General features: G+C 46.0%; 87 protein-coding genes and 2 pseudogenes (1 of these 89 only partly in view). 49 read left to right on the top strand and 40 right to left on the bottom strand.

Annotated features, from left to right (window positions below; translation table 11 throughout):
• The 21 genes from DWZ03_RS08135 to DWZ03_RS08035 form a co-directional block, all read right to left on the bottom strand.
• A protein-coding gene (locus DWZ03_RS08135; protein ID WP_057097374.1) for a glycoside hydrolase family 76 protein crosses the window boundary here: on the bottom strand, positions 1-726 show its 5' portion. The gene continues 447 nt to the left of window position 1, outside the view; the window shows 726 of its 1,173 coding nt (coding positions 1-726); it begins with the start codon at positions 724-726; its stop codon lies beyond the left edge, outside the window.
• A gap of 23 nt (positions 727-749) precedes the next feature.
• A complete protein-coding gene (locus DWZ03_RS08130; RefSeq protein WP_005833955.1) occupies positions 750-1,895 on the bottom strand; it encodes a DUF4185 domain-containing protein in 1,146 nt (381 codons plus the stop codon).
• A 22-nt stretch (positions 1,896-1,917) separates the two neighbouring features.
• A complete protein-coding gene (locus tag DWZ03_RS08125) occupies positions 1,918-3,861 on the bottom strand; it encodes a glycoside hydrolase family 172 protein (protein WP_005833956.1) in 1,944 nt (647 codons plus the stop codon).
• Between the two features lie 116 nt (positions 3,862-3,977).
• Positions 3,978-4,862 (bottom strand): Ig-like domain-containing protein, encoded by an 885-nt coding sequence (locus tag DWZ03_RS08120; protein WP_044467321.1) that lies wholly within the window; start codon positions 4,860-4,862, stop codon positions 3,978-3,980.
• 20 nt (positions 4,863-4,882) lie between these two features.
• Positions 4,883-6,805, bottom strand: coding sequence for a RagB/SusD family nutrient uptake outer membrane protein (locus DWZ03_RS08115; RefSeq protein WP_044467322.1), 1,923 nt, complete (start codon positions 6,803-6,805; stop codon positions 4,883-4,885).
• A 16-nt stretch (positions 6,806-6,821) separates the two neighbouring features.
• Entirely contained in the window at positions 6,822-9,908 is a 3,087-nt protein-coding gene (locus DWZ03_RS08110) for a SusC/RagA family TonB-linked outer membrane protein (protein WP_117749407.1), read from the bottom strand.
• 178 nt (positions 9,909-10,086) lie between these two features.
• Positions 10,087-11,280, bottom strand: coding sequence for a glycoside hydrolase family 172 protein (locus tag DWZ03_RS08105; protein ID WP_044468754.1), 1,194 nt, complete (start codon positions 11,278-11,280; stop codon positions 10,087-10,089).
• A 31-nt stretch (positions 11,281-11,311) separates the two neighbouring features.
• The gene (locus tag DWZ03_RS08100) at positions 11,312-12,760 is read right to left on the bottom strand and encodes a glycoside hydrolase family 125 protein (RefSeq protein ID WP_087332903.1); all 1,449 of its coding nucleotides are present in this window, start codon (positions 12,758-12,760) and stop codon (positions 11,312-11,314) included.
• A gap of 101 nt (positions 12,761-12,861) precedes the next feature.
• The gene (locus DWZ03_RS08095) at positions 12,862-14,844 is read right to left on the bottom strand and encodes a glycoside hydrolase family 97 protein (RefSeq protein WP_120129542.1); all 1,983 of its coding nucleotides are present in this window, start codon (positions 14,842-14,844) and stop codon (positions 12,862-12,864) included.
• Between the two features lie 41 nt (positions 14,845-14,885).
• On the bottom strand, positions 14,886-17,864 hold the full coding sequence (locus DWZ03_RS08090) for a GH116 family glycosyl hydrolase (RefSeq protein WP_243634952.1): 2,979 nt from the start codon (positions 17,862-17,864) through the stop codon (positions 14,886-14,888).
• A gap of 27 nt (positions 17,865-17,891) precedes the next feature.
• Complete coding sequence (locus tag DWZ03_RS19985) at positions 17,892-19,988, bottom strand: hypothetical protein (RefSeq protein WP_165853099.1); 2,097 nt, start codon at positions 19,986-19,988, stop codon at positions 17,892-17,894.
• Positions 19,989-20,010: 22 nt separating this feature from the next.
• Positions 20,011-21,417: a DUF4185 domain-containing protein gene (locus DWZ03_RS08080; protein ID WP_120129539.1), complete on the bottom strand. Its 1,407-nt coding sequence runs from the start codon at positions 21,415-21,417 to the stop codon at positions 20,011-20,013.
• 143 nt (positions 21,418-21,560) lie between these two features.
• Entirely contained in the window at positions 21,561-21,974 is a 414-nt protein-coding gene (locus DWZ03_RS08075; protein ID WP_009037502.1) for a DUF4945 domain-containing protein, read from the bottom strand.
• Positions 21,975-21,998: 24 nt separating this feature from the next.
• Positions 21,999-23,834 (bottom strand): RagB/SusD family nutrient uptake outer membrane protein, encoded by a 1,836-nt coding sequence (locus DWZ03_RS08070; protein ID WP_034529209.1) that lies wholly within the window; start codon positions 23,832-23,834, stop codon positions 21,999-22,001.
• A 19-nt stretch (positions 23,835-23,853) separates the two neighbouring features.
• Complete coding sequence (locus DWZ03_RS08065) at positions 23,854-27,063, bottom strand: SusC/RagA family TonB-linked outer membrane protein (protein ID WP_009037504.1); 3,210 nt, start codon at positions 27,061-27,063, stop codon at positions 23,854-23,856.
• 63 nt (positions 27,064-27,126) lie between these two features.
• Positions 27,127-28,308 carry a glycoside hydrolase family 172 protein gene (locus DWZ03_RS08060; protein WP_057259240.1) on the bottom strand — a complete coding sequence of 394 codons (1,182 nt, stop codon included), beginning with the start codon at positions 28,306-28,308 and terminating at the stop codon, positions 27,127-27,129.
• A gap of 28 nt (positions 28,309-28,336) precedes the next feature.
• The gene (locus DWZ03_RS08055; RefSeq protein ID WP_120028860.1) at positions 28,337-29,977 is read right to left on the bottom strand and encodes a ribulokinase; all 1,641 of its coding nucleotides are present in this window, start codon (positions 29,975-29,977) and stop codon (positions 28,337-28,339) included.
• Positions 29,978-29,988: 11 nt separating this feature from the next.
• Complete coding sequence (gene fucP, locus DWZ03_RS08050) at positions 29,989-31,419, bottom strand: L-fucose:H+ symporter permease (protein WP_005824680.1); 1,431 nt, start codon at positions 31,417-31,419, stop codon at positions 29,989-29,991.
• A 25-nt stretch (positions 31,420-31,444) separates the two neighbouring features.
• Complete coding sequence (locus DWZ03_RS08045; RefSeq protein WP_008662244.1) at positions 31,445-32,668, bottom strand: DUF6786 family protein; 1,224 nt, start codon at positions 32,666-32,668, stop codon at positions 31,445-31,447.
• 14 nt (positions 32,669-32,682) lie between these two features.
• Positions 32,683-34,470 carry an L-fucose isomerase gene (locus DWZ03_RS08040; RefSeq protein WP_005824683.1) on the bottom strand — a complete coding sequence of 596 codons (1,788 nt, stop codon included), beginning with the start codon at positions 34,468-34,470 and terminating at the stop codon, positions 32,683-32,685.
• A gap of 78 nt (positions 34,471-34,548) precedes the next feature.
• On the bottom strand, positions 34,549-35,553 hold the full coding sequence (locus tag DWZ03_RS08035) for a LacI family DNA-binding transcriptional regulator (protein WP_005824684.1): 1,005 nt from the start codon (positions 35,551-35,553) through the stop codon (positions 34,549-34,551).
• Positions 35,554-35,783: 230 nt separating this feature from the next.
• Here DWZ03_RS08035 and DWZ03_RS08030 point away from each other — a divergent pair, with 230 nt between their 5' ends.
• Both DWZ03_RS08030 and DWZ03_RS08025 read left to right on the top strand, forming a co-directional pair.
• Positions 35,784-36,848, top strand: a complete 1,065-nt coding sequence (locus tag DWZ03_RS08030; RefSeq protein ID WP_005824685.1) for a hypothetical protein — start codon at positions 35,784-35,786, stop codon at positions 36,846-36,848.
• Between the two features lie 261 nt (positions 36,849-37,109).
• Positions 37,110-38,216, top strand: a pseudogene (locus tag DWZ03_RS08025) (IS4 family transposase); the annotation flags it as partial.
• A 91-nt stretch (positions 38,217-38,307) separates the two neighbouring features.
• Here the strand turns inward: DWZ03_RS08025 and DWZ03_RS08020 are convergent.
• Positions 38,308-39,186 (bottom strand): DMT family transporter, encoded by an 879-nt coding sequence (locus DWZ03_RS08020; RefSeq protein ID WP_009037511.1) that lies wholly within the window; start codon positions 39,184-39,186, stop codon positions 38,308-38,310.
• Positions 39,187-39,734: 548 nt separating this feature from the next.
• Between DWZ03_RS08020 and leuS the strand changes: the two genes are divergently transcribed.
• From leuS to DWZ03_RS08005, 3 genes are read left to right on the top strand one after another with little or no spacing between them, the layout of a single operon-like run.
• On the top strand, positions 39,735-42,572 hold the full coding sequence (gene leuS / locus DWZ03_RS08015) for a leucine--tRNA ligase (protein WP_009037512.1): 2,838 nt from the start codon (positions 39,735-39,737) through the stop codon (positions 42,570-42,572).
• 5 nt (positions 42,573-42,577) lie between these two features.
• Positions 42,578-43,480: a YitT family protein gene (locus DWZ03_RS08010; RefSeq protein ID WP_005825197.1), complete on the top strand. Its 903-nt coding sequence runs from the start codon at positions 42,578-42,580 to the stop codon at positions 43,478-43,480.
• Positions 43,481-43,517: 37 nt separating this feature from the next.
• A complete protein-coding gene (locus DWZ03_RS08005; RefSeq protein ID WP_120129536.1) occupies positions 43,518-44,096 on the top strand; it encodes a non-canonical purine NTP diphosphatase in 579 nt (192 codons plus the stop codon).
• Positions 44,097-44,189: 93 nt separating this feature from the next.
• Here the strand turns inward: DWZ03_RS08005 and nadA are convergent, their stop codons facing one another.
• Positions 44,190-45,128, bottom strand: a complete 939-nt coding sequence (gene nadA, locus DWZ03_RS08000) for a quinolinate synthase NadA (protein WP_005825202.1) — start codon at positions 45,126-45,128, stop codon at positions 44,190-44,192.
• A 464-nt stretch (positions 45,129-45,592) separates the two neighbouring features.
• Between nadA and DWZ03_RS07995 the strand changes: the two genes are divergently transcribed.
• From DWZ03_RS07995 to DWZ03_RS07985, 3 genes are all read left to right on the top strand, one after another.
• Entirely contained in the window at positions 45,593-46,120 is a 528-nt protein-coding gene (locus DWZ03_RS07995; RefSeq protein ID WP_117688942.1) for an RNA methyltransferase, read from the top strand.
• A 323-nt stretch (positions 46,121-46,443) separates the two neighbouring features.
• Positions 46,444-47,406 (top strand): YitT family protein, encoded by a 963-nt coding sequence (locus DWZ03_RS07990; RefSeq protein ID WP_005825206.1) that lies wholly within the window; start codon positions 46,444-46,446, stop codon positions 47,404-47,406.
• Positions 47,407-47,535: 129 nt separating this feature from the next.
• Positions 47,536-48,276, top strand: a complete 741-nt coding sequence (locus DWZ03_RS07985) for a DUF5131 family protein (protein ID WP_044468589.1) — start codon at positions 47,536-47,538, stop codon at positions 48,274-48,276.
• Here the strand turns inward: DWZ03_RS07985 and DWZ03_RS07980 are convergent.
• On the bottom strand, positions 48,271-48,903 hold the full coding sequence (locus tag DWZ03_RS07980; RefSeq protein WP_005833968.1) for a DUF4294 domain-containing protein: 633 nt from the start codon (positions 48,901-48,903) through the stop codon (positions 48,271-48,273). The two genes, DWZ03_RS07985 and DWZ03_RS07980, sit on opposite strands and share 6 nt — an antisense overlap.
• A 97-nt stretch (positions 48,904-49,000) precedes the next feature.
• Between DWZ03_RS07980 and DWZ03_RS07975 the strand changes: the two genes are divergently transcribed.
• The 3 genes from DWZ03_RS07975 to DWZ03_RS07965 all read left to right on the top strand — a co-directional run bounded on the left by DWZ03_RS07975 (position 49,001) and on the right by DWZ03_RS07965 (position 52,478).
• A complete protein-coding gene (locus DWZ03_RS07975; protein WP_120129533.1) occupies positions 49,001-51,046 on the top strand; it encodes a helix-hairpin-helix domain-containing protein in 2,046 nt (681 codons plus the stop codon).
• Positions 51,047-51,184: 138 nt separating this feature from the next.
• Entirely contained in the window at positions 51,185-51,958 is a 774-nt protein-coding gene (locus tag DWZ03_RS07970; RefSeq protein ID WP_009037516.1) for a radical SAM protein, read from the top strand.
• A 10-nt stretch (positions 51,959-51,968) separates the two neighbouring features.
• A complete protein-coding gene (locus tag DWZ03_RS07965) occupies positions 51,969-52,478 on the top strand; it encodes a flavin reductase family protein (RefSeq protein WP_009037517.1) in 510 nt (169 codons plus the stop codon).
• Between the two features lie 5 nt (positions 52,479-52,483).
• On the opposite strand, the gene DWZ03_RS07960 is transcribed toward DWZ03_RS07965, so the two are convergent.
• A complete protein-coding gene (locus DWZ03_RS07960; RefSeq protein ID WP_035447454.1) occupies positions 52,484-53,323 on the bottom strand; it encodes a DNA/RNA non-specific endonuclease in 840 nt (279 codons plus the stop codon).
• Between the two features lie 7 nt (positions 53,324-53,330).
• Positions 53,331-55,013, bottom strand: a complete 1,683-nt coding sequence (locus tag DWZ03_RS07955; RefSeq protein ID WP_120129530.1) for a SulP family inorganic anion transporter — start codon at positions 55,011-55,013, stop codon at positions 53,331-53,333.
• Positions 55,014-55,334: 321 nt separating this feature from the next.
• On the opposite strand from DWZ03_RS07955, the gene rbr reads away from it, so the two are divergent.
• On the top strand, positions 55,335-55,913 hold the full coding sequence (gene rbr, locus DWZ03_RS07950) for a rubrerythrin (protein WP_005825226.1): 579 nt from the start codon (positions 55,335-55,337) through the stop codon (positions 55,911-55,913).
• A 131-nt stretch (positions 55,914-56,044) separates the two neighbouring features.
• Here rbr and nadB read toward each other — a convergent pair whose 3' ends face one another.
• Positions 56,045-57,616, bottom strand: coding sequence for an L-aspartate oxidase (gene nadB / locus DWZ03_RS07945; protein ID WP_016272212.1), 1,572 nt, complete (start codon positions 57,614-57,616; stop codon positions 56,045-56,047).
• 76 nt (positions 57,617-57,692) lie between these two features.
• Positions 57,693-59,612 carry a tetratricopeptide repeat protein gene (locus DWZ03_RS07940; RefSeq protein WP_005825236.1) on the bottom strand — a complete coding sequence of 640 codons (1,920 nt, stop codon included), beginning with the start codon at positions 59,610-59,612 and terminating at the stop codon, positions 57,693-57,695.
• A 220-nt stretch (positions 59,613-59,832) separates the two neighbouring features.
• Here DWZ03_RS07940 and DWZ03_RS07935 point away from each other — a divergent pair, with 220 nt between their 5' ends.
• Positions 59,833-60,207, top strand: coding sequence for a helix-turn-helix transcriptional regulator (locus tag DWZ03_RS07935; RefSeq protein ID WP_005833976.1), 375 nt, complete (start codon positions 59,833-59,835; stop codon positions 60,205-60,207).
• A gap of 33 nt (positions 60,208-60,240) precedes the next feature.
• A complete protein-coding gene (locus DWZ03_RS07930) occupies positions 60,241-60,633 on the top strand; it encodes a PH domain-containing protein (protein ID WP_057089630.1) in 393 nt (130 codons plus the stop codon).
• A 33-nt stretch (positions 60,634-60,666) separates the two neighbouring features.
• Here the strand turns inward: DWZ03_RS07930 and DWZ03_RS07925 are convergent, their stop codons facing one another.
• Positions 60,667-61,272 carry a hypothetical protein gene (locus DWZ03_RS07925; RefSeq protein ID WP_005833978.1) on the bottom strand — a complete coding sequence of 202 codons (606 nt, stop codon included), beginning with the start codon at positions 61,270-61,272 and terminating at the stop codon, positions 60,667-60,669.
• 202 nt (positions 61,273-61,474) lie between these two features.
• Between DWZ03_RS07925 and DWZ03_RS07920 the strand changes: the two genes are divergently transcribed.
• Positions 61,475-62,221, top strand: coding sequence for a LytR/AlgR family response regulator transcription factor (locus tag DWZ03_RS07920; protein ID WP_044468289.1), 747 nt, complete (start codon positions 61,475-61,477; stop codon positions 62,219-62,221).
• Positions 62,222-62,374: 153 nt separating this feature from the next.
• Here DWZ03_RS07920 and DWZ03_RS07915 read toward each other — a convergent pair whose 3' ends face one another.
• Positions 62,375-63,586 carry a hypothetical protein gene (locus DWZ03_RS07915; RefSeq protein ID WP_117887849.1) on the bottom strand — a complete coding sequence of 404 codons (1,212 nt, stop codon included), beginning with the start codon at positions 63,584-63,586 and terminating at the stop codon, positions 62,375-62,377.
• On the bottom strand, positions 63,583-64,899 hold the full coding sequence (locus tag DWZ03_RS07910) for a DUF4270 family protein (protein WP_120129527.1): 1,317 nt from the start codon (positions 64,897-64,899) through the stop codon (positions 63,583-63,585). The genes DWZ03_RS07915 and DWZ03_RS07910 overlap by 4 nt, the downstream gene beginning before the upstream one ends.
• Before the next feature lie 242 nt (positions 64,900-65,141).
• On the opposite strand from DWZ03_RS07910, the gene DWZ03_RS07905 reads away from it, so the two are divergent.
• Together DWZ03_RS07905 and DWZ03_RS07900 are read left to right on the top strand one after the other, a co-directional pair.
• Positions 65,142-66,221 (top strand): Kelch repeat-containing protein, encoded by a 1,080-nt coding sequence (locus tag DWZ03_RS07905; protein ID WP_005825248.1) that lies wholly within the window; start codon positions 65,142-65,144, stop codon positions 66,219-66,221.
• A 25-nt stretch (positions 66,222-66,246) separates the two neighbouring features.
• A complete protein-coding gene (locus tag DWZ03_RS07900) occupies positions 66,247-66,579 on the top strand; it encodes a DUF4907 domain-containing protein (RefSeq protein WP_120129525.1) in 333 nt (110 codons plus the stop codon).
• Here the strand turns inward: DWZ03_RS07900 and DWZ03_RS07895 are convergent.
• Positions 66,576-67,523, bottom strand: a complete 948-nt coding sequence (locus DWZ03_RS07895) for a hypothetical protein (protein WP_120129729.1) — start codon at positions 67,521-67,523, stop codon at positions 66,576-66,578. The genes DWZ03_RS07900 and DWZ03_RS07895 overlap by 4 nt on opposite strands.
• Positions 67,524-67,712: 189 nt before the next feature.
• On the opposite strand from DWZ03_RS07895, the gene lpdA reads away from it, so the two are divergent.
• Positions 67,713-69,071: a dihydrolipoyl dehydrogenase gene (gene lpdA / locus DWZ03_RS07890; RefSeq protein WP_120129523.1), complete on the top strand. Its 1,359-nt coding sequence runs from the start codon at positions 67,713-67,715 to the stop codon at positions 69,069-69,071.
• A 34-nt stretch (positions 69,072-69,105) separates the two neighbouring features.
• Positions 69,106-69,528: a DUF2007 domain-containing protein gene (locus DWZ03_RS07885; RefSeq protein WP_057097314.1), complete on the top strand. Its 423-nt coding sequence runs from the start codon at positions 69,106-69,108 to the stop codon at positions 69,526-69,528.
• A gap of 8 nt (positions 69,529-69,536) precedes the next feature.
• Here the strand turns inward: DWZ03_RS07885 and DWZ03_RS07880 are convergent, their stop codons facing one another.
• Entirely contained in the window at positions 69,537-70,808 is a 1,272-nt protein-coding gene (locus DWZ03_RS07880) for a M1 family aminopeptidase (RefSeq protein ID WP_120129520.1), read from the bottom strand.
• Positions 70,809-70,976: 168 nt separating this feature from the next.
• Between DWZ03_RS07880 and dacB the strand changes: the two genes are divergently transcribed.
• Positions 70,977-72,416 carry a D-alanyl-D-alanine carboxypeptidase/D-alanyl-D-alanine-endopeptidase gene (gene dacB, locus DWZ03_RS07875; protein ID WP_120129726.1) on the top strand — a complete coding sequence of 480 codons (1,440 nt, stop codon included), beginning with the start codon at positions 70,977-70,979 and terminating at the stop codon, positions 72,414-72,416.
• 97 nt (positions 72,417-72,513) lie between these two features.
• On the opposite strand, the gene DWZ03_RS07870 is transcribed toward dacB, so the two are convergent.
• Positions 72,514-73,425, bottom strand: a complete 912-nt coding sequence (locus DWZ03_RS07870; RefSeq protein ID WP_117588942.1) for a helix-turn-helix domain-containing protein — start codon at positions 73,423-73,425, stop codon at positions 72,514-72,516.
• Between the two features lie 222 nt (positions 73,426-73,647).
• Here DWZ03_RS07870 and DWZ03_RS07860 point away from each other — a divergent pair, with 222 nt between their 5' ends.
• Genes DWZ03_RS07860 through DWZ03_RS07850 form a run of 3 tightly spaced genes read left to right on the top strand, consistent with a single transcriptional unit; the run spans position 73,648 to position 79,419 of the window.
• A complete protein-coding gene (locus DWZ03_RS07860; protein WP_009037532.1) occupies positions 73,648-74,754 on the top strand; it encodes an efflux RND transporter periplasmic adaptor subunit in 1,107 nt (368 codons plus the stop codon).
• Between the two features lie 37 nt (positions 74,755-74,791).
• On the top strand, positions 74,792-77,971 hold the full coding sequence (locus tag DWZ03_RS07855; protein ID WP_120129517.1) for an efflux RND transporter permease subunit: 3,180 nt from the start codon (positions 74,792-74,794) through the stop codon (positions 77,969-77,971).
• 41 nt (positions 77,972-78,012) lie between these two features.
• Complete coding sequence (locus tag DWZ03_RS07850) at positions 78,013-79,419, top strand: efflux transporter outer membrane subunit (RefSeq protein ID WP_120129514.1); 1,407 nt, start codon at positions 78,013-78,015, stop codon at positions 79,417-79,419.
• A gap of 431 nt (positions 79,420-79,850) precedes the next feature.
• Here the strand turns inward: DWZ03_RS07850 and DWZ03_RS07845 are convergent, their stop codons facing one another.
• Positions 79,851-81,347, bottom strand: a complete 1,497-nt coding sequence (locus DWZ03_RS07845; protein WP_117749278.1) for an acetyl-CoA hydrolase/transferase family protein — start codon at positions 81,345-81,347, stop codon at positions 79,851-79,853.
• Positions 81,348-81,420: 73 nt separating this feature from the next.
• Positions 81,421-81,801: a hypothetical protein gene (locus DWZ03_RS07840; RefSeq protein WP_117749277.1), complete on the bottom strand. Its 381-nt coding sequence runs from the start codon at positions 81,799-81,801 to the stop codon at positions 81,421-81,423.
• 394 nt (positions 81,802-82,195) lie between these two features.
• Here DWZ03_RS07840 and miaB point away from each other — a divergent pair, with 394 nt between their 5' ends.
• Positions 82,196-83,569: a tRNA (N6-isopentenyl adenosine(37)-C2)-methylthiotransferase MiaB gene (miaB, locus tag DWZ03_RS07835; protein WP_005825279.1), complete on the top strand. Its 1,374-nt coding sequence runs from the start codon at positions 82,196-82,198 to the stop codon at positions 83,567-83,569.
• Between the two features lie 102 nt (positions 83,570-83,671).
• Here the strand turns inward: miaB and DWZ03_RS07830 are convergent, their stop codons facing one another.
• Positions 83,672-84,175, bottom strand: a complete 504-nt coding sequence (locus DWZ03_RS07830) for a DUF3836 domain-containing protein (protein WP_008662312.1) — start codon at positions 84,173-84,175, stop codon at positions 83,672-83,674.
• Between the two features lie 372 nt (positions 84,176-84,547).
• Between DWZ03_RS07830 and DWZ03_RS07825 the strand changes: the two genes are divergently transcribed.
• The 8 genes from DWZ03_RS07825 to metK all read left to right on the top strand — a co-directional run bounded on the left by DWZ03_RS07825 (position 84,548) and on the right by metK (position 91,748).
• On the top strand, positions 84,548-85,447 hold the full coding sequence (locus DWZ03_RS07825; RefSeq protein ID WP_057281498.1) for a class I SAM-dependent methyltransferase: 900 nt from the start codon (positions 84,548-84,550) through the stop codon (positions 85,445-85,447).
• A gap of 82 nt (positions 85,448-85,529) precedes the next feature.
• Positions 85,530-86,405: a cell division protein FtsX gene (locus tag DWZ03_RS07820; protein WP_005825286.1), complete on the top strand. Its 876-nt coding sequence runs from the start codon at positions 85,530-85,532 to the stop codon at positions 86,403-86,405.
• Positions 86,406-86,488: 83 nt separating this feature from the next.
• Positions 86,489-86,728 carry a DUF3098 domain-containing protein gene (locus tag DWZ03_RS07815; RefSeq protein ID WP_005833999.1) on the top strand — a complete coding sequence of 80 codons (240 nt, stop codon included), beginning with the start codon at positions 86,489-86,491 and terminating at the stop codon, positions 86,726-86,728.
• A 156-nt stretch (positions 86,729-86,884) separates the two neighbouring features.
• Positions 86,885-87,676 (top strand): undecaprenyl-diphosphate phosphatase, encoded by a 792-nt coding sequence (locus DWZ03_RS07810; RefSeq protein WP_005825291.1) that lies wholly within the window; start codon positions 86,885-86,887, stop codon positions 87,674-87,676.
• A 116-nt stretch (positions 87,677-87,792) separates the two neighbouring features.
• Complete coding sequence (gene truB / locus DWZ03_RS07805; RefSeq protein ID WP_005825294.1) at positions 87,793-88,500, top strand: tRNA pseudouridine(55) synthase TruB; 708 nt, start codon at positions 87,793-87,795, stop codon at positions 88,498-88,500.
• Between the two features lie 116 nt (positions 88,501-88,616).
• Positions 88,617-89,675, top strand: a complete 1,059-nt coding sequence (gene queA / locus DWZ03_RS07800) for a tRNA preQ1(34) S-adenosylmethionine ribosyltransferase-isomerase QueA (RefSeq protein WP_005825296.1) — start codon at positions 88,617-88,619, stop codon at positions 89,673-89,675.
• Between the two features lie 2 nt (positions 89,676-89,677).
• Positions 89,678-90,154, top strand: coding sequence for a 2-amino-4-hydroxy-6-hydroxymethyldihydropteridine diphosphokinase (gene folK, locus DWZ03_RS07795; RefSeq protein WP_005825297.1), 477 nt, complete (start codon positions 89,678-89,680; stop codon positions 90,152-90,154).
• A gap of 301 nt (positions 90,155-90,455) precedes the next feature.
• Positions 90,456-91,748 carry a methionine adenosyltransferase gene (metK, locus tag DWZ03_RS07790; RefSeq protein ID WP_120129511.1) on the top strand — a complete coding sequence of 431 codons (1,293 nt, stop codon included), beginning with the start codon at positions 90,456-90,458 and terminating at the stop codon, positions 91,746-91,748.
• 136 nt (positions 91,749-91,884) lie between these two features.
• On the opposite strand, the gene DWZ03_RS07785 is transcribed toward metK, so the two are convergent.
• Positions 91,885-93,093 (bottom strand): ATP-binding protein, encoded by a 1,209-nt coding sequence (locus DWZ03_RS07785; RefSeq protein ID WP_005834009.1) that lies wholly within the window; start codon positions 93,091-93,093, stop codon positions 91,885-91,887.
• Between the two features lie 293 nt (positions 93,094-93,386).
• Here DWZ03_RS07785 and DWZ03_RS07780 point away from each other — a divergent pair, with 293 nt between their 5' ends.
• The 6 genes from DWZ03_RS07780 (at position 93,387) to DWZ03_RS07755 (ending at position 100,802) form a co-directional block, all read left to right on the top strand.
• Entirely contained in the window at positions 93,387-95,021 is a 1,635-nt protein-coding gene (locus DWZ03_RS07780) for a tetratricopeptide repeat protein (protein WP_005834011.1), read from the top strand.
• Between the two features lie 127 nt (positions 95,022-95,148).
• Positions 95,149-95,544: a DUF3244 domain-containing protein gene (locus DWZ03_RS07775; RefSeq protein WP_005834014.1), complete on the top strand. Its 396-nt coding sequence runs from the start codon at positions 95,149-95,151 to the stop codon at positions 95,542-95,544.
• Positions 95,545-95,563: 19 nt separating this feature from the next.
• On the top strand, positions 95,564-96,535 hold the full coding sequence (locus DWZ03_RS07770; protein WP_120129508.1) for a hypothetical protein: 972 nt from the start codon (positions 95,564-95,566) through the stop codon (positions 96,533-96,535).
• A gap of 70 nt (positions 96,536-96,605) precedes the next feature.
• Positions 96,606-97,529: a thioredoxin domain-containing protein gene (locus DWZ03_RS07765; RefSeq protein WP_310592613.1), complete on the top strand. Its 924-nt coding sequence runs from the start codon at positions 96,606-96,608 to the stop codon at positions 97,527-97,529.
• A 17-nt stretch (positions 97,530-97,546) separates the two neighbouring features.
• Positions 97,547-98,536, top strand: coding sequence for a DUF4249 family protein (locus tag DWZ03_RS07760; RefSeq protein ID WP_117991108.1), 990 nt, complete (start codon positions 97,547-97,549; stop codon positions 98,534-98,536).
• Between the two features lie 34 nt (positions 98,537-98,570).
• Positions 98,571-100,802: a TonB-dependent receptor domain-containing protein gene (locus tag DWZ03_RS07755; protein ID WP_120129505.1), complete on the top strand. Its 2,232-nt coding sequence runs from the start codon at positions 98,571-98,573 to the stop codon at positions 100,800-100,802.
• On the opposite strand, the gene DWZ03_RS07750 is transcribed toward DWZ03_RS07755, so the two are convergent.
• On the bottom strand, positions 100,792-102,756 hold the full coding sequence (locus tag DWZ03_RS07750) for an ATP-binding protein (protein ID WP_120129502.1): 1,965 nt from the start codon (positions 102,754-102,756) through the stop codon (positions 100,792-100,794). The genes DWZ03_RS07755 and DWZ03_RS07750 overlap by 11 nt on opposite strands.
• A gap of 155 nt (positions 102,757-102,911) precedes the next feature.
• Positions 102,912-103,634 carry a helix-turn-helix domain-containing protein gene (locus tag DWZ03_RS07745; RefSeq protein WP_005825301.1) on the bottom strand — a complete coding sequence of 241 codons (723 nt, stop codon included), beginning with the start codon at positions 103,632-103,634 and terminating at the stop codon, positions 102,912-102,914.
• Between the two features lie 180 nt (positions 103,635-103,814).
• Here DWZ03_RS07745 and DWZ03_RS07740 point away from each other — a divergent pair, with 180 nt between their 5' ends.
• From DWZ03_RS07740 to DWZ03_RS20410, 11 genes and pseudogenes are all read left to right on the top strand, one after another.
• Complete coding sequence (locus DWZ03_RS07740) at positions 103,815-103,958, top strand: hypothetical protein (protein ID WP_225982629.1); 144 nt, start codon at positions 103,815-103,817, stop codon at positions 103,956-103,958.
• A 100-nt stretch (positions 103,959-104,058) separates the two neighbouring features.
• Positions 104,059-104,373 carry a hypothetical protein gene (locus DWZ03_RS07735; RefSeq protein ID WP_008662326.1) on the top strand — a complete coding sequence of 105 codons (315 nt, stop codon included), beginning with the start codon at positions 104,059-104,061 and terminating at the stop codon, positions 104,371-104,373.
• Positions 104,374-104,420: 47 nt separating this feature from the next.
• On the top strand, positions 104,421-105,284 hold the full coding sequence (locus DWZ03_RS07730) for a DUF4373 domain-containing protein (protein ID WP_117689134.1): 864 nt from the start codon (positions 104,421-104,423) through the stop codon (positions 105,282-105,284).
• 185 nt (positions 105,285-105,469) lie between these two features.
• Positions 105,470-105,958 carry an HU family DNA-binding protein gene (locus DWZ03_RS07725; protein ID WP_005825310.1) on the top strand — a complete coding sequence of 163 codons (489 nt, stop codon included), beginning with the start codon at positions 105,470-105,472 and terminating at the stop codon, positions 105,956-105,958.
• A 158-nt stretch (positions 105,959-106,116) separates the two neighbouring features.
• Entirely contained in the window at positions 106,117-106,557 is a 441-nt protein-coding gene (locus DWZ03_RS07720; protein WP_005825313.1) for an N-acetylmuramoyl-L-alanine amidase, read from the top strand.
• A gap of 26 nt (positions 106,558-106,583) precedes the next feature.
• Positions 106,584-106,685, top strand: a complete 102-nt coding sequence (locus tag DWZ03_RS19975) for a smalltalk protein (protein ID WP_005825315.1) — start codon at positions 106,584-106,586, stop codon at positions 106,683-106,685.
• 107 nt (positions 106,686-106,792) lie between these two features.
• A complete protein-coding gene (locus DWZ03_RS07715; protein ID WP_120129499.1) occupies positions 106,793-110,053 on the top strand; it encodes a hypothetical protein in 3,261 nt (1,086 codons plus the stop codon).
• Positions 110,054-110,067: 14 nt separating this feature from the next.
• A complete protein-coding gene (locus DWZ03_RS07710) occupies positions 110,068-113,106 on the top strand; it encodes a DUF6443 domain-containing protein (protein WP_229034715.1) in 3,039 nt (1,012 codons plus the stop codon).
• A complete protein-coding gene (locus DWZ03_RS07705) occupies positions 113,103-113,690 on the top strand; it encodes a hypothetical protein (protein ID WP_225982724.1) in 588 nt (195 codons plus the stop codon). Before DWZ03_RS07710 ends, DWZ03_RS07705 begins: the two co-directional genes overlap by 4 nt.
• A gap of 62 nt (positions 113,691-113,752) precedes the next feature.
• Positions 113,753-114,292: pseudogene (locus DWZ03_RS07700) on the top strand (RHS repeat-associated core domain-containing protein); the annotation flags it as partial.
• A gap of 684 nt (positions 114,293-114,976) precedes the next feature.
• Positions 114,977-115,114 carry a hypothetical protein gene (locus tag DWZ03_RS20410; RefSeq protein WP_005825331.1) on the top strand — a complete coding sequence of 46 codons (138 nt, stop codon included), beginning with the start codon at positions 114,977-114,979 and terminating at the stop codon, positions 115,112-115,114.
• Positions 115,115-115,343: the final 229 nt, after the last annotated feature.

Genomic DNA, 115,343 nt, shown 5'->3' with positions numbered 1-115,343 from the left:
TACAAAGTCAGAAGGGTCACAAAGATTGTCACGGGTCCATTGATAGGTCTTCTTAGCTTGCTCAAGGTATTTTGCATCCTTAGTCAACTTAAACAGCCTCATACAGAGAACAGTAGCCGGAGCATTCGAACAAGTGTTTTTTGATTCTTTCTTCTGTTCGCACCAATAGATTCCTCCCCCCAACTCTTCGGACCATCCGGAATAAATATAGTCATGCAGCTGGATGGCTTTTTCCAGATACTCCTTGTCACCAGTCCGTTCATAGTAATCACAGAAATCAATGGCCACCCAGTCATTGTCATCGTAATAACGATCATTATGACCTGCAAAAGCCGGATACGACTGGTAACAATGGGGAATCCGGGTAGAGTCCCAATAAAGGTCCAGTCCCGGCTTTATCTGCCGGTCCATCAGTTTTCTGTACTTCTTTTGCCCGGAAACCTTATACAAAGAAACACAACCGGATACCAAGGCTGAATAAGGCCACAAGAAAGAGACCTCCTGCTGGTTAACAACAGCGCCGGTATTGGCCGTATATGTAATTCTCTGCTCCGGGTTTCTTGGATAAGTTTCCGTCAGCAGGCCATACTTCTCCACTTTATAGAGAGTAAGTATCTGCTGAAGCAAAGAATCGGCTCGTTGCAGATAGATTTGTTTGCTTGTCTGTGCAGACAAGCAAACCGGTAACGAGAGAGCTATTAATAAAAATAAATTCCTAAGCTTCATATCCAATTCAAGTCAAGTGATTATTATTCCAGCTTCATATCGGCACACATCAGGAAAGCATTGTATGGCCCCCACATGGACATGATGAACCAAAGCTGGTCATCATTGTCTTTCAACGGATGTATGTAAGCGCAATACAAAGCTGGATATCTGTCCGCTTCTGCCAATACTTTCGGCTCGCTCCACTGGACGAGATCCTTCGATGTACAATAAAGAATGGCATGCCTTTTGGTCAAAGGAGTCTCGTCATGATTCGGATCATAATTATAAGTCAGAATCCAACGCTCAAACTTCTTGTGCCATATCAGCGACGCTTCTCCTACGGGACCTCTCAATACCGGAGTAGCGGCAGCCTCATTTCCACGTATCCACTCTTTACTTTCACCATTCCAGTATTCATAGGCCTTCATATCCAGAAGATCTTTCTCAAGGAAACGCGCCAGATACGCAGCATCACCACGTCCGGCCTGTGTGCCAAGCATATAAATCCATCCGTCACGTTTGGCATAAGCCACTTGCGAAAAATGACTGTCGGGAGAAAAAGTCACCTCTTCACGCCGCTCCCATGTCCGACCGTCATCATTGGAAGTATAGACAGAAGAAAAATTGGTAAGCCAGCGTCCATGAGGCGCTCCCCAATCATAGATGTTCATAATATGGACACAATCCGTTTTACCGGCCCGAATAGCACTCGTAGGGATGGAAGTCTGGTATACCTCCGGATTCGTCTTACCGCCCGCACATACCTCAAGCGCCTTACCATCGGCATCAAGCAGCATTGAATCTATTTTAAGACCGTCTGTAAGCTCTGTATCCGATGAAAAAGCCAGTACGTTGGAACGCCAGTTGGAACCATTGCCACCATTTTTATTCACGACAAAACCTTCTCCACTGGTATCTCCGAAAAACATGCCCACACGGTTTCCATCCATATGCCACATTAACCCCAAATCCGTTCCATATACATCAAAGTCAGGTCCGGTATTATTGGGATTCAGCAATGTATCTCCCGGCAAAGGATCACCCGTGACACGGGATATCATGCGTACATTATCAATACACAGCGTTTTTTCACTATCAGCATCCTTACAAGCCATATTGCCCGTCAAACTACAGGTAACAAGCCCGAACAGTAAAATTTGTTTAGTTCTCATTCTTATCAATTCCATATACAAGTACACATTCCCACATCTATTCCTTTATTCTTTCCAGGATAATCAGTCCCAGTTCAAACTGGTCCCCACCGTTATTATTTCTCACATGGAAAGTGACCGAATTGGTTTGTTCCGTCAAATTGATGTCTCCTACATGTACTCTGTCTTTAGACACTTCTTTGTCCTTCTTAGTAGAGATCCATCCGGACAGTTGCTTCTGGCGTTGCCAAACCTGGAAATCGGCACCATTCGGTTTCTCGAAATAGTTTATCAGCACTTTATATTTTCCTTCGGGCACATCGTTCAGCATGATGCGCACTACTCCTCCATGCTGGGTGGTCATACGGATTCCACGCTCATTTGTTACCTGGACACCTCCACCAAGACTCAGCTGCATCAATTGAGGGAAATAAATATGTTCTGTCGGCTGATATACAGTGCGTAATTCAGCAGTAGGCTCTTCTCTGCCTTGCAATGGCTGGGCTGCATAGAAGAATCCAACAGATGTATAATCTACCGGGAAATTATTTTTTACTTCACCATGTTCCATTCCATGATAGATTTCCTTCTCATAGGACATTTTGTCGGCCAAGAAGAAACGGTATCCACCGGTTCTGGCCATCGGAAGTGAATAATCCAGACAACCATGGAGAGGGAGGCTGTTTCCTCTGTCCCAACGATCCAATAAAGCATACCAGCCACCGTTGTAATAGTCTTCGGAACCGGTGCCGTGCAGACGCATTTTATTATCTACGTAAGTGCTGTCGTCCCCTTCGAAGAACAAGGTCATTCCCGGACGCAGGCCTTGTGCCTGATGGATGGTTCCTACATAATGTCCTTTTCCTTTTTGTGCAGCAAACTTATGGAAAATGCCGAGAGGAGTTTTCTCTCTACGCCATACAGAATAGAACTTACCCTCTTCCTTCACATTACGCTTATTACTGTTATAGTACACTTTAACGTTTACAGAAATAGGAGATTGCTGAATACCTTCTCTCTTTTTATAAATCATCTTCATAGAAGCTGACTTGTCAAAAGGCATTGGCAGATAGCAGTAGTTGGAAGTACCTTGCTTACCCATTAAGATACTCCGCATTGCTCCTTTTCCATAGGCATATCCAAAAAAATCAGCAACGGGGGCATAAATAGCCTCCACCTTCTCATTATCCCATTTAGCTGAAAGAATCACATCTTTGTATAAACCTTCGAAAGATGTTCCGCCATCAATCGACATACCTACAATACGTCCCGGTTCTGCCATCTCAAAGAAAGAAACTTCTTCTCCCGGACTCAGTGTAAATACCTTTTCTTCCGTCTGTACACCAGCTGATTTTCCAAAGGTATAATTCGTTACAGCAGGAGACAAGTCAGCCCATATTCTATTCACCTCAGCCAACAAATCCTTATCCTGCTGTGAGAATTCACCGGTATAGGTTTCCACCTTCTTTCCCGGCAGGTTACGGTATTGTATCTGAATGAATTCCAATTTAGGTCCATCGAAAACAATTTTACAGGACTTTTTATACGTAATGGGCAGATAACAATAAAAACCACCGATTTCATTGCCACAAACGGGCTTTGTAAACGGATAAACCTTACCGGAAAACAAATCCGAGAACTTTATTTTCAGACCGGGCTCTTTCTGTCCATCAAAATAGAAATAGAGCATATTGTCCGTCGGTGTAGGAGTCCAGATTCGGTTGATGACTCCGGGGCCTTCCATCTCAGCAATCACCAACTTATCACCTTCCTTACGAAGGAAAGAATAAGTACCCGCAAAACCATCATCATTGCCTCCGGTACGGTCGTAACTCGAGAACTGCTCCACATAAGAGCCAGTGCGATACTCCGGCAATTTATCCACTCTTTTCAATAACTCCAGCTCATCCGTCCATCTGTATGGGTTCTGAGCCACGGCATACGAGCCTGCCAATAGAATGGCAGACAAGAAAACAGAAACTTCTTTCAAATTAATTTTCATAAACTATTTTACTATATGTTTTTTAAAAAGGCAAGGAGAGAATGCCTGTTTAAACGGTATCTCTCCTCACTGACAGTATTATTTCAATAGAAAGGATTATGGTCTATAAAACCACATCAATTCTCCTCTTCTGAAAGTACCATGGTATTTACGCCAAAGAATTTGGCCCATTGTACATTGTTCGGGCCCGGTTTCATTTCGATATAAACAACACCTTCGTCATTAGGCTCAATACCCTTAATCTCTACCGTTCTATCGAAATTATCGTCATTAACCAAATAAGCAACGCCATCGTTCTTTCCGATTACATGGAACTCGGTTTCAGTTCCACGGTCATTGATGTGACCATAGAAACTGAACGTATATTTTGTTCCTTGAGAGAGACCTGTCACCTTAAATCCACTGAGCGGAATAGCAATACCGTCGCTGAAAAACATATCCTCAGAAGCTGTTTTTGGAAGACCCAAATTATTATTCAAACCGCGAGCCAATTCTCCGGAAAACGGTTTGTCCACCTCGATGCCGAAAGTAGTAGGACGACCTCTATGGTCGAGCATATTTACCAATCCGGGGTCTCTGGGATTCCTATAGTTGTTAAACGGAGCCGGAGAATCAATGACACCAAAGTCAATGTAACACGTCTTAGGAGTCTTGGTAACAGTCAAGTCGCTAAAGTAGCACAACTTGCCATCAGCCGTTTCTACCTTGATGACCGTTTTTCCAACAGCAGCAGGTGTAATTACAGCTGCATTATTTTCCACACCTTCAATGGTAGCCACATCGGAGTTGAGGACACTCCACTTCAACTGATAGGAATCGCCTGCCAGGTCATCAACAGAAGCGGTAACTGTGGCAGTTTCGTCAATCTCCAAATAAACCGATGATTGGTCAATACGTACAAACTTACGATTGGACAAGTCCACACTGTTATCATCCGAACAGGATGTCAATGCAGCAAATGCCAATGTCATCGCACTAAAAATGAATTTTATTGATTTCATACTTGTTCTCTAATTATTTATTAATATCCGGGAGCTTGTCTCAAATTGGGGTTGATGTCCATCTGAGCCTGCGGAACGGGCCATAAATACATTCTTTTGTTGAAGGTACGGCTCTTATAGTAAGTTCTCTTATAAAAAGCCTTCGGATTGTTCACATCATCGCTCTTCTCAGAACCGTCATGATTCATACCATAAAGCTTGCCGCCCAGGTATTTGTCGGCAATCTTCCAACGACGGAGGTCATGGAAACGGATACCTTCACAATTGAACTCTACCCGACGTTCTTGCTGAATGGCGGCACGCATTTCTTCCTTACTCAGCCCTTCCTTCAAAGCGGGAATTCCGGCACGTTCACGAATCAAGTTCACATACTTATATACATCGGGAGTGGGAGCTGGCGAAGACTCGTTCAATGCTTCCGCATAGCCCAAATACGCTTCAGCCATTCTGTATAAGATACCCGGCTGATATACATACTTTCCATCTCTGGGAAGTACATCCAAAGAGATTCGCTTACGGACATTATAACCGTTCTGCGGAGAGTCGAAAGTCATATCCGTATCACGGCCTCCTTGAAGGAAGTCCACACGACGGTTATCAACTCCCAGCCATGCGCCATTATAGATGACGGAAACATAGAAGCGAGGCTCCCGGTTGCAATACATGTTGTAGGTACCTTCTTCTGTTACCGGGCTTACACCGGTTTCTTTATTGGCAAGGTTCGAAGGTCCGCCGCCCGGCCACTTCGTGGTTCTATACTCTGTATTGGTAGAGAATCCGTTTTCCACATACCCCGATTCCGGGTTGATAATGGGCGAACCATCCTCGTTATATCCCAATATAGGCATTTCACCGTTCTTCATATAAAAAGCGTCCACCAGCTCCTGAGTGACACCCATAGCGGCATTTCCACCGATACCTTTCGGCAGATGATGAGCCTGCCAGTAGTTCAGGTCCACATTTTCGGGGCGTCCGAAAAGAATCTCCTTGTTGCCTTCTGAGAAGCGTTTCAACGACATGTTGTAGTAAGACATGAAGGGGTCGATGCTTCCATCCACATTATATTCATAGTACAGCTTATGTCCGGCTGCTTCGGCTGCCTTTATCAAGTCCAGATGAGCTTTGGCAGCCTTTTCCCATCTTTCCGGCTTGGCTTCGGCATCAAAAAGGAATTCTCCTTCCGAATTCTTCCAGTCCTTGAGGTCCGGATTTCCGTTGAACAACGGGCTTGCGGCAAATAGCAACGTTTTGGCACGTATTGCCAAAGCCATGATAGAGGTGGCCCTGCCCCAATCGGTATTGTTGGGATAGACAGCGGGCAGATGTTCTGACACTTCCAGCAGCTCTTTGTCAATCCAATCTACCACTTCGGCATAGGGTCTTTGGGAAGTCATCATCTCCGATTCGGGCGCATCGACGGAAACAAGCACACCGGGAGTAAACGGTATGGCACCATACAACTCAATCATCAAAGAGTAATAGTAGGCTATCAGGAAGCGGACTTCGTACTTCATCTGGTTGACATAAGATTCCGTCAGGTCTTTTTCCGGAAGAACTTTTGCCTCTTGCAAGAAGATAAGGCCGGAACGTATGCGCTTGTGCAATTCTACCCAATAATAGGGGTCCCATGTAGAGATAGGACTCCAGTTTCCGGTGGTGTAGGCATACACATTGCCCCACCCATACGGCGACCAGTCTTGGGGAATGGTGATATCATCGCCCATGATGTTATAGCCCTGTGCCTTGAAATACCCCCACATGGGGCTGGGAATAGATGAATAGACACCTGCCAACCAGTCTTCGGTCCTTATCTTATCCGTGAAAATCATCTCCATGGTAAGCTGGTCATCGGGAGCTTTATCCAAGAAATCGTTGCAACTTGTTGTCAATGCCAGGGTGCACGACAATAAGACAGCTTTTACTATAGATTTATATTTTTTCATTTTCTTCGTATCTTGATTAATTGTTGAAATTGATGCTAAAGCCCACTGATACAGATTTCATCTGCGGGTATCTCAATCCATCGGTAGTTTCCAGTTCGGGATCCCAAAGCTTGAAGTCGGAAAACGTCAGCAGATTGGTTCCTCTTGCAAACAAACGGCAGCCGCGGATGCCAATTTTGGTAGTCCAACGTTGCGGAAGGGTATATCCAAGTTCCAGATTCTTCAAGCGCAGGAAACTCATGTCACGCAACCACCATGTGGAAGCTTGTTCATTGTTTGCCACAGCCTTGTCTCCCATACGGGGCCAGAATACATCTTGCCTCGGATTTTCGGGTGTCCAACGGTCGTCAATATTCGAATAGATGTTACCGGCACCTAAAGAGGAACCCGGTAACCAGGTCTCTCCGCCCAGGAGCTGGTAGGTTTTACCTGTTCCTTGGAAGAATACTCCCAAATCGAACGACTTGTAGCTTACCGTAGCTCCAAAACCATAGACAATCTCGGGAATACGTGTACCGCCAATGGCTGTTGCATCTACTGCGGTCACTTCACCATCCCCGTTCAAATCCTTGTATTTAATGTCACCGGGACGCAGGTTGCTCATATCACTGAATTTTTGTGCGGGAATCCCTTCCTTAAGCATACCGTTTTCATCGAAATCATCTTCCGTAAAGAGCCTTTCCGCTATCAAGCCAAACAATTGCCCTACAGGTTTACCAGTTTGCGAACGGTATGTATCCAAGATGGCGGCAGGTTCGTCTATTTCCACAACCTTATTGTGTGCGTAGGTATAGTTTGCCATAGCGGAAATGGCCCAATCGCTATTGAACTTGTGGTTGACATTCAAAGACACATCAAATCCCTGATTATCGACCTTGCCATAATTGGCCCAAACAGGGCGGTTGAATCCGGCAGAACCAGGCACATTCTTACGCTGCATGAAGATGTCATCGCGCTTTTCCTTGAACACATCCACTACGAGGTTCACGCTACCATTCCATAGACCTAAGTCGATACCGGCATTCATCTTGGTCACGGTTTCCCATGTCAAGTTGTTCACACCGATTTCGCCTTCCGAACGTCCAAGGCGATAGATTTCCGCATCTGTACCCCATCTGTACGAACCGGTATTGACAATGGTAGAAATATAGGCGAAACGTCTGTTACCACCAATGTTACTGTTACCGGCCTTACCCCAAGTAGCTCTCAGCTTCAAGTTGGAGATGACATCGGAAACCGGCTCCATGAATTTCTCGGAAGATACAATCCATCCCAACGCCACGGCGGGGAAGAAGCCGAAGCGCTTGCCTTTGGCAAAGTTCTCGGAGCCGTTGTAACCGAAGTTCAGCTCGGCAACATAGCGGCTGTCGTAAGTATAAGAGAATCTTCCGGCTATGCCTTGGGTACGATAGGGAAGCGCATCACCATTGTCATACTCCTTCTGGTTGTAGAGGAACATGGCGTTCACATCGTGCACTTTGCCGAAAATGCGGTTGTACGAGAACATTCCTTCCAGATAGATGGACTGATCGCCCCATTTAGCTCCTTTTTCATAGCCCAGGAACTCTTGTCCGGTGGTCTGCACATCAGTGATGATGTTGCCCTCTGCATCGCGTGCGGTGGCGGGATTGTAGTAATAGGGGTTCTTGGAACGTGTCACGGAAGTTGCCGAGAACTTGTCAAAAGAGAAGGTTCCCTTGAACTTCAGTCCCGGTGTGATGAACTTCAAATCCTGTTCCAACGATACTAGGGATTCAATCTTATTGTGGTTTAGTTTTTCGTATCCACGCTGTGTGGCCCACGCCCAAGGGTTCTCTTTGTGCATCACACGGGGAATGCGTCCATCGGCATAGATGGCCGGATGCACGTAAGGAGGTACACGCATGGCTTGATAGAAAATGCCCTGATTGGTTTCCGTGTCTCCCGGAGGAGCGTTACGGGTTTGCAGGAACACGCCCACATTGGCACGGAACAAGGTAGTGGGAGTCACATTCACATCTACATTGGAACGTACCGTATATCGGCTCACCTTCAGGGAAGAGTCCCACTCCTGGTTCTTGTCGCGTTCAATAATACCGTTCTCATTGTAATATCCTGCCACCAACGCATAGCGAAGGATGTCCGTACCACCGTTGACGCTAACGTTTGCCTTCGTGTTGTCTGCATGGTCTTTGGAGATGATGTCCCACCAATTCACATCGGGATAGAGTTCCGGGTCGGTCTGATTCTTGTAGTTCAGCAAGGTGGCTTCGCTGGCAAAGGGGGCTCTACCTTGCTCGGCATACATTTCGTTAATCAATTCCAGATACTTCACACTGCCGATGTAATCGGGTATCTTGATGGGTTGCGTAAAGGAGTGTTCGAAGCGGACGTTCACCTGCGGCTTTCCAATCTTACCACGCTTGGTCTCAATCATCACTACACCGTTGGCACCGCGCACACCGTAGACGGCACTAGCGGCGGCATCCTTCAACACGGAGAAGGAGGCGATTTCTTCAGGATCGATGTCGTGGAGCGAACGCTCGACGCCGTCCACCAATACCAGCGGATTAGTATTGCCGGTAAAGCTACTGATACCACGAATCCAGAAGTCGGAGTTATTGAACCAAGGGTCACCACTACGCTGAACCGCAATCACACCGGGAACCATACCCGCCAGGTTGTTACTGAGCGAACGGCTGGGAGCCGCGGCAAGCTTGGCAGGCTCGATATTGGTGATGGAGCCGACCACAGAAGCTTTCTTCTGCGTTCCGAAGCCCACTACCACCACTTCATCAAGGGCTGCCACGTCTTCTTCCAAAGCTACATCAAGCACTCCTTTGGAACCTACCGCTACCACTTTGTCCTTGAAGCCGATATAAGAGAACCTCAATGACGGCTTATTACTTTTCAACGTAATCGTATACGTACCGTTGATGTCCGTCACCACACCATTGGAGGGGTCTGCCGCCTCCGTCACGTTCACACCGATGAGCAACTCACCCTGTGCATCCATCACACGTCCGGTCACCTTCTTAGGCGACTGGGCAAATGCCGAGCTACTGATGCACAACAGTAGCATCAGCATCCAGCCCACAAATTGCTTTTTGGGAATATTCTTCATTTCGTACCTTTATTAATGATTTATTGAATTTGCTGCTCCGTAGAACTATTCTTCCATAGTCGTGCCATTATAGTGGCACAACTTTGCCAATATAGAGGCACAGTCTTGCCACTATAGTGGCAAGACCCCGGATATAAATATCAGCCTATGAATGTATAGAAAAGAGCGCTACCAAAGCTTACTCGTTGCCCCACAGAGTGGCTTTGTTACCCTTGGACTTACGCCAAGCGTCACGCCAACGATGTATGTCCATGTGATTGATGAAAGGCTTCGGTGCTCTTTGTGCTTTCGTAGGAGCTTCTGGAAGAGCAACGGCTGAATCTTGATACCAATAGGCAACGGTTGCTAAATCCAACGTCAAATTATTATTAGAACCATGCTCTATCGTTCCTTTAACACTCTTCTCAAAGAAGATGGGATCAGCTATGAAGAAGCGGTAAACATGGGTACGTCCCAACCAGCCGATGTCATTATTTACACGAGGATACCCGAAATAAGGATGCGAGAATGCCTCTTTAGGACACCAGGAAGTATTGAAAAAATCTTCCGTACCCGTTCCTATCAATGAAGGTGTTTTTTCTCCGTCAATGAACCACATATCATCCCCTTCACCATACCACATAGTAGTAGGACAGTGTACATAGTAGTTAATACCAACGAAATGACCTTTTCCTTGTGTCTCTACAAACACGTAATTGTCCTTACCGGTAGTATTCGGTTTCTGCTCTCCGGTAAGCCCCCATTCCGTTTCACCTTCGGGAAGGGCCTCCGTGAGGTTATGGTTGTACCACGCATGGAATCTGCCCATATCTTTGGGAAGCTTGTCCATTTCCAGATAATCTACATAGAAATAGAAGGCATCGATATTCCTGTCACTTTGATTCTCGATTTCAATACGTGCTCCCTTTTCAAAAGGCATGGTAAAGTAGCAAGACATTCCGGTACCGTTTTCAGGACCTGATGAAAGAGGCAATGATGCATAATTATATCTTTCGTCCCATCCTTGCCCAAAGAAAGGTCCGATAGGAGACTCTACAGAGGGATAATCGTTGCCATCCCAATACATACGGATAATAATATCATTTCTGCTCAACGTGGGAGGAGGAGGCGCAATGGTTACCCAAATATGGTTGATGGCCCCTGCTCCCTTGATGTCTGCAATGATACGTTTCTCACCCGGCTTGAAAGGTTCCAGATGATCTCTGTTGCCTCCGGTAGGGTCTGTACTGGAGATTCTTTTGTTCTTTACACCCGATTTCAACTTTGCCAAGTCAAACATTTCATTCGTCATGTTCGACTGTGCAAAAACAGCAGGAAAGTACAATCCCAAAACAAGGGAAAGCAACAAACTGAATTTTGTAATTCTTCTCATGATTTTTTGTTTACATTGATTAATTAGATGATTAGTATTCCAATAAATAGGGTTTCTCATTGAATGTTTTCCACAGCAATTCTCCAAACAATGTATTGGCCCATGCAAACCAGCTCCTTGTGAATTTCTTGGGGTCATCCTTGTGGAATGACTCGTGCATGAATCCGGTACCGGCATGCGTTTTCTGGAGCATCCGGATACATTGCTGTAACTCTTCATCGTTTTGAGCGGTCAGGGCTTTCATTATCAGACTCATCGGCCATATCATGTCTGTACCAATATGATGTCCTCCTATCCCTTCAAAATAAGAGCCTTTAAAGAAATAAGGATTGTATTCCGACCACACGAATCTTCTGGTATTGGCATAAATTGCATCATCACTATCAACACCACCCAGATAGGGTAACGCCAGCAGATTAGGGACGTTGGCATCATCACTAAGATAAGCCGATCCAAAGCCATCTATTTCAAAAGCATAGATTTTACCGAACTTCGGATGATTCACCACGGCATACGTCTGTAAAGCATTATAAACTTCTTTACTCAACGTCAACAGTTCATCAGCCAATACATTGTCTTTGGTTATCTTTTGAACCATTTCGGAAGCCTGCCTCAAACTGGCCACCGCAAAGAAATTGGACGGGACGAGAAAAGGAAAGATAGTGGCATCATCACTAGGCCTGAAAGTAGAACAAATCAATCCGACCGGATTTACTTTATAGCCCACTCCACCCATAGGAACAGCATCTATAGCCCATTCCGAAGTTCTGCGAAAGCTATAAGGCCCGTTACCATGTTTTCTCTGCTGTTCCTTGCAGACTCTTAAAATGGTTTCTATCGCCTTCTTCCATTGCGCATCGAAAGGAGAAGCATCATTTGTCTTTTTCCAGTATCCATATGCCAGGCGAATGGGATAGCAAAGCGAATCCAACTCGTATTTACGCTCATGAATACCCGGTTTCATCTCCGTATGATCGCTGTTCCATCTTGTATACTTCGTATCATCATCATAAAAGGCATTGGCATACGGATCCTTCAATATAAAGGAGGTCTGCTTATTGATAACGCCAATTATCAGTCTTTGCAGGTTCTTATCTTCAGACATGAAATCCAAATACGGATATACTTGGGCAGAACTATCCCTTAACCACATGGCATCAATATCACCGGTAATCACATATGTATCCGGTCGGCCATCCTTTTCTGAATAAAAAACGGTTGTGTCCAACGTATTCGGAAAACAATTCCCAAACAGCCAGCCCAGTTCTTCATTCTTGACCTTCTGTTTAAAAGTAGCAATGGCCTTTTCAATGGCAGGACTTTTGAAGTTCCTTTCCGATATAGGCTTCCTTACTGTTGGAAACGACGAAAAAGAGGTAGCTGTCGAAGCTACGCCTGAATTCGCAAACATCAAGTTTTTATTCAGCGCATATCCTGCCCCCAAAAGGCCCACTCTCTTTATAAAATTTCTTCTGTTCATGCTATAAATCCATTGATTAAAAATATTATCCTGGAACAATCTTCTTATCCTAACAAACTAACAACTGATTGAAATACAATTTCAACTGATAAACATCACCCTTATAACCTTCTGATATGTAATAGCGCTCCTCCATCCTTTGCCAGATTCAGTTCAATGATATCCTTCCTTGTAACTTTCCGTACCTGTCTGTCCAGATTGTTTGGATTCCGCTCCACATCCTCCGCATCGGTATAGATCGTTGCCTGGTAGTCCCCCTCACTAAGGAAGTCCAATTCCAATTTCAGATCCCTTTCCGTACCGTTGTTCAGCGAGCCTACCCACCAGTCCGAACCGCTCCTGCGGGCCACCGTGACATGCTCATTCATCCTTGCCAGCGGAACTCTTATCTCATCCCACGTTCCCGGCACGGTACGGAGCACCTCGAACCCCGGTTGACCTTCATAAGCCTTTGGCGTATCGCACAACGAGGTAAGATGGTTTTCCAAAACCACATACATGGCCAACATATGGCAGCGCGTGCTCATTACATGAGGATTTACATACTGTATCTTGAACTCCGAGCGCGGCAGTGCCCTGAACCCTCCCAGGTGATAGTCCGTCGCTCCCGCCAGCATCCTGGTGAAGGGTATCGCAATGTCATGGTCCGCATTCACCAGCGTGTCCCATTTGCATACTTCATAGTTGAGTGTCCCTTCCCGTGTGAATTCATTCGGATACGTCCTTACCAGTCCGGAAGGCTTGCTCGACCCATGGAACTGTATGAACAGTCTGTGTCTTGCCGCACATTCCAGTATCTCTTCTTGAATGCGTATCATCTCTTGGTCATTGCGGTCCATGAAGTCCACCATGAGTCCCCTGACCCCCCATCCCTCATAGAGCGCAAAGGCTTCTTCGAGTTTGTCGTACAACGGTCTCCAGTGTACCCACAGATGTATGCCAACCCCCTTGCTCCTTGCATATTCCACAATTCTCGGCATGTTCAGGCACGGTATCGGTTTTGTAACGTCCGCATTGGGTCCCGCCCATCCGAAATTGAAGTTGTCATCATAGTACCAAGGAGTCTCCGCATATCCGTAGATTCCATGTGCATCCAAGCCATTGCGTGCTGCAAAATCGATGTAGTACTTGTTTGTATCGAAGTTGTTTCCCGGAGAGAACGTGCTGTCCGGCACGACATTCCCGTTCCACCATGTGAACGTGGTCCTGCAAGGCTTAATCCATGAAGTGTCTTCAATCCTGCAGGGCTCGTTCAGGCTTGTTAGTATATTCGTCTCCAGCAATCCTCCCACCCGGTCTGCAACGGAGATTACGCGCCACGGGGTACGGTGCGGGAAACTGTCTGTCTCGACCTTTATCTTCTCCTGCCCCAGTTTTGGCGAGAGCTTTCCCACCAGTCCACCCTTCTCCTTCACCAGGTACATTCCCGCATAGTCCCTTATGGCCGCTTCAGTTATAGCCACTGCCACCCCGTTGTCGAACTCGAATGTCGCCGGCATCTCTATCAGCCTTTTCCTTGCCACCTTGTCATATCTTACATGACTGTATACCCCTTCGTGTGTATTCACATACCCGGGCAGGTACATGAGCAACGCCATCGGGTTTCCTTGCAAGTTGAACTGTGTCCTTTCATCATACATCACGTATGAATCCCATGCTTTCTGTTCCGGAAATTCATATCTGAATGCTATCCCGTCATCGAATGCCCTTACAACCAGGTTTATCAGACGGCCGGAATCTGACCGTTCCTGCATGGGAACGGTCATTTCATTGCAACGGCTACGTACACTACTTGTCTTGCCGACAATGAGCTTGTATGTCTCATCAATCTTTTTACGCTGCACCTTTCCTGCTTTAAGATTCCTTCCGAACTCTCCGCTATCAAAGCTGAAACCAAGCAAAGAATTTGTTATAAGAGGCTGCTTCCTATAGTCGATGTCATATGAAACACTCTCCGGCGTTACTTTCAGAGAAAATCTAAGTTTTCCGTCAAGAGACGATACAGACATTCTCTGCTGTGCAGAAACAGCTATAAAACAAAATAGTGCAACACACAAAACAAGAAGTTTCTTCTTCTCTGTCATCTTAATCTGTCTTTGATTGTACATCCCTATCCTAATTGACCTCAATCCACAATCTTGCCTGAAACATTATAGCGTTTCACATCAATGTTGCCATAAACCACGTTCAACACAGGCTTTCCTGCTTTCCATTCAATAGTTCCGAAACCGGTATCAGTACTGATGAAACTTTTGAAATCACCAATCTTAGAATTGATGTACATGGTTTTGTCAACAGCATCATACCGCACTCCTGTAAGCCCCTGCAACATTCCATAGCTTGCCATGGCACGTGCATACCAGTGGCCGCACTCTATCTCATTGAATGGGTTTCTTACTCTTCCATCATATCTCTCACGGCATTCACGGACAATATCCAAGCCCTTTTCCACCTCACCTTTCATCATCAAATGACTGGCAACCTGATATTCGATACCGGTCCAGACTTCATTGCTGTATACAAAAGGCAGTGACAGCATACCACCCTTCGGCCATGTGCAAAGCAATAATCCGCCATCCTTACCACAAGCATACACCGGTCTTTGAGGATTGAAATGGTCTACCAAGTCATGTTTCAGATTGTATTTGTGTACGGCCACCAGATGGCTCCTGACCTTTTCATTGTCCAGCACTTCATCCAGTCCGCATACGGAAGCCATCCACATCCCTAAAATTCCATCGGACAGACAACCGGTACCGTATTGGTATTTTGGCCCTTCTTCCTTCAGCAATTTCAGGGCCTCTTCGGAATAACTTCCCCCGAAAGACATTACATCAACCGGATTGGGAGCCTGAAGCCCTTCCCACTGAATTTTCTGTATGAAATATTCTCCATCGAAGAGTGCAGTTTCCATGTATTTCTTGCCTTTTGACAGCAGGGCCGTATATTCCTTAACGGGTTGCTTCAGCTCCTTGCCCATCTCTATAAACGCAGTCAAAGCTCCCAAATAGAAACTTGTACACATGCCGTCCGGTCCCCAGAACTCGATGTCATAAGTATTGTGGTGCGGCTCTTCAAGATAGCCCTTATGCAAGGGGTCCCATGTACGGATGCAATAGTCAAGACTCTTTTTCACTGCCGGGAAAAGGTCTTTCATCCACTGTGTATCCCCGCTGATACGCCATTCACGGTAAATTTTCATAATCCCACCCAACTGTCCGTCGGCAGCAGCATGGAAGTTGTGAGGCGGTGCCGAAATAGGCAAGTTGACTCTAAAATTCTGGTGTCCTTCCGTATTCTGGCTTACCCTAAATTCCGTTTCACGCAAGGTTCTTTCCAAAGACGGGAACAAATGGGGCAAAGCCTGTGCATAATTCCACACATGCGTACAACTTCCGTGACAAGAGCCAAAAGAATCCTGGCATCCTTCCCAAGCCCAAAATCTTCCATCCCATTGACGCAATACCGTAGGAGATTTCAATATAGTTAAATTAGCAGCAACAGCCTCCAGTACTTCTGCCGGCAAAGAGGAACTATAGAATGCATCACTGAACAGCCGGCTGTTCTTTTCCAGCATCGCCTGATTTGCATCCCAATAGCCGATAACCTCATTCAAACTCTTGAAACGCTCCGAGTACCAAGGTCTGTAGGTAGCTTCGACATCTCCTTCATCTGCCAGGAATTGTTTTTCTTCTTCAGAAGAATCCACAACCTGCCAGTCTCCCCAACTGTTACTTTCAAAATCGGCAAGTAAGGTGGATGTAGAAGACAAGTTGTAAATATCTTCATTCCTATTGTCTGTCAACACAAACTGGTCGGCCAGAATATGTCCCCACGGATAAACATCCAAATCAATGACTTTCACAAAAGCCTTCTTTCCTTGATAAGGTTTCAAATCCCATACGGTTTCACTCAGAGTCTCCGTCTGATTTCCGACCGCCGTCTCTACAATCTTTCCGTCTACTACAAGATTTACAGAAGTACGGTCAGCCTGACTGCCTCCACCTACCAGAAACTTCAGATATCTTTTCCCAATATTGAACTCAGGAGACTGAATAATACCCGTCAGTCCATCTCCACCCTTATCGAACGAGTTCAGCAACTGCTTGCCGACAAAGCCGCTCACAGGTTGCTGACCGGAAGCCGTTCCCTTGCAGGGCATCCCCGTAAATGCCTGTCCTACCTTTCTGGCACCACCGATAGAAAGGTTTGAATCGGGCAGATACCAGCAGAAGTTTACCTTGACTGTTTTTGTCTCTCCCGGCTGCAACGTCAGCGGAACATAAACAGACGCTCCCGGAGCAACACCCTTAACCGGCTGCTTATCAGCGATCCGCCCATAGCGAATATTATCCCAAACCACAGTCTGCGGATCGAACCAGGCACCACGGAACCAACAATGGTCTACAACAGCAGCAGCATTGTCCACATAAATAGCTAGCCCACTGTTGTTCTGATCGGATTCTAAAACAAACCCGTTCTTTACTCCTCGGATAGTACCCTGACCATCAATGAAATTTTTGGTATTATAAGAAAACACGGTTTCGATAGCCTTATCGGAAGTGTTTGTAAACTGATATTCCAGTACTCCAACCGGTAAGCTGGAATTGTCCGCATCCGTCGGAATGAAAGGACTCCAACCCGTAATCTTTGCAGCCAAAGGCATATCCTTGTCTTTCAAATCTACAGTTGCAAAAGGGAAACGTGCCTGGAATACCGCTTCTTCAAAGCGTGGAAGACCGTACGTCTTGTCTCCCCTACCTAAACCACTCTGTGCAGGACCAAATAACTTCCAAGTCGGAACCTGCCCTTCCAATACCTTTGCTCCGTTCTCAACCCCCTTTACATAAATCGCAGCAAAGGTATACGGCTCATTCATCACATCAGGATGGTGTCTGAGAGACACATGCGAAATGGCACCGGTTCCCTCCAAACAGAACATTCCGGCGCCGATTCCCCCTATAGGAAATGCAATCTTATCCAGATATTCCTTTTGATACTTACCGTTAAACTCCCGCCCTTCACTGTTCTGGGACATTGCTTTACCCGGAAACAGTATAGCCACATTAAATAGGGCCAATAAAGTTAAAGTTGATCTTACCATAGTTGAATTATTAATGTTAACGAATCATTATTCTATTTTTCCAAATTTATCAAGGATGCGGTTGTACGCTTCAGCCGCTGCTCCATTTCCCCAATCATAGATTGTAAACTCACCCATACCTTCACCTGCCGGATTTGTACGGCCGCCATGCCCGTAATTTTCCATCATGAATCCATAATCCTCTGAAGCAAAGAACGGATGAACTTTTTCCCATTGCTGTTTGGTTTGAGGATTTTCAGTACAATACATCATTACAAAAGATGCCTTAAGTGCAGCATATCCTCGTTCTATATACTCTGGTTTACCAAGAAGTTTTCCATATTGAATAATGAGTTCGGAAAAAAGACTTTCGCGTGAATCATTCCATTCACCATCGGCATTCAACACACCAAAACCACCCAATACATTTACATACATGTATGGCGGCTGCCACGACGCTTGGGTCATCAGCAATTCATCAAGTGTACGCTGTCCATAATCAAGATATTCTTTATTTGAGGTAAGACGATAGCACTCCAGTAAGGCTTCAGCTGTCCAGAACATTGAAAAATTATTCTGTTTATGCATATTGTTCCGCAAAACTTTTTTACCTACCAAGTTATCCGAACCGTAACGAGAACAAGACCAATAGGTTTCAAAGTCTTCCCACTTCCCAACCGGAATAATTTCATGGATAACTGCATTCATAGCTTTAAACGCTGCCCGTTTATACTCTTCCTTATGTGTAAGCTCATACAGTTTAAGTAAAAAAGTAACTGATAAAGATGTTTCAGGAGAAGCATTCAAATGGTTCATCGGCTGCATTGTCTTTAAGTCAAGCCAGCCAGGGAAAAAACCATTTTCATACTGTATCCCAAGTAAAGCCATCGCATAGTCTTCTGCATAAGCCAAAAGACGGGCATCTTTTTCTAATTCATCATACCACCGAAGCATCAACAATGCTGTCCAACTCATATCAAGAATATGATACGGAGATTCTTTCGGATTCCAGGTATAAGGGTTTCTGTTGGAATTTCCCCAATAATAGGTATTCCACCCCTTGCTCCGATTATACTTTTTACCATCAATCTCTACTTCATGCATTTCCGTACCGATAAGTCCATAGAAAAAACCATTCCTCTGCGGAAATGACAGAGCCAGTTCTTTTGTCAAATTTGCTTTTGCAAGAAGCTCCCTATTACCGGTTCTTCTTGCATATCGATATAACCCACTTGCAGAACGCAATGAACTGAACCATGCCTGATTCCAGATAGAACGAAATTCACGTTCATTAATCTCTCCCGGATAATTGGGACTTTGTGTAACATTCACAATAAATACGGGAGCACCCACTTTTTTCCCATCTAACTCAAATTGCTGCCACACATTTTCTGACCATGAATTAAAAGCCCAATTATAAGTATGTTTCACATACGTTTCTAGGTTCTCCTTCACCGGATTACCTTTCACATATGCAGTATGCCCCCATCGACTCCACATAAATTCTAACGGCTTCTTAAAAGGATTCCGCAATACTTCCTTGCTATCAGAATACATCAAATAAAAGCCTATTTCAATATCGCCTTTTGGGTAAGTAGTTTCTTGATCACGCTCAAACAGAACGTGTTCGGATACATGGTTATTGCACATTCCGAGAATAAGTGTATTAGAGGATGCGTCCATATCCATATACCATCGTACAGGAGTCCCCTTCTGCATAATATCCAAATCGGGAATAAGAATAAGAGTTTGATGATCGTCTGCTACAATAAGGGCAGGAGAACGGAATACATGTTGATCGATGACATTTCTATCAGTAGGAGTAAGATGTGGCGCCCAATGGAATGAAGGTAAAAAATCCGGCTTTACCGCTATACGCCAATCACCTTGTTGAACAGAGTTTTTAAGCGAAAAAGAAAGGTTTATGTACAAAGTGTTATTATCTATCATCTTCACATGGCTTTTTCCTCTCTCAATTCCTAATAAATCATACTGTATAGCATCAATAGCTTTACTAAAATTTTTCGGAAAAACATCCTTATTCAACTCAATTTTCTCTTGTACATCCCAATGCTCTTGAGCACAGATGCCTATGTTGGACATTATCATCCAAACAAAAGTTATAATTAATGTGCGTGTGTTCATGATATTATATTTATCAATATAATTAAAACTCTCCCATATCAGCCAATTCAGCCTTCATTAAAAAAACATTATAAGGCATCCACATTGACATCGTAAAATATAAATTATCACCAGTTACCGACAACGGATGAATGTAAGAACCATACAATTGGGCATACTCTCTACCATTAGCAAGCTCATAGGGTTCACTCCATGGGCCAGTTATGTCTTCTGCCGTACGCATAGTTATATTATATCTATCTGCATTGAAATAAGCAATTATCCATTTCTTATGTGTTTCATTATATATAAAAGAAAGTTCACCAACCTTATCTTCTATTAATACTGTTGCCTCATTTTCATTGCCTTTTATCCATTGATTAGTAGAAGCATTCCAATATTCATAAGCTGTCTTATTCTCAATATCTGTTTCATGAAATCGTGCTAATTTAGCATCGCTATCCCTCCCCGTTTGAGTACCTATCATATAAACATATCCATCTTTCTTAAAGTACCCTACCTGACCAAAAAAACTATAAGATGAGAAGGTTATATCTTTACATTTAGCCCATGTCAAACCATTATCAGCCGACTTATATATTCCCGAATAATTTGTAATCCATCCCGTCCAATTTCTCATATTAAAATAATGCACATAATCTATTCCATTAGCACGAATAGCAGCTGTTGGGATAGAAGTCCAATCACCATTACCTGACGAATCTTTTCCCCCATATACTATCTCGCGGGCATACCCTTTATCATCAGTAGCCATATTGCTGAATGACAATCCATCTTCTAAATTATTATCCTCCGAGAAAGCCAGCACATTACTACGCCAACTCCCTCCGTTAGGTCCAGGATTAGCTGGATTAGGCTTAAAGTCATACCCAAAAGTATCACCAAAGAAAATTCCATATTTTCCGGGCTGCATCTCCCAAATAATGCCAAGATCTGTTCCTCCTACATTCCATTTTGTCGCAGTATTATTAGGACTTGGAAAGTTTTCTCCATTTATTATACTCCCTGTAACACGAGCTATACGAGTAACATTACGAATAAAAAAACCCCAACGGTTATCCACATTCAAAGAGAGCTCTTTCGACATATTACCATCTTTGTAAAAGGCAGCCAATACTAGCCGAAAATTCTGTGGATCTGTTTTTTGGATGGTATAATTGAAAATATAATCAGACGTAAGTTCGCTTTGACTTATCTTAGCTGAATAGCTGTCACCTACACTCTTTCTAACCAGCAAATAATCTATGGCATCAATATCCTTAAAATTCAATGTTGTTGATACAATTTTTGTATCCTTATTTGGAATCAAATGAGTATCCAAAGGTATAATTTCATCAATAGGAATATAAGTTTCAGTTTCTTGTTCAGAAGTACAAGAAACAAATAAAAATATAAACGAAGAGAATACTATAAATAATATGTTTTTCATGTCTATTGATTCATTTTTCAATTTATCGTAACCAGATAACCCATTCGCCTTATATCAAATATTAAAATAGAGAGTGAGCTGACTCAGAAAAATACCAGTAAAAGCCCACTCTCTATCATTAACTACAAAAATCCTTCTCGAAACTATTCGACATTAACTATTACACCCTCAGAAGTAACAGTAGATGTACGCCCTGTTTCTTGATTTTCCTCAGTAAAAGTACCTACCAATTTAACGATATAGCGATACTTCTTAGCAGGATCAATAGTGAAAGTATGAGAGGTTTCCTCATTTACCAAGGTTATTCTATCTCTATAAATATTATTTTCCACTATTTGAATCTGTACTGAAATAGGACGTCTGAAGTCTTCTGGAATTACTGAAGGAATACTCCAAGTCAATGTCACTGTAGTAGCATTATCTTGAATATACTGCACATTCTCAGGCGTAGGCATGAAATAATTCAAGCCCTTGTCATCAAGCACATCTCTGTCATAGCAGCTGGACAGTGATAACACTACCAACAACATTGTAAAAATGGTTACTATCTTTTTCATAATTTTCTTCTTAATAGTTAAACATTAATATCCCGGATTCTGCGTATAGTTACCCTTTGAATAATTCATTTGTGGTTGGGAAATCGGAAAGTACTCATCACGACCGGCAGTAAAACGAGCATCATTGAACCAATCGAAGCGAGTTCTTTCAATAGCAAAATATTCGTTCATTGTCTTTTCCAACAATCCCCAACGCTGCAAATCAAAGAAACGATGACCTTCGCAAGCAAATTCAAGACGATTTTCCCACATTAAGGCTTTCCATGCAAAGTCCTTAGTCCAATTACAGTTAATACCCGGCTGATAAGTAGCAATATGATAATTCATTGTATATGAACCGTCAGCTTGAGTCAAACGAACCAAACTATTGGCAGCACGAGTACGAATCTGGTTAATATATGGCAGGGCTTCCATTTCTCTATCCAATTGAATCAAAATCTCAGCTTTCCACAGCAACACGTCATCGTAACGAATCATCTTCTTATTCATAGAATTAAATTGCCATCCATCATAAGCAATACAACCACAATCAGGATGTGGCATATCTTTGATGGGTTTCAAGAAACTATAAGTAATCGGATCACGAGTAGCAGTTGAATGGAATAATAAATCAGGATCATACTTCCAAGGCTGTCCAGGAGCTACGATAGTATGGCTAAATCGGGGATCCCATGTATACTTATCAAAGTAAGGCTTAGCGCCAGAATTAACGATATCCAAATTATAAGAACCATCTGAATTTTTAATATATTGACCATAATCATCCTCATTATAATCCTCGAAACGGGGTAAACCGTTTTCATCAGTCTTAAACGCATTAGTCAACGTATAGCTAGCATGGTTAAAGTCACAACACTTAAATACAAAATTACCAGGTTGTGTTTCGGGCCACATCCATGGATGATTCAAACCTTCAGCGCGATTAAATCGACCTGCTGTATGAAAATTATTATCAAGAGCAAATTGTAATTCCCAAATGGATTCTTTAGTAGCATTATCATACTCTACCAAAAAGTTATTACCAAAATCAGATTCCAAACCTACACGACCACCTTCTTGATCAATAATTTTATCAATATAAGGCAAAGCTTCTGCAAGTAATTCCTTATTGATATTTATCACCTGATGACGATCATCCTGTTCGTAAGCCATATTTAATATTGTCCTAGCAACCATAGCAGTAGCAGCATTACGGCTTACACGACCTTTATCCATCTGATCCAAAGGCAATAATTCCTCGGCCTTTTTAAAATCATCAAGAATACGTTGCCATAAGTAAAGATCATTCCCCTTATCCAATTCACGGTTAGGTACTGCTTCAAAAGCATCTGACATACCTACTACATTCTCATCAATATAGGGTACATATTTCCAAAGTTTTTTCAAACGATACAACGTAAATGAACGGATAAAGAGCATCTCACCCATAAAACTATTCTTATTAGGTAACTCTTCTTCCGTAAAATTTGCCATTCTTTGAATTGCTGTATTACATCTTTGGATAACTTGATAAGAATTATACCAAGTACCATCCAATGCACCAGTATTAGGATTTACATAAGTAAAAAGTGATATGTTACCAAAAGAACCTACAGCATCAGCAACACCACCACCACCTTTGTAGCAGTCATCCGAACGCATAGAACCACTCCACCAATACATATAAGGAGAGGAATCCAATGACCCCATCTCACACATACGGGCATAGGCTGCTGTGACAAAACCTTCTATATCGCTAGGTTTGTTAAGTATATTTTGGTCCAGAACTTGTTTAGGATTGATATCCAAATATGAATCACAACTGCTGACTCCCAATATAGAGCATAGAGCAATTGATAAAGTTATATATTTGCTTTTCATAATAATTTATTAATTAAGTTTAAAAAGAAACATTGATACCGAAATTGAAAGTAAATGGTGTCAGATAATGATAAGAAGGTCTTTCTGGATCGAAACTTGTATATTTGTCATCTCCCCAAAACTTCTTCAAAGTAAATACATTATATGCAGCAGCATACAAACGCAGATTACTCATATGCATTTTTTTGATAAGCTTAGTCGGAAATGTATAACCCAATTCAATATTTCTCAACTTAATGTATGAACCATCTTCTATGAACCAAGAAGAGAATCTTTGTTCTTGATTGGCAGTATTATTCGAGATAGCCGGAATATCAGAATTCGGATTGTCAGGTGACCAACCGCCCAACATACGAGTTGCATGATTTTTCCATGCAGGATTGGTGAAAAGCCAAATATCACTCTCTTTCTTCCAGTCGCTATTTACATCATTACCGAACATACCCTCAAAAAATAAGTTCAAGTCAAAGCCCTTATAAGCGAAATCAAAATTAAGACCTCCAAAGAAATCCGGGTCATAGCAACCTATCCAAGTTCTATCATATGTTTCATTGATTACACCATCACCATCTAAGTCCTTGTAGCGAATACGTCCAACTGCTTTACCTGGCTGGTCTGCATGAGCATCAACTTCCTCTTGAGTTTTGAAAATACCATCAGCTACCAAACCATAAGCAGAATTTGGAGAACGTCCTAAAATCAAATCGTGTACACCATCACCAGCATACTTATTGATTACATTGGAAGGAAGGTCAGTCAATTCAGTTTTGTATGTACCAATATTGGCACTAACAGCCCACTGGAATTCACTGGAGGGGTCACTCTTGAAAGATACTGTAAATTCTACACCTTGGTTATTCATACTAGCACCATTAACCCAAGGTTCACCACCTTCACCCATTGCTGCGATATATGGAGTCTGGACCAAGATATCATTTGTTTTCTTATAGTAATAGTCAAAAGAACCAGTCAAACGTTGATTGAAAAATCCAAAGTCAACGCCGAAGTCTGTTTGTTTGGTTGTTTCCCATTTCAAATCAGGGTTACCAATCCAAGTTCTTCTATAGCCAGACTGCAAAGCGCCGGTTGCTTGTCCCTTAATAGGATATGCAGTATCAAAATAATTAGTAGTAAATGGAGTAGTTGTGTAACCACGAGGTAATCCTTGTACACTACCATTCGTACCCCAACTGAAACGAATTTTCAGATCAGACAACCAGTCCGCATCTTCCATAAAAGCTTCATCCTTAATTCTCCAACCAGCAGAAAATGCAGGAAATACACCATAACGATTATTGACACCAAACAAAGAAGAACCATCACGACGTACAGTTGCAGACAACAAATATTTACCAGCATATGAATAATTGGCCTTAGCAAAAAGAGAGAAATAAGTATATTCATCAGCAGAACTACTTACATCAATTTCATCACCGGTAGCAACACTAAGACCGGCAAAATCACGATCTTCCAAATAAAGTCCTTCTCTACTTGCATAAAAACCTTCTTGTACATAACGGGTAAACTCACTACCAAATACAGCATCAATATGGTGTTTTCCAAAACTTTTATTATAGGACAAAGTATTAGTCCATACATAATTTAACGGATGGGACTGGTTATTTCTTACATAATTTTTATCATTGCCTCTAAAACCAGTCTCTACATAAGCCCCATCTACTGTTCTACTATAAGAGTTACCATAATTTATACCAAACTGAGTTCTAGCAGATATACCATTCCAAATATTCAGGTCTGCAAAAACATTACCAATAATTTTCACATAATTATTGATATTATCTTTACCCATAGTCATTTTACGTACCGGATTATCAAAATCATCAAGTCCTGCAGGTCCTGCCCAGTTACCATTTACATCATAAACAGGAACCATAGGTGGCATAATCATAGCCAAAAAGGTTTCCCATTGACTTTTATACTGCAAATAAGAAATAGCTAAATTTTCTCCTACTTTCAAACGATCTTTAATCAAACTATATTCCGTGTTAGCACGTACAGAATATTGTTTGAAAAAAGAATGAATTTGTGTACCTTGGTTGTTAGTATACCCTAATGAAAACAAACTTTTAGCTTTATCCGAACCATTAGAAATAGTCAACTGATGATTTGTAGAAACTGCTGTACGGAAAATCTCATCCATCCAATTTGTATCAGTTGCTTTTACCAATTGATTATTATCCAAATATTCTTTCATTTTCATATTATCCAATACCAGCATTCCATTATCACCTCTATGATACTCATACTCAAAGCCATTGGGTAATAATAGGCCTGAACCATAAGCCCACTCATCATAAGCAGCAGCGCGGAAGGCAGCAGTACCCCATTCTGTGGCGTTCATCATTTCCGGTCTATTTATTATAGAACTTACAGAAACACTACCATTATAGTCAATGGTAGTCTTACCAGCTTTACCTTTTTTAGTTTGGACTAAAATCACACCACCAGAAGCACGTGCACCATAAATTGAGGCAGAAGCAGCATCTTTCAATACCTGAATAGATTCAATATCTCCTGAATTTATGTCACGTAGATTCAGACCTTCAGCTGGCATACCATCCAATACAATTAATGGAGTAACAGCTCCAGACAAAGAAGAAAGACCACGAATTTGAATGCCTATATCTTCTGCAGGATTACCGCCATTGTTGCTAATTTTCACACCGGCCATCTTACCCTGCATAGCTTTCATAACGTTAGCGGAAGTCTTCTTGATGTCTTTTGAATCCGCCAATGCAACCGATCCGGTTAAGTCAGCTTTTTTCTGAGTCATATAACCAGTGTATACAACGACTTCAGACAACATCGTAGCATCACTTTTCATAATAACATCCAAAGATTTCAAGCCTTTAACAGAATATTCTTCTGTTTTTTGACCAATATAAGAAAAGACTAACACAGCATTATCAGAAGGTATTCTTATCGAATATTTTCCCTCCACATCAGTAGTTGTACCTATAGTAGTTCCTTTAACGACAACATTTACCCCAATAAGAGGTTCATTAGTCCCTTCTTCCAGAACTGTTCCTTGTATTACTCTCGCTTGTTGAATCTCATTAGAAGTATCTACGCCATGCTCAGATACTTGAATAGATCCATTTGTCCCCGATGCAGCGGTTGCAAGGGGCAAATTATCCCCTGCATACACTGCAAATGATAGCATTGATGCCAATGCTATGAAACCATTCCTTTTAAAAGAAATCCTCATAATACTTTGATTTAATAGTTAATAAAAAAACAACGTAATTTTAAATATCGGGTATACCCAATTTTACCATCTTGGAATTTCCAAATCGTCCTTGCTCGGCAAAGCCGGGAATTTGGCATGCGGCTCGGCCTGGTACCAGAAAGTGGTCGACGAGATATCCGACTTCTGGTTGTTGTAGCGTCCGTCATGACGCCATCCCAAATCCTGTATCGTGACCTTCAGGTCCTTGTCGAAGCGTACCGGGTCAAGGATATGCCAGCGGTACAGCCCGAAAGCGGTCACCGCACGGTACAGCCCGTCGGGACGGATTACCTGGTGCATGCCGGCATAGGGGGTGGTGAACTCCTGGTACTGGCGCGTCTTCTGGTTCTCGAAATTGTACGAGCCGCAGAAGTAGTCCTCAGTCCCGGTCCCGCAGATAGTCGGGTATTCCTTGTCACCGTCCATGTAGAACTTGATTTCCCCTTCACCCCACCAGCAGTTGTCGTTTACACGCCATGCCAGGTAGGTACCCACGTACTGTCCCTTGCCCTTCACACCGTCAATCAGCGTGTGCAGCGACCCCTGGGTCGGGTTGGAGCGGCGGAACTGCGCGTGGAAGTAGGCCTCGTCCTCAGGAACTTCTGTCAAGGTGTAGTTGATTTGGTAGTACAGGCGCATCTCCTCGGCGGTGTTGATGTTCTCCAGCGTGATACGGGCTTTCTTGCGGAAAGGCATCTTCCAGTAGCAGTTGAAGGCGCTGCCCGGATTCACGCAAACGGCCAGTGAGGAGAGCTGTGCATATTCATTGTATGCGCTGCAGAAGAAGTCACCCACCGGACATTCGACGGAAGGCTCCTTCTCATCGTCCCAGTACATTCTCAGGATGGAGAAGCGCCAGTTCCCGGTCGGTGTCATCCAGATCTGCTGGATGGCTCCCGGACCCTCGATTTCCGCAATCGTGATTGTCTCTCCCGGTTTCACGATGATGAAGGGGTTTACCTTCCAACCCTTGCCCAGGTCCTTGGCCGCATGGTGGGCGTTGGCCACATTCCGCTGGTCCTTGTCCCTGACCGGATCGGCCATGCCGCCCTTGCCCTTCTCGCCTGTAAAGTTCTCAGGGCTGATGGAACGTGTCTTGGCATCGGACAGTCTTGACAGGTTACCCATGTTCATGTCCAGACCGTTGAACGGATAGTTGCTTTGGGCGTAAACACCCACGGTGACCATGCATAAGGCCGCCAAAATTAATGATTTGATTCTCATGTTTTAAATAGATTAATGGTTTGTATACTTAGTTAATGGTTTCAGCAAGTTTTGCCAGTTCAAGATATTTCTTGTATAGTTTTTCGTAGATGAGGGCTCTTTTCTCATCCGGCCGGTATTCAGCCTCGATGTCCGACTCCATGTGCCTTGTCGCCTCGTTGATATCCTTGTACACCCCTGCGGCAACTGCCGCGAACATTGCCGCTCCCAAGGCACAGGTCTGTTCCGAGCGTACCACACGGATGGGCATGTCCAGCACGTCCGCCAGCGTCTGCATCACGAAGGGCGCCTTCTTGCTGATACCTCCGATGGCATTGACCGAATCAATGCGCAGCCCCTGGCCCTTCATATGCTCCACAATACGGCGGGAACCGAAGGCGGTGGCTTCCACCAGCGCACGGAATATTTCCGGGGCGCTGGTACCCAGCGTGAGTCCCGCAACGGCACCCTTCACGTTCTGGTCCGCATCGGGGGTACGGCGGCCGTTCATCCAGTCCAGGGCGACAACACCGTCCTCGGAGGGTTCCATGTCCTGGGCCTCACGGGTGAGTTCCACCAGCATGCCGTCCAGAACTTTCTGCCTGGCCTCCCCTCCGGGGATATCTTTCAGTGTCCATGCCAGCATCTTCCTGAACCAGGCGTAGATGTCTCCGAAAGCCGACTGTCCGGCTTCGAAACCGATGAATCCCGGAAGCACCGAACCGTCCACCTGGCCGCAGATTCCCTTGATACAGCGTCCGCCTACCTCGTCTTTGCCGGCAACCATGATGTCGCAGGTGGATGTTCCCATGATACGTGTCAGTATCCCCGGGGCGACGGATGCGCCTACGGCTCCCATATGGGCGTCCAGCGCCCCCACGGCCACGGCGATTCCTTGGGGAAGTCCAAGCCTGTCTGCCCACTCGGGTGTCAGTTCCCCTGCCTTGGTGTCGCTGGTGTGGGTTTCTGTGAACAGATGGGGGAGCATTTCCTTCAAGGCCGGATTAAGTTCTTCGAGAACTTCGCCGGAAGGAAGACCCCAACTGGCATGCCACATTGCTTTATGTCCAGCAGCACAACGGCTACGAAAGATCTGTTCCGGAATAGTGTTACCAGTTACTAATCCGGTCATCCAATCACAATGTTCTACCCAAGCATAAGCAGCATCCTTTATAGCGACGTTTGTGTTGATAATATGTAAAACCTTTGACCATACCCATTCTGATGAATAAGTACCACCTTCATAAAGTAAATAATCAAGGTTACGTTTATTGATCAGTGCATTGATTTGCTCAGCTTCTCGAACAGCTGTATGATCTTTCCAAAGAATAAACATAGCATCCGGTTCTTCTGCAAACTCGGGACATAAAGCTAATGGCATTCCTGCCTTATCGGTTAAAGCAGGAGTACTACCAGTTGTGTCAAAACATAATCCACAAATAGAAGCAATCTCTTCTTCCTTCAAATCTGATAAGGCTATATGTACAGCCTCTATCATGGATTCAATATAATCCAATGGATGTTGGCGATAACGATTGTTGTGTGCATCGCAGTAAAGCCCCGCTTTCCAACGGGGGTAAAAACTTACCCCCGTAGCCATTTCACGGCCAGTATATGTATCCACTACCAGTGCACGACAAGAATCCGTACCAAAATCAAGACCAATAACGTATTTCTTGTTTGATTCCATACTCTAAAGCATTATTTGGTTGTTAACTCTTGTTTTCTTGCAATGAAAAGCCCATAATAGGCAATCACTGCAAAAGCAACGGCCGGTACAACATATGCAGCCATAATACTACCCGTCTGGTCGGAGACAATACCCTGAATTTGGGTCAGAACGGCAGCACCGGCAATAGCCATTACCATGAATGAACCTCCAATCTTAGTGTCATCCCCCAAACCTGTAAGACCAAAACCATAAATGGTCGGGAACATCAATGACATACAACCAGAAATGCCCATCAGGCAATAGACGCCGAAACTGCCCTTGCCGAACATGGCACCCAAACAACACATTACAGCAAGAAGCGCAAGTCCTATCAAGAGTTTATAAGCTTTCACATATTTCATCATGGCAGTACATACGAATCTCATTACTACAAAGAGAATAAGTGACATGATATAGTAAGTAGCTGCAGCCTGTTCTGCTGTACGTGGCAGCAAATCATTCAATCCAAGCCATTCACAACAATTATAGAATGCGGCAGCTACCGGTTCCACTCCCCGTAATGCATTTACAACAGCATCTGCAGAAGCAGAATCTCCTAAAGAAGCCAATACACCGTCAAAATTCAGCTGTACCATAGCATAACGGATCACGAATGACCATACGGCTATCTGTGCACCAATATTGAAAAATTGTGCTATTACACCCCATACATAATTCTTATTCTTTATAAGACGACGAAGAGTGGCACCAAACTCTATTTTTTCACCTTTTTCACTAAGATTAGGCATTTTGGTAAGCCGAATAGCAAGTAAGAGCACCAACATCACCAGACCAAGTACCACATAAGCAGTAGTAACAGCATTCAATTCCTGCCCCTGGATGGCGGCCAGCTCCTCAGCCGGAAGTTGGGCACGCTCTGTCGCTGTCATTCCATTCAGTTGTGAGAGGATGAAAATCTGACTGATCACCACTCCCGTAATCGCTCCGAACGGATTGAAGGCCTGAGACAGATTCAAACGGCGTGTCGCGGTACTTTCAGGACCGATTGCCAATACATAAGAATTAGTAGACGTCTCCAGAACTGAAAGTCCGGCAAAGAGAACAAAGATTGCCAGCAGATACATAAAGAAGCTGAAATCAACATTCACTCCCGAGCTAAGCATGGCAGGATAGAACAGTAAAGCCCCAAATGCATATAGACCAAGCCCCAGCATCACGCCTGATTTATAAGTGTATTTCTTGATAAACAAGGCACCGGGAACAGCACAACATCCATATCCCAACAAATAGCACACTACCTGTATCCAAGCTGTTTTTGAATCACTCATACTCATGATGCGCTTGAAAGCTGCAAGCATAGTATCTGTCAGATTATTCGGCACAGCCCAGGCAAAGAAAAGAGTAGTGAGCAGAATGAATGGGAAGAGGATTCCTTTCGGTATTATTTTATTTGATTCCATACGAATTCTCCATTATATAGTTACCCTATTGAAACTTTGTTTTTATTACATTCAAATCTGCTCCAAATAAATCTTGCACGATAGGAACCAATTGTTCATCCTTACCTTGTATATGAATCACCTTTTGCGTATGGACCAATGAGGCACCGGGAGCCAGCTCCGCACCAGGAGAAGACGTTTCAATTTCATAGAAAGGTCCCATTATAGAACCGTCTTCTACCGGACCGTCATTATAAGAGTTGATTACATCGCCGGCAAACGGATCTTCCTGAGGTCCCCATTGGCCATTTACGTAGACTGAAGGAGTTTCGGGAAGACTACACCACAGGATTGTGAGTACGCCTTTCGATGAATCATAACTTCCGCAAATATCCGTTGCCCGTGAAGCCGGCAATCCCAGCTTGGAACGATAGAGCCCGTCAATCTTGAAATAGATAATACCATTTTCCTTTATCAGCCTATCCGCCGGTATCTTACCGAAATATTCATCATTCACAATTGTTCCTTCCGCATCTTGCTTATAAGGAATGAATACAGTAGTGGTCGGTGTAGGATTAAAACAGCCGAGCATCCACACAGATACAAGACCACCCTCTTTTGTCCATGCCTTGTCACCTGTATTGGTAATCTTATTCTCACTCTTGTAAGCTACAATTTTCATATCATTTGTAAGCTGGATATTAAAATCGGCAGCCACTTCACCAGCATCCATCAACGATACAGTACGGTCAATATTCATATCAAAAGTAGTACCGGAAGCATTTGTCAAACGAGTATCTTTCACAAAACGGATACTACTGTTGTCTTGCGACTTTATGTCAAAAGCTTCAGTATCAAGTACCGGAGGAACTATCCAATTATCATAAACCTGCTCTTGTCCTTCCTTAAAATAAAGTGAGAACGGACCACCTTCCGGACCAAGCCAGAAGCGTTCCTCACCTCCTACCGGATTAAATTGAGAACTGACTTTGCCTTCATTTATGAAACGATAATTAATCCAGCCGTAACTATCACCTTCATCGCCGGAAGCAGAAGTAGTCATTACACGGCCTTGCCATGCAGGAATAACCATCACTTTAGAATTCCCATCAGCAGATACCAATTCAGTATATTCAATGCCGTGGTCCTTTAAGAACTGGGCATCATAAGCATAACTTCCCATCTTGATTTCTTTTTGTCCGCCGCATGATACAAGTATTGCAGTTGCACCTACCAGCAGAGTGTTTTTCAGTTTGGTTGATTTCAACATAACGCCTGTTTCCTTTATTTATAGAGAGGTCCATAATTCTTGCAAGCTCTATAGTCACTGCCTTCCATATCCTCGCCAAAAGCGGTCCATGCACTGGGACGGAAAATATTTTCCTCAGAAACATTGTGCATGCATACCGGGATACGAAGCATGGAAGCCAGAGTAATCAAGTCAGCACCGATATGACCATAACTGATAGCGCCATGATTAGCCCCCCAGTTATTCATAACAGTATATACATCACGGAAATACCCCTTACCTGTCAGACGTGGAGCGAAGAAAGTGGAAGGCCATGTACGGTCAGTACGTTCATTGATAGCCTTGAAAACATCCTTATCCAAATTTACTGTCCAGCCTTCGGCAATCTGCAATACCGGACCTTGACCTTTTACGAGATTCAAACGGCACATTGTTACCGGCATTTCACCACGAGTCAGGAACTGGGAAGAATAACCACCGCCACGCATATATTCGCGACTGGCCGGATGCCACTTGGTTACAGAAAGACAAGCTTCTACTTCCTCTTCCGTAATTTCCCAGAAAGGCTTCATTACCGGTTTATTGTCACGTGTCTGACAGCCTGTTCCATCAAGCGTACAAGAGCCGGAGTTGATCAGGTGAATGAAACCGTTTGCCGCCTTACCTTCCAATTTCTTACCCGTTACCCGTTCTATGGCATTCGGACTCCAATAAGTACGCACATCCGCAAATATCTGTGCAGTATTGGTCAATAGATGATTGAAGAGCATTGAAGTACAATTCAACGTATCATTTTCCGTAGCGAAAGTAAATGCTTCACGGATACCGTTCCAATCGAAAGAAGTATTCAGTATAGCTTCTGAAAAATCACCGTCAGGCTTATAATCCGTCCACTGGCGCTGTCCCTGGAAACCCGCAGCAATCGCATTGTGTCCCATTGACTCTTCCTTGAACCCCATTTCAGCCAATTTGGGATTGCCAATCATCATATCACGGAAAATAAGAGTCATTTTTACCACGTATTCCCAACGGGCATCTTTCTCTTCACGGGAATATACCAGATGTTCCGGATTAAAGTCTGTCCCTTCATTACTCTTGCAATACTTTTCTGTCCATGCCATGGCACGTGCGAACTCTTCATGGTCATAAATGCCCAACTGGACACGACGTTCTATCTCACTGGCATCCACATACTCATTACGCATGCCCAAATACTCTTGGAAGAAATCAGGATTGGGAATAGAGCCTGCAATGCCCATGGATACACTGCCGATTGAAAGATAGGATTTCCCCTTCATTGTAGCCACAGCTATACCTGCACGGGCAAAACGCAACAATTTTTCCTGTACATCTTCCGGTATCTCCATATTGGTCACCTCCTGTACATCACGTCCGTAAATGCCAAAAGTAGGCAATCCCTTCTGTGTATGGCTTGCCAATGCTGAAGCCAGGTAAACCGCACCCGGACGTTCTGTACCATTAAAGCCCCAGATGGCTTTTGGCATTTCTCCGTCCATATCAATAGTTTCGAATCCATAACACCAGCAAGGAGTTACAGAAAGTACAACACCGACTCCACTATTACGGAATTTTTCAGCTGCCATGGCAGCTTCAGCCACTCCACCAATAGTTGTATCTGCAATGACGCACTCTACGGAAGTGCCGTCACTATGACGTAAGACAGAAGAATAAAGCTCGGCCACTTTATGGGCCATGGCCATAGTCATATCCTCCAATGACTCACGGATACCTCCACGACGACCGTCAATAATAGGTCTGATACCAATTTTCGGCTTTCCACCGATTAATCTTGAATTTCTCATGGTTCAACTGATTTTATTGAGATTAATATAAAAATTAACTAAATCGATTAAGCTATCATGTAAAAAAAAACAGCTCTCCTAAGGAGCCATTTCAATAAATTCTCCCTCGGCAAGCACAGACTGCACTGTATTACCGTTAATAATGATATCTATCAGTATTTCAAGTGCTTTCTGTACCAAAACATCTATAGGCTGCTGAATATAGGATATAGGGGCATCAAAAAAGTCAAATACCGGATTACCGTCAAAACCCACTAAACCTATTTTACCAATAATTCCCTCTCCCATGTCCTTTATTGTATATAAACAAGCCAATGAAATCATGTTGGTGGCAAAAAGAAAAGCGTCTACACCGCCATCAATCATTTTAGGCAACAAACGGTCTGCGGACTTTCTGGGAGCATCCTGCCTCAAAAAGACCACGTTAGCCAAGTTTCTCTTACCGGCTTCATCCATAGCCTTTTTATAACCACGGATACGCTCTTTCATATGGATAAGGTTGACATCATAAGCCACCATACAAGGAGCGTTATAGCCTGCATTCAAAAGATGTTTGGTTGATATATAGGAAGCATTGAAGTTATTCAACGCCACATAGCTGACATTGATTTCCGGAAAATAGCGGTCGAACAAAACAATAGGGATATTATTGTTCACAAGTGAAGCGATGGATTTCTCAGAATTGTCACAAGGAACAATGATGAGTCCATCTACCCCTTTATTAATAAGGTTACTAACAACACGAGTCATCTTATCCTTATCCTCATCTGAACTTCCAAAAAGTACGGTATATCCCCGTTTGGTTGCCTCATCTTCCAATACACGCGCTAATTGAGAAAAAAATGGGTTGGAAATATCAGAAACCACTAATCCTATTGTTTTTGTTTTGCCACTACGAAGACTTTTGGCCGCAAGATTAGGCTGGTAGTTCATTTCATTGGCAATTTTCAATATGCGTTGGGCAGTTTCTTCTCCCACGCGATACTCTTTCTTTTTCCCATTCAAAACGAACGAAACCAATGCTGTTGAAACGCCTGCAGCTTCAGCAATATCCTTCAGCGATATTTTTTTTAGTGACGACATATATTTGTGTAACGTTTTTGCTATATAATAGTATTATACTTTTAGGTTACCTCTTGAATCAGTAGCACTTATCGTATTCTCACGATGCAAATATAAACATAAAAATTAAATCTGCAAATTATTTTGCTAATTCGTTATAACATTTTTATATTTGCAGTACCAAATCATGCTAAAAACGATATGAACTACCATAAACGACACATAAAAATTAATTTTAAACTTTTAAAATCATGAAAACCAAGATTCTATTTACACTTTTATTCTTTGCATGCAGAATACACTACCTTTATGGACAGACTAACCTACAAATAGCTCCGGAAACTTTAGCAACTCCGGAAAAAAATGGAATATGGTTACAACCTGCTCAAAATACAAAAGCACAACCCATTTGGGGATTTGCAAATGGTATCCGAATAGGAATTGCTCCATTAGGAGGTCCACGTGGGCTAATTCGTATCTATACACCTTATTTAGAACATGATGAATTTGTTGTTACCAATTTCATTGCTTTTGAACCAATTGATAAAGCAAAAAATAATAGGGGGCTCTCAGAATTGGAATGGAGTCAACTTGATAATGTTCGTGGAAAACGTTTTTGGAGTGGGAATACTCCTGAAGCTCCCTCATTCCCAAATCAATATTATCCAGCTCACGGAGTAATAGCAAAGGAAAATGGAGTTGAAACACTTACTGTGTATTTCTTTTGTGAAACTTTTGATAATGGTGCGGATATCTATGTCCGGACTAAATTCACAGAAGGAAAGCCTTATGAGTTTGAATTAACTACGTATACCACGGAAGAGTCAGATGAGCTAAATCGTTTTATACTCACAGCTACTATGGGAAACAAAGCAAGACTTAGGACATTACATCTCGCAGATGGTAAAACGAAAGAAGCCGGCCAATTATGGCCGAGCTATAAAGATTCTAATTTCACAGAACATAACCATACTCCAGTGGCAGAAATGATAAAAGATAAAAATGGAGGTGTATGGTTTATAGCGTCACCTGATGAGAAAGACCCTACAAAAGCTGTATATGCTGAAGATACACATACACATTGGAAATATACTGGTAAAAAAGCAACGCAATATTGGTATTGTTCCAATCCAAGTAATGAGTTAGAAGGAGTTGTGAATGGTCGTTATACTTATTGGGCAAGTAAATCTCCGATACCTGGTGGTATCGCTTATGAGAACTTTGAACTGACTGAACCATTTCAGTCTGGTCAAAGCTATATTTTTGGTATCACACCTCTTTCACCGGAAGAATTAATAAACCACATTATGAAATAAGAACGGACTACTTTTTGGGTAGAACTTCTTTTCCTCCTTATTTATCCCCTCTTTTGTTCTTAATTTATAGAACAGAAAAGGATAAAAGGTGGATAAAAATAAGAAAAGGATAAATTACAAAACTTACTAAATAGCCTATTACTCTAATGAGAGCAGCAGAAAATAGATACTCTATTTCTACTGTTCTCATTTTTTATATATATACAACTTTTCATAGTATAAAATCTCAAAACAATCTTTTAAAGTCAACTTAAGAGATACTTCTTAACTATTGTTGGGGTCTTCCTTCCGGCGAAGTTCTCAAAGCATTTCACTTGCTGGAACCAGTTGCTATCTTTGATGTTTGGCCAACTCTCGAATCGTGAGAGTCTGAGAGATTTGATTGTCGCTCTTGATGCTCATCATTCTAAATGTTATCATCTGGGGATGGGCAGAAATGTTTCAAGATCATCCTTGGCTAGAGCCAACGGGGACAGGGACTATCACATCTTTGAGGCGTATGCTTACTACTTGGTAAACGAAGCAAGACAAAAGCGTGTTACCGACATCTTCAAACTCGGTGGAAACGTTTACGCCTTTGATTCAACAACCATTGATTTATGCCTCTCCGTATTCTGGTGGGCTAAATTCCGTAAGAAGAAGGGTGGTATCAAAGTGCATACATTATATGATGTGGAAACGCAGATACCTGCATCCTTTCACATTATCGAAGCTTCCGTGCATGATTCAAAGGCGATGAATGAAATTCCCTATGAATCTGGCTCCTATTATATCTTTGACCGTGCTTACAACAACTTCAAGATGTTGTATCGGATTCATCAGATAGGTGCTTACTTCGTTGTCAGAGCCAAGAAAAATCTTCAATACATGCCTATCAAGTGGAAGCACAGGTTACCTAAAAACGTATTTTCAGATATGACTATTGGATTGACGGGCTTTTATCCCAAACAATACTATCCCGAACCTCTTCGCTTGGTTAGATATTGGGATGAAGAACAAAAACGTGAGTTTGTTTTTTTAACGAATGCAACACACATTTCTGCCCTTCAAGTTGCTGAACTTTACAAAAAACGATGACAAGTGGAACTGTTTTTCAAATGGCTGAAGCAGCACCTCAAAATCAAAAAGTTTTGAGGTACTACCGAGAATGCCGTTCGGATACAAATCTACGCTGCTATATGCACCTACTGCCTGGTCGCAATTGTTCAACACGACATGCAACTGGATAGGAGCACGTACGAAATTCTTCAAATATTGAGCATCTAGTTGACAGATAAAACGCCTCTTCGAGACCTCTTTGACAAAACTAAATTGCAAAATAACAAAGAACGATTTGGACCAAATGGACCAAGTTTATTTGATTTTTAATAACGTCCCAATTTTAATGGGACACTAATGTTCAATTGCCATTTATAAAAAATCTGCGATTTACAAGAATTTCAAAGGACTATTCTATTCATCACCTTTTTCCCGCCCAATAAACTCCCCCCAATATCAGCACCGCCCCCATCAGAGCAACCATCGTCAGCCGTTCTCCCAACAGAAAAGCAGAACCTATCAGCGTGAAGAGAGGATTCAGATAAATATAGTTGGAAGCTCTTATTGTTCCTAATTGTTTCAATATTACATTCCAGACTACAAAGCAAATCAAGGAAGCCAATACACCCAGGAAAAGTAAATTGAACAGAATAGCCGGCTCGAGAAGACGAGCAATGTCGAACTGCCAGGGATGAACCAGAAATGCAGGAAGAATAGTCAATACTCCATAAAAAAATATCTTACGGGTAATGAAAGTTATACCATAACGGTTGGACATTTTCCTCATTATCAAGCTATAGAATGCCCAGGAAAAAGCAGCAAGCAAAGTAAGAAAATCACCTAAAGGAGAAATTTTCAATACAAAGCTACCGTTGTAAACCACCAATGCCACACCAACCAACGCCAGTAAAGAACCGCCTATCAATCCACGGGTGGCCTTCTCCTTTTTATAAATCCACAAAGAAAGAATGGTGGTGAGCAACGGAGCCGTACAGACAATAAACGACACATTCGTCGCCAATGTAATCTCCAAAGCTGTATTTTCTGTAAAAAAGTAGAATGAACCGCCTGTCATGCCTCCTAAAAACATCCAAAATTCATCTTTCCAATTGTCGGCAAACAGTTTTCGGGGAGAAATAAGCCAAATGCCCATATAAGCTATCAGGAAACGAAGCAAGAATATTTCCTGCGGAGAAAGACCGTGCCCAATCAATACTTTCGTTGAAATAAAGGTCAGCCCCCAAATACCTACCGTAAGGACGGCAACAAGATGATAAGTATAATTTTTCATTGCGTTCATACACTTCCGACAAGTCGCACAAATATACGTACTTTCTTTTTTCAATACAATGAAACCAACCATAAATAATGTTCAAGGAGGATTTACTAAAACTCGAAGGAAGATTTACTAAATCTTTCCTCCCGTTTTAGTAAATCTTCCTTCGAGTTTTAGTAAATCTTTAAACCCCTTATTAGAAGCCTATTGAACGAACTCTCATTTATCGGCAGAATAATAAACAACAATCTGCCGAATACACAGACAAAAAACACAAAGGATGAAATCTTCCCAGACTTCATCCTTCGCTATATCCTAAAAATCTTTTAGTAAATATCCTATTGAATTAATTTAGCTATTATTTGTATTACAAACAAAAAATTAGTTTTAAAAGCACATCACAAATGTAAGTAATAAAAAGTGAATTATCAAGTCTTTGCCATTGTTTTTTATGTTACTTCGCTACAAATCTGAAAATAAACCCGTAACTTTGCACCGATATTAACCGAATACTAACCGGTTTTAACCATTGAATAAACAATGTTTTCAACAAAATATTAATAAGTACCACTATGGAATACAATTTCAGGGAAATTGAAAAGAAATGGCAGAAAAGGTGGGTGGAAAACAAAACCTACCAAGTGACGGAAGACGAAACGAAGAAAAAATTCTATGTACTGAACATGTTCCCCTACCCCTCCGGTGCGGGATTGCATGTAGGTCATCCGCTGGGATATATTGCTTCGGATATTTACGCCCGCTACAAACGACTGCAAGGTTTCAATGTACTGAATCCCATGGGATATGACGCTTACGGACTTCCAGCAGAACAATATGCCATACAAACGGGACAGCACCCTGCAATTACGACCGTCAACAATATCAACCGATACCGTGAACAGTTGGATAAGATAGGTTTCTCTTTCGACTGGAACCGCGAAATCCGTACCTGCGAACCGGAATATTACCATTGGACCCAATGGGCATTCCAAAAGATGTTCAACAGCTACTACTGCAACGATGAAAAGCAGGCACGTCCCATCCAGGAACTGATTGAAGCATTCAGCCAAACCGGTACCGAAGGAATAAACGTGGCTTGCAGCGAAGAACTGAGTTTCACCGCCGCAGAGTGGAATGCCAAGAGCGAAAAGGAACAACAGGAAATCCTGATGAACTACCGTATAGCCTATCTGGGCGAGACGATGGTAAACTGGTGCCCTCAGCTGGGAACCGTACTTGCCAACGATGAAGTGGTGGACGGCGTAAGCGAACGAGGCGGCTTCCCCGTCATTCAAAAGAAGATGCGTCAATGGTGTCTCCGTGTATCTGCCTATGCACAACGCTTGCTGGACGGACTCGATACCATCGACTGGACCGAATCCCTGAAAGAAACCCAAAAGAACTGGATAGGACGCAGCGAAGGCGCTGAAATAGAATTCAAGGTAAAAGACAGCGATTTGGAATTCACTATCTTCACCACCCGTGCAGATACCATGTTCGGCGTCACCTTCATGGTATTGGCTCCCGAAAGCGAACTGGTACAGCAACTTACCACCGACACACAGAAAGATGAAGTAAACGCTTATCTGGAACGCACCAAGAAACGTACCGAACGCGAACGTATTGCCGACCGTAGCGTTACCGGTGTATTCTCCGGAAGCTATGCCATCAATCCCTTTACCGGTGAGGCAGTTCCCATCTGGATAAGCGACTATGTACTTGCAGGATACGGTACGGGTGCCATCATGGCTGTGCCTGCGCACGACAGCCGTGACTATGCTTTTGCCAAGCACTTCGGTCTCGAAATTCGTCCGTTGGTAGAAGGCTGCGATGTAAGCGAAGAGAGCTTCGATGCCAAGGAAGGCATTGTATGCAACTCTCCACGCGAAGGCGTTACTCCCTATTGCGACCTCTCACTGAACGGGCTGACCATCAAGGAAGCGATTGCCGCTACCAAGAAATATGTGAAAGAGCATAACTTGGGACGTGTAAAGGTGAACTTCCGTCTGCGCGATGCCATCTTCTCACGCCAGCGCTATTGGGGCGAGCCGTTCCCGGTTTACTACAAGGACAACATGCCTTACATGATTGACGAGAGCGCCCTGCCCTTGGAACTGCCCGAAGTAGCCAAATTCCTGCCTACCGAAACCGGTGAACCTCCATTGGGACATGCCGCAAAATGGGCTTGGGATACCGTAAACAAATGCGTCGTAGAAAACGAAAAGATAGACAACATCACCGTCTTCCCGCTGGAACTCAATACTATGCCCGGATTTGCCGGTTCAAGCGCCTATTATCTGCGCTACATGGACCCACACAACAACCAGGCACTTGTAGACAAGAAAACGGATGAGTACTGGCACAATGTAGACCTTTACGTAGGCGGTACCGAACATGCCACCGGTCACTTGATATACTCCCGTTTCTGGAATAAGTTCCTGTACGACCTCGGCATTTCCGTAGCCGAAGAACCGTTCCAAAAGCTGGTGAACCAGGGCATGATTCAAGGACGGAGCAACTTCGTCTATCGCATCAAAGATACCAATACATTCGTGTCCCTGAATCTGAAAGACCAGTACGACACTACCCCACTCCACGTGGATGTGAATATCGTATCCAATGATGTTCTGGACCTTGAAGCCTTCAAGGCATGGCGTCCAGAATACGAAACTGCCGAGTTTATTCTGGAAGACGGCAAGTACATCTGCGGATGGGCTGTGGAAAAGATGAGTAAATCCATGTTCAACGTTGTCAATCCCGATATGATTGTCGACAAATACGGTGCCGACACTCTCCGCATGTACGAAATGTTCCTCGGCCCGGTAGAACAATCAAAGCCGTGGGATACAAACGGAATAGACGGTGTGCACCGCTTCATCAAGAAGTTCTGGTCACTGTTCTACGACCGCAACGACAATTATCTGGTAACGGATGAACCTGCCACCAAGGAAGAACTGAAATCCCTCCATAAACTGATTAAGAAAGTGACGGGAGACATCGAGCAATTCTCTTACAACACAAGTATCAGTGCCTTTATGATTTGTGTAAACGAGCTGTTCGGAATGAAGTGCAGCAAGAAGGAAATCCTGAACCAGTTTATCATCGTTCTGGCTCCCTTTGCTCCGCATGTATGCGAAGAGTTGTGGGAGACACTGGGCAATGCAGGCTCCGTATGCGATGCCAAGTGGCCGGTATGCAACGAAGAATACCTGGTGGAAGATACGGTCAACTATACGGTTTCCTTCAACGGAAAAGCACGGTTCAACATGGAGTTCCCGGCAGATGCGGCATCGGATGCCATCCAGACTGCTGTATTGGCCGACGAACGTTCTGAAAAATGGATGGAAGGCAAGTCCATCGTCAAAGTAATCGTAGTGCCGAAGAAGATTGTGAACATCGTTGTCAAATAACAGATATGCAAATTACAAAACCAACCAAAGCGGAAGTGACGAGAGAGCTGAAGGATTATATCTTCATCACTCTGGGACTCATCAGCTATGCACTGGGATGGGCGGCATTCCTCATTCCCTATCAGATTACGACCGGAGGTACTACCGGTATCGGTGCCATCATCTATTATGCCACCGGATTTCCCATCCAGTGGTCATACTTCATCATCAATGCCGTACTGATGACTTTTGCCATCAAGATACTCGGACCGAAGTTCAGTATCAAGACTACGTTTGCCATCTTCGGACTCACTTTCTTCTTATGGTTTTTTCAGTTGCTGGTGAACGGTTCGGACGGCGTCCCTCCCCAACTGCTGGGCGAAGGACAAGACTTCATGGCTTGCCTGATAGGTGCGGCAATGTGCGGTGCCGGACTGGGTATCGTGTTCAACTGCAACGGCAGCACAGGAGGTACGGACATCATTGCAGCCATCATCCATAAATACAAGGATGTCACGCTGGGACGCATGATTATGGCTTGCGACTTCATTATCATCAGTTCCTGCTATGTGGTATTCCATGACTGGCGACGCGTGATATTCGGTTTTGTAACTTTGTTTGTCATCGGATTTGTACTGGATTACATAGTCAACAGTGCCCGGCAATCCGTTCAATTCTTTATTTTCTCCAAAGAATATGAAAAGATTGCCGACCGCATCACCAAAGAAACCCATCGCGGTGTAACGGTACTCGACGGTATCGGCTGGTACAGTAAACACAACGTGAAGGTACTGGTCGTCCTTGCCTACAAACGCCAATCGGTAGAAATATTCCGGATGGTGAAAGATATAGACCCGAACGCTTTCATTTCCCAAAGTTCCGTCATCGGTGTATACGGAGAAGGTTTCGACCGGTTGAAAGTGAAATAGGGACTTGTATAAGCCACAAGTATAAGGAGAACATAATATGAGAAAGAAATTTGTATTTGCCACCAACAATTCACACAAACTGGAAGAAGTGACTGCCATTTTGGGAGAGAAGGTCGAACTTCTCAGCATAAAGGATATCAAATGCGATACTGACATTCCGGAAACTGCAGACACACTTGAAGGAAATGCTTTGCTGAAAGCAAGATATATCTTCGATAACTATCATCTGGACTGTTTTGCCGACGATACCGGTTTGGAAGTGGAGGCCCTTGGTGGGGCACCGGGTGTATATTCCGCCCGTTATGCCGGCGATGCACACAATTCGGAAGCAAACATGAAGAAGTTGCTGAAAGATATGGAGGGCATCGAGAACCGGAAAGCGCAATTCCGTACCGTATTTGTACTTATCATCGACGGAAAGGAACATCTGTTTGAAGGCATCGTGAAAGGAGAAATCACGAAAAACAGAAAAGGCGCTTCAGGCTTCGGTTATGACCCCATATTCATTCCCGAAGGATATACGCAGACTTTCGCAGAAATGGGGAATGAACTGAAGAATAAAATCAGTCACCGGGCATTGGCCACTAACAAGTTGTGTAAGTTCTTAATGAGATAATGTTTTTAATGTGCTGATATGCTAATGTGCCAATGTGCTAATTGGCTGCGCTGTCACGCCGAAAGGTCATTGGCACATTGGCATATCAGCACATTATAACCCCAGTTGAGCCGATATTTCCAACATCCTCTTAATCGGTTTCACTGCTTTTTCTGCAATCTCAGCATCCACCTTTATTTCCGGTGATTCATTTTTCAAACAATCATAAAGCTTTTCCAGTGTATTCAGCCGCATGTAACTGCATTCATTGCAGGCACAAGTGCTGTCGTTGGGAGGAGCCGGAATAAATGTTGTCTGCGGGCATTGTTTCTGCATCTCGTGCAGGATACCGCTTTCGGTAGCTACAATGTAGCTCTTTTCGGGATGTGCCACTGCGTACTTCAGCAAAGCTGCCGTAGAGCCTACCACATCAGCCAGTTTCAAGACTGTACTCTTGCATTCGGGATGTGCCAGTACCACCGCATCGGGATGCTGCCGTTTTATTTCAACAATCTTTTCAACCGAGAATTCCTCGTGTACATGGCATGCGCCATCCCATAATAACATATTTCTTCCGGTAATGGAGTTGATATAATTACCCAAGTTCCGGTCCGGGCCAAAGATTATTTTCTCATCTTTGGGGAAGCTTTCCACAATCTGCTTTGCATTGGTAGAAGTTACCACCACATCGGTCACCGCCTTTACGGCAGCCGTTGTGTTCACATAGGATATCACCGTATATCCGGGATGCTCTTTGACAAACTGACTGAATTTGTCTGCCGGACAACTGTCTGCCAACGAACAGCCTGCCGCCATATCGGGCACCAGTACCTTCTTGTCGGGACAAAGCACCTTCGCCGTTTCTCCCATGAAGTGCACACCGCACATCACGATGATGTCCGCCTCCGTTCGGGCCGCCCATTGCGCCAAAGCCAGACTGTCGCCCACGTAATCGGCTATATCTTGTATTTCACCTTTCTGGTAGTAGTGCCCCAGAATGATTGCGTTCTTCTCCTTCTTCAGCTGCTTGATAGCTTCTATAAGATTATCCATAATTATATTTTTTAATTTCTCTTTCTTCTTTAAAAATCCTTTGATAGTAATGATAGGCTGTTAACAGTGTGGACAAATAAATACGATTTTTCTTGCCTATGAAGTTATTAGTATCAAGCTGAATTTTACTCTTATGCTTATAAACCGGGGTTTTTAAGTTTATCCGTTGATAATAAGACTTCTGCTAAACAGCATTAACATGTTGTTAATAATATGCAAAGTTAATAACTTTAGAGTTATAAACCGATGAAACCAGGCTGAAAAATATGTTGAATGAAGCCTGGAAAATTCTCCTTAACTTTTTTGGTTTGTTCGTTTCACTGCTGTAATATGCAGACCTTTGAATAATGCAAGGATTATTTTTAAAATTGTTTCCCTATTGTATTGACACCTTTTCAACGGTTATTAACCGGGATATAAACGGAAAAAAGTATCTTTGCAGGGAGATTTAAAAGTATATTGTCATGCGTAAACTGAAGATAACTGAACTGAATCGTATTAGTGTAGAGGAATTTAAGGAAGCCGAAAAACTGCCTTTGGTAGTGGTATTGGATAATATCCGCAGTCTCCATAATATAGGTTCCGTTTTCCGTACTTCGGATGCTTTCCGCATCGAGTGCATTTATCTTTGTGGCATTACAGCTATCCCACCCCATCCGGAGATGCACAAAACAGCTTTGGGAGCGGAATTTACCGTAGATTGGAAATATGTTGATAACTCTGTTGAAGCTGTTGATAACCTAAAAGCCGAGGGATACATCGTTTATTCTGTAGAGCAGGCGGAAGGTAGTGTGATGCTGGACGAACTGGTGCTGGACAAGACTAAAAAGTATGCTGTGGTAATGGGAAATGAAGTGAAGGGTGTTCAACAAGAAGTGATTGACCATTCGCACGGTTGCATTGAAATTCCTCAATACGGCACAAAGCATTCGTTGAATGTATCGGTTACGGCGGGTATTGTTATTTGGGATTTATTCAAGAAACTGAGATAATAACAGGGCTGTTAATAAGCTGTCAATATATCGGGTTTGTTGGAGCTATAGATCGAACACGGTGCATCTATAGATCCAGCGTGTTGCATCTATAGATCCAATAAACTAGTTCTATATAGGTATGATGAGAGATTTTATGAACAGTGGTTGATTATAAAAATCAACCACTTTATTCATTGTAAATTAATGCTTTATCTTCTACTTTATCCTTTTTGTTAACCATGTATTCAACACATATCGGTTGTATGTGGAAAACTTGCTGTACAGTTGGTGTCTTTTCTTATTTTTTGTATATTTGCTGAATATATATAAATCATATCGATATGAAAAAGATAATATCTTCATGGATAGGCATTTTTGTAGGTTGTACTATTCTGGCAGCAGGTTTTGTTTACTTTATCAATCCTTATAATCTTGTTCCTGGCGGGGTGTATGGAGCTAGTATTGTGCTTCATAATCTGTTCCCTTCTATTCAGGTAGGTACTTTCGGTTATATGTTTGATATTCCTTTGCTTATCATTTCCGTGCTGGTACTGGGAGCAAAATTGGGAGCACGTACTATCGTGGCGGCACTATTCACTCCGCTTGCCATGAATGTGCTGTCTCTCCTCTCCTATCCTTCTGAAGAAGCGCTCCATCAGTTGGACCCTACACAGTTGCTGGGTGGCAGTCTGAATATGTCCGACCATTTGATGCTGACTTCTGTGATTGGTGCGGTGGTTATCGGTATAGGCTGTGGTATTGTAGTGCGTAGCCGGGCTACTACAGGAGGTACGGATATTGTGGCGATGATATTGCAGAAATATTGCCATATACGTTTTTCAAAGGCGATACTGCTGGTAGATGGCATTGTGGTGGGATTCGGCCTATTGGTTATCGGTTTCGGTATCGGAAATCCGGATGATGCTACACAACCTTCGTGGCATTTGTCTTTCTATTCACTGATAGCTATTTTTGTCACTTCAAGGGTATTGGCCTATGTGATAAATGGGGAGAAGAATGACAAGATACTGTTTGTCATCAGTGATATGCGCCTTACCGCTTTGCACGACTATATTCTTAAAGATTTGGACCGTACAGCCACTTGCATCAAAAGTAGTGGTCTTTATACCAATGTAGACAAGGAAATGCTGTTTCTTGTGGTGAGTTACAAGGAAGTGGTAGGTATCAAGCAGAAGATAAGGGAAGTAGACCCAAAGGCTTTTGTAGTGGTTACCGATGCTTATGATGCATTTGGTGAAGGTTGGAAAGAGCTTCCGATGGCAGGAGAGGTACAACCCGAATAGGTAGTAATAAACAATTGTTCATTCTGTTATTAACTGAATATATAGCTTAATATCAATTGTTTAATAACTGATTATTTATGTTGCTAACATAGTTTTCAACATGGTGTTAACGATAAGTTTTTTGTTTGAATGAACGGTATTGTTGCGAAGTCGATGATGTGGAACTTATGGCATGGTTGCCATAAATTGAGTGCAGGTTGCAAGCATTGTTATGTTTATCGTGGTGATGCCCGACGAGAGGTGGACAGTTCGGTGGTGGTGCGGACAAAAAACTTTGACCTGCCTTTGCGTAAAAAGCGTAACGGAGAATTCAAGATACCACCTGGAACATTTGTCTACACCTGCTTTACTTCCGATTTCTTTGTGGAAGATGCTGACAAATGGCGGGCCGAAGCATGGGAGATGATTCGTTGTCGCAGTGACCTGCATTTTATGATGATTACCAAGCGTATAGACCGTTTTTCTGACTGTCTGCCCGATGATTGGGGAGACGGATATGATAATGTAACCATTTGTTGTACGGTTGAAAACCAGGCTTGCGCCGATTATCGCTTGCCCATCTATAGGAGAGCTCCCATAAAGCATAAGATAATAATCTGTGAACCGCTGCTGGAAAGGATAGATTTAAGTACTTATGCTGTTGGCGAATGGATTGAACAGATAGTTGCAGGGGGAGAATCCGGTTACGAAGCCCGCCCTTGTGATTTTGAATGGGTGATGGACCTTCGCAGAATTTGTGTGGAAAATAAAGTGGACTTCTGGTTCAAGCAGACCGGTTCTAAGTTCGTCAAAGACGGAAAGACATATAATGTGAAACGCCAATTTCAACATTCGCAGGCACGCAAGGCGGGAATAAACATCAGTTTATAATTGTCCGCTTTCTACCATCAATATCACCCGTTCGGTCAATGCATCGTCTCCCATAGGGTCGTATTGTTTTTTTAGACTGGCGCCGAAGAGTGCGGCAAAAGTCTGGTAGAAACCGGCTTTGAAAGGGCCCATAAAAGCTTTTACCAGTTCATATCCGGTGGAGTTGGTCTGTCGGTCTACCAGTTTTATTAACAGTTTGCCTTGGGCAAAGGTAAGTTTCTTCATGCGGGGAGTGTATTGCTCCTTCAAGCTTTTCTCTACTGCTTTCATGTGTTTCTGGCGGGCTTTCTCGGTGGGCAGGGTCATCATGTATTCGTAGGTTTCAATGATGGCACGGTTAATCTCCTTGGAGATGGGAAGTACCTTCTTTACGTCACGAATGAGTTTGTAGTACTTGTTCATGTCGCGCTTGTTCTTGAATTTAAGCGGCTTGAAGATGTAGACAGTGGGGAGCTTGACATAAGGGATGGTATCTCCTTCGTAAACGCACATGGGAGTAAGATAGACACTCTTTTGCGCAGCAGACTGTGGTTGCTGCTGTGCAAAACATTTCAGGCTTCCGAGAGAAAGAAACATGATGAGTATTACTATGTTAAGCCTTGCGTTCATGTTGCAAAAGTACACCATTCTGTGTAATGTTGTTGCATCATGTTGATTTTTCCTTGCTCAATTAACTTATTTAAGGTAACTTCGCTTCCCAAAACATGAAAGTGACCTACTATTAATGGAATTACTCAAGATAGGAGTTTTTGTAAGTATGCTGTCAATGACTCCTATGCTTGAAGCTCAAAATATATCCGGCCTTCAGAAAGAACAGCCTTTACTTCTTTTGGAAGAAAATTTGGAACAACTTTCCATCGGGAATGAGGAAGAATACGGTTGGAAAGATGAATTGGAGGAGTTGTCCCGACGTCTGCAAGAGCCTGTCAACCTCAATGCCGCCACTAAACGGCAATTGGAGCAGTTTCCTTTTCTTACGGATATACAGATAGAGAATCTTCTGGCTTATGTCTATATACACGGACAGATGCAGACCATTTATGAATTGCAACTGGTGGAGGAGATGGATAAACGTACCATCGACCTACTGCTGCCCTTTGTCTGTGTGCGGGCAGTGAAAGCGGGTAGGGGGTATCCTGCTTTAAAATCTATACTGAAATACGGGAAACACGAAACATTGGCACGTTTGGATGTACCGTTCTATATCCGTAAAGGATATGAGAAGAATTACCTGGGACCTTCCCTTTACCATTCTTTGCGCTATAATTTTCATTATGGAGATTATCTCCAAATAGGCGTGACGGGAGAGAAGGATGCCGGAGAACCCTTCTTTGCCCTGCACAACAGAAAAGGCTATGATTACTATTCTTTCTATTTTCTGATAAAGAATCTGGGGCGGCTGAAGGCTTTGGCATTGGGCAATTACCGTCTGAGCTTCGGGCAGGGACTGGTACTTAGTACGGATTTTCGTTTAGGAAAAACATTCTCTATGTCTACAACAGAATATCGTACCGGAGGCATCCGTAAGCATAGTTCTACCGATGAGTACAATTATTTCCGGGGAGTGGCGGCAACGGTGGGAGTATTGCCTTACTTGGATATTTCGGCTTTCTATTCGCATCGCTCCATGGACGGTGTGGTGGAGGATGGCGAGATAACTTCCATTTACAAGACGGGATTGCATCGCACGCAGAAGGAGGCAGATAAAATGAATGCCTTTGCCTTGCAGGTGATAGGTGGAAACATGACCTATGAAAAGAACTCTCTGAAGGTGGGAGTGACGGGGATTTACTATTTTTTCGACCGTCCTTACAAGCCTCGGTTGAACAAGTATGCAAAGTACAATCTTCATGGAAGTGATTTCTATAATGTGGGCATGGATTATAGGTATCGTCTGGGCCGTTTTGTCTGGGTGGGGGAAGCGGCAACCGGCAGTAAAGGCTATGCGTTGCTGAACCGGCTGAAGTATAATCTTTCTTCCGATTATCATCTGCTACTTGTTCACCGGTATTATTCATATGATTATTGGACTTTGTTTGGGCGTTCCTTTGGCGAAAGCAGTATGCCGCAGAATGAGAACGGATGGTATCTGGCAGCAGAGGCCACACCTTTCGCCCGGTGGAAGTTTTTCACTTCACTGGATGTGTTTTCTTTTCCTTGGTGGAAATACCGTATAAGTAAGCCCTCAAAGGGAGTGGATGCCATGTTTCAGGTTACTTATACTCCTCGAAAGAGCCTTTCGATGTATTTTAATTATCGGTACAAACAGAAAGAAAGAGACGTGACGGGTACAAGCGGTGCAGTTATCGAACCTATCTATCACCATAAACTCCGTTATCGGCTGACCTATATGCCGGGAAGATATATCTTTCGTACTACAATAGATTATAACCACTTCCGTCAGCAGGATGGGGAAGGGTATCGCTTTGATAGACGGCAAGGTTATCAGTGTACTCAATTTTGCTCGTACACTTTCCCCTTCCCTCTGTCAGTTTCCGTGCAGGGAACCTGGTTTCATACGGACGATTACGATTCGCGTGTTTACGCCTCCGAGCGTGGATTGTTATATACTTTCTATACCCCTTCCTTCTATGGCAAAGGGTTCCGTTACTCCGCTCATCTGCGATATGATTTGAGTAAGAACTTCATGTTTCTTGCCAAATTCGGACAGACGGTTTATCAGGATAGGGAGACGATTGGTTCGGGCAATGATGAGATACCGGGAAATAGGAAAGCGGACTTGCAGATGCAACTGCGTATCAAGTTTTAGAGGAATGATTGATAGCTTTTTTATTTCTTTCTTTATCTTTGTCCGTATGATAATCCAAGGATGAACTCTGGAGTGCTAAGATTAGTAGATACTCGGAGTATTAAATAGTAAATAGTAAATCGTCAAATAGTAAATAGTATGACTGTCATTTATCCATCTCCCATATTCGGTCCCGTTCATTCTCGCCGTCTGGGAGTATCTTTGGGAATAAATTTATTGCCGGCAGACGGCAAAGTATGCACCTTCGACTGTATTTATTGTGAATGTGGTTTCAATGCCGACCATCGTCCCAAACAGCCGTTGCCTACGCGCGAAGAAGTCCGTTCGGCCCTTGAAGCCCGCCTGCGGGACATGCAGCAAAACGGACCTACACCGGATGTACTGACTTTTGCCGGTAATGGAGAACCGACGGCACATCCCCGTTTCCCCGAAATCATAGAAGATACACTTGCCTTGCGCGACAAGTATTTTCCGAATGCAAAGGTGAGCGTACTGAGCAATTCTACCTTTATTCATCGTCCTGCCGTATTCGAAGCTTTGAACAAGATTGACAACAACATCCTTAAACTGGATACGGTGGATGAAGAGTATGTCCGTGTACTTGACCGTCCTACCGGACATTACTCCATCCGGGAGATTATAGAAGGGATGAAAGCGTTCAAAGGGAACTGCATTATCCAGACCATGTTTCTCAAAGGAAGTTATAAAGGACAAGATATGGATAATACATCCGATAAATTTGTTCTTCCCTGGCTGGAAGCTGTCAAGGAGATTGCTCCCCGCCAAGTGATGATTTATACCATCGACCGTGAAACGCCCGACCATGATTTGCAGAAGGCCACTCATGAGGAACTGGATCGCATTGCAGAACGGATACGTGAAACGGGTATACCGGTAAGTGTTTCTTATTAATAATATACTTATGAAATCAATAGCAATTAAAGATTTAAGCGAGAACTTCTTCGAAGTGATAGGCAAAGAGTGGATGCTGGTTACGGCAGGCAGTAAAGAACATTTCAACACCATGACTGCCAGTTGGGGAGGTATTGGCTGGCTTTGGAACAAGCCGGTGGTGTTTGTCTTTATTCGTTCCGAGCGCTATACGTATGAGTTTATGGAGGAGAACGAATATTTCACCCTTTCTTTTTTAGGAAAGGAAAACCGGAGCATTTACAACCTTTGTGGCAGTAAATCGGGTAGGGAAGTGGATAAGGTAAAGGAAACTGGTCTGAATCCTATCGTTACCGAGCGGGGAAACATTCTCTTTGAGCAGGACCGCCTGGGATTGGAGTGCCGCAAGCTTTTCATTACCGATATGAAAGAAGAACTCTTTCTCGACCATTCCGTCTACGAGCGTTGGTATGGCGGTGACCACGGTGGATTGCACCGGGTTTATGTAGCCGAGATTGTAGATGCCTGGGTAAAGGAATAGCTCCTTTACCACAATTTCAAGTCATATTCGGCTTCCACCTTCTCTTCTATTTCATCCGGAAGGGCGGGGAAGAAGTCGATACCTGTAATACGTTCCACTTCGTCCACTGTATTGACGTAGCTGTCCAATGGATGATTGCCTGATGCATTCTTATAAATGAAGCCGATGGCTTTGGGGGGATTGCTGTCTGCACACAGAACGACCTTGAAGAATGCTTCGGGCACTGTAATTTTGTGCTTCTTACCAATGGTACGGTGACGTTGGTCATAGAGAATAGGACCGCATACAATGCATATCTTGCCTTCTTCTTGTGCCCAACGGCGGCATGACTCTTCCAGTTCTTTCCAGTCGCCACGGTTTAGATTGTGGTTCTGCGGGCAAATGTTTGTCATGTAGAAGCTCTCTTGCATGGCTTTCCAGTGCCAGCGGTTGTCACCGGCCGGACACATATGTCCGCGGTCCATGCCGGCTCCTTTGTAGTCATCGGTGGTTACTGCCTCGTGCTCAGGCAGGTCGGGGTCGGGCAGGAACTTGTCTGTACGGCTTTCACGCTCCACCAGTTTTTCGGGAATGAGTTCCCAGGCTACCCAGTTGGGTATCTTTAAATCTTTGTTGTAGGATACTGTGTAGCCTTTCCGCTGGAGAATCTGTTCGGAGACGTTCTTCAGCTTTGCCGGTATTTCAAGGCGTGTGCCTGCCGTGAGTTCTATTTTGGCAGGCGTAGAACTCTTTTGCCTGGCATCCGAAAGTATCTTTGCAACGGGTTCATAGGCAAGGCAGACCGCACATATAAACAATATAAGATAATAGACGCCTTGCGATTGTTTCTTTTTTTTTCGTGCCATGCCGGGATTAGTGTTGGATAATCATTTTGGCCCTTTCCAGTGCCACATTTATGTTCGGACAGATATTTTCTTCGCCCAACAGCTCATAGAAGCCCGATTTTTCCAGTACCTTATGTACCTTTTCATTGACACCGGAGAGCACAATGATTATTTTTTCCTTTTGGGACATCTCACAAAGGCTTGTCAAGTTGTGGATACCGGTAGAATCGATGAACGGAACTTTACGCATGCGGATGATGCGCACTTTGGGGCGGTCGCCCAGCCGCGCCATGATTTCTTCGAATTTGGTGGCGATGCCGAAGAAGTAAGGACCGTTTATTTCATATACTTCCACATCCTCGGGGATTATCAGATGCTCGTCATTGCTTGCAATGTCCGATTCTGCATTCGGGTCTATTTCATCTTTGATGACGGATATTTCGGTAGTCTCCATGACGCGGCGCATAAACAGCACGCAGGCAATCACCAGACCTACTTCAATGGCAATAGTCAGGTCGAAGATGACGGTCAGGAAGAAAGTAATCAGCAGTACCGTGACATCCGATTTAGGATTCTTCAATAATGCCTTGAACGTACGCCAACCACTCATGTTATAGGATACTATGACCAGTACACCCGCCAGGCAAGCCATTGGGATATACTGTGCCAGCGGCATGAGGAACAGTAGGATAAGCAGCAATACCACTGCATGCACCATGCCTGCTACGGGAGTTTTTCCTCCGTTGTTGATATTTGCCATGGTACGCGCGATGGCTCCGGTGGCAGGGATACCGCCAAACAGCGGGGTAGTCATGTTGGCAACACCTTGTGCTATCAGTTCCGTGTTGGAATCGTGTTTGTCGCCTATCACACCATCGGCCACGGTGGCAGACAGCAAAGATTCGATGGCACCCAGTACAGCGATTGTAATGGCTACGGGGAACAAGTTCTTTATCGCTTCCCAATCCAGGGCAGGCATCACGGCATCCGGCAGTTCGGCACGGATGCTGAAACGGTCGCCGATGGTATCAATACAATCAATGCCTCCATATACTTTCATCAGCCAGACTGCCACTGTCACCACGATGATGGCAATAAGTGACCCCGGAATCTTCTTCGAGAACCGCGGTGTAATGGCAATGATGAAGATGCTGACAATACTTACAATCGTGTTCCACCAGTTTACGGTATCGAAATGTCGGAAATAAATCATCCATTTTCCTACAAAGTCTCCCGGAACTTTCTCTCCTCCGAACGTCAGCCCGAAAATGTCGGCAATCTGCGTAGTGAAGATGGTGACGGCAATACCGCTTGTAAAACCTACGATGATGGGATAGGGGATAAACTTAATGACAGCTCCCAGCTTGAAAACTCCCAGCAGGATAAGCAGTACGCCTGCCATCAGTGTGGCGACAATAAGCCCCGATTCACCGTATTGCTGGATGATGCCATAGATAATGACGATGAACGCACCGGTCGGTCCTCCAATCTGTACCTTGCTCCCACCCATCAGGGAGATGATGAAACCAGCTATGATAGCCGTAATGATACCTTTCTCCGGTGATACGCCGGAGGCGATACCGAATGCAATGGCAAGCGGGAGGGCAACGATACCTACAATGATACCTGCCATCAGGTCTGCCATGAACAGTTCTTTAGAGTAATTTTTTAAAGCCGTGTATAGCTTTGGTCTGAATCCGAACGCTTTCATTATAATCTACTTTTTTATACGTTTTTTTATACAGAATGTAATGTATATATTGCAAATTGCCTGCAAAAGTAGATAAAATAATGGATATTAGTGAACACAACTGTGATGTATTTTGTTTTCCTTATCAGATATGTGCTATTAATTATGTCTGAAATACCTCTTCGGGTTATCGGTGAAGATAGATTCTTTCTATAAGACGATAAATAAATCCGATGGGGCAGAGGTGTGATTATTCCAAACTAAATTCGTAATTTTGTGTTGTTTATAAACAGTACGAACGACATTTATACGTAATTATATTAACTAATAAAAAAAGAGACTATGGCTAAAAGTGTTAAAGGAACTCAGACTGAGAAGAATCTGCTGACTTCATTCGCTGGTGAATCACAAGCAAGAATGCGTTACACTTATTTTGCAAGTGTAGCCAAGAAAGAAGGTTACGAACAAATCGCCGCTATTTTCACAGAAACGGCTGACCAGGAAAAGGAACACGCTAAACGTATGTTCAAGTGGCTGGAAGGCGGTATGGTGGAAATCACCGCTTCTTATCCTGCAGGTGTTATCGGCACTACCCTGGAAAATCTTCAGGAAGCTGCTGCCGGCGAACACGAAGAATGGTCATTGGATTATCCTAAGTTTGCTGATATTGCAGACGAAGAAGGTTTCCCCGAAATCGCTCTTATGTACCGTAACATCGCCATTGCCGAAAAGGGACACGAAGAACGTTATCGCGCTTTTATCCAGAATATAGAGACTGCCAGCGTATTTGCCAAGGAAGGCGAAGTGGTATGGCAGTGCCGCAACTGTGGTTTCATCTACACCGGTAAGGAAGCTCCTCAGGTATGCCCGGCTTGCTTGCATCCGCAGGCTTACTTCGAAGTAAAGAAGTCAAACTATTGATAATGTCTCCTGCTTGTGCAGGTATGGATAACGGGAAACGCCCGGATGCTCTGAAGAAAGCATCCGGGCGCTTTGTTTAAATGACCATGTTCGTTTTCCGTGCCAGTATAGTGGCGCGAGTTTTACTTTAGTTACTTCCCGACGTGCGGATAGTCTATCGTGTAGTGCAGTCCGCGGCTTTCCTTGCGTTCCATGGCTTGCTTTGTTATCAGGTATCCTACGTTTATCATGTTGCGCAGTTCGCACAGCTCTCGGGTAGCCTTGCTCCGCTTGAAGAGTGCTTCTGTCTCCTCGTAAAGTATGTCCAGTCGGTTCCAGGCACGTGTCAACCGGGTATTGCTGCGGACAATACCTACGTATGCCTCCATAATCTGGTTCACTTCCTTCATGCTTTGTGTGATGAGGACACGTTCTTCGGTGGAAATGGTACCTTCGTCGTTCCATTCGGGAATGTCTTCGTTGAAGTCATAACGTTCCAGTACGCTCAGCGCGTGTTTGGCTGCCGCGTCGGCATAAACCACGGCTTCAATCAGTGAGTTGCTTGCCAGACGGTTGCCACCATGCAGTCCGGTGCACGAACATTCGCCGATGGCGTACAGGCGGCGGATGCTGCTCTGTCCGTCCAAATCCACCTTGATGCCACCGCAGAGATAATGGGCGGCGGGGGCTACCGGTATGTATTCCTTTGTAATGTCTATACCGATGCTGAGGCATTTCTTGTATATGTTAGGGAAGTGCTTCTTGGTTTCTTCGGGGTCTTTGTGGGTGACGTCCAGATACACATGGTCCTCACCGCGCTGTTTCATTTCGTTGTCGATGGCACGCGCCACGATGTCACGCGGGGCCAGTGAGAGTCGCGGGTCGTACTTCTGCATGAATTCTTTTCCGTCTTTGGTACGCAGCACGCCGCCATAACCGCGCATGGCTTCGGTGATGAGGAACGAGGGGCGGTCTCCCGGATGGAAAAGGGCTGTGGGATGGAACTGGATGAATTCCATGTCTTTCACTGCTCCCTTGGCACGGTAGACCATGGCAATGCCGTCTCCCGTGGCCACCAGCGGGTTGGTGGTATGGCGGTAAACGGCTTCGCAACCGCCCGTTGCCATGATGGTGACTTTGGAAAGGAAGGTATCCACCTCGCCCGTCGCTTCGTTCAGCACATAGGCACCGTAGCACTTGATGCCGGGGGTGTGGCGGGTAACGATGATTCCCTGGTGATGCTGGGTAATGATTTCCACAGCGTAATGGTCGGTCAGTACGGTGATGTTGGGGTGTTGCTTCACAGCTTCAATGAGGCTGGTCTGTATCTCTGCACCCGTATTGTCCTTATGGTGGAGGATGCGGAATTCGGAGTGGCCGCCTTCTTTGTGCAGGTCAAACTCTCCGTCCTCCTTTTTGTCGAAGTTCACTCCCCATTTGATAAGCTCCTTGATTTGTTCGGGGGCATTGCGCACCACCTTCTCTACGGCTTCACGGTCGCTTATCCAGTCACCCGCAATCATGGTATCTTCGATATGCTTTTCAAAATTGTCTACGGCCAGATTGGTGACAGAGGCGATACCTCCTTGTGCAAAATAAGTGTTTGCCTCTTCCAAACCTGCCTTACAAATGAGGGCTACTGTTCCTTTATGCGCTACTTTCAGCGCAAAACTCATACCGGCAAGTCCGGAGCCGATAACGAGAAAATCGAACTTTCTTACCATAGGTTTTGTGTATTAAACGCCGCAAAGATAGTGTAAACCAAACGTAGAGCAAAATAAGCGGGCTTATTTTTATTTGTTATGTAAGGTATTGTTTCAATACTTCATCCAGGGATTTTTCTTTGGGCAATTCCATGTTCTTGCGCATGCGCGAACGGACTACGTTTACACTATTCCGGTTGATTCCCATGATAAGGGCTATTTCGTCGGTACTTTGGTTCATGCAGATGAGCATGGCCAGCAATTCTTCGTTGCGGGTCAGTTGAGGATAACTTTCGCGGAGCTTGGGCAGATAAGAAGGATGTATGGTGGCAAACGACCGGCGGAATGTGTTCTCATCTTCCCTGCTGAGCAGGCTTTGCACGGTGAGCTGGCGAATGGAGTTGAGGTTATTGGTAGCCATGGCCCGTTCTATTTCTTCCGTCAGTTGTTCGTTGCGACGGTTCAGGTCTTGCTGCCGGGTAATGAGGGTCTGTATTTCCCGTTTGTTGTTTTCTATAAGCTGGTGGTTGGCCTTCCTTCGGATGATGAAATAGGCTGTAGTGGTGATAAGTAGCAACAGTAATGTAATGGAGATGCAGATGTTGTAGAACAACTGCTGTTGCTGCCATTGCACTTGTGCCGAGAGCAGTTTGTTTTCTTTCTCTTTTTGGTTGGCATCAAACCGGATGTTGGCTGCTGCCACAGCACGTTTCTTTTCGTTATTGTCCAGAGAATCGGCAAACTGTCGGTTACGGATGTAGCAACGAGCAAAATCGTCGTTCATGCCTTTGGCCAGATAGTAATCCATTAATATCTCGTTGGCATCGCGGCCTTCCATGAACTTCATGTTGATGAGGTCTTGTGCAGCCCGGTCTATCAGGTGTATGCCGTTTTGCTCCTTCCCGGTTTGCAGTAAGGCCCGGCCTAGGTGGAGGTTGAGTTGGTATTTGGCCCATTGGGGCATCCGCACGGTATCGGGACAGATGCTAAGGGCAAGTTGCAGTGCTTTTTCCAAAGAGTCGGGATAGTCCAGATAACTGTTTACCGTTTCTACTTTGTTTACGAATACGCCCTTAAAGCTGTTTTGTATCATTGACAACTTTTCTCCCAGCCTGAGGTAGTGGAATACAGAGTCCTTTTGATTCATGTTACGAAAGATCTGGGCACGGTAGCGGTACAAGTCTCCCAGTCCGAAGCTGTCTTTCAGCATGGAGTAGTATTGGGCTTTTTTGTTCATTTCCAGGGCCTGGTCGTACATACCCAGTTCGGCGTAGAGATTAGCTTGTTCTCCGTAGGCAATCACTACATTTCCAGGTGCTATGCTGTCGTTGTAAGTGGCTATGGCTTCTTGGTTAGTGGCTATAGCTTTCTCGTATTCGCCACTGAGGTGGTAATAGATGCCCAACCGTGACATTATCCGCAGCATGTTCGGGAAGTTTCCGCCTTTCCGGTAGACATCTATTGCTTTTTCCAAAATTTGGATAGCTTTGGGTAGATTGTTTCCGGAGTACATGTAGACACCGCTTATGATTTCTGCCTGCCGGATAAAGTCATTGGCACTGGTACAGACCGGTAACTGGAGGTAGTCTTCTGCCAGTCGGACAGCTTCCGGGTTATTGCCATACAGTTGGTTCAGTCCGGCCTTGAAGCTCAGCAGTTCGTGCGGGCAATGTTCGCGGATGAGGGGATGGTTCCCAATGCTGTCCATATAGTCGATGCCGTCTTTGTATTGTTTGGTGTTTATGTAATTGTTCCCGCAGGCATTAAATATCTTGCGGGCATAGTAAATCAGGGTATCTGTAGTTCCGTTTTTTTCTGCCGATTCCAGGATTTCGGGCAAGGTCTGTTTGGCAAGATCCAACGTTTGTCGCGCTTTGTTTTCGAGTAGTAAGGCATTGATTTGTTGAAGGACATTGTTCCAATGCCTCATTTCGTCTTGTTCCGAAGAGGTGGAGCGGTTGGTGCAGGCTACAGCTACGAGAATCAGAAGTAAAAATGAAAGTTTTTTGGCATTCATATTTTGTGGACTGTTTGTTTTGTAAGGCAAAGATATAATTTCTTAATTTAAAATTTACAACAATGGACTTGTTTTTTGTTTCTTGTTAATTATTTGATAATAAATATAATATGAAATTGTATATCAGATTGTATATCGTATTCTTATGGTTAGGTTGTGCATATTTTGCAAATTTGTATCAAAACGATTGTAAATATGTATAATGGTGAAATAAGATACAATGAAAACAAAGAAAACAGTGACACCTTTTAATATGCAGGAGATTGCCAGAGCTTTGCGCGAAATGATTTCGGAAGATTCTCCCAATGCTTCGGAGGCTTTGTTGTCCGGAACTCGTGAGGCTGTATTCCGTGAAATCTTTATTTTTCATTATCCTTCTTTTTTAGAGAAACTTTATCAGTCTATTCCGGAGGTGGATAAGGATGAAGAACTGATATGTATGCTGGTAGCTCTTGGACAGTCTGTAAAGGAGATTGCAGAACTGATTTATTTTTCGCCGGAACGGGTAGAATTGTTATGTGCTTCGGTCTGCCGCAAGCTGAATGTGACGGAAGTTCGAGAAATGGAGATACTAATGAAGAAGTTGTTATCATAAAAATACGTACCTTAGCGGCAAAAATCAGATAAAATGAATCGAATCTTTCATGCGCGCATTGCTATGGGGCAGTATCTGTTTCTCATCCTGATAGGTATTCTCGCCGTCTATATGCTTTGGTACAAGTCTCCGTTCCCGGCTGCTATTTTCATGCTTTGGCTGGTGGTTATTATCGAGAAGCTGATTCATACCACCTATACCGTAACGCCCGACGGGAAGTTGGTGCTGTCCTTCGGCCGTTTCTCCCGGAGTAAGGAAATTCTGATGAAAGACATCACTTCTGTGGAGCGTGCTTCTTCCATGCAGGTAGGGCGGTTTGCGGTGATGCGCTATGTGCTCGTGAAATATGGCGAGGGCAAGTGTGCAGTGCTTCTTCCCGTCAAGGAGGAGGAGTTTATCCGGTTACTGGAGGAACGGAGAGGGTGAGCAATAGGGTGTGCCCACGTATGCGATTCCGTTTTAATCTGCCGTTATCGGCTCCATGGTAATGTCTCCTGTGTAGCTTTCCGGAGTTGTTTGTATGAACTTTCCCTTTATCTGTTTTTCCGTTTTTGTATATTCACCTGCGAATGTCAGCGTATAGGTAGCTACAAGCTTGCTGTAGTGTAGTGTTCCTTTTATGATGAGCCGACAGTGAGGTTGTATGCTGATGGTGGAAGTACTGCTGTTTGGACCTTTGGCTTTTGTTGTTTCGCTGCCATATTTTATGGTTGCCCCACTTAACAATAGTTCATCTCCAAACATGTAAGGGGTATTGACGAACACATCTTCTTCCCCCATCCATACAAATGCTTCGGGGTCGTTGCTCTGGAAGGTGGTTTCCTGCCATGTGTCTTCGAAGGGGGAGTTTGTGGTGGTGATACTATTGTTTAAATTGTTTTCCATGATGAAGGGCAGGAGCTCTACATCATACGTACTGAATCCATCCCCTTCTTCAAAAGAGTATTGAATATCTTTGAACAGATATTTTTCAGCATCTTTAATTTCGTCTTTATCATAACAGCCGGTCGTGCAAACAATCAGCATGGCGGACAATACGAGGTGGAATAGTTTCTGTTGTTTCATAGCCTTTACTTTTTGTGGGGATGTACATGCAAAGATAAGTTTATTTTTTGAAACTGTTCATAATAAGCACTTTATTTTCCTGATAATATAGTCTTTCCGTAGAGGCAGATTGTTTTTGAATCATAAATAAAGCTTAATTTTAGCTCTTCTGTTTGCAGTTTTTTGGATGTGGCAGCGTCCATTATGTAAAAAAGAAACGGATATGAACTTGAATTGTGCCATTTTGCATGCGGACCCGGAGATTGCCGGAAGATTGGAAGAGTATATCGGCAAAGTTCCTTTTCTCTCTTTGCACGGAAAGTACGGCAATCCTCTTGAAGCGCTGAAGGATTATTATGAGACAAAAGTGGAAGTTTATTTTGTCGGCATCTATCCGGTGGAAGAAGGTGAAATCAACGGAATGGATTTTTGCAGGCTCTTGTCCTCGTCTACTCGTGTCATTTTCATTACAGACACCGACCGCTATGCTGCCGAATGTTTCCGTCTGGATGCGTTGGACTATCTGATGGACGGGCTCAATTTCTCCACGTTTTTCCAGTCTGTCAGCAAAGCGGCACGCTGGTTCTCTTTGCAGGATGCAGGTACGTCCGCCCCCAAGCAAAGGCAAGGTCCGGAAGAGGTTCCGAAGGTGATTTACATGCGGTGTGACAACCGCATCATGCGGCTCGACCTGGAACGGATAAACTATATAGAAGGTATGGGCGATTATGTGAAGATTTTCTGTAAAGATGCCCCTAAGCCTATCTTGAGCTTGTGTAGCATGAAGTATATGGAAGAAAAACTTCCGGCCGATGAATTTATCCGCGTACACCGTTCTTTTATTGTCCGCATGGACTGCATCAGCGCCATCGGGCGCAGTACACTGCTCATAGAGCAGAAGGATGTCCCCATTGGCGATGCTTACCGCGAAAGGGTGAAAGGGTATGTGTCCAGGCTGGCAGTGTTGTAATACCCTGTTTTCAGATACTATATACTTTGTTTGTTGGATCTATAGTTCCAGCGTGCTGCATCTATATATGCAACGCGTTGCATATATAGATCCAACAAATGATAATCATTCGGTGTAAAATCCGTGTAATCTGTGGTGAACCGGAACCTTGTATTACTTTAGTTTTGCTCTCGAAATCCTTTCCCCGAACGTCAAGTTCAGATTCAGGCTGAATCGGCTTTCCTGCATCAGATTGCTGCGTGTGTTCAGTTGTTTCCGCCAGGTGGCGCCCAGCGAAAGATAGGAGTACCGGATGGGGAAGCTCGCCCCTACACTGGCTTCCAGATACTGCATCTTCCCGCCTTTCAGGTTGATATAGGAGTTGCCGAAACCTATTCCACCCATCAGCTCGGTGGAACGTGCCAGACGTGGCTTGGTAATGTAGCTGCCTCCCAGGTTCACTTTGTGCTGGTTCTCGTATTTCATGGAAGTGTAGGAGGAGGAGTTGCGGCTCCAGTCCAGGTAGTTGTAGTCGGCGGTCAGCACCCAGCGTTCGGTGGTTATGCTGAGGCCGGTGCCGAGGTGCATGGGCAGATATTGTGTACGGCTGTGGTATCCTTTATCGAGGTTCTCGCTGGTAGATGAGTTGCTGTAAGTCAGTGTATTGTCGTGGCTGATGGGAAGGGAGGGAGCAAATACCAGCCCTGCCGCCCACTTCCGTTGTCCGGTCGCACCCCATTCGTAATGTATGCCGAAGTCCGCATAAAAGGCCTGTTTAGAAGATTCGTACTTTACGACGGCGCTTTCCTGCGTTTCGCTTTGCGTCACTGTGCCCGCTATCATCCCCAGGTTGATGCCGACCGACAGTTGCCTGCTCAGTGCAAAGGCATTGGTGACGTAGCACCGGTATAGTCCGCCCGTACCCTCAAAGAGCGAGTAGGTGTAGTTGCCGGGCATTCCCTCTATCTCTTCTTCGGTCTGGATGACATAGCCCACACTGCTGTATGGTGCTGCACCTACAAGGGCATACCAGCGCGGCAGGACACGGAAGCCCATGCTGATGCGGTTGGGGTTGCCGGTGAAGTTGGAGCTGTGTTCGCTCAGAAAGGAGTAGCGGGCATATGAGGCAGATGCACCCACATCGAACGTGAAGCAGGCGGTGTCCATGCGGGTGATGGCTGCGGGGTTCAGCGTGTTCAGAAATCCGGTACGGTTCAGGGCGATGCCCGTGTTGCCCATGCCGGCATAACGTCCGCCGTCACCGGCACTCAGTTCGCCCACTCCGTACATGGAGGTGGGCAGGTTGGTGGTGTTTTGTGCCACGGCGGTGAGGCTTGCCGTACACAGACTGCACAGCAGAAGGGGAATCCGGTAATGGCGTTTCATTGCTCGTTGTATATTTTGAATCTTACGTCTAATCTGCATTGTCTCTCTTGTTCGGGGTCGTTGGTGAAGATGACCTGGTTGAAGGTGGTGGTGCTTTCTTCGTCTGTCAGACTCATCAGCAGTTTCTGCCGCTTGATGCCCGAAGTGCCGTAGTTGTTGCGGATGAATTCGGTGAGGTCGAAGGAGTAGTAGGTCTCTTTCCCGTACATCTCGTCGATGGTCAGGTCGCCGGTCTGTACGGTTACGCCGTCACTGCCGTATACGTAGTCCTCCAGCACATTGTTCTCGTCCGTGATATAAAGGCGGATGTCATCGGGAAGCTGGCTCACTTCGTTGTAGCTCCGGGCCAGAGGATAGAGGTAGAGTGTGGCGCTCTCTATGGAGACTATCTGTCCGGCACTTCCGAGGCTGTTGAGGTAGGGGAATTCCAGTTGGTTGTAGTAACCCGTCAATCCCTGCATATAGGCCAGGCAACCCATGTCGCTGGAGTGGACGAGGTTCTCTATTCCGCTTTTCAGGGAAGCAAGGTGGGTGCCGGTGGGGTCGTGCCGGATACCGGTATAGGCATAGTCGGTGTTTACGTTGAAAGTCAGCACTTGTCCGGTCCGCTGGTTGGAGACTTCCTGATAGTGGAGGTTGATGTTCATGGCAGAATCATTCACCATGAATCCGGTGATACACTGCCCGTCGTTTTCGGGAACAAAGACCAGTCCGGGGAATTTCTTCTTGAACTTGTCTTGGGTATCGAAGTAGTCATCCTGGGCCACGAGGTCATTCAGCAGTTGTTGTCCCCATGAGTCGGGCAGGCGGACGCTTACTTCCTTCTTCCGCCCCGGGCAGGGGGTGAAGGTAAAGCTGAAGAGTGGGGCATCTTCCGTCGGGAGTACGGTGCTGTTGTAAAGGTCCTCGTCGTTGTCCAGCACGATAGGGTTTTTCAGCCGGTAGATGGAGATGCGCTGTTGCGTCAGGGTATCTCCCCAGAAATGGCCCGAAGGTATCATTCGCAGTACGAGGGAGTCGAGGGTATAGGTATAGTCTGTGTTGGGGGTGAAGTCGGACGTGGAGTATTCGGCATAGTAGGTGGCGGATACTTCTCCCCAGGCGCTGCTCCGGTAATGTCCCAGCTGGCAGATGCTGTCGCCCCGGGTCTCTATGGAGTCTAGCAGGATGGTGCTGATGTCTACCGAGCAGGTGTCTGCGTATACATTATAGAAGGAGCTTTCCACGAGGCTCTTTCCAAGCTGCGAGTTCTCGTCTTGGCAGGCGCAGAAGATAGCGAGGACTGCGAATAAGCTGTACAATGACTTCTTCATTTCTGTTCTTTTAGTTGGCGGCAAAGGAAAGGCAAAACTTTTATATCTTCCTACAAAAATCGGCGTTCGGACGGTTTTTATCGGTAAAGGCGTTTAACGGGAATTTCGGACTGTTCGTCGGTTATTTTTGTCGGTGTGGTTGCGGTGGTTTACTTTTGCGGACAGACAAAAAGGACCTCCCGCAGCTTCTTGTTTTGGAAAGTGGGAAGTATAAAGCTTAATCATTAAAAAAACAATAAACAATGAACAGACTATTGGTAGGAATAATGTTGCTGGCCATCGTGTGCATTGCCGGCAGTTGTACGGACGAGGATGAATACACTCAGGGGCAGTGGATGAAGAAAGCCAGCTATAACGGTGTGTACCGCGCTTATGCCTCCGGCTTCACCATCGGCAATTATGGATATTTGTGTGGCGGCTTCTACGGAGCGAACAAGGATTACCTGAACGACCTTTGGGAGTATGACATGAGCCGGAACAGCTGGACGCAGTGTGCCGACATGCCCGTTGCCGGGCGCAAGGCTGCTGTGGGCTTTGCCGTGAATGGCAAGGGATACATTACGACCGGTTCCGTGAAGGACGGCTCCTCGTCCTACTGTGTAGCAGATACCTGGGAGTATGACCCTGCCACGGATACCTGGACACGGAAAGACGACTTCAAAGGCGGGGTGCGCGACGGTGCCCTGGCTTTCAGTATAGGCGGATATGGCTATGTCGGTACGGGCTGCAACAGCGACGCTACCGGCAGCGAGAGTGCCTACAAGATGGACTTCTACCGTTTCAACCCCAATGGCGCCGAAGGTTCGCAATGGGAAGCGGTGAGCGGGTATGGAGGCGAGAAGCGCTACTTCGGTACGGCATTCGTCATCGATGAGGTGGCCTACATCTGTTGCGGGCGAAACAACAGTACTGACCTGGTGGATTTCTGGAAGTTCGACGGAAGCAACTGGACCCAGTTGCGTGACATTGCCGATACGGACTCCGACAATGACTATGACGATGACTACGCCATCACACGGTCCGAAGCCGTATCCTTCGTCATCGGTGGAAGGGGATTTGTGGCTACGGGAATACGTAACAGCACTTCCTTGAGCAGCGACTACTGGCTGTACGACCCTGACAAGGACTTATGGTACGGCGATTCCGATGACGACTTTACCCCCATTACAGATGTACATAATTATCCTTCCGGCGCTTCTTCGCGCAGGGCTGCCGTTGGTTTCTCTACCGGCGAACGTGGTTTCGTGCTGACGGGAACAAGTGGTACCAGCTACTTTGATGATGTGTACGAACTTCTACCCGATGAGGAAGAGGAAGTCTGATTCGCCCCATAACTGAACGGAACTTATGAAGCTGATGTTTATTATGATAAAGATAGGTGTACCGGCTGTGATGGCGGTATGCCTTTCTTGCTGTTCGGGTCATACTGCCGGCGGTGGCAATGAGTTGAAATGCCGGGTGATGGAGGTGGAAGGCGGTTACGGCTACGTGGTGCTGCATGGAGCCGATACCCTGATATATCAACCTTTTATACCTGCTTTGAGCGGTCGCCTGCCGTTTGCCACAAAGGCGGAAGCGCTGGCGGCCGGCCGGTTGGTATGCCGTAAGCTTGCCGATGGGCGAGCTCCGGCATTGAGCAGGGAGGAGGTGGAGTCTTGTCTGACAGACACCGGACTCTAATCTTCTAAAGAATCCTTTACTTCGTGATGTATTTCCGAGCAGTCATAAGGGTATCTCTGCATGAATTTACCCTTGAGTACCTTCTTTGTATCGCTACCGGGACGTGAAAGAGTGGCGGTGAATGTCACTTGAAGCCGTTTGTAGTAGATGGTTGAAGTGTATATGTTCCATTTCATGCCCACTATATCCATTTCAAAATGTTTATATCTCAATTCGTCTTCTTTGTAGTACTTGCCTTGGGCAAGGAAGAATAGCTGTTGTTGCCCCATCACCACCTTCCCGTCTTCTATACGGTCGGGCAGGCAGATGCTGCGTTTCTTCGGGTCTATCCAGTTGAAGACATCGTTGGAGTGGTCGTTGAGCAAGAATGCGTATTCTGTCCATTTGTTGATGAACGGATAATGGTCATGCTTTCCGGTTGTGTTGCCCATAGTTTCATCTTTATAGGTACTCTTGTCGGGTTCCGTCCCGGCTTCTTCCACCCTGTCATTATTTCCCACGCTGTATTCAATGGATTCTATCTGATAGAAATTCTCGCATGGCGCTTGCCGTATGGTGATTTGTTCTTTGTAGAAGCCCGTCTTCATCTCAAGGTTGAGGATAAGCCCGCGTTCTTCTCCGTCGAAATTATCTTCAGTCTTTAGTGTGAGCTGGGTTTCGTTCTCGCGGGTGAGGTCAAACCAGCGGAAGTGAAGGCTTCCCAAGCCTTCCAACTGTAAGGGGCGGTTGTTGGTGTCTACCATTGTGGTTCCGCCAAGGGTGGTGATGGAGGCAATGCGCCAGTTACTGCGTGTCAGGTCTATCTGCAGGGTGGAGGCATCGCCGTCCATGGTAGTTTCCTGCATGGGTGAGAGGCGAAGGTCATCGTCGTTGTTGCAAGCAGCCAGGCCGCAAAGAAAAAGAGCGAACAGAAGGATGGGTTGGAATAAGTCAGTCGTTTTCATGTTGGTTATTATTTGATTTATGTCCATTGGACGTGGCATTCTTTGTAAATGCTGCACGACAAAGATAATTATTTCCTCTTTACGCTGTATTCTCCGAAAGAAAGAAGTGTTCTTTTTTGTCGGATAATACGGGTTTTATTAACTTGCGCACAAATTATCGCTAATCATTAACCACTAACCATTAATTCCATGAAATACCAAGTTGCCATTATCGGTGGAGGTCCTGCGGGATATACTGCTGCCGAAGCTGCCGGAAAAGTAGGATTGAGTGTCGTACTATTTGAGAAGCAGAGTCTCGGTGGAGTGTGCCTGAATGAAGGGTGTATCCCTACCAAGACCTTGTTGTATTCGGCCAAGACCTATGACGGAGCCCGCCATGCTTCGAAGTATGCGGTCAGTGTGCCCGAAGTATCGTTTGATTTGCCCAAGATTATTGCCCGCAAGCAGAAGGTAGTACGCAAGCTGGTATTGGGAATCAAAGGAAAGCTGACTGCCCATGGTGTGACGATTGTCAGCGGAGAGGCCACAGTGACGGACAAGAATCATGTGGAGTGCGGCGGAGAAACCTACGAATGCGAGAACCTGCTGCTCTGCACCGGTTCCGAAACCTTTGTCCCTGCCATTCCCGGCATAGACAAGGTGCCTTACTGGACCCATCGTGACGCGCTGGACAACAAGGAACTGCCCGCTTCGCTTGCCATCATCGGCGGCGGTGTCATCGGTATGGAGTTCGCTTCTTTCTTCAACAGCCTGGGAGTGCAGGTAACCGTCGTCGAGATGCTGGACGAGATACTGGGAGGCGGTATGGACCGAGAGCTGGCGGGTATGCTCCGTGCAGAGTACGCCAAGCGGGGAATCAAGTTCATGCTGAGTGCAAAAGTAGTGTCTGTCATGCCGGATACTGCCGAAGCTTCTTCCCTTATCCAGGTGAATTATGAAACAGCCGACGGTCCCGGTTCCGTCGTTGCCGAACGGCTTCTGATGAGTGTCGGGCGCCGTCCGGTAATGAAAGGCTTCGGATTGGAGAATCTGGGCTTGGAAAGAACGGAGCGCGGAAATGTCTTTGTCAACGGACAGATGCAGACTTCAGTTCCCGGAGTATATGCTTGCGGCGACTTGACGGGATATTCCTTGCTGGCGCATACAGCCGTCCGCGAGGCAGAAGTAGCCATACATTCCATCATTGGCAAGAAGGATGCCATGAGCTACCGTGCCATCCCCGGCGTGGTATATACCAATCCCGAAATAGCCGGTGTGGGCGAGACAGAAGAATCCCTGCAGAAGAGAGGCGTTGCCTATCGTGCCGTGAAGCTGCCGATGGCGTACAGTGGTCGCTTTGTAGCAGAGAATGAAGGAGTGAATGGCGTCTGCAAGTTACTGTTGGGCAGTGACGATACCGTATTGGGGGCACATGTCTTGGGTAATCCCGCTTCGGAAATCATCACGCTGGCAGGCATGGCTATTGAACTGAAACTTACTGCCGATGAATGGAAGAAGATTGTCTTTCCGCACCCCACGGTGGGAGAGATATTCAAGGAGGCATTGTAGAACCCATGACTATTGTTTCATATAAACATAAAAGATGAAAACCGTAAAGCTAATCACCTGCGACGATGCCTTTCAGGCACATGTTATTCAGGGTGCCTTGAAGAATGAGGGCATTGCGTCTGTTTTGCATAATGAAAACATGTCTTCCGTGATGCGCGGATATGTCCGTGATGTCACGGGAGTGGATATATTTGTCTATGAGGACGAATATGACAATGCCCTCCGTCTGCTTGAACGGAACCAGATGATTCCGGAACAGTTGAGGTACTGCCCCCATTGCGGTTCGGATGAGATTAAGTTTGTGCTGAAGAAGAGCCATCGGGTGCGTGCTGTGGTGGCTGCTGTTATTGCGGCATTGTCGGCCGCACCTCCGGGCACTGAGCATTGGGAGTATGTATGCAGGAAGTGCGGCACTCATTTTGAGAAGCCGGTGGCGAAAGGAACAATTGAAGAATAATCAGGTGTTTATTCTTTTAACCGCTTTTCAATCCAGTCCCGGTTTTTACGTCCCAATCGGCTTTCCGCAAAATCCAGGAAAGCCGATGTGTCTGTTATATGGGCTTGGATGACACCTGCCAGAAAGTTGAAGAAAGGTTCTTCACCCACCCGGACAAGCAGGTCGGCGAGTAGCACTGACCCTTTCCTATAGAGGGCAAGATGCGCTTCGCGGTCGTTGCGGTCAATACCCCAGATAGGACGGATATGGCGTGTTTCCTTACGGTAGGCGTCGATGTAAGCGGCATAGGCTTTTTCGCCGCGGGCGTGGCGTATGTATTGCAAAGCACTGAATTCGGCAAAAGATTCGTTCAGCCAGTCGTGCCAAGATTCCACCGGAGCCTTGTTCCACCAGAAGTGGCCGATTTCGTGGGCGGTGTTCTTGAGTACATATTCATTGAATGTTCGTGAACTGAGCATAATGAAATTTTTACGGCTGTACCCTCCTGAGGTGCCGGAAGCTGAAAGCAGGAATTTCATGTAAATATCCTCATCTCCCGCAATTTTATAAAGGTGTCGGAAGAATTTCAAGGCATTGTGGCAACATTGAAGTGCCGAGTCTGCACCGGCATCCGGGAAGTCTGTATAGATAAGTTCAATGGTAGTTCCGTTATCATTGATGCGGCGGCTTTTCAGCATGGGTGAAGCCAGGATAACATTGTCGAAATTCTCCCAAGGTTGCTTCATTTCCCACATCCCTTCTTCTGTATGGGAAATAATACCTGAGCCGCTCACCGTATAACCGTCAGTGATGCCGATTCGTAAGTGCGAATAATCTGCCCGGTTACCGTTGCAGACAGGATACCATCCCGTATAGTAACCAAGTTCAATCCAATGGTCATTGAATGATTTTGCAGGGCCCTGCACTTCCTGCATGTAGAGTGTGTAACGGGTATTTATGCGGCAGCGGTCATCGGCTCCTGCCGGCCGGTAGAGGGTCAAGGTCCGTCCGTCGGGAATGAATTGGGCAGGTGCCGGGGCAAGCGTATCGAAACGGTAGGTTATCTCCCGGCTGCTGTGGCGTAGTGTGTCGATACGGGCATGGCGCCATAGTACCAACGAGATTGAGTCACTGTCCTGGAAATCAACTTCAAACGAACCGCCTACTTCGACCTGTCGGTTCGGTACATCAATCTGTACGGTTAAGTCATAACTGACAATGCGCGGAGATTCTTGTGCCCGAAGCATGGGGGAGAAAAGGAGGCATATTGTAAAGCTGGCAATTGTAAGTTGTAGTTTCATGGTACATCAATTTTAGAGTGATAGTAACTGGGAGATTTTGCCTATGTAAAAGTAGTATTTTTAAAGGAATATTAAGATGGATGGCTGGATATAATTTATGAAAAGACTACCTGGTTATTGTTCATTTGTAAGATTGTCGTACTTTTGCCTTTAAAGATAAATATATTTATGAAAAGGATATTGTTGCTGTTAATTTTATCCGTCTGCCTGCTCCCATTGTGGTCCCAAGAGACGGTAACTCCGGTGAAGCCGCTCTCTGCGCGGATTGATGCGTTGATAGAACACAAACTTCCCGCAGGCTCTAATGTGGCCATTTCGGTCTATGACCTGACTGCCGGCAAGCCCTTGTACGGCTATCAGGCGGACAAGCTTTCCCGTCCCGCTTCCACTATGAAGCTGCTGACCACCATTACCGCCCTTTCCCGTCCCGAAGCCGACGAGCCGTTCCGTACGGAAGTGTGGTATCAGGGAACCATTGAGCGCGATACCTTGCAGGGGAATATGTATGTGATAGGCGGTTACGACCCGGAGTTTGATGAAGAGGCATTGGATTCCCTGGTGGCTGCCGTGGCCCGTTTCCCCTTCTCTGTCATCAAAGGCAAGGTGTATGGAGATGTCTCCATGAAAGACTCCTTGTACTGGGGCAGCGGCTGGTTGTGGGATGATACTCCCTATTCCTTCCAGCCCTACCTCTCACCGCTGATGCTGAATAAAGGAGTGGTGAAGGTTACCGCCACACCCGGCGAACGGGGCGACAGCGCACGCCTTGAATGCACTCCCGCCTCTTCCTATTATACACTGACGAACAAGACCCAAAGCCGTACCCCTTCTGCCGGACGTTTCCGTGTGTCGCGCGACTGGCTGGTGAACGGGAACAACATCACCGTGACGGGCAACGTCGATGCCCGCCGTGCAGGTACGGTCAATATATTTTCTTCGCAGGACTTCTTCATGCATACCTTTATGGAACGGTTGCAGGCACGAGGCATCCGGTGCATTCCGGCGGTAGATGCGGAAGTCTCTTACCTCTTCGGCGAGTTCCGGCAAGACAGTCTTTCCGTGCGGATGGCTTCCTATGAAACTTCCGTGCAGGATGTGGTGAAACAGATAATGAAGGAGAGCGATAATCTCAATGCCGAAGCCATGCTCTGCCGGTTGGGTGTGCAGAGCAGCGGAAAGAAGCGTGTCTCTGCCGAGGACGGGCTTTCCGCCATCCGCATGCTGATAAAAGAGATGGGATATAACCCCGATAGGTATAATCTGGCAGATGGTTGCGGCCTTTCCAATTACAACTACATTTCACCGGAACTTTTGGTTTCTTTCCTGCGATATGCCTACTCGCGTACGGATGTTTTCCGGAAACTTTATAAGGCTTTGCCCATTGGCGGCGTGGACGGTACACTGGAGTTCCGCATGAAGAAAGGCACCCTTTCCCACAGAAATGTACATGCCAAGACGGGTTCCTTTACCGCCATCAACTGCCTGGTCGGCTACCTTAAAGCCCGCAACGGACACGAGATAGCCTTTGCCATCATGAACCAGAATGCACTGTCGGGCAGGGAAGCACGCGCTTTCCAGGATGCGGTGTGTGATGAAGTGATACGTTGAGGTTTAGCCATCGTAAAGTTGACCTTTAGCGTCGTAAAGTTAAGGTTTAGCTTCCTAATGCAGACCTTTACGGAGTGAGCCCCAAGAGTAGGGGAAATCATTCCTCTTTCGTATTGCGGTAGCGTGCCGGAGACATACCCAGATAAGACTTCACATACTTCCCGAAGAAAGACTGGTTGGGGAAATTAAATTCTTCTGCAATCTCCTTGATGGACTTGTCCGAATGCTTCAGCCGGTACTTGATGTGCTCGATGGCACTTTCGTTAATCAAGTCAAGCGGTGTACGTCCGCACGCTTGTTTGATAACCTTCGAAAAGTGTTTGGGGCTGTAGCAGAGTGCATCGGCATAATATCCTACAGAACGGTGTATGCCGTTGTCTTTGGACAACATCTCTATAAACTTACGCAGGATATAGTCGGACTGTTTGATGCTTTCTTTTGTATCGACTGTCATTTCGGAAGGATTCATTTCCTTGTTGAGACGACCCAGCATTTCACAGAAAATGGCCGAGAACAGGTATTGTATCACTTCCTTGTGGTAGTGATGAGGCTCGTCGTTTATCTTTGCCATAAGCAGTTCTCGGTAGAATTTGAAGATTTCCTTGTCCCCTTCCTCCCCGACAGACTTTATGGGACTGTTGTGGATATGCATAACGGTATTCCATGTATCCTTCTCCATCTTGACCACGCGTTGTAGGAACTGTGTGGAGAATGCGGCAAGCCTTATCTTGTGCTTTGGGCTTACCATCGCGTGGCTGATAATGGTATTGGGAAGGCCGAGCAGTAAGTCGCCTGCTTCCAGTTGGTAGGTTTTGTAGTTGACGTCCAACTGGATGCAGCCTTCTAGACAGATAGCGATAAGGAAGCATCCCAATCTTATTGTATCTTCATTGTAGGGGCTTCCCTCCAGACTGTTGATTATGACAAAGTCATTGTCTACATAGTCAAGGACATGTTCGCTGTTTTTAAAGTCCGCGATTTCTACGATTTTTATGTTCCCTTTCTCCATATTCTTCCTTTTTCGTTTTGCAAAGTTGGTGAATAATGGGAAATATGGGATGTTCCATTATGCGGCTTTCTTGTTCTATATATCATTTATAGACAATTCATTAGCCTTAAAAAAGATGAATGTCGAAAAAGGAACATCTTTGGAGTGTAATTGGTCATTATGGCGTTGTTCCTTTCTCCTACTTTTGCCACCAGTTTTAACAAAAAGACAATGAGAAAAAGTATGATTACATTGAACAGGAAATGGATACGGCTGATAGGGATTGTCGGTTGTACAATGTGTTTGGCATCTTGCAAGCAGGCATCGGATGCTTCCGGAATGAAACCTTCTTATGCTACCATGAAAGTGGAGGCGACGGACAAAGAGCTTTCCACTTCGTACTCAGCAACGATACGCGGACGGCAGGACATAGATATTTATCCGCAAGTGTCGGGTACCATCGAGAAGTTGTGTGTGACCGAGGGGCAGAAGGTGCGCCGGGGACAACTGCTTTTCATCATCGACCAGGTTCCCTACAAGGCTGCACTCAAAACGGCCGTTGCCAATGTGGAAGCGGCACGTGCCGCACTGGCTACTGCCGAACTGACTTATAACAGCAACAAGGAACTGTATGCGCAGAAAGTGGTTTCGGAATTCAGCCTGAAGACTGCCGAAAACAGCTACCTTACCGCCAAGGCGCAACTCTCGCAGGCCGAGGCCCAGGAGATAAGCGCACGCAACAACCTCTCCTATACGGAAGTGAAGAGTCCCAGCGACGGGGTGGTGGGGGCATTGCCCTACCGTGCAGGGGCATTGGTCAGCCCCAGCTTGCCGCAACCGCTGACAACGGTCAGTGACAACAGCGACATGTACGTTTACTTTTCCATGACCGAGAACCAGTTGCTTGCCCTGACCCGCCAATACGGAAGCATGGACGAGGCATTGAAGAACATGCCTCAAGCGGAACTGAGACTGAACGACAATTCCGTCTATGACAAGAAAGGAACCATCGAGTCCATCAGTGGCGTCATTGACCGTCAGACGGGTACGGTAGTGGCACGTGTGGTATTTCCCAATGAATCGCGCCTGCTCCACAGTGGGGCGTCGGGCACGGTGGTGGTGCCTACCACTTATAAGAACTGTATTGTGATTCCGCAAGAGGCCACCGTGCAGTTGCAGGACAAGACAGTGGTATATAAGGTAGTGGATGGCAAGGCCGTTTCTGCCTTGATTACCGTGGCCGGAATAAATGACGGACGCGAATACGTAGTGCTGGACGGACTGGAAGTCGGCGACGAGATTGTTTCCACCGGTGCCGGACTGCTGCGCGAAGGGACACAGGTGAAATAATGAACTGCTATTTATCAACTATCAATGACCCATTAAGATGAAAGGAAATATATTTATAAAGCGGCCGGTGATGGCTATCTCCATATCCGTACTGATTCTGGTGATAGGGCTTATCTCGCTCTTTACGCTGCCGGTGGAACAATATCCTGACATTGCGCCTCCCACGGTGTACGTCAGCGCCAACTACACCGGTGCAGATGCCGAAGCCGTATTGAACAGTGTCATCATGCCGTTGGAGGAGAGCATCAACGGTGTGGAGAACATGATGTACATCAGCTCTACCGCCACCAATGCCGGTTCTGCCACCATACAGGTCTACTTCAAGCAGGGCACGGACCCCGACATGGCTGCGGTGAACGTACAGAACCGCGTATCCAAAGCGCAGGGACTGCTGCCTGCCGAAGTAACGAAAATCGGTGTGACTACCCAGAAGCGACAGACCAGCTTCCTGCAAATCGGTGCTTTGGTAAGCACCGACGGACGCTACGACCAGACCTTCCTTGCCAATTACCTCGACATCAACGTGATTCCGCAAATCAAGCGTATCGAGGGTGTGGGTGATGTAATGGAGCTGGGCGATACTTACAGTATGCGTATCTGGCTGAAACCGGAACGGATGGCGCAGTATGGACTGGTTCCCTCGGATGTGACTGCCGTATTGGGCGAGCAGAACATCGAAGCGCCCACCGGTTCGCTGGGCGAAAATTCAAAGAACGTATTCCAGTTTACGATGAAATATCGCGGACGCCTGAAGAGTGTGGAGGAATTCCAGAACACGGTGGTCCGTTCGCAGAGCGACGGTTCCGTGCTCCGTCTGAAGGACGTGGCGGATGTGGCGTTGGGCACGCTGACTTACAGTTTCCGCAGTGAGATGGACAGCAAGCCGGCTGTACTTTTCATGATGTTCCAGACGGCAGGCTCCAACGCAACCGCCGTCAACAAGCAGATTACCGCACAGATAGACGAGATGAGGAAGAGCTTGCCCGAAGGGACGGAGTTTGTGACGATGATGAGCTCCAACGACTTCCTCTTCGCTTCCATACACAATGTGGTGGAGACGCTGGTCATTGCCATTATCCTGGTGATTCTGGTAGTGTACTTCTTCTTGCAGGACCTCAAGAGTACGCTTATACCGTCCATCTCCATCATCGTGTCGCTGGTCGGTACGTTTGCCTGCCTGGTGGCTGCGGGGTTCAGTCTCAACATCCTGACGCTGTTTGCGCTGGTGCTTGCCATCGGTACGGTGGTGGACGATGCCATCGTGGTGGTGGAGGCTGTGCAGTCCAAGTTCGACGCCGGATATAAGTCTCCCTACCTTGCCACGAAGGATGCGATGGGCGATGTGACGATGGCTATCATCTCTTGTACCTGCGTGTTCATGGCGGTGTTTATCCCCGTGACGTTTATGGGCGGTACTTCGGGTGTGTTCTATACGCAGTTCGGCATTACGATGGCAACGGCAGTGGGCATCTCCATGATTTCGGCATTGACGCTTTGCCCCGCCTTGTGCGCCATCATGATGCGTCCGTCGGACGGTACGAAGAGTGCGAAGAGCATCAACGGACGGGTGCGTGCGGCATACAATGCTTCGTTCAACGCCGTGCTGGGCAAGTATAAGAAAGGTGTCATGTTCTTCATCCGCCACCGTTGGATGGTATGGACTTCATTGGTAGCCGCCATCGTGCTGCTGGTCTACTTGATGAGTACCACCAAGACGGGGCTTGTGCCGCAGGAGGACCAGGGTGTCATCATGGTGAACGTCAGCACCTCGCCGGGCAGCACACTGGAAGAAACCACGAAGGTGATGGACAAGCTGGAGGACATTTTGAAACATACCCCTGAGATAGAGCACTATTCTAAGGTGGCAGGCTACGGGCTGATGTCCGGCCAGGGAACTTCCTACGGTACCATCATCATTCGTCTGAAGGACTGGAGTGAGCGAAAGGGAAGCGAACACACGTCCGATGCTGTGGTGGCACGCCTCAATGCCCAGTTCTACGGTGTGAAGGAGGCACAGATATTCAGCTTCCAGCCGGGTATGATTCCGGGCTACGGTATGGGTAACTCCCTTGAGCTGAACCTGCAGGACAGGACGGGCGGTGACAGAACGGTGTTCTACGAGTCGGTGATGCAGTTCTTGGGTGCCTTGAACCAGCGGCCCGAAGTGGCGATGGCGTATACCTCTTATGCCATGAACTTCCCGCAGGTATCGGTAGATGTGGATGCGGCCAAGTGCAAGCGTGCAGGCATCTCGCCGAGTGCGGTGCTCGATGCGTTGGGCAGTTATTGCGGTGGAGCTTATATCTCCAACTACAACCAGTTCGGTAAGGTGTACCGCGTCATGATGCAGGCATCGCCCGAATATCGTCTGGACGAGCAGGCGTTGAGCAATATGTTTGTACGCAACGGTGCGGAGATGGCTCCGGTCAGTCAGTTTGTGACATTGAACCGGGTGCTTGGTCCGGAGACGGCCAACCGCTTCAATCTGTATAGTGCCATCTCTGCCAACGTGAATCCGGCAGAAGGATATTCCTCCGGCGAAGTGCAGAAAGTGATTGAGGAAGTGGCGGAACAGACATTGCCGCTGGGCTACGGTTACGAGTACGGAGGTATGGCACGTGAGGAAGCCAATACTGGTGGTGCGCAGACTGTCTTTATTTATGCCATCTGTATCTTCCTTATCTATCTCATCCTGGCATGTCTTTATGAGAGTTTCCTGATACCGTTTGCGGTCATCTTCTCCGTACCGTTCGGGCTGATGGGGTCGTTCCTCTTTGCCAAAGTACTGGGATTGGAAAACAACATCTATCTGCAGACGGGTGTGATTATGTTGATTGGTCTGCTTGCCAAGACAGCCATTCTGATTACGGAGTATGCCATCGAGCGCCGCCGCAAGGGAATGGGCATTGTGGAATCGGCTTACTCGGCTGCCCAGGTCCGCCTGCGTCCTATCCTGATGACGGTACTGACGATGATATTCGGTATGCTTCCGTTGATGTTCTCCAGCGGTGCGGGCGCCAACGGCAACTCTTCGCTGGGTACGGGTGTAGTAGGCGGTATGCTTGTAGGAACATTGGCATTGCTTTTCGTCGTTCCGGTGTTCTACATCATTTTCGAGTATCTGCAGGAGAAAATCCGTCCGCCGATGGAGGAGGAAGCCGATGTGCAGGTATTGCTCGAAAAGCAGAAAAGTGAGGCCGAACGGGCGAAGAATTGAGTTTATGCAGAGGAAACGGAATAAAAAAACAGATTGGAACAATGAAGAAACATATCATCCTATTGTCCGCCGCCGGTTTGCTGTTCAGCAGTTGCGGCGTGTACACCAAATACAAACCCGCTACCGAGGTTCCCGACGGCCTCTACGGGGAAGAAACGGCCGCTTTTACGGAGAGCACCGACGGTTCTCCGGTGGCTACCGAAGACAGCCTGAACCGTGGCTTGGGCGGAATGGACTGGCGCGAGCTTTTCACTGACCCCCACTTGCAGGCGCTTATCGGGCAGGGGTTACAGAACAATACCGACTACCAGTCGGCACAACTCCGCGTGGAGGAAGCCGAAGCCACCTTGCTGTCCGCAAAGCTTGCTTTCCTGCCCTCCTTTGCCCTTGCACCGCAGGGCACGGTGAGCAGCTTTGACAGCCACAAGGCTACGCAGACCTATTCGCTGCCCGTCACTGCCAGTTGGGAACTGGATATTTTCGGCCGTATGCGCAATGCCAAGAAACAGTCGAAGGCGCTCTATGCGCAGAGCCGGGACTATCGCCAAGCGGTGCGCACCCAGCTCATTGCCGGGATAGCCAATACCTACTATACCCTGTTGATGCTGGACGAACAACTTGCCATCTCCAGGCAGACGGAAGAGACTTGGAAGGAAACCGTTGCTTCTACCCGTGCGCTGATGAATGCGGGCATGGCTGATGAGTCGGCAGTTTCGCAGATGGAGGCTGCCTACTATCAGGTGCAGGCTTCCGTGCTCGATTTGGAAGAGCAGATAAACCAAGTGGAGAACAGCCTTGCTTTGTTGCTGGCAGAGACACCCCGCCGTTATGAACGCGGTGTGCTGGCCGAGCAGCAGTTCCCCGCAGACTTTTCCATAGGAATTCCTGTTCAGATGCTTTCCTGCCGTCCTGATGTCCGTTCGGCTGAGCGGACACTGGAAGCGGCGTTCTACGGCACCAATGCGGCGCGCTCTGCCTTCTATCCCTCCATCACGCTGGGCGGGAGTGCGGGCTGGACCAATTCTGCCGGTTCAATGATTGTGAATCCCGGCAAGTTCCTGGCTTCGGCAGTGGGTTCGCTGACGCAGCCGCTCTTTGCCCGCGGGCAGGTCATTGCACAGTACCGCATAGCCCGTGCCCAGCAGGAGGAGGCTTCCCTTGCCTTCCAGCAGACATTGCTGAATGCAGGCAGCGAGGTGAACGATGCCTTGACTGCCTGGCAGACAAGCCTATCCAAAAGCGAACTGCTGGACAAGCAGGTAGCTTCCTTGCAGACAGCTGCCCGCAGCACTTCCCTGCTGATGGAGCATGGCAACACCACCTATCTGGAGGTGCTTACCGTCCGGCAGACATTGCTCAACGCACAACTGGCACAGACGGCAAATCGATTTTCTGAAATACAAAGCCTGATTAACCTCTACAAGGCGTTAGGGGGAGGTCAGGAATAGAGTGTCATCATACTACTCTCTCTGCATCTTCATTTTAAATGTGAAGGAAGGGCTGTCCGGGAAGTGATTCCAGGACAGCCCGTTTTCAATGAATAGGAGGGATCAAATGGAGGCAAGTATTTCTCTAGACAAATTATTGCAGTTTTTCACTCAATGCGAACGATAAGTGTTGGCTCGGTGAGAGATCGATTGAAGAAACTGAAAAGGAAACTGAAGCAAAAGATAGTGAGTTTACCGGTAAGAAGGAGGTTTTGCCAGGAATTGATGCAGGGATGTAGTAGGTACTGAAATAGCTTGTTGTTGGATCTATAGATGCAGCGTGTTCCATCTATATATGCAACGCGTTGCATATATAGATCCAGCAAACCGGAAATATACATGCAACGCGGCATATCTTTCGGGCGGTTTCTCTCCGCCTTTGAGGGAGCGGTTTATTTATACTGTGCCCAGTCTACATTCTTCATGTCTCCACTTTTGGCCAGCTCAGCGTGCATAGCCAGTGCGGCGCGCAGAGCGTGGGGAGTTTGTGATTTGCCGTCGGTCAGCTTCAGGTAATCCCACAGTATGTTCTTGTAGTCCGGATGGACACAGTTTTCGATGATGGCTTGTGCACGTTCTTTCGGACTCTTGCCGCGGAGGTCGGCCACACCTTGTTCGGTGATGATGATGTTGACGTCATGCTCCGTGTGGTCCATGTGCGAAACCATCGGCACGATAGCCGAGATTTTACCTTCCTTGGCAACGGACGGACAAGTGAAGATGGAGATATAGGCATTGCGGGTGAAGTCACCGCTTCCGCCGATGCCGTTCATCATCTTGGTTCCGCCGATGTGCGTGGAGTTCACGTTGCCGTAGATGTCGGCTTCGATGGCGGTGTTGATGGAGATAACACCGAGTCGGCGCACCACTTCCGGGCTGTTGGAGATTTCCGACGGACGGAGCACCAGCTTGTCGCGGAAGAAGTCCATATCCTGGTAGATGCCTTCCAGACAGTCGTTCGTTACGGTCAGTGAGCAGGCGCTGCCGAATTTCACGCGGCCTTCGCGGATAAGTCCGATAACAGAGTTCTGGATGACTTCTGTGTACATTTCAAACGGCGGGATGGTCTTGTCACGTCCCAAAGCACCCAATACGGCATTGGCAATGTTGCCCACACCGGATTGCAGCGGCAGGAAGGTAGGCGGAATGATTCCGCGTTTCATGTCGGCGGCAAGGAAGTCGGCCACGTTCTGTCCGATTTTGTCGGTCAGCGGGTCGGCGGCGGCAAACGAACGTGCCTCGTCCGGCCAGTTGGTCTCCACTACGCCCACAATCTTCTTAGGGTCTACCTGTATGTAGGGCAGGCCGATGCGGTCGCTCGGCTTGTAGATGGGGATTTCGCGGCGGCAGGGCGGGTCGAGGGGTTCGTAGACGTCGTGCAGGCCCATGGCGTTCTTGCTGTGGGCGGCATTCAGTTCCACGATAATCTGGTCGGCCAGGCGGCAGACAGTCGGAGCGATACCGCCGGCTGCCGTCAGGTAGATTTTACCGTCGGGAGTAACCTCGCATGCCTCGATGATGGCAACGTTTACTTTTCCCATGAAACCATAGCGTACTTCCTGCGCCATCTGTGAGAGATGGATGTCGTTGTAGGCTATTTCGCCATTGTTCACGGCTTTGCGGAAGTCGGAGTTGGTGGTGTAGGGCGCGCGGTAGCGGATGGCCTTGACGCGCGAGAGCACACCGTCGCAAGAGTCTCCGGTAGAAGCACCGGTGAAGATACCTATCTGGAACGGGTTTCCTTTTGCATGTTCTGCTTCCGCGATTTTTGCTAATTCAGCCGTAACGGCTTTGGCTGTTCCTGCGGGAGTAAATCCGCTCAAGCCGATGTTGTAGCCATGTTTAATCAGGCTCGCAGCTTCTGCTGCCGAAATGTAATTGAGTGCCATAATATAAATAGTTATTTTTTCGTGTAAAGATTCTGAAGGGGCTCGTAATTGGTTCTGCAATTATCGACTGTCTTTAATATTTCCGTTGAAGTATTTCTGACCAGATGATGGCTTTCCTCGCTTCTTCTGCCGAGTGGATGCCGTATTCGGACGTTACTTCATCGGATTCTTGCGGACGGGATGCCGGGGAGGGAGGGGAAGCCTTTATGGAAGTGTGCTTGGATTTGGCAGACGGTTTGGATACCGGCTTGGGCTTTTCTGCCGGCTTGGGGCCTCCGGAAATAAAGCCTCCGTAAGTATCTCCGCCCCAGTATTCGGGCAGTGGGTTGTCAACGTCGGGCATAGGTATGTCGGGACTCTTGTCAGCATTTTTATTTGCTTCTTTCTTAAACTGCTTGACGAGTCCGATTACTATGACAGCCGCAACTAACAGAAACTTGAAGACATCTTCCATATTCTTTTTGATTTTCCACCCAAAGATAGTGCAATTATCTCTTATCTTTGCTTTTGGGCAAAGTTAATTATTTAATCTGATTACAGCCAAGGAATTGGTAATAAAAAAGGGCAGCTTCACAGCTCCCCTTAATTTTTTTAACCTAAACCTTAACTATGAAAAAATCTAATGTTTCTTTCATTCCACAAATTTGTGAATTAATTTGCTCTATGCCAAATTAACACTCGGAAAATGTTTGCTCTCTTAACATAAATTAGCTGATAAGGCGCAGATTGACAACTTGTAATGGCATTTTTCTTTCATTTCATCCGTTTATTGGGAGGGAAGAAGTATCTTTGCGCTCCGGATGACAGATACCAACTTATGATATAAACTGATTTTAAACGAACTGATTATGGAAAAAGTAACGGGAGCAGACTTTAAATCTGCAACTGCTGATGACAACAAGAAGTTGTTTATCGAGACTTACGGCTGCCAGATGAATGTGGCCGACAGTGAAGTGATTGCATCCGTCATGCAGATGGCGGGATATTCGGTGGCCGACACCCTGGAGGAAGCCGATGCAGTGTTTATGAACACCTGCTCCATCCGCGACAATGCGGAGCAGAAGATTCTGAACCGTCTGGAGTTCTTCCACTCGCTCAAGAAGAAGAAACGCGGCTTGATAGTGGGTGTGCTGGGCTGTATGGCAGAGCGTGTGAAGGACGACTTAATCACCAACCATCATGTGGACCTGGTGGTGGGGCCGGATGCCTATCTTACTCTGCCCGAACTGATTGCCTCGGTAGAGGCCGGTGAGAAAGCCATCAACGTGGAGCTTTCCACTACAGAGACCTATCGGGATGTCATTCCCTCGCGCATCTGCGGAAACCACATCTCCGGCTTCGTCTCCATCATGCGTGGGTGCAATAATTTCTGTACTTACTGCATCGTTCCCTACACCCGTGGCCGTGAGCGTAGCCGTGATGTGGAAAGCATCCTCAATGAAGTGGCCGACCTCGTGGCAAAGGGTTATAAGGAAGTCACCCTGCTGGGACAGAACGTCAATTCCTACCGCTTCGAGAAGCCGGACGGAGAGACGATTACTTTCCCAATGCTGCTGCGCACCGTGGCAGAGGCAGCGCCGGGCGTACGTATCCGTTTCACTACCTCGCACCCTAAAGACATGAGCGACGAAACTCTCCAGGTCATTGCCGACATGCCCAACGTATGTAAGCACATCCACCTGCCGGTACAGAGTGGGAGCAGCCGCATCCTGAAGCTGATGAACCGCAAGTACGACCGCGAGTGGTATATGGACCGCGTGGCAGCCATCCGCCGCATCATCCCCGATTGTGGCTTATCTACGGATATATTCTCCGGTTTCCATAGTGAGACGGAGGAGGACCACCAGCTTTCCCTCTCGCTGATGGAGGAGTGCGGATACGATTCCGCCTTCATGTTCAAGTACAGCGAACGCCCCGGTACGCATGCTTCCAAGTACCTGCCGGACGATGTGCCCGAGGAGGTGAAGATTCGCCGTCTGAATGAAATCATCGCCTTGCAAAACCGTCTCTCTGCCGAGGCGAATGCCCGTTGCGTGGGCAAGACGTACGAGGTGCTGGTGGAAGGTGTTTCCAAACGCAGCCGCGACCAGTTGTTCGGCCGTACGGAGCAGAACCGTGTGGTGGTGTTTGACCGTGGCACGCACCGTGTGGGCGATTTTGTGATGGTGAAGGTTACCGAATCCAGTTCGGCTACGCTGAAAGGAGAAGAGGTAGCCGGCTGACGGGATAGAAAAGTCTCGATGACATCAGTATGATGACACCGGTATATAGAATAAAAGCACGGGCCGTGAGGCTCGTGCTTTCCATATTATAAACTTTAAATTTTATTCTGCCATGGCCAGAATATTCGCTACGTAGTCAGTCCTGTTGTAGCTTACCAGGGTCAATTCGGACTTTGGCGCGTCCTGATTGTAGAGTTTGTAAGCTACCGGCATGTTTTCATCGTTCAATTCATACACACTTTTCTTCATGTCTTTGTCATAAGCCTTGTGAGACTCGTTCCAACGTGCGTAGGACATGGTGATTTCATCATTGCCATATTGGTATGTCATCTTAAAGTAAGGTGTCCATTCGTCTTTTGCACCGTCCCACTTGGAGGCTTCTTTGCAGGTCAGGCGTTTCTGGTCGTCATAAGAGTATTCATAACGGATGTGCCGGTAAAGTTGTGCACCGTCTTGCTTAAAGATGGTCTTGGCAACTACTAATTCGTTTTTCACTTCTTCATTGGTGATGAAGTTGTTTTCCTGAGCTTTCACTTCTGTATTCATAACGCTTACGATAGTCATTGCTACGAATGCGACTGCCTTGAATAAATTTGTAGTTTTCATAATCTTTATTTTTAATTGTTGTTACTTACTCTGTTTCTTTTAGACGTTGTTCCCGATTAAAAAGTTGCATTCCAACTAATCTTTTTCTCAAACGCCTTCGCCTAATTATAGTCAATTCCCATGCCAAAGATTTAAGTTGTTGATAATCAATGAATAGATGCTTTCGAAAACTGTTCATTATCGGACAGTTGTCCGCTTAATATCGAACAGTTGGTCATTCGTTCCGCCGGCTGGCCGGAGCAAGTGTTTGTTTTCTTAAATCTCCTTAATGGAAACCCTATAAATCACTTTTTATTTGTTATTTTGCACCAAATTTAGGTATGGTGTGGTCTGTTTCATTCGGGCTGCACTTCCTTATTGGCAGAACGTTCGATGAATAAACTCACTATAAAAGCTTGTCCGTTATGTGGTGGAACGCATTTGGAGCGTGCCCTGACATGTGTAGACCATTATGCCTCGGGCGAAATGTTCCACTTGTGCCGCTGCCGGGATTGCGGTTTCCTTTTCACGCAGGACTTTCCCGTGGAGGCTGAAATCGGTCGTTACTACGAAACTCCTGATTACATATCACATACCGATACCCGCAAGGGGGCGATGAACTCCGTGTACCATTGGGTGCGCAACTATATGCTGGGACGCAAGGCACGCCTTGTGCTCCGTGAAGCACACCGCAAGGAGGGCAGCCTGCTGGATTTGGGTACGGGGACCGGTTACTTTGCCGATGCCATGCAGCGTCGCGGCTGGCAGGTGGAAGCTGTGGAAAAGAGTGCGCAGGCGCGTGCCTTTGCCAAAGAACACTTCAATCTGGATGTGAAACCCCATACGGCATTGAAAGATTTTGCACCGGGCAGTTTCGATGTCATCACCCTATGGCATGTCATGGAACATCTGGAACCCCTCAACGAAACGTGGGAAACCCTGCACTCCCTGCTGACTGAAAAGGGGGTGCTGATTGTAGCTGTGCCCAACTGCTCCTCCTTCGACGCAAAGAAATACGGGGCTTACTGGGCTGCCTACGATGTGCCCCGCCATTTGTGGCACTTCACACCGGGCACCATCCAGCAATTCGGTTCCAAGCATGGTTTCATCATGGCAGAGCGGCATCCCATGCCGTTCGATGCCTTCTACGTCTCCATGCTGACAGAAAAGCACATGAGGCACTCGTGTACTTTCCTGCGGGGAATGGTGACCGGTACACTGGCCTGGTTCAGCGCGTTGGTGAAGAAGGAACGCAGCAGTTCCATGATTTACGTGTTCAGGAAGAAAGGGTGAGAAAAGGGATTAGGGATTAATGATTAATAGCGACTGATTTACATAACTTGTAGCTTGTAACTCGTAACTTATAATTGGTATAATGAAAGCAAAGAATAACTCGGTATCCTATTTTGACATGCAGTTCATTACGTCCAGCATCAGTACGACGCTGGTGTTACTGCTGTTGGGGCTGGTTGTATTCTTTGTGCTCGCGGCTCATAATCTTTCCGTGTACGTCAAGGAGAACATCAGTTTCTCCGTGCTTGTCAGTGACGACATGAAGGAGAGCGACATCCTGAAGCTTCAGAAGAGGCTGGACAAGGAGGCTTTTGTGAAGCAGACGGAATACATTTCCAAGAAGCAGGCACTCCGCGAGCAGACTGAGGCGATGGGTACGGACCCGCAAGAGTTCCTCGGCTACAATCCTTTCACTGCCTCCATCGAAATCAAGCTGCATTCCGACTATGCCAATTCGGACAGCATCGCCAAAATAGAGAAACTGATTAAAAAGAATACCAATATCCAGGAAGTGCTCTACCAGAAAGACTTGATAGATGCCGTGAACGATAATATAAGGAATATCAGCTTGATGCTGCTGGGGCTGGCTGTGATACTGACGTTTATCTCCTTTGCGCTGATAAACAACACCATCCGTCTGGCTATATATTCCAAGCGTTTCCTTATCCACACCATGAAGCTGGTGGGGGCAAGCTGGGCATTCATCCGTCGTCCGTTTCTGCGGCGCAATTTCTGGATAGGTGTGCTGGCCGCTTTCATAGCCGACAGCATTCTGTGGGGAGCCGCCTATTGGCTGGTGTCCTACGAACCGGAGTTGGTCAAGGTGATTACGCCCGAGGTGATGGTGCTGGTGTCGGGTGCCGTGCTGGTGTTCGGTGTACTTATTACGTGGCTGTGCGCTTTGCTTTCCATCAACAAATATCTGAGGATGAAGGCAAGCACACTGTATTATATTTAACGCCTTGAAGTGCATAGAGAGAAAGCACTGTTATCGCAGCCCCCAAATAGTAAATTGTAAATAGTAAAATAGTAAATGTATAGATGAGTAAAGAGAAATTCGCTTTTGATAAGACCAATTTTATCCTGCTTGGCATCGGAATGGCGGTGGTTATCATTGGTTTTCTTCTGATGACCGGCCCCGTGTCTACCCCGACGACCTTTGAGCCGGACATTTTTAGTGTGAGACGCATCAAGGTGGCTCCGGTAGTTTGCCTGCTGGGGTTTGTGTTCATGATATATGCCGTGCTGCGCAAGCCTAAAAGCTGTCGTGCAGAGGAGTAAACTTTCAGACGTGGATTACACAGATGACGCAGATTGGAATATTAGAAATCCGTGTCATCTGCGTTATCTGCGTCTGAAAAATAATCAGAAAGAAAGTAGTAACAGAGCTTCCGGACAGCCCCTCCGGCAACTCAAGAACTTAAAAACTTAAACAAATTGGAATGGTTTGAAGCGCTTATCCTTGGGCTTATTCAAGGACTGACCGAATATCTGCCGGTGAGCAGTAGCGGACACCTCGCCATCGGTTCGGCATTGTTCGGTATTGAGGGAGAGGAGAATCTTGCTTTTACGATAGTGGTACATGTGGCTACGGTGTTCAGTACGCTGGTGATACTCTGGAAAGAGATTGACTGGATTTTCAAGGGACTGTTCAAGTGGCAGATGAACGAGGAGACACGTTACGTCATCAATATACTGGTATCCATGATACCTATCGGCATTGTGGGGGTATTTTTCAAGGACGAAGTAGAGGCCATTTTCGGTTCGGGACTGGTCGTTGTGGGCTGCTGCCTGCTGCTGACAGCTCTGCTGCTGTCTTTCTCCTATTATTATAAGCCGAAGCAGAAGGAGAACATCAGCATGAAGGATGCCTTTATCATCGGTCTTGCACAAGCATGCGCGGTGCTTCCGGGGCTTTCCCGTTCGGGCAGTACCATTGCAACCGGTCTGTTGCTGGGCGACAACAAGGCGAAGCTGGCACAGTTCTCTTTCCTGATGGTGATGCCTCCCATCCTGGGCGAGGCACTGCTGGATGGAATGAAGATGATGAAAGGTGAGGCGGTTGCAGGGGATATTCCGACACTTTCGCTGGTGGTAGGTTTCCTGGCTGCTTTTGTTTCGGGCTGCCTGGCCTGCAAGTGGATGATAAATATTGTGAAGAAGGGCAAGCTGATTTATTTTGCCATCTATTGCGCGATAGCCGGTGTCATAACGCTCATATTAAGCTAAAGTCCCCTCCTTGTGTGGGGGGAAAGACTGATTACTCCGGAAATCAATAAGAGAAAAATATTAAGTTGTACCATTTTATCCCCCTCCCTACCGGGGAGGGGTTAGGGGAGAGGCCAATGAATTTTAAAGAAGGAGAAGTCCTCTATTTCAATAAACCGCTGGGATGGACATCGTTCAAGGTTGTGGGACATGCGCGTTACCACATCTGCCGGCGGATAAAGGAGAAGAAGTTGAAAGTAGGCCATGCCGGTACCCTCGACCCGCTTGCTACGGGGGTGATGATAGTCTGTACGGGCAAGGCCACGAAACGGATTGAGGAATTCCAGTATCACACGAAGGAGTACGTCGCCACCATCCGGTTGGGCGCCACCACTCCCTCTTACGACCTGGAACATGAGATAGATGCCACCTATCCCACGGAGCACATCACCCGCGGACTGGTGGAGGAGACGCTGAAGAAGTTCATCGGCGAGATACAGCAAGTGCCTCCCGCCTTCTCGGCATGTATGGTGAACGGGAAACGTGCCTACGACCTTGCCCGCAAGGGAGAGGAGGTAGAGCTGAAACCCAAGTTGCTCGTCATCGACGAGATAGAGCTGCTGGACGACGGGCTGGATATTGCCGAACCGTGGATAAAGGTACGCGTAGTATGCAGCAAAGGAACCTATATCCGCGCCCTGGCACGTGACATCGGCGAAGCCCTGCAGAGCGGCGCTCACCTCACCGCCCTGGAGCGTACCCGCGTAGGCGACGTCCGGCTGGCAGACTGCCTCAATCCCCTCGATTTTAAAGAGTGGATAGAGGCGCAGGAGATAGATATTTAGTTATAAGTTATGAGTTATTTGCTATGAAGTGTAGCATACTGCCGGATAACTCATACCCTCTTATGACTAAAACAGACTGATATAAATAATAAATAACTTATAACTCATAACTAATTATGAAACTGTCGCAATTCAAATTCAAGCTTCCCGAAGAGAAGATAGCTTTGCACCCCACGAAGTACAGAGACGAGTCACGTCTGCTGGTGTTGCACCGTAAGACGGGTGAGATTGAGCACAAGATGTTCAAGGATGTTCTGGACTATTTTGATGACAAAGATGTGTTTATCTTCAACGACACCAAGGTTTTCCCTGCCCGCTTGTACGGTAACAAGGAAAAGACCGGTGCGCGTATTGAAGTGTTCTTGTTGCGTGAGTTGAACGAAGAGCTCCGGTTGTGGGATGTACTGGTGGATCCTGCCCGTAAAATACGTATCGGCAATAAGCTCTACTTCGGTGACGACGACTCTATGGTGGCTGAGGTTATCGACAACACCACTTCGCGTGGGCGTACGCTTCGTTTCCTTTACGACGGTCCGCACGATGAGTTCAAGAAGGCGCTCTATGCGCTGGGCGAAACGCCGCTGCCCCACAGCATCATCAACCGTCCCGTAGAGCCGGACGATGCCGAACGTTTCCAGTCTATTTTTGCACGCAACGAAGGAGCTGTTACGGCGCCTACCGCCAGCCTGCACTTCAGCCGCGAGCTGATGAAGCGTATGGAAATCAAGGGTATTGACTTTGCCTACATCACCCTGCATGCCGGCTTGGGTAACTTCCGCGACATTGATGTGGAAGACCTCACCAAGCACAAGACAGACTCCGAGCAGATGATTGTGAACGAGGAAGCCGTACGGATTGTGAACCATGCCAAAGACCTGAACCGCCAAGTCTGTGCCGTAGGTACCACCGTGATGCGTGCCATCGAGAGCACCGTCAGCACCGACGGACATTTGAAGGAATACGAGGGTTGGACCAACAAGTTCATCTTCCCGCCGTACGACTTTACCGTGGCCAATGCCATGATATCCAACTTCCACATGCCGCTCAGTACCCTGCTGATGATTGTTGCCGCTTTCGGCGGTTACGAGCAGGTGATGGAGGCATACAATGTGGCATTGAAGGAAGAGTACCGCTTTGGTACGTATGGAGATGCGATGCTGATTACAGACCGGTAATTATGGTTGTTTATTTCAGTCTTGGTACCAATCTCGGCGATAAGGAGCAGAACCTCCGCATGGCCGTCCAAAAGATAAGAAAGCAGATAGGTGAAGTGATTTCCCTATCTGCTTTTTATGCTACTGCTCCGTGGGGCTTTTCTTCCGATAATACTTTTCTGAATGCCGCACTCTGCGTAGACACTGCTTTGGCGCCTTTGGAGGTGTTGCAAACGACGCAGGAAATCGAGCGGGAGATGGGGCGTACGCATAAGTCTGTCAATGCAGTGTATAGCGACCGTGTGATAGACATCGACCTGTTGCTCTGTTTTGCCGATGACGGTACTCCCGTTTTGCTGGATACTCCCGAACTGAAACTTCCTCATCCGCTGATGCAGGAACGCCGTTTCGTGATGGAGCCGTTGGCGGAGATTGCTTCAGGCGTGGTGCATCCGGTATTGGGAAAGACAATCGGGGAATTGTTGCAAAATCAGTGTTAATCTCTGCTATCTGTAGCGCAGATACAAGATTTCTTTTTTATCTTTGCCTCCGAAAAGCGAAGATAGGCTGCACCTCAGCATAAAAAATGAACAAGTTCATTTTGTTCTGCGTTCGGTTTGCACTATCTTTGCCCCCGAAAAACGATATGTGGAGAGATTTGAGTAGCTTGCAACCACAGAAAAAAATGCTAAAACACATCCTTTTCTGACGGCACGTTTGTGTGCCGGATGCATCTACTCCACACACCTCCTTCCGCCATTCGTTGAATTATCAATTATCAACTATCAATTCTCAACTGAAATGGGATATTTATTCACATCCGAATCGGTGTCTGAAGGACACCCCGACAAAGTGGCCGATCAAATATCGGACGCTGTGCTTGACAAACTGTTGGCCTACGACCCCAGTTCGAAAGTAGCTTGCGAAACTCTGGTTACTACCGGTCAGGTAGTGCTGGCTGGAGAAGTGAAAACCAAAGCGTACGTTGACATGCCTCTCATCGCACGCGAAGTAATCAAGAAAATCGGCTATACCAAAGGCGAGTATATGTTCGAGAGCAATTCGTGCGGCGTGCTGAGCGCCATCCACGAGCAGAGCCCCGACATCAACCGCGGCGTGGAGCGACAGGACCCCATGGAACAAGGTGCCGGAGACCAGGGAATGATGTTCGGTTACGCCACCAACGAAACGGAGAATTACATGCCGCTTTCACTGGACCTTGCACACCGCATCCTGCAAGTGCTGGCAGATGTCCGTCGCGAAGGCAAGGTGATGACCTACCTCCGTCCCGACGCCAAGAGCCAGGTGACCATCGAATATGATGACAACGGCACACCCGTACGCATCGACACCATCGTAGTCTCCACCCAGCACGACGACTTCGTCCAGCCTGCCGACGACAGTGATGCCGCCCAGCTGAAGGCCGACGAGGAAATGCTCGCCCAAATCCGCCGGGATGTAATCGAGATTCTGATGCCGCGTGTCATTGCCTCCATCCATCATGAAAAGGTGCTGGCACTGTTCAACGACCGTATCACATATCACGTCAACCCCACGGGCAAGTTCGTAATCGGTGGTCCCCACGGTGACACCGGGCTGACGGGACGCAAGATTATCGTAGATACCTACGGCGGCAAGGGTGCCCATGGCGGCGGCGCTTTCTCCGGAAAGGACCCCTCTAAGGTAGACCGCAGCGCAGCTTATGCAGCCCGCCACATTGCCAAGAATCTGGTAGCTGCCGGCGTTGCCGACGAAATGCTGGTGCAGGTAAGTTACGCCATCGGTGTGGCACGCCCCATCAATATTTTCGTAGATACTTATGGCCGCAGCCACGTCAATATGAGCGACGGTGAGATTGCCCGTAAGATTGACGAGCTGTTCGACCTTCGCCCCAAGGCAATAGAAGACCGCCTGAAACTGCGCAACCCCATCTATCAGGAGACTGCCGCCTACGGACACATGGGCCGCGAGCCGCAGACCATCGTCAAGCATTTCAAGAGCCGCTACGAAGGCAACAAGGACATTGAAGTGGAACTCTTCACCTGGGAGAAGCTGGATTATGTGGACAAGGTGAAAGCCGCATTCAGCCTATAGCCTCCCCTAATTGTCAATTATCAATTATCCATTGAAAAAGTAATCAGCGTAGCTTTACGGCTATTTATATAGAAGGCTGCCCTTCTGCTCCGAAGTATCGGGACGGAAGTGGCAGCCTTTGATTTCCTTAATTTGGCTATCCGAGCAGGAACTCGCTGGCAGGTATCATTCGGATTGTCTTCCCGTCTTCTTCGAAACGATCGGCCTGATTGGTGGTCACGATGACACCCTCCGTAAGGTTGAGTGCCTTCATGGCTTCCAGCAGTCCGTTGTATTCGCGGGTGAAGTTCAGTTCGGTTATCTGGTGGCAGACTTGGACGGCGCGGCACACTTTGCCTTTCTCGCTGACTATGAAGTCGCATTCCCCCTTGTCTTTATAGTAGCAGATGCTGCCCGGTTGCCTGCGCAGATGCAGGAAGATAAGGTTCTCCAGCTTATGCCCGGTAGCGTCCGAGAAGTTGGCCGCAGCTTCGTTCACCAACCCTAAGTCCATGGCATATACTTTTTTCGGATTCCGAGCTTGCACCTTCAGCGAATAATTGAAGATGGGCACGAACTCCAGCAGATAGGAACTTTGATAGAACGAGAAGTAATCCAAGAAGGTAGACGTTGCCTTTATATCGAACATCCCGGTCAGTTTCCCCGCCGATACAAGGTTGCCTACATTGGATAGCAGGTAGACGGCAAGTGCGCGTAGTGAGTTCACATCCTTTATCGAATTGCGTATGGCGATGTCCCGTATCAGGATGTCGTCAATCAGTGTGTTCAGGATAATCTCGGCATGATACTTCACATATTCCGGGATGCCCCCATCGTGCAGATAGGCCGAAAGCGAATCTTCACCGGCAGGCAGGTTTCTGAACGACAAGAACTCTGAATAAGAGAAGGGAAAAAGCTCCATCGGGATGTGTCGGCCGGTGAGGTGGGTGCCCAGTTCCCTGCTCAGCAACGAGGCGTTGGAGCCGCTGATGAATATGGTATATTCTGCATTGAGCATCTGATGGATAAAGATTTCCCATTTGGGGATAATCTGTATCTCGTCGAAGAACAGTACGCGGATGCCGCGGCGTTCTATCTCCCGCAATAGGCGGGTGAAGTCATCGGCATCGAAGTTGGCAAGGCGGATGTCCTCAAAGTTCAGGTAGAGCGCCTGGTCGTACTTCCGGGACATGAGTTGCCGCAAGAGGGTGCTCTTGCCACAACGGCGGATGCCGGTGATGATGGTGGCAAACGAAGGTACTGCCGGTACGCCGGCCAGTGCCTCGCGCGTCAGTCCGTTTTCTTTTTTGCGGAATATCTCGGCTTGCGCATCCAATATAGCCGATATTTCTTCTTGTCTGATCATCTTGTTAGGGGATTGATTCCTGCAAATATACGAAATCGTTTGTTACTAACAAATGATTTCGTAGTTTACCAGCAAACGAATATTCTATTTGCAGGAGTCAGAAGGAGGTGTTCATAGTCGGGGAGTTATCAGGGGAGGTAGAAGGAGTTATCGCCCTTTAACTCCTTCTACCTCCCCCGATAACTCCCTTAAATGAAAGAGCCGTGCTTTGTAAGTTATAAATTGAAATGAAGTGACGGCATTCTGTCTTAAATTATGTATTTTTGCAGCAGAGACGACAATAATACTGATATATGAGACACCTTCTATATATTTTCTGCTTTTGTTCAGGCCTTGTCTTTCTGTGTCATTCTTGCAGGAGGGAGATTGCTTCTGTATATCCTGCGCTTCTTTCTGCCGATTCCATGATGTGGAGCAATCCCGACAGTGCTTTGCTGGTGTTGGAACAGATACCGGATTCCCGCGAGTTGCGGGGAGAAGAACGCGCCTTGTATGCGTTGCTGCTGACACAAGCCCGATACAAGAGTTGTGTGCTGCTGGAGAACGATTCGCTGATACAGATAGCGGTAGACTATTACGACGGAGGCAGAAAGCAGGAACGGCTGGCGCAAGCATACTTCTATTGGGGATGTGTCTATCTGGAAAATAAAGAGTTTCCGAAGGCGATAAGCCTCTATCTGAAGTCGCTGGAACTGATACCAGAGAAGGACTCTATATTCGTGGCGATGCTGTACACCCATTTAGGGAGTTGCTATAGTGGACAAAAACTGCGCTCTATCGCAAGAGACATGTATAAAAAAGGGTATGCCTTTTGTGTGGGTAAAGATTCTGCCCGGGCTTGTTATCTCTTGAATGATATTGGAGATACTTTCTTGGTGGAATATCAATTGGATAGTGCTTTGGTGTATTATCGGCAAGTGTTAGAAATGGCTTCTGCTCTTCAGCGTTCCGATTTGCTATTTGCTATATGTAGCGATATAGCTGCTCTCTATAATGAACAAGACAGATATGCCGAAGCTGAATTTTATATATCGAAAGCATTGTCATATCAATCTTCCAAAAAAGATTATACTTTAGCTTGTTCTACCAAAGGGGATATTTTAGGTGACTTAAACCAAAGCGATTCTGCCATTTATTATTGGAAGATAGGTGCTGAATCCTCCAACATATATGTAAAGGCATCGTCTTATGACTGCTTGTTCCGGGAATACAAGAAAATGAAATTATGGAAGGAGTCTACTTTGTATGCTGATTCTTTCTTTATCTATTATGATTCTATCCAAGCGATGAATGACCGTGCAGAGCTTGATAAACTGATGGATAATCATCTGGTGGAGTTGCATAAACGCGAGTTGTCTGCCAGAAATCAATGGATTATTGTAGGTTTGGTTGCCGCTTTTCTTGTTCTGGTAGCGATATTGATTATTCTTTATCTGTGGCGTGATGGTCGTAGGAAAAAGAAATATGTAGATTTGCAGCAGCGATTGATGGAGAACCGTGCGGAAGCCATATTCCTGAGTGAAGTTACCGAAGCATCTTCCGATGACAGGAATGCAGAACTGGAGAAATTGGAAAAAGAACGTTTTCAAATTTGTCTGTCTTTGTTTGAAACAACGGCAGGAAGTAAAAGACTGGATGAACTGAAGAAGGCCACTCCTTCAATGCAAATCAAGATAGCAGATACATACAGAGCATTGATTGTAAGTAATATCCGGAAATCATTTGCCGATGTCATGGGTAACCTGAAAGAACGTTACCCCAATTTGACGAATGACGACCTGCTTTATTGTGTGTTGTCTCTGCTTCGTTGCCCCAAAGATGTCATTCTGCATATCACCAATGTTTCTGCAGATGCCATAAAAGTAAGGAAAAACCGTATTAAGGGCAAAATTGATGCTGAGCAGTTCTCTCATATCTTTGATTGTTGATAATCAATGGCATATCTTCTCCTTTGTTACTTTTGTTACCCGTTGTTGTTACCTTTATTACCTCTTTTTTCTTTGTTAGTATAAGAAAGTAATCTTCCTTTGTCTCGAAACCATTGAATTAATTAATATGAAGACAAGAGAACTACTATTGTTATGTCTATTTTCCTTTATTTCTATGAGTGTAAATGCAGGACAATATCAAAAGAATGAAAGGAAAATAAGATTGGAAAAGCACGATTCTAAAAATTCTCCGGAGAAAGCAGGACGTTCTACTATTCCATTCGAAGTATTTGCTTATTTGAATTCGGATTACGAATTAATATCAGTAGATTTAAAGAGTACTGCTGATGTTGAGGTTTCAGTTACCAGCCTTTTTACTAATGAAACCATTCTTTCTGATTCGTACTCTACTTCTACTTCTGAGATAATACTAAATTTAGCAGGTTTATTAAATGAAGGAGAAGCTTACCGTATAGAAATTACTATCGGAGATACCGTATTATACGGGGATTTTACGTACTAACACTATAATTCAAGAAAAAATGAAGAAACATTTGCTGTTCGCCTTTTTGGGCGCGCTGGCTTGTTGCTCATGCAGCAACAGCTACGATTTATTGGAGAACGATGCAGAGCTTGCCAGGGCTGCCGAGGATTATGAATTGTCGACCAGAGCCGCCAGCGCTGAAGCTGATTCTGCCAAAATTGAGACAATAGCCGACGAACAGGCCATTCAGGCTACGATGGATGAGTATGAACAGAAATTGATGAACAGATTGTCTGTTGCTAAAGAAAGGGTTATGCGTACAGCTTATGCCGCAACAACTGACGTAGTAGGAGTTTTCAAGGTTGGTTCATGTGGTACGTACAAAGAGTTAACTCTTCATCTAGATGCAGAAGATACTAGACAGAATTCTAAAGTTTCAGGTCCAGTGGGAGATACATATGTGGATGGTAATGTGAATTTTAAATTTTGTTTGACTGAAGCAAATAGGTATTATCCAGGTGGGGTATTTCTTGTTAATCATATAAATTATTCTCAGTTTGGTGGTACAATGGATGTTCTTGTTCGTTATCATGATTGTGATGATAAGCATAATAAGAATAGCATAAGTAGTACTGATACAAGATTTTCGTCAGTTAAAGATCTTGCTGGTTATACAATAGTGGATACTAATGCTGCTTTAGCTTGGGCCTATCCTCCTTACCCTCGTCCTCAATGGACACCACCTTTTGGACTTGGTCCAAAACAATCTATCACATATGGGGTTTTATTGGATGGTCCAGCATTTACTGATAGAGGAATAATTTATGTTGATGATGAAGATTCCAGTAACAAAAATTGGTTGAAGCACTATAAAGGATATAAAGAAGATACTTCAAGTATATCATCGGGTATGCATGGAATAGAAGGAACAGATAATACAAGATATTATGTTGTCTTGAATACGGATAAGGAGGACTTTGTGTTAAGAAATCTGTATCATCCTAATTTTGGAAGAGTCCCTCTGCCGTAGCGATATGAAGTATCTTATTTTTTTATATTTCTTTTTTCTGTGCTCTTGTTCCAATCGGGACAAGAGCATTGTGGCAGAAGTGAATGGCTATGAAATCAGTGCTTCAGAGTTGTCCCGACTAACTACTCAGGAAACTTTTGATTTATTGAATACGGCTTACGAAATAAAGTTGAAAGCCTTGGACGATTTGATTAAGCATAAACTGATTGAGCAGGAAGCTGCTGCCGTGGGGAAAACGTTCAATGTTTTTCTTGATGATTATGTAAAAGAGATGATAAATGGTAAAGAAGACAGCCTGCTTATGATGTTCGGCTCAGTAGATGAACGTGTCCTCCATTCAAGAGAAAGGCTTAGCAAAGTGTCTTCAGGAAGTATTGAAGGGAATATTTCTTTGAGAAATGATATAAGGGCTGCTGTAATTCAGCATTTGGCAGATTCACTGTATAATAAAGCAGATATAAAAAGATATCTTTATCCTCCCAAACAGCCTCAATGTGTTATTAGTGACTTGAATGTACATTATAGAGGGAATCTTAATGCTGCTACCACTTTTATTGTAGCGTCCGACTTTGATTGCAAACGTTGTGTTGACTTTGAAAAGACGTTGAAACAGATTTATAGTGAATACAAGGATAAAGTGAGATTCGGCTTTATTAATTTCGCCGATGAGCCTACTCTTGCATCTTTGTCATGTGAAGCTGCCGTCAAATACAATAAATTCTGGGAGTTTCATGATGCCATTTTTGAACATGAGGCTTTGGTCGATTCTGCGTTTGTTTTTGCTACTGCCAGTAGACTGGGTCTGGATGTCGAAGAATATAAGCAAGAACTGCTGTCTGCGGTGAATTATGATAGGGTAAATCATACCATCAACAAATTGATGGAACGGGGACTATTTGCCACTCCTACCATTATCATTAATGACAGATTGATATATATCACAAATTCTTATGAAGAGCTGACTAGACTCTTGAAGCAGGAATTGGAACTGTAAAATAAATCTTGGCTATTATGGTGAGGTATTTCAGTATTATATGGACGTTGTGTCTGCTTTTTCTTTTGTCAGGTTGTGAGGAGGAGTTTGATGTTGATATTCCAGATTCTATGCTTGATGGAATTGTTTTTAACGGGGTGATAACCAGTGAGAATCCACCTTACTTTTTCCTTTTGAGAAAACCTGCTTTAATATCGGGTCAAGACGGACAATACGAAGGAATAGAAGATGCTACTATGATAGTGACTGATTGTACGGATGGCATTAAGGACACAATGCAGGTGCTTCATCCGTATGATGACTATGGTGGGGTCTTTTATGACTATTACGATTATTATCAGAAGAAGTCTGCACGTGTGGCAGTGAATCCCGGGCATGATAATATTTCTTGCCGGGGTATGTATGCCACTACCAAGATTTATGGTATAGAAGGGCATTCTTATCAGTTGGATATTTTTTATGGAGGAAAACATTATAAGTCTGATATTCAAAGAATGGAATCTGCATTGCCTATTACTGATATGAAATTGAAGCGTTTTGACTTTAACGAGAAAGGGCATACATGGGCACCTTGTATCAGTTTTATCAATCCCTTTGGAGTAGACAATTACTATCTGTTTCAATTGAATGCAAATAGTTATACAAATTATTCTCTTAAGCATCCTCAGTTTCTATTAAGTAGTGGCCAATTCTGGGGATATTCTATCTTGAGCGATGAGTATCTTGAAGAGAATGTGGTTGATTTTCTGATTGACGACGGAGAAAATCCTTTGGGTTATCCTCCGGGTTGGGATTATCCCATGGGAGATTCCCTATATGTATGGGCGCAGACCATTTCCAGGAGTTGTTATGACGTTTTCGACCAGATGATACGCCAGTTTCGGTCGGATGGTGGTGCTTATACGCCTGCACCGTCATCGGTGGGCAGCAATATAAGCGGCGGGGCGTATGGCTGCTTCCGTGTGAGTGCGGTTTCTGAAAAAGGCATTGCAACGGGGGAAAGATGATGTGTTGTTTTGTAATCGTAAGAAGATAAAGCTAATGAAACGGTCGCTGATTTATTTCTGTATTTTGTTTTTGAGCTGTCAGGCAGTGGTTGCCCAAAAGGTTGTTGTACGAGGGTGTGTGACGGATGCCAAAACGGGTGAGATTCTTTCGGATGCCAATGTGCTGGAACGAAGGTCGGGAACGGGTATGGCAACCAATGCTTACGGACTTTATTCCATATCACTTCCCAAAGGGGAATGTATATTGCAATGTTCCATGTTGGGGTATGTTACTTGGAGGGATACCTTGACTTTATCAGGAAACATGGTGGTGAATATCGCATTGACTCCCGATGATTATTGGCTGAAAGGTATCGAGATAGTGGGAAGCCGCAAGCATAGCGGACAATTTGCTTTAGAAGCAAAGGAAATACAAGCATTGCCATCTGTGGGAGGGGAACCGGACTTGATGAAGTCATTGCAGTTTCTGCCCGGAGTGCAGAGTGGCAATGAAGGGGCAAACAATATTTCTGTACGGGGCAGTAACCAATGGGGAAATCTGGTCTTGCTGGATGAGGCTGTAGTTTATAACCCCAGCCATGTATTGTCCTTCTTCTCGGTGTTCAACAACGATGCCATCCGCGAGGTGAACTTGTACAAATCGTTTTTCCCGTTGAAGTATGGCGGGCGTTCTTCATCCGTCATAGACGTGCGTATGCGCGAAGGCAACAGCAAGGAACGTGAACGGAGTGCCAGCTTGGGGTTGATAGCCTCGAAAGTGCTGTTGGAGGGACCTTTGAAGAAGAAAGAAGGGTCTTATCTGCTTTCCGGCCGGTTTGGATATCCGGGGGTAGTAGCCGGACTGTTGGGAAGTAATCTGACATCCAAACCGCAGATGTGGTTTTATGATGTCAATGCCAAAGTGAACAGAACGCTGGATGCTCGGAACCGGATGTTCTTTTCCTTGTATAGCGGAGGCGACCATACCGTGTTCAACAAGCTGGTGAAAGGCTATGGGATGGATTGGGGAAATGCCACGGCTACCATACGTTGGAACCATATACTGAATGATAAGACGAATGTGAATACGAGTGCTGTCTTCAGCAACTATTATTATAAGTATAAATCGTTGTCGGACGGATTGAGATATGTGTGGAAGTCGAACATGCAGTCGTATCAGTTGAAGTCGGATTGGGAGAGGTATCAGAACAATCTGCTGACCTTGAAGGGAGGGGTGAACCTACATTATTTCACTACGATGCCCGGTGAGGTGGGCAAGTCCGGTAAGGATTCTAACATCACTCCTTCGCAAATGCCGCGCAAGAGTTTGTGGGATGCGGCATTGTATGCAGAGGCAAATTATAAATTCTTGCCCCGTTTTCTTCTGAATGCCGGGGTCAGGCTGTCCGTACTGCATGCACCGGCCTCTGCCTATTATGCAGCCAAGACATTTGTGATGCCCGAACCCCGTGCCGAGCTCTCTTTTATTCCGAATGCCTCGCACCGGTTTTCTGCATCGTATACACAAGCGGCACAGAGCATACACATGCTCACCACCTCTTCGGTAGGTATCCCCTCGGACATGTGGATGCCTGCCAATGCACTGTTGAAGCCCTCCGTCATGCGCCAACTGGCATTGGGATATGAGTACAATTTTCCTGATAAGGAATATACATTGTCGCTGGAGGCATATATGCGCCGGACAAGCCATGTGGTGGATTATCGGAAAAATGCCGATATTTTTCAGAATGACTGGATAGAGGATGAAGTCGAAACCGGTTCTGCCAGAGGGTGTGGATTGGAATTCTACTTGTCAAAGAATAAAGGAGCCGTGACCGGATGGATTAGTTATACTCTCTCTCGTGCGCGTAACCGTATAGGAGGAGAGGAGTACAGACCGGTGTACGACCGTCCCCATAACCTGAAATTGTTCGTAAACTGGGAAATGAACAGACATTGGTCTCTGTCTTCCACTTTCTCCTATGCATCGGGGATGAATCTTACGCTCCCCATTGGAAAGTATGAATCGGAACATGTACTGGTCTATATTTATTCTGCCCGGAACGGTTATCGTGCTCCGGCTTTCCACCAGTTGGACTTTTCGGCGACGTGGCGTATCAGGCAAGACCGCAACTTGAGCCTTTCCATCATCAATGCTTATAGCCGGAAAAATGTGTTCTCTATTTATGCAGGGAGGCAAGGGCACTTTTCTGTAGGAAACGGGCGTATCTATAAACTGTATCTTTATGGCATCGTCCCTTCGCTGACCTATTCTTTCAAGTTTTGAGATAACTCTTATTTTTTTCCTCCACCGGCAGTACAAACACGAACCTTGCCCCCTCCTTGTACTCCTTGTCCAGCAGCACTTTCCCTTTCAGCCGTTCGGCGATGAGGCGGCAGATATTGAGTCCCAGGCCGGTGCCTTGCCCGAAGTTGTCGGCCTTTTCAAAACGTTCGAAGATGGTTTCCGAGTATTCCGGGGGAATGCCGGTACCGGTATCGGTGACGGAGAAGGTGACGTATCCGGGATTCTCTGTGAGAGAGCAGTGCAGGCGGATTTCGCCTTGTGTGGTGTGTTTCTCTGCATTGGTAAGGAAGTTGATGAGTATCTGGCACACACGTTGCCCGTCGGTGCTCAGTTCGTAGCAGTCGTCCACTTCGGAGGTGTAGTAGAGCTTCACGCCTTCGGGCTTGCGGTGTTCAACGGTGGTTATGGCTTCCCGGCAGAGCTTGTTGCAACTGTGCGGCGCTATCTTCATGGTGTATCTGTTGCTTTCCAACTCGGCTGCGCTGAGGATGTCCCCCACCAGTGTAAGGAGGAGGTCGGAATTGTGCTGTATGAGATGGCAGAAATCCTGCCTTTCCTCTTGGGAAAGGTTCGCGTCGGGGGAAGTGATGAGTTGTGAGAAGCCCACGATAGAGTTGAGCGGTGTCCGTATTTCGTGACTCATGTTCTGCAGGAAGATGCTCTTTGCCTTGTTGGCTGCTTCGGCTTGGTCGCGTGCTTCGGAAAGTTCCTCGTTCTTGTGGCATAGTTCGAGGTTGACTTTACGTTTGCGGTGGAGGTAGAGCATCAGGAAAAGCAGGGATAACAGCAAAAAGCCGGTGACAATGCTGAAAAGAGTGATGCGGTAGCGCGAGGTGGCCTGTATGTTTTCCATTTTCAGACGTTCGGCGCCTATCTGGGTGTTCAGTTCGGCGATGTCCGACAGTTGCAGGAGATTGTTCGTCGAATCCAACTGCTGGTGGTATTTTTTCAGATATTTGATGGCATTGGGATAGTCTTTGGCGTATTCGTAAATGTAAGCATGTTGTTGCAAGCCTTTCTCGGACAATTGGTCAGCGTGGGCATGGGCCTGCTCATACTGTTTGTCCAGTATGTTCTTGCTGATGTGGGCTATCAGTAGGGAAACGTTGGCAGAGAGCTTGCAACGGTCTGCCATTTGTACGGCTTCTTTATAGCAGTCGTTGAATTCATCTATACGCCCCTGCCGGAATAGTATCAGGCATTTCTCTATCATGGCTTGGGCTATGTTCCGTTCTGTTTTGGCGCTCTTCAAGGCTTTTTCGCAATAGTCCAGTGCGGTGGCGTAATCTTTTTGGGTGTTACGGTAATATTCGGCAAGGCTTGAGTATAGTTGGCTGGGATCCTGGTCGGGCATATTCTTCAGCATATAGTCCAAGGCTTCCTGATAGTATTGGGCGGAGAGGTCGAAGTTTCCGCGTGATTTGTAGATATGGCCCATGGTTCGAATACAGCTGAAGATACCGTAAGGGTATCTGTCGGCAAAAGCTTGCTTTTTCATTTTTTCCGCTTTCTGCAAGGCGAGCAATGAGCGTTGTTGGTTCAGGAAGTAGATGATTTCGCTGCTCCAAGCGTGATAATAATATTGCAGATAGTTATTGGCACGTGAAATCTCTTTCAGGTCAGTGGATGCCTTTTCTATTTTGCTATCATCTTTTTGGGATATATAGAACTGCAGGGGGATGATGTATGCCAGGCATTGTGCTTTTTTGTCACCGAGCTTCAGAGCCTGTTGATACAAAGTGTCGGCCACCAGCAACCCCTCCTGCTGGCGTGCCTGCTTGGAAGCCCGCTGGTAGATGGGGTAGAGTGCATCGTCTATCTTGTAGGGATTGTTCTGTGCTGCGGAAGGTAGGAACACCCATACTGAAAGCACTAGAAAACATAACCTTGAAAGAATGCACTCCCTCTTTGTTCTATTGGATGGAATAAGCATGTTTTTTTCCGGATACTTATTATTATGCCTATGGCATCGCAAAAATAAGATAAAAGAATAAATTACAAGCTTTTTTTGTATAATTTCTCTGTTTGCTTGTTGAATGATCCTTGCCAGGAGCTTTCTTACGAAATTTCCGGTGATAATGCCGCCCTCTACATCATCATATTCTTCCTTATCGAGAACTTCACGATGGCCATTGCATTGACTGCCGCCAGCGGCAGGTCCATGGGGTCGTGGTGGTTGTTGTAGCTCACCAGACGGATGCAGTCCGGCCGTTCCGAGTGGTTGACGTATTTCACTGCCAGGTATTCGTCGCCGCCCCGTTCGAAGGAGACGAGATACATTTCACCGTAGATGACGTCGGTGAAGTCGCGGATGGACTTAAAGCCTACGATGTCGCCGGACTTGAGGATGGGATACATCGAGTCGCCCGAGACGTAGACGGCACCGTCGCACACAGGGATATTGGGAATTACAATCCGCCCCAAGGCGTACTGCGGGCGGTCAGCCAGCAGTGTCTTCAGGTTGGCGGCGGCAGAGATGTCATAGAGGGTCACGCTACGGTCGTCCATAGGGTCGGCTGTTTTCGGTGTGTGAAGTATTTCCACTTCACCTTGTACCAAGTCATTGTCACAGAATTTTGAATGATGTGCAGGCGAGCCCTTTCCCGTCAGCAGCCAGTTGTAGTCCACGTCGTCCAGGCTGCCCAGCAGCAGGGGGAAGTCGATGCTGTTGCGGGCGTTCCAGTTGCTCAGTGTGGAGCGTGATATACCCAGAAAGGCGGCAAGTTCGCTGTCTGTCTTGAATTCTTTCGCCAGTTTGGCACGTTTTATGATGTCTGCCGCACAAAATACCGGGTCTTTGTCATTCGCCATATTCTTCAGTTTTTACGTGTAAATTATTCAGAAACTATTATCTCCTCATTTATACTGTCTTACGTCTTATTTAAGAATTTAATTCCCGATTTGTTTGTTTTATAAATGAAAACAGTATTATCTTTGTTGGGACAAAAATACATATCATGTTTTATAAATGCAAATAAAAGGGAGGGATTTATGGAAAATACACATCTGGTCTTTTATCCGGAAGCATCCGAATTTAGCAAAAATACTTACGAATTTGAAAAAATGGGCATCCGCCTTGCCGGATGTATAGATGAGGTGCGTTGGAAGTATAGATGCAACGCGCTGGATGTATAGATAGAATACGCTGGATATATACTTCCAGCAAACAGCCCCTACAAGCATCTTTGGCAGGGGCGTGCCGAAAAAATATTATTGTACTAATTCTTAACAAAAAATGGTTATGGAGCAGATTATTGAAAAAAATGTTCGTTTCTGTGGATGTTGCCACAGAGAACTGCCCGTTGATTCTTTTTATGTAGACAAGCGTACGCTTGCCCCCGACAATTATTGCAAGGAATGCCGTAGGGCGATGAGCAACGCCCGCTACCGTCGCTCACTTCCAGCAAGCAATCCCCTCCGTTATCCGGTCATCACTGAAATTTCGGACTGTACCCTTCGTATGTATCTTATTCTGAATGCTTTGAAGGTAGTGCGCGAAAGCGTGCTCCGCAAGCGGAAACGCCTATGCGAAGCAGGTGATATAGAATGATACAAGCCGCTCTCTCCCCCTAATCACTAACCCCTAATCATCAAACCATGTCCAGAATCAAAAAACGGGGACTTGACTATTTCCCCTTGAACACAGACTTCATGCACGACCGTCTGGTGCGCCGCATCATGAAACGTGAGGGTGACGGCTCCTTTGCCATTCTGCTGGGCGCCCTCTCCTGCATTTATGCCGACGAAGGCTATTACGTGTGTGCCGACGAGCTTTTCTACGAAGACCTTTCCGCCTGCCTCTATGAAAAGACGGCTGCCGACGTGAAGCGCATTCTTGCCCTGGCTGTGGAGTACGGCATTTTCAATGCCGCCCTTTTCGGCAAATACGCCATCTTGACTTCTGCTGAGATACAGCGGCAGTATCTGTTCAGTACCAAGCGCCGGAAATCTTCTGCCATAGACACACGTTATTGTCTGGTGGATGATTCTCAGAGCGATGACGAGGCCGCGCCGACTGCCGCCGGGAGAGTGCCGTCTGCCAATGGAAGCGTGCCGTCCGTTGCCGAAAGTGCAGCATTTAAGTCCGAAAATGCGACATCGGGTACACATAGCACAGCAGAGCATAGCACATCACAACACAGCAAAGAAAATCCCCTCCTCCATAGTTCCCCCGGAACCGGGGGCACTGAGGGCGCGGATGTGCCATCCGCGGAGGGGGAATATCTTCGGAAAATAGAGCAACTGCAACCGCCGCAGGATGGCACGGACCGCAACCTGGACGGGTTGCTTTTCAATCTGAAGCAGTTCCATATTCCTCCGCAAGAGCAGTATGCCATTATCCTCAAAAGTAATTTCGGTGCTATCGGCCACCCTTTGTGGAAGGGCTTCTATGCCTTGCGCGAGAGTCATGGCAAGATACGGCAACCGGGGCGATACCTGCTGAGCCTGTGCTGTAAGTAAGTTTTCGATTTGTGAATAAATTCATGAAGAAAAACGGTTTTTTTAATTTGCACACTTTTCCGGATAGCGTTATCTTTGCAATGTGGTTAAGCTTAATACACAAAAATAAAACAATGCTGTTTCATTTGAAAAAAACGAATCCTTGAATTTCAAGACAAACTATTAATTTTTAAAACAAAACTACTATGCCAGTAATTTACAAATCATTTCAGTCGGTTCTTGCCAACAAAGAGGGCAAGAAGCTTTTCTATCCCCGCGTGGTGCTGACGGGGAATGTGGACACCGAGCAGGTGGCCAAGGAGATTGCGGAGTTGTCTTCCCTCTCTACGGGTGACTCGAAGAATGTCATCGACAACCTGGTGACCGTGATGACTCGCCACCTGCAGTCTTCCGAGAGCGTGACGCTGGACGGTCTGGGTACTTTCCGCCTTACGATGAAGTCCACCATGAACGGTGTGGAAGACCCTCTGAAGGTGTCGGCTACCCAGTCCACACTACGAGTGCGTTTTCTGCCCACCTCCAAGCGTAATCTGGACCATACGGTGTCTACCCGTTCGCTGGTGACCGGGGTGAAGTGCGTGCGCTTCGACCTTCAGGACACGGCAGGTTCGGGCGGCAACGACGGTGGCTCGGGCGGTAACGACGGTGACCAAGGTGAAAATCCGTTGGGATAAGGCCATTTACGATTTGACGATTTACGATGTACGATTGAAATTCGTACTGCTAAATAACCGCGCCTATGCAGGCATTTATGATACGAAAAGTAATCGTACATCGTAAATCGTCAAATCATAAATTACTAATCTTCAATCATTAATCACTAACTAATCTTATGCGAAAAATCAACTACATCGTGGTGCATTGCAGCGCCACGCGGGAGGGCTGTACGCTTACTTCCGAGGCTCTGGAGGCAGAGCACCGCCGCCGTGGCTTCCGCACGACGGGCTATCACTACTATATCCGGAGAGACGGTACTGTGCTCGGAACCCGTTCCTTGGAACTGCCCGGTGCGCATTGCCGCGGTCACAACAAGTATTCGATAGGTATCTGCTACGAAGGCGGGCTGGATGCCCGGGGAAATCCGAAGGATACCCGTACGCCGGAGCAGCGTTCGGCCCTGCACCTGCTGGTGTACCAGCTGCTACAACAGTTCCGGAACGCCCGTGTATGCGGCCACCGCGACCTCAGTCCCGATTTGGACGGAGATGGGACGGTGGAGCCGTGGGAGTGGGTGAAGCAGTGTCCGTGCTTCGAGGTAAGTAAAGAATTTTAAAACAATCATCCTTAAAACATGGAATTATGAAAATAAGCAAAGAAACCTGGAAAGATATCTTGAAAATTGTGGGCACCATCATTGCCACCATAGCCAGTGTGCTGGGCGTGCAGGCGATGCCACTGTAGGAGGCTGAAAAGCCAGCAAGGGAATGGGAGAGGCTTGGAAAACAGCCTCCCCCATCCCTTATCCCGCAAAACATATTGAATAATTTTTCTAATAACAACGATTTATCATGAAAAGAATATCCTTGTTTTTATTACTGTTCCTTTTACTGAAGGCAACGGTTATGTATTCGCAGGATGGCCATCCTGAAACCAACTTCCGGATTGTTCCGGTATCTCCCAATGCAGCTTCATTGGGAACGTATGGACTGATACCTACTGACAATTATGTGGGGCAAGCCCGAATCAGCATTCCCATTTACGAGATTGACCTTGACGGAAAGAAGTTCCCCATTGCACTATCGTACCATACGGACGGAACACGTGTTGCACAAGAAGCTACTTGGATTGGCCTTGGATGGACCCTCCAGGCAGGAGGGTGCGTCGTCAGACAAGTGCAGGGTACGGACGACTTTGCAGCACGTGGATGCTATAACCTTACTGATGCTCCGTGGCTGACCAATCCCAGATTTGAAGTGACCGACCAGAATTTGGAGAAGTATATGGGTTATTTCAAAGGTGACTATGATGCCGAACCTGATATGTTTTACTTCAATGCAGGCGGACATTCGGGCTCCATGTATTTCGACGTATTGAAGAACAACCGACAACTGAATGCCGTCCCTACCATCCAAACACAAGAAAAAGTGGTAAAGATGGTATACAATACAAGTAACAAAACATGGACCATGACGGACTTGGAAGGATATGTCTATTCCTTCTCGACAAAAGAAATCACATACTATTTCTTAAATACCATTGATTTTTTTCAAACAGATATAACTAGAAGTCATATATTTCCATACTATAACGAACCGCAGATTGTAACAGCCTGGATGCTTGACTCTGTGACATCTCCCAACGGTGGAAAGATTATGTTTAGTTACAAAAAAGAAAGTATTTTTACTCCCATTTCTACTACAGAAGACGTTATATCTTTGTCTAAAATAGTGAATGGCCAATTGTCTTCACAATCTCCGCAGTATTTCACCAATAAGTTCAACTACAATTACTCATACTCCAAGATAGAGCAATGGACATTGTCGGCTATTACTTTTGAAGGGGGTAAAGTAGAATTCGGTACAACTGATCGTGAGGATATAGAGAGTGCGGAAACCGGAAAAAAGGTACAGAAGCTGTCGAGTATCAAGGTGAGTGATACTGCCGGTAACCTTATCAAGACCACCATGCTGGAGTATAAATATCTGCTTAGCGGAATGGCTGCCACTACCAATGGTTATGATGACCGTTTGTTATTGTCGAAGGTATATGATGTGGCTGGTTCGAAGAAGAACAATGTATATACCATGGATTACAATATGGGGAAATTGCCGCCCAAACGCTCTCTGTCTGTAGATGCCTGGGGATTCTACAACGGTGCGTCACCAATGACTGCTTCTTTAAAGATTAGCCCCAGCATTTATTGGTCGGAGTCGATAAAGCCGAGCAGTAAGACGAGCTTGTTTAAAGAAGGTATGGACCGTTCATTCAATGAGGCGTTGTGCAAGATAGGGACGCTGCGCACTATCACCTATCCTACGGGTGGCACAACTACCTTTGAGTATGAAGGACATCGTTTTGAAACTTTGCCTATGATGCCCCCCTTGCGCGAAGGAACCCTTAACCTGGTAGACAACGGTATGCCGCCCGTAGCACCCGGAGCTCCTGTCCTTATGTATATTGGCGAGCCTTTTGAAGTGGACGATGCCAATCCCAAGATTATCATCCGCAGAAGACATGACGAACCTCATCCCAGTGAACATCTTGCTTCGTCGCTTACTTACACAACACAACTCGAAAAGAAAGAGGGTAATGGTTATAGAACCTTGTTCTCTTCTCCCGATTATGATGTGATGGAGCCCTGGCCTGATGACACTGAAAAGCAACTGGACAGAGGTACGTATCGTGTGACATTGGCAGTGCAGAATGTAAGGTTGGAGTATCCTATCAATATTTCGGTAGAGATAGTAGGCAAAACGAATGCTCCCTTGGATAAGGATTACCTGGGTGCCGGGCTGCGCATCAAGTCCATCACGAATACGGACGGCAACGGTAACCAGAGTTGGCGTAAGTTTGAATATCAGGATGCAAAGCTGATGGTGAAGCCGGTATTCAACGCACCGGTCTATGTAGAACAAATGCAAAGTTGGGCAGGAAACTGGATGAATGCTTACTATGAACTGATTCAATCTGCTCCTTATATCCCTTTGACGAATCTTTCCAGAGGAAACCTTGTGGGATATACGGCGGTCAGTGAATCATATGGCGACATGGATACTCAGGGATATACCACTTACAGATACCATAACGTTCCGGATGAGGTTACTGATATATACCTGGCCGGTATTCCTACGGTGCCTGACTATGAGAACGGTAAACTTTCGTCGGTAGAATATAGGGATAAAAATCATAAACTGCTGAAGAGAGAGGAGTACACCTACTCACCTTCTTCTTCGGAAGAGGTTTGGGCACCGAAAATACGCAACTATTATTTCAATCCGGATTATTCCCATCCTACCCGTACCATGCAGCCTTACAATCTGTGGGCACAATCGTACTATCTCAGCAAGAAAGTGACTACCGACTATCGCGCTGAAGGCAATATAGTGGACGAAGAGAGATATGCCTATACTGATTATGGGGTACTTTCTTCTTTAAAGAGTAACAAGCATGGGGTGGAGAAAGAAAAGCAGTTTAAATATGCAAACAGCTTTACAGATGCCGTTTCCGTCAAGATGAAAGGGAAATATATGGTGGGTATGCCTATAGAACATGTCGAACTCTCTGCCGGCAAAGTGGTGAATGCGTCGAAGACGGAATATAAAGATACGCTTAATATGATATTGCCCAAACGTACGTTGAGATTCAACTCTACTACTCCCAAGACGCTGGCCGATTATGCGGGAGCCTATGTGCAGGATATTTGGTTTGGCAAGTACACTTCGAGAGGCCGGCTGCTGGGTTATATACGCAACAATTTGCCGGTGAGCTTCCTATGGGCCTATAACAATCTTTATCCGGTGGCCAAGATAGAAGGAAAGACGTATGAGGCTGTAGAGAAAATCTCGTCGGCGAGCATCAGCCAACTGCCGGCCAATGCGAATACTGCGTCTATTACAGCTGTCCTGAACACAGTGCGAAACGGGCTTGCCAACGACAATGCTTTGGTTACTACCTATCTCTATCGCCCGCTTGTGGGTGTTACGGAAATTGTAGAACCGAATAAAGAGAAAGCGACCTTTACCTATGATGACTTCAACCGCTTGTTCCAGGTTAAGGAGCATAATGGAAAGGTAGTGAATGAATATCAGTATAATTACAAACCCCAATGAAACGAAAGAACTGTATGAAACGAAAATATATGTTTATGGCGTTGTTGTGTTATGCATTGACAACAGCGGCGCAGGATGCCAGCCATAATTATGTGCGTACCCGTAGCATGCTGGATGAAACGGGAGGTAAATATCTGGACAAGGTGGAGTATTTTGATGGCCTGGGACGTCCGTTCCAGACGGTATTGAAGAAGGTGACGGCAAGCAGCAGCAATCTGGTGACGTTGCAGGAGTATGACGTTGCAGGACGTGCCGCGAATTCCTGGCTGCCGATAGTCTCGTCTGCCGAGTATGTGGCGCCTGCTTCTTTCAAGAGCAGTGCGCCCGGCAACTATGGCAACGACTCGCGTCCTTACGGCCAGCCGGTGTACGAGGCTTCTCCGCTGAACCGTACCGTCAAGGAATACGGACCGGGAGCCGCATGGCATGGCGGGCATTCCGTCAATACGGACTATCTGGCCAACAGTACGGCTAACGCGCAGTTGAACTGCATCAACTATAGCGTAAGCAGTGCAGGCGCACTGACGAGCAACGGCAGCTATGCTTCCGGCCAGCTTTCGGTCGTCAAGACCACCGATGAAGACCTGAACGTGAGCTACACCTTCACCGACAAGATGGGACATGTTGTATTGTCCCGTCAGATGAAGGGCAGCGAAACGCACGACACTTACTATGTGTATGACGACAAAAGCAATCTTTGTTTCGTGCTCCAGCCTATGTACCAGAGCTCGGCCAATCTCGACCAGTATGCCTTCCAGTACAAATACGACGGACGTAACCGTTGTATCTGGAAGAAGCTTCCCGGTGCGGGATATATGGAAATGGTGTATGACAATGCCGACCGCCTGGTATTCTCGCAGGACGGCAACCAGCGTGCCCTTACATCCGGTAACTGGACGTACTACAAGTACGACGGCTTGAACCGTCTGACGGAGCAAGGTGTATGCACCAACAAAGTGACTACTTCGGGCACCACTGTGCACATCAGGAATTACTATGACAACTACGCTTTCCGTGCGCAAGCAGGTTTCAATAACAGCAATTTCCCTGATGATGCTTCGGGCAACGGGAAAGGGGCACTGACGGCAAGTGTGGCAACGGTACTCGGTAGCAGCAACAAGATTTATACGGCACACTACTACGACATCAAGGGACGTGTGGTGAAGACTGTGCAAAGTAATCCTTTGGGTGGTTATGATGTAGCAGCTACCGTCTATACTTTTACAAACAAGCCTGCTACAGTGACCCATACCCACACGGCAAGCGGAAAAACAACCCGCACGGAAGTGTATACTTACAGCTACAACCATGCGGACAGACTCTTGAAAGTAGAGCATACATTAGGCGGCACCAAGATAACCCTTGCCGACTATGCGTATGACAACTTGGGCAGACTGCAATCAAAGTCCCTGCACGGAAGTGCCACCAACAAGCTGACGTATGCCTATAATGTCCGTGGCTGGCTGACGGGTATCAGTGGAACGAAGTTCACACAGAACCTGTACTACAATACCGGTAACGGCACTGCCAGGTACAACGGCAGCATCAGCAGCATGACCTGGAAGGCAGGGAATGAAAGCACCGTCCGCGGCTACAAGTTCACCTACGACGGGCTGGACAGGCTGCTGAACGCGACCTACGGCGAAACAGCCGGCATCAACGCGAACACCGACCGTTTCAGTGAGAATGTAACCGCCTATGACAAGAACGGCAACATCAAGACCCTGCAACGCTACGGTCAGACCGCTGCTTCCGGTTACGGACTGATTGACAACCTGACTTTCACCCTCGCCGGCAATCTGTTGAACCGCGTGGACGATGCGGCAGCGGCTTCCGCCTACGGTGGCGGCTTCGAGTTCAAGGACGGCGTGAAGCAGGCGAACGAATACACCTACGATTCCAACGGAAATTTAACTAAAGATTTAAACAAGGGAATTAGTACAATTACCTATAATGTATTAAATTTGCCCAATATGGTCACGTTCAGTGACGGTAGTACGATTGCCTATACTTATGGTGCCGACGGCACAAAGCTGAAAACTGTCCATAAGACAGGCAGCACTACCACCACGACGGACTATTGCGGAAACGTGGTCTATGAGAACGGTGTTCAGAAGTTGCTGCTGACTGATGAGGGTTATGTTACTTTGAGTGACAGCAAGTATCATTACTACTTGAAAGACCATCAGGGTAATAACCGGGTAGTCATCAACCAGAGCGGCACGGTAGAGGAGACGAACCATTACTATCCGTTCGGTGGTGTGTTTGCAAGTTCAGGCAATGTGCAGCCTTACAAGTACAACGGCAAGGAGCTTGATGCGAAGAAAGGGTTGAACTGGTATGACTACGGTGCAAGGCATTATGATGCGGCGCTGGGGAGGTTTACGACGGTGGATCCGTCTGCGGAAAACTATTATTCAACGAGCCCGTTTACTTACTGTTTAAATAATCCGTTGAATTATATTGATCCGTTGGGAACTGATACTGTAGATGTAAAGGACGTTGATTGGAATAAATTTGATCCGAAGAAGGACGTTGTGGCTTTGGATGAGGTGGCTGTTTCTGTACCTAATGCTTTGACAAAAGTAGGGACTAGAGCTTTAGAACCAATTTCCGGCTTTTGGGGGTATGTGGGTTATTATCTTTTAGATATTGGCTCTACCTATCATAGTGAACAAACGCGGTTTACATATAAGGTAGGAACAGATGGAGTAATAACGGGTGTTGCTCCAATGGTGGGAACCCCTCCTTTGCCTGGTTTTGCAAAGACGTCAAATTTGAATACAATTAGAGGATTATGGAGTTTGACCAAACAAGGATCCTCTAAAGTAATGAAACATCCCATTAGAGGTCTATTTTATAAAAGTAAATCAGATGGGCTATGGTGGGTAAAAGACCAGACAAAGCATGGCGGTAGTTTTTATAAAGTTTATAAAGAGACAAATAAAGGCTTAGAATGGCATAAAGATGCTGATAAGTATGGAAATTTCATAATTAATAAACATAAAAGTGATGTAGGGATTTTTATCCCATGGAAGGAGCTTTCGAAATGAGAAAACAGATATTAAAAATGCAAGAAGGTGAATCTTTCCCATTCTGTTGGGTAAAGTTTGATTCTGATTCTTGTATTGATGTTCAAGGGCATAAAATCGAAATATACATAAAAAAAGATTCAGTTAGCATTGACGACATGAAATCTCTATTTTGTGATTTGTTTGGTACAGTTGTAGATGAATTATCTATCTTTAGTCCATCATGGTGGGACTTTTGCATAGATACTTGGAATATTCAAGAGAATACATTTTGCTACGACCCTCAATTTTTGTCTAAAGAAACGGTATCTTATTTGCATATCTTGCAAGATTCGAATATTGCTAAAGGATATTCTGGCTGTTGTGTCTGTAATGATTGGGATACTTACCTATCTGTTGCATTAGATTGTATTATGAAAGGAATTGCTCCTTATGGAAACTTTATATATAACTCAAAGGAACAATTCTTCTTCTATTTTCATCATACCGGTAGTATAGGGCTTTATTATGAAAATGAAACTCCATCTATATTTGCATTAAGAAAGAATGATAAATATGAGGTGTTATCTTGCTCTGATGTGAGTAGATTATCTCAAATAGAATGATTTTTAATCGCTATCCTAACATCAGATATCCTATATCTTACATGTTAGGATAGCCTTTTTCAGATTTAACCGAAGGAATTAGCAGCATTCAATATAATGTATTAAATTTGCCAACGGGCGTCACTTTTGCTTCCGGCGGTTTCATACAGCATGGCTATACTGCCGACGGCATCAAGCGGCGCATGATGTATAAGGAGGCAGATGGTTCGGGCAATCCGGTTCCTACTGTGTATTGCTGCAATGTGGTCTATGAAAACAGTGTTGGCAGGCTTCTTCTTACGGAAGAGGGGTATGTTACGCTTTCGGACAAGAAGTACCACTATTACCTGCAGGACCATCAGGGAAACAACCGCGTAGTCCTCAGTTCCAGCGGTGCTGTTGAGGAAGCGAACCATTACTATCCCTTCGGTGGTGTGTTTGCAAGCTCAGGCAATGTGCAGCCTTACAAGTATAACGGCAAGGAGTATGATGCGAAGAAGGGGTTGAACTGGTATGATTATGGTGCAAGGCATTATGATGCGGCATTGGGTAGGTTTACGACTAATGACAGATTTGCTGAGAAGTATCATTCGATGTCTCCGTATCAGTATGGGGCTAATAATCGTAGTTCAAAAATCATTAAATAAAGCTGGTATAGAAACAATGAACAAAATGAGAGTAATCAATAGGCAAACTGGGGACATTTTCAATGTAAAAGTAAATCCTTATTTGCCAAGTAAGGCATATCAGGCTATAGAAAAGAACAATCCATTAGGATACATAATAAGGAGAAATAAATGATACTAAAAGGGAATATGTTAAAATTAACAATACCGTTTTTTTGGGCTGTACAAAGTATTTGGCTTTTATCGTTTAAATCCATTGAGACCTTTATTGCCGCAATCATATTGTTATTAATATCATTTCTTGGAATAGTTATTAAGAGTAATACCTATAACATTATATTTTTAGGTATATGCTTTTTATATTCAGTAGCTTTAGGTCTTATAATGTTCCTTTTATTTCTATTCTTTGAATTGCCTATGATATATATATTGGTCCCTATTATGAATTTTATAGTTTTGGTATATATGTTAAGGAAGTATGGACGAAGGTAACGAAGTGATTTGCAGCAGATATTCTTCATCTGATGTGTTTTAATATTGCTGAGATGCCCCCTAAAAGTATTTTATCCAACTTTTAGGGGGCATTGTATCTAATCTTTGGACTTTTTAGTATTCCTGACACCTTGAGAGGTATTGTCTTGTCGGACATCTCATAATCAGCCTGTTCAACGTGAACTATTCTTGAAGTATCAGGTTGATGATTCGAGTAAGGTAACGCTTGCCGCCTACGCTTATGACAATCTGGGCCGTCTACAGAGCAAGTCGTTGCACGGTTCTGCCGTGAACAAGCAGTCGTACACTTACAATGTCTGCAGCTGACTGACGGGTATCAGTGGAAGCAAGCTTACGCGGAATTTGTTTTACAACAGCCAAATACAATAACAGCATCAGCAGCATGACTTGGAAGGCAGGGAATGAAAGCACCGTCCGCGGCTACAAGTTCACCTACGACGGGCTGGACAGGCTGCTGAACGCGACCTACGGCGAAACAGCCGGCATCAACGCGAACACCGACCGTTTCAGTGAGAATGTAACCGCCTATGACAAG

This window comes from Bacteroides sp. AF29-11, assembly GCF_003602895.1.
GTDB lineage: Bacteria > Bacteroidota > Bacteroidia > Bacteroidales > Bacteroidaceae > Bacteroides > Bacteroides uniformis.
This window is presented reverse-complemented; position numbering and strand designations above follow the sequence as displayed.

Bases quoted from the DNA above. Each gene is read 5' to 3' on its own strand.
- DWZ03_RS08130 (WP_005833955.1), bottom strand. From the start codon at position 1,895: ATGGAATTGATAAGAATGAGAACTAAACAAATTTTACTGTTCGGGCTT.
- DWZ03_RS08125 (WP_005833956.1), bottom strand. From the start codon at position 3,861: ATGAAAATTAATTTGAAAGAAGTTTCTGTTTTCTTGTCTGCCATTCTA.
- DWZ03_RS08120 (WP_044467321.1), bottom strand. From the start codon at position 4,862: ATGAAATCAATAAAATTCATTTTTAGTGCGATGACATTGGCATTTGCT.
- DWZ03_RS08115 (WP_044467322.1), bottom strand. From the start codon at position 6,805: ATGAAAAAATATAAATCTATAGTAAAAGCTGTCTTATTGTCGTGCACC.
- DWZ03_RS08110 (WP_117749407.1), bottom strand. From the start codon at position 9,908: ATGAAGAATATTCCCAAAAAGCAATTTGTGGGCTGGATGCTGATGCTA.
- DWZ03_RS08105 (WP_044468754.1), bottom strand. From the start codon at position 11,280: ATGAGAAGAATTACAAAATTCAGTTTGTTGCTTTCCCTTGTTTTGGGA.
- DWZ03_RS08100 (WP_087332903.1), bottom strand. From the start codon at position 12,760: ATGAACAGAAGAAATTTTATAAAGAGAGTGGGCCTTTTGGGGGCAGGA.
- DWZ03_RS08095 (WP_120129542.1), bottom strand. From the start codon at position 14,844: ATGACAGAGAAGAAGAAACTTCTTGTTTTGTGTGTTGCACTATTTTGT.
- DWZ03_RS08090 (WP_243634952.1), bottom strand. From the start codon at position 17,864: ATGGTAAGATCAACTTTAACTTTATTGGCCCTATTTAATGTGGCTATA.
- DWZ03_RS19985 (WP_165853099.1), bottom strand. From the start codon at position 19,988: ATGAACACACGCACATTAATTATAACTTTTGTTTGGATGATAATGTCC.
- DWZ03_RS08080 (WP_120129539.1), bottom strand. From the start codon at position 21,417: ATGAAAAACATATTATTTATAGTATTCTCTTCGTTTATATTTTTATTT.
- DWZ03_RS08075 (WP_009037502.1), bottom strand. From the start codon at position 21,974: ATGAAAAAGATAGTAACCATTTTTACAATGTTGTTGGTAGTGTTATCA.
- DWZ03_RS08070 (WP_034529209.1), bottom strand. From the start codon at position 23,834: ATGAAAAGCAAATATATAACTTTATCAATTGCTCTATGCTCTATATTG.
- DWZ03_RS08065 (WP_009037504.1), bottom strand. From the start codon at position 27,063: ATGAGGATTTCTTTTAAAAGGAATGGTTTCATAGCATTGGCATCAATG.
- DWZ03_RS08060 (WP_057259240.1), bottom strand. From the start codon at position 28,308: ATGAGAATCAAATCATTAATTTTGGCGGCCTTATGCATGGTCACCGTG.
- DWZ03_RS08055 (WP_120028860.1), bottom strand. From the start codon at position 29,977: ATGGAATCAAACAAGAAATACGTTATTGGTCTTGATTTTGGTACGGAT.
- fucP (WP_005824680.1), bottom strand. From the start codon at position 31,419: ATGGAATCAAATAAAATAATACCGAAAGGAATCCTCTTCCCATTCATT.
- DWZ03_RS08045 (WP_008662244.1), bottom strand. From the start codon at position 32,668: ATGTTGAAATCAACCAAACTGAAAAACACTCTGCTGGTAGGTGCAACT.
- DWZ03_RS08040 (WP_005824683.1), bottom strand. From the start codon at position 34,470: ATGAGAAATTCAAGATTAATCGGTGGAAAGCCGAAAATTGGTATCAGA.
- DWZ03_RS08035 (WP_005824684.1), bottom strand. From the start codon at position 35,553: ATGTCGTCACTAAAAAAAATATCGCTGAAGGATATTGCTGAAGCTGCA.
- DWZ03_RS08030 (WP_005824685.1), top strand. From the start codon at position 35,784: ATGAAAACCAAGATTCTATTTACACTTTTATTCTTTGCATGCAGAATA.
- DWZ03_RS08020 (WP_009037511.1), bottom strand. From the start codon at position 39,186: ATGAACGCAATGAAAAATTATACTTATCATCTTGTTGCCGTCCTTACG.
- leuS (WP_009037512.1), top strand. From the start codon at position 39,735: ATGGAATACAATTTCAGGGAAATTGAAAAGAAATGGCAGAAAAGGTGG.
- DWZ03_RS08010 (WP_005825197.1), top strand. From the start codon at position 42,578: ATGCAAATTACAAAACCAACCAAAGCGGAAGTGACGAGAGAGCTGAAG.
- DWZ03_RS08005 (WP_120129536.1), top strand. From the start codon at position 43,518: ATGAGAAAGAAATTTGTATTTGCCACCAACAATTCACACAAACTGGAA.
- nadA (WP_005825202.1), bottom strand. From the start codon at position 45,128: ATGGATAATCTTATAGAAGCTATCAAGCAGCTGAAGAAGGAGAAGAAC.
- DWZ03_RS07995 (WP_117688942.1), top strand. From the start codon at position 45,593: ATGCGTAAACTGAAGATAACTGAACTGAATCGTATTAGTGTAGAGGAA.
- DWZ03_RS07990 (WP_005825206.1), top strand. From the start codon at position 46,444: ATGAAAAAGATAATATCTTCATGGATAGGCATTTTTGTAGGTTGTACT.
- DWZ03_RS07985 (WP_044468589.1), top strand. From the start codon at position 47,536: ATGAACGGTATTGTTGCGAAGTCGATGATGTGGAACTTATGGCATGGT.
- DWZ03_RS07980 (WP_005833968.1), bottom strand. From the start codon at position 48,903: ATGGTGTACTTTTGCAACATGAACGCAAGGCTTAACATAGTAATACTC.
- DWZ03_RS07975 (WP_120129533.1), top strand. From the start codon at position 49,001: ATGGAATTACTCAAGATAGGAGTTTTTGTAAGTATGCTGTCAATGACT.
- DWZ03_RS07970 (WP_009037516.1), top strand. From the start codon at position 51,185: ATGACTGTCATTTATCCATCTCCCATATTCGGTCCCGTTCATTCTCGC.
- DWZ03_RS07965 (WP_009037517.1), top strand. From the start codon at position 51,969: ATGAAATCAATAGCAATTAAAGATTTAAGCGAGAACTTCTTCGAAGTG.
- DWZ03_RS07960 (WP_035447454.1), bottom strand. From the start codon at position 53,323: ATGGCACGAAAAAAAAAGAAACAATCGCAAGGCGTCTATTATCTTATA.
- DWZ03_RS07955 (WP_120129530.1), bottom strand. From the start codon at position 55,013: ATGAAAGCGTTCGGATTCAGACCAAAGCTATACACGGCTTTAAAAAAT.
- rbr (WP_005825226.1), top strand. From the start codon at position 55,335: ATGGCTAAAAGTGTTAAAGGAACTCAGACTGAGAAGAATCTGCTGACT.
- nadB (WP_016272212.1), bottom strand. From the start codon at position 57,616: ATGGTAAGAAAGTTCGATTTTCTCGTTATCGGCTCCGGACTTGCCGGT.
- DWZ03_RS07940 (WP_005825236.1), bottom strand. From the start codon at position 59,612: ATGAATGCCAAAAAACTTTCATTTTTACTTCTGATTCTCGTAGCTGTA.
- DWZ03_RS07935 (WP_005833976.1), top strand. From the start codon at position 59,833: ATGAAAACAAAGAAAACAGTGACACCTTTTAATATGCAGGAGATTGCC.
- DWZ03_RS07930 (WP_057089630.1), top strand. From the start codon at position 60,241: ATGAATCGAATCTTTCATGCGCGCATTGCTATGGGGCAGTATCTGTTT.
- DWZ03_RS07925 (WP_005833978.1), bottom strand. From the start codon at position 61,272: ATGAAACAACAGAAACTATTCCACCTCGTATTGTCCGCCATGCTGATT.
- DWZ03_RS07920 (WP_044468289.1), top strand. From the start codon at position 61,475: ATGAACTTGAATTGTGCCATTTTGCATGCGGACCCGGAGATTGCCGGA.
- DWZ03_RS07915 (WP_117887849.1), bottom strand. From the start codon at position 63,586: ATGAAACGCCATTACCGGATTCCCCTTCTGCTGTGCAGTCTGTGTACG.
- DWZ03_RS07910 (WP_120129527.1), bottom strand. From the start codon at position 64,899: ATGAAGAAGTCATTGTACAGCTTATTCGCAGTCCTCGCTATCTTCTGC.
- DWZ03_RS07905 (WP_005825248.1), top strand. From the start codon at position 65,142: ATGAACAGACTATTGGTAGGAATAATGTTGCTGGCCATCGTGTGCATT.
- DWZ03_RS07900 (WP_120129525.1), top strand. From the start codon at position 66,247: ATGAAGCTGATGTTTATTATGATAAAGATAGGTGTACCGGCTGTGATG.
- DWZ03_RS07895 (WP_120129729.1), bottom strand. From the start codon at position 67,523: ATGAAAACGACTGACTTATTCCAACCCATCCTTCTGTTCGCTCTTTTT.
- lpdA (WP_120129523.1), top strand. From the start codon at position 67,713: ATGAAATACCAAGTTGCCATTATCGGTGGAGGTCCTGCGGGATATACT.
- DWZ03_RS07885 (WP_057097314.1), top strand. From the start codon at position 69,106: ATGAAAACCGTAAAGCTAATCACCTGCGACGATGCCTTTCAGGCACAT.
- DWZ03_RS07880 (WP_120129520.1), bottom strand. From the start codon at position 70,808: ATGAAACTACAACTTACAATTGCCAGCTTTACAATATGCCTCCTTTTC.
- dacB (WP_120129726.1), top strand. From the start codon at position 70,977: ATGAAAAGGATATTGTTGCTGTTAATTTTATCCGTCTGCCTGCTCCCA.
- DWZ03_RS07870 (WP_117588942.1), bottom strand. From the start codon at position 73,425: ATGGAGAAAGGGAACATAAAAATCGTAGAAATCGCGGACTTTAAAAAC.
- DWZ03_RS07860 (WP_009037532.1), top strand. From the start codon at position 73,648: ATGATTACATTGAACAGGAAATGGATACGGCTGATAGGGATTGTCGGT.
- DWZ03_RS07855 (WP_120129517.1), top strand. From the start codon at position 74,792: ATGAAAGGAAATATATTTATAAAGCGGCCGGTGATGGCTATCTCCATA.
- DWZ03_RS07850 (WP_120129514.1), top strand. From the start codon at position 78,013: ATGAAGAAACATATCATCCTATTGTCCGCCGCCGGTTTGCTGTTCAGC.
- DWZ03_RS07845 (WP_117749278.1), bottom strand. From the start codon at position 81,347: ATGGCACTCAATTACATTTCGGCAGCAGAAGCTGCGAGCCTGATTAAA.
- DWZ03_RS07840 (WP_117749277.1), bottom strand. From the start codon at position 81,801: ATGGAAGATGTCTTCAAGTTTCTGTTAGTTGCGGCTGTCATAGTAATC.
- miaB (WP_005825279.1), top strand. From the start codon at position 82,196: ATGGAAAAAGTAACGGGAGCAGACTTTAAATCTGCAACTGCTGATGAC.
- DWZ03_RS07830 (WP_008662312.1), bottom strand. From the start codon at position 84,175: ATGAAAACTACAAATTTATTCAAGGCAGTCGCATTCGTAGCAATGACT.
- DWZ03_RS07825 (WP_057281498.1), top strand. From the start codon at position 84,548: ATGAATAAACTCACTATAAAAGCTTGTCCGTTATGTGGTGGAACGCAT.
- DWZ03_RS07820 (WP_005825286.1), top strand. From the start codon at position 85,530: ATGAAAGCAAAGAATAACTCGGTATCCTATTTTGACATGCAGTTCATT.
- DWZ03_RS07815 (WP_005833999.1), top strand. From the start codon at position 86,489: ATGAGTAAAGAGAAATTCGCTTTTGATAAGACCAATTTTATCCTGCTT.
- truB (WP_005825294.1), top strand. From the start codon at position 87,793: ATGAATTTTAAAGAAGGAGAAGTCCTCTATTTCAATAAACCGCTGGGA.
- queA (WP_005825296.1), top strand. From the start codon at position 88,617: ATGAAACTGTCGCAATTCAAATTCAAGCTTCCCGAAGAGAAGATAGCT.
- folK (WP_005825297.1), top strand. From the start codon at position 89,678: ATGGTTGTTTATTTCAGTCTTGGTACCAATCTCGGCGATAAGGAGCAG.
- metK (WP_120129511.1), top strand. From the start codon at position 90,456: ATGGGATATTTATTCACATCCGAATCGGTGTCTGAAGGACACCCCGAC.
- DWZ03_RS07785 (WP_005834009.1), bottom strand. From the start codon at position 93,093: ATGATCAGACAAGAAGAAATATCGGCTATATTGGATGCGCAAGCCGAG.
- DWZ03_RS07780 (WP_005834011.1), top strand. From the start codon at position 93,387: ATGAGACACCTTCTATATATTTTCTGCTTTTGTTCAGGCCTTGTCTTT.
- DWZ03_RS07775 (WP_005834014.1), top strand. From the start codon at position 95,149: ATGAAGACAAGAGAACTACTATTGTTATGTCTATTTTCCTTTATTTCT.
- DWZ03_RS07770 (WP_120129508.1), top strand. From the start codon at position 95,564: ATGAAGAAACATTTGCTGTTCGCCTTTTTGGGCGCGCTGGCTTGTTGC.
- DWZ03_RS07760 (WP_117991108.1), top strand. From the start codon at position 97,547: ATGGTGAGGTATTTCAGTATTATATGGACGTTGTGTCTGCTTTTTCTT.
- DWZ03_RS07755 (WP_120129505.1), top strand. From the start codon at position 98,571: ATGAAACGGTCGCTGATTTATTTCTGTATTTTGTTTTTGAGCTGTCAG.
- DWZ03_RS07750 (WP_120129502.1), bottom strand. From the start codon at position 102,756: ATGCTTATTCCATCCAATAGAACAAAGAGGGAGTGCATTCTTTCAAGG.
- DWZ03_RS07745 (WP_005825301.1), bottom strand. From the start codon at position 103,634: ATGGCGAATGACAAAGACCCGGTATTTTGTGCGGCAGACATCATAAAA.
- DWZ03_RS07740 (WP_225982629.1), top strand. From the start codon at position 103,815: ATGGAAAATACACATCTGGTCTTTTATCCGGAAGCATCCGAATTTAGC.
- DWZ03_RS07735 (WP_008662326.1), top strand. From the start codon at position 104,059: ATGGTTATGGAGCAGATTATTGAAAAAAATGTTCGTTTCTGTGGATGT.
- DWZ03_RS07730 (WP_117689134.1), top strand. From the start codon at position 104,421: ATGTCCAGAATCAAAAAACGGGGACTTGACTATTTCCCCTTGAACACA.
- DWZ03_RS07725 (WP_005825310.1), top strand. From the start codon at position 105,470: ATGCCAGTAATTTACAAATCATTTCAGTCGGTTCTTGCCAACAAAGAG.
- DWZ03_RS07720 (WP_005825313.1), top strand. From the start codon at position 106,117: ATGCGAAAAATCAACTACATCGTGGTGCATTGCAGCGCCACGCGGGAG.
- DWZ03_RS19975 (WP_005825315.1), top strand. From the start codon at position 106,584: ATGAAAATAAGCAAAGAAACCTGGAAAGATATCTTGAAAATTGTGGGC.
- DWZ03_RS07715 (WP_120129499.1), top strand. From the start codon at position 106,793: ATGAAAAGAATATCCTTGTTTTTATTACTGTTCCTTTTACTGAAGGCA.
- DWZ03_RS07710 (WP_229034715.1), top strand. From the start codon at position 110,068: ATGAAACGAAAATATATGTTTATGGCGTTGTTGTGTTATGCATTGACA.
- DWZ03_RS07705 (WP_225982724.1), top strand. From the start codon at position 113,103: ATGAGAAAACAGATATTAAAAATGCAAGAAGGTGAATCTTTCCCATTC.